At 60.5% G+C, this 113,003-nt stretch carries 114 protein-coding genes, 6 tRNA genes and 4 pseudogenes (1 of these 124 running past the window's edge); 43 read left to right on the plus strand and 81 right to left on the minus strand.

Annotation, left to right across the window (positions count from 1 at the left end; translation table 11 throughout):
- From PH551_RS14385 to PH551_RS14425, 10 genes and pseudogenes are all read right to left on the minus strand, one after another.
- A partial coding sequence (locus PH551_RS14385) for a dihydrolipoyl dehydrogenase (protein WP_285193496.1) occupies nt 1–967 on the minus strand: 967 nt, incomplete at its 3' end.
- Nucleotides 968–983: 16 nt separating this feature from the next.
- Nucleotides 984–1,231: pseudogene (locus PH551_RS32915) on the minus strand (GNAT family N-acetyltransferase); the annotation flags it as partial.
- A 2-nt stretch (nt 1,232–1,233) separates the two neighbouring features.
- Nucleotides 1,234–1,875: an SGNH/GDSL hydrolase family protein gene (locus tag PH551_RS14390; RefSeq protein ID WP_285193497.1), complete on the minus strand. Its 642-nt coding sequence runs from the start codon at nt 1,873–1,875 to the stop codon at nt 1,234–1,236.
- Between the two features lie 19 nt (nt 1,876–1,894).
- Nucleotides 1,895–3,250 (minus strand): pyruvate dehydrogenase complex dihydrolipoamide acetyltransferase, encoded by a 1,356-nt coding sequence (locus PH551_RS14395; protein ID WP_285193498.1) that lies wholly within the window; start codon nt 3,248–3,250, stop codon nt 1,895–1,897.
- Between the two features lie 15 nt (nt 3,251–3,265).
- The gene (locus tag PH551_RS14400; protein WP_285193499.1) at nt 3,266–4,645 is read right to left on the minus strand and encodes a pyruvate dehydrogenase complex E1 component subunit beta; all 1,380 of its coding nucleotides are present in this window, start codon (nt 4,643–4,645) and stop codon (nt 3,266–3,268) included.
- A 15-nt stretch (nt 4,646–4,660) separates the two neighbouring features.
- Nucleotides 4,661–5,707, minus strand: a complete 1,047-nt coding sequence (pdhA, locus tag PH551_RS14405; protein WP_285193500.1) for a pyruvate dehydrogenase (acetyl-transferring) E1 component subunit alpha — start codon at nt 5,705–5,707, stop codon at nt 4,661–4,663.
- Between the two features lie 145 nt (nt 5,708–5,852).
- Nucleotides 5,853–6,173 carry an FtsB family cell division protein gene (locus PH551_RS14410; RefSeq protein WP_085778060.1) on the minus strand — a complete coding sequence of 107 codons (321 nt, stop codon included), beginning with the start codon at nt 6,171–6,173 and terminating at the stop codon, nt 5,853–5,855.
- A gap of 135 nt (nt 6,174–6,308) precedes the next feature.
- On the minus strand, nt 6,309–7,583 hold the full coding sequence (eno, locus tag PH551_RS14415; RefSeq protein WP_097598589.1) for a phosphopyruvate hydratase: 1,275 nt from the start codon (nt 7,581–7,583) through the stop codon (nt 6,309–6,311).
- Nucleotides 7,584–7,724: 141 nt separating this feature from the next.
- Complete coding sequence (gene kdsA / locus PH551_RS14420; protein ID WP_285193501.1) at nt 7,725–8,570, minus strand: 3-deoxy-8-phosphooctulonate synthase; 846 nt, start codon at nt 8,568–8,570, stop codon at nt 7,725–7,727.
- Nucleotides 8,567–9,463 carry a VOC family protein gene (locus PH551_RS14425; RefSeq protein WP_285193502.1) on the minus strand — a complete coding sequence of 299 codons (897 nt, stop codon included), beginning with the start codon at nt 9,461–9,463 and terminating at the stop codon, nt 8,567–8,569. The genes kdsA and PH551_RS14425 overlap by 4 nt, the downstream gene beginning before the upstream one ends.
- A gap of 198 nt (nt 9,464–9,661) precedes the next feature.
- On the opposite strand from PH551_RS14425, the gene lexA reads away from it, so the two are divergent.
- Nucleotides 9,662–10,378 carry a transcriptional repressor LexA gene (lexA, locus tag PH551_RS14430; RefSeq protein WP_285193503.1) on the plus strand — a complete coding sequence of 239 codons (717 nt, stop codon included), beginning with the start codon at nt 9,662–9,664 and terminating at the stop codon, nt 10,376–10,378.
- Here lexA and PH551_RS14435 read toward each other — a convergent pair.
- Nucleotides 10,359–12,622: pseudogene (locus PH551_RS14435) on the minus strand (ComEC/Rec2 family competence protein). The gene lexA and the pseudogene PH551_RS14435 sit on opposite strands and share 20 nt — an antisense overlap.
- On the opposite strand from PH551_RS14435, the gene PH551_RS14440 reads away from it, so the two are divergent.
- Both PH551_RS14440 and gltA read left to right on the plus strand, forming a co-directional pair.
- Complete coding sequence (locus PH551_RS14440; protein WP_285193504.1) at nt 12,599–12,889, plus strand: hypothetical protein; 291 nt, start codon at nt 12,599–12,601, stop codon at nt 12,887–12,889. The pseudogene PH551_RS14435 and the gene PH551_RS14440 sit on opposite strands and share 24 nt — an antisense overlap.
- 195 nt (nt 12,890–13,084) lie before the next feature.
- Nucleotides 13,085–14,374: a citrate synthase gene (gene gltA, locus PH551_RS14445; protein WP_004678636.1), complete on the plus strand. Its 1,290-nt coding sequence runs from the start codon at nt 13,085–13,087 to the stop codon at nt 14,372–14,374.
- A 28-nt stretch (nt 14,375–14,402) separates the two neighbouring features.
- Here gltA and lpxB read toward each other — a convergent pair whose 3' ends face one another.
- The 15 genes from lpxB to PH551_RS14520 form a co-directional block, all read right to left on the minus strand.
- A complete protein-coding gene (gene lpxB, locus PH551_RS14450) occupies nt 14,403–15,572 on the minus strand; it encodes a lipid-A-disaccharide synthase (protein ID WP_285193505.1) in 1,170 nt (389 codons plus the stop codon).
- Entirely contained in the window at nt 15,569–16,450 is an 882-nt protein-coding gene (locus tag PH551_RS14455; protein ID WP_285193506.1) for an LpxI family protein, read from the minus strand. Before PH551_RS14455 ends, lpxB begins: the two co-directional genes overlap by 4 nt.
- A gap of 3 nt (nt 16,451–16,453) precedes the next feature.
- Complete coding sequence (gene lpxA / locus PH551_RS14460) at nt 16,454–17,272, minus strand: acyl-ACP--UDP-N-acetylglucosamine O-acyltransferase (protein ID WP_285193508.1); 819 nt, start codon at nt 17,270–17,272, stop codon at nt 16,454–16,456.
- The gene (gene fabZ / locus PH551_RS14465) at nt 17,269–17,736 is read right to left on the minus strand and encodes a 3-hydroxyacyl-ACP dehydratase FabZ (RefSeq protein WP_011425200.1); all 468 of its coding nucleotides are present in this window, start codon (nt 17,734–17,736) and stop codon (nt 17,269–17,271) included. The genes lpxA and fabZ overlap by 4 nt, the downstream gene beginning before the upstream one ends.
- On the minus strand, nt 17,729–18,793 hold the full coding sequence (gene lpxD, locus PH551_RS14470) for a UDP-3-O-(3-hydroxymyristoyl)glucosamine N-acyltransferase (protein ID WP_285193509.1): 1,065 nt from the start codon (nt 18,791–18,793) through the stop codon (nt 17,729–17,731). The genes fabZ and lpxD overlap by 8 nt, the downstream gene beginning before the upstream one ends.
- Before the next feature lie 50 nt (nt 18,794–18,843).
- Complete coding sequence (bamA, locus tag PH551_RS14475; RefSeq protein ID WP_085778051.1) at nt 18,844–21,183, minus strand: outer membrane protein assembly factor BamA; 2,340 nt, start codon at nt 21,181–21,183, stop codon at nt 18,844–18,846.
- A 202-nt stretch (nt 21,184–21,385) separates the two neighbouring features.
- Nucleotides 21,386–22,513 (minus strand): RIP metalloprotease RseP, encoded by a 1,128-nt coding sequence (gene rseP / locus PH551_RS14480; RefSeq protein ID WP_285193510.1) that lies wholly within the window; start codon nt 22,511–22,513, stop codon nt 21,386–21,388.
- A gap of 27 nt (nt 22,514–22,540) precedes the next feature.
- Nucleotides 22,541–23,371, minus strand: coding sequence for a phosphatidate cytidylyltransferase (locus PH551_RS14485; RefSeq protein ID WP_285193511.1), 831 nt, complete (start codon nt 23,369–23,371; stop codon nt 22,541–22,543).
- Entirely contained in the window at nt 23,371–24,114 is a 744-nt protein-coding gene (locus PH551_RS14490) for an isoprenyl transferase (protein ID WP_097598597.1), read from the minus strand. Before PH551_RS14490 ends, PH551_RS14485 begins: the two co-directional genes overlap by 1 nt.
- 37 nt (nt 24,115–24,151) lie before the next feature.
- A complete protein-coding gene (gene frr / locus PH551_RS14495) occupies nt 24,152–24,712 on the minus strand; it encodes a ribosome recycling factor (RefSeq protein ID WP_285193512.1) in 561 nt (186 codons plus the stop codon).
- A gap of 162 nt (nt 24,713–24,874) precedes the next feature.
- On the minus strand, nt 24,875–25,597 hold the full coding sequence (gene pyrH / locus PH551_RS14500; RefSeq protein ID WP_011425194.1) for a UMP kinase: 723 nt from the start codon (nt 25,595–25,597) through the stop codon (nt 24,875–24,877).
- A 95-nt stretch (nt 25,598–25,692) separates the two neighbouring features.
- Complete coding sequence (tsf, locus tag PH551_RS14505; RefSeq protein WP_085778047.1) at nt 25,693–26,619, minus strand: translation elongation factor Ts; 927 nt, start codon at nt 26,617–26,619, stop codon at nt 25,693–25,695.
- Between the two features lie 237 nt (nt 26,620–26,856).
- On the minus strand, nt 26,857–27,624 hold the full coding sequence (rpsB, locus tag PH551_RS14510; RefSeq protein WP_003573382.1) for a 30S ribosomal protein S2: 768 nt from the start codon (nt 27,622–27,624) through the stop codon (nt 26,857–26,859).
- Between the two features lie 233 nt (nt 27,625–27,857).
- The gene (locus tag PH551_RS14515) at nt 27,858–28,046 is read right to left on the minus strand and encodes a hypothetical protein (protein WP_285193668.1); all 189 of its coding nucleotides are present in this window, start codon (nt 28,044–28,046) and stop codon (nt 27,858–27,860) included.
- Nucleotides 28,047–28,215: 169 nt separating this feature from the next.
- The gene (locus PH551_RS14520) at nt 28,216–29,052 is read right to left on the minus strand and encodes a cell envelope integrity EipB family protein (RefSeq protein ID WP_285193514.1); all 837 of its coding nucleotides are present in this window, start codon (nt 29,050–29,052) and stop codon (nt 28,216–28,218) included.
- A gap of 136 nt (nt 29,053–29,188) precedes the next feature.
- On the opposite strand from PH551_RS14520, the gene PH551_RS14525 reads away from it, so the two are divergent.
- The 4 genes from PH551_RS14525 to PH551_RS14540 all read left to right on the plus strand — a co-directional run bounded on the left by PH551_RS14525 (nt 29,189) and on the right by PH551_RS14540 (nt 32,121).
- On the plus strand, nt 29,189–29,659 hold the full coding sequence (locus tag PH551_RS14525; protein WP_285193515.1) for a RidA family protein: 471 nt from the start codon (nt 29,189–29,191) through the stop codon (nt 29,657–29,659).
- Nucleotides 29,656–30,372, plus strand: a complete 717-nt coding sequence (locus PH551_RS14530) for a glycerophosphodiester phosphodiesterase (protein WP_285193516.1) — start codon at nt 29,656–29,658, stop codon at nt 30,370–30,372. The genes PH551_RS14525 and PH551_RS14530 overlap by 4 nt, the downstream gene beginning before the upstream one ends.
- A 78-nt stretch (nt 30,373–30,450) precedes the next feature.
- Nucleotides 30,451–31,641, plus strand: a complete 1,191-nt coding sequence (locus tag PH551_RS14535) for a GNAT family N-acetyltransferase (protein WP_285193517.1) — start codon at nt 30,451–30,453, stop codon at nt 31,639–31,641.
- A 54-nt stretch (nt 31,642–31,695) separates the two neighbouring features.
- Nucleotides 31,696–32,121: an HIT family protein gene (locus tag PH551_RS14540; RefSeq protein ID WP_085778041.1), complete on the plus strand. Its 426-nt coding sequence runs from the start codon at nt 31,696–31,698 to the stop codon at nt 32,119–32,121.
- Nucleotides 32,122–32,196: 75 nt separating this feature from the next.
- On the opposite strand, the gene clpA is transcribed toward PH551_RS14540, so the two are convergent.
- The 6 genes from clpA to PH551_RS14570 form a co-directional block, all read right to left on the minus strand.
- Complete coding sequence (clpA, locus tag PH551_RS14545) at nt 32,197–34,686, minus strand: ATP-dependent Clp protease ATP-binding subunit ClpA (RefSeq protein WP_085778040.1); 2,490 nt, start codon at nt 34,684–34,686, stop codon at nt 32,197–32,199.
- A 10-nt stretch (nt 34,687–34,696) separates the two neighbouring features.
- Nucleotides 34,697–35,050 carry an ATP-dependent Clp protease adapter ClpS gene (gene clpS / locus PH551_RS14550; protein WP_008526939.1) on the minus strand — a complete coding sequence of 118 codons (354 nt, stop codon included), beginning with the start codon at nt 35,048–35,050 and terminating at the stop codon, nt 34,697–34,699.
- 270 nt (nt 35,051–35,320) lie between these two features.
- The gene (locus PH551_RS14555; protein ID WP_085778039.1) at nt 35,321–35,701 is read right to left on the minus strand and encodes a phasin family protein; all 381 of its coding nucleotides are present in this window, start codon (nt 35,699–35,701) and stop codon (nt 35,321–35,323) included.
- Nucleotides 35,702–35,973: 272 nt separating this feature from the next.
- Nucleotides 35,974–36,177 (minus strand): DUF3126 family protein, encoded by a 204-nt coding sequence (locus tag PH551_RS14560; protein WP_008526943.1) that lies wholly within the window; start codon nt 36,175–36,177, stop codon nt 35,974–35,976.
- 137 nt (nt 36,178–36,314) lie between these two features.
- Nucleotides 36,315–37,148: a serine O-acetyltransferase gene (gene cysE / locus PH551_RS14565; protein ID WP_064709189.1), complete on the minus strand. Its 834-nt coding sequence runs from the start codon at nt 37,146–37,148 to the stop codon at nt 36,315–36,317.
- 127 nt (nt 37,149–37,275) lie between these two features.
- Nucleotides 37,276–38,061, minus strand: a complete 786-nt coding sequence (locus tag PH551_RS14570; protein WP_285193518.1) for an alpha/beta fold hydrolase — start codon at nt 38,059–38,061, stop codon at nt 37,276–37,278.
- Between the two features lie 154 nt (nt 38,062–38,215).
- Here PH551_RS14570 and PH551_RS14575 point away from each other — a divergent pair, with 154 nt between their 5' ends.
- On the plus strand, nt 38,216–38,461 hold the full coding sequence (locus PH551_RS14575) for a zinc-finger domain-containing protein (RefSeq protein WP_011425183.1): 246 nt from the start codon (nt 38,216–38,218) through the stop codon (nt 38,459–38,461).
- A 28-nt stretch (nt 38,462–38,489) separates the two neighbouring features.
- Nucleotides 38,490–39,671, plus strand: a complete 1,182-nt coding sequence (locus PH551_RS14580; protein WP_285193519.1) for an FAD-dependent monooxygenase — start codon at nt 38,490–38,492, stop codon at nt 39,669–39,671.
- Nucleotides 39,672–39,784: 113 nt separating this feature from the next.
- Here the strand turns inward: PH551_RS14580 and PH551_RS14585 are convergent, their stop codons facing one another.
- Entirely contained in the window at nt 39,785–40,975 is a 1,191-nt protein-coding gene (locus PH551_RS14585; RefSeq protein ID WP_285193520.1) for a cystathionine beta-lyase, read from the minus strand.
- A gap of 348 nt (nt 40,976–41,323) precedes the next feature.
- Between PH551_RS14585 and PH551_RS14590 the strand changes: the two genes are divergently transcribed.
- The 4 genes from PH551_RS14590 to PH551_RS14605 all read left to right on the plus strand — a co-directional run bounded on the left by PH551_RS14590 (nt 41,324) and on the right by PH551_RS14605 (nt 45,585).
- On the plus strand, nt 41,324–42,349 hold the full coding sequence (locus PH551_RS14590) for an amino acid ABC transporter substrate-binding protein (protein ID WP_221113297.1): 1,026 nt from the start codon (nt 41,324–41,326) through the stop codon (nt 42,347–42,349).
- Nucleotides 42,350–42,444: 95 nt separating this feature from the next.
- Complete coding sequence (locus PH551_RS14595; protein ID WP_285193521.1) at nt 42,445–43,647, plus strand: amino acid ABC transporter permease; 1,203 nt, start codon at nt 42,445–42,447, stop codon at nt 43,645–43,647.
- A gap of 1 nt (nt 43,648) precedes the next feature.
- Nucleotides 43,649–44,794, plus strand: a complete 1,146-nt coding sequence (locus PH551_RS14600; RefSeq protein ID WP_285193522.1) for an amino acid ABC transporter permease — start codon at nt 43,649–43,651, stop codon at nt 44,792–44,794.
- A gap of 17 nt (nt 44,795–44,811) precedes the next feature.
- A complete protein-coding gene (locus tag PH551_RS14605; RefSeq protein WP_038688615.1) occupies nt 44,812–45,585 on the plus strand; it encodes an amino acid ABC transporter ATP-binding protein in 774 nt (257 codons plus the stop codon).
- Between the two features lie 63 nt (nt 45,586–45,648).
- Here the strand turns inward: PH551_RS14605 and PH551_RS14610 are convergent, their stop codons facing one another.
- Nucleotides 45,649–46,194 (minus strand): hypothetical protein, encoded by a 546-nt coding sequence (locus tag PH551_RS14610; RefSeq protein WP_350223854.1) that lies wholly within the window; start codon nt 46,192–46,194, stop codon nt 45,649–45,651.
- A gap of 579 nt (nt 46,195–46,773) precedes the next feature.
- Here PH551_RS14610 and PH551_RS14615 point away from each other — a divergent pair.
- Both PH551_RS14615 and PH551_RS14620 read left to right on the plus strand, forming a co-directional pair.
- A complete protein-coding gene (locus tag PH551_RS14615; RefSeq protein WP_285193525.1) occupies nt 46,774–47,214 on the plus strand; it encodes a DUF3597 domain-containing protein in 441 nt (146 codons plus the stop codon).
- 140 nt (nt 47,215–47,354) lie between these two features.
- Nucleotides 47,355–47,666: a hypothetical protein gene (locus tag PH551_RS14620; protein ID WP_285193526.1), complete on the plus strand. Its 312-nt coding sequence runs from the start codon at nt 47,355–47,357 to the stop codon at nt 47,664–47,666.
- A gap of 244 nt (nt 47,667–47,910) precedes the next feature.
- Here PH551_RS14620 and PH551_RS14625 read toward each other — a convergent pair whose 3' ends face one another.
- Together PH551_RS14625 and PH551_RS14630 are read right to left on the minus strand one after the other, a co-directional pair.
- Nucleotides 47,911–48,417, minus strand: a complete 507-nt coding sequence (locus PH551_RS14625; protein ID WP_285193527.1) for a hypothetical protein — start codon at nt 48,415–48,417, stop codon at nt 47,911–47,913.
- A gap of 612 nt (nt 48,418–49,029) precedes the next feature.
- Nucleotides 49,030–49,218 carry a hypothetical protein gene (locus tag PH551_RS14630; protein WP_285193528.1) on the minus strand — a complete coding sequence of 63 codons (189 nt, stop codon included), beginning with the start codon at nt 49,216–49,218 and terminating at the stop codon, nt 49,030–49,032.
- 269 nt (nt 49,219–49,487) lie between these two features.
- Here PH551_RS14630 and PH551_RS14635 point away from each other — a divergent pair, with 269 nt between their 5' ends.
- On the plus strand, nt 49,488–51,545 hold the full coding sequence (locus tag PH551_RS14635) for a choice-of-anchor Q domain-containing protein (RefSeq protein WP_285193529.1): 2,058 nt from the start codon (nt 49,488–49,490) through the stop codon (nt 51,543–51,545).
- Nucleotides 51,546–52,184: 639 nt separating this feature from the next.
- Here PH551_RS14635 and PH551_RS14640 read toward each other — a convergent pair.
- Together PH551_RS14640 and PH551_RS14645 are read right to left on the minus strand one after the other, a co-directional pair.
- Nucleotides 52,185–52,261: transfer RNA gene (locus PH551_RS14640), tRNA-Arg, on the minus strand.
- A 57-nt stretch (nt 52,262–52,318) separates the two neighbouring features.
- A complete protein-coding gene (locus PH551_RS14645) occupies nt 52,319–52,624 on the minus strand; it encodes an ETC complex I subunit (RefSeq protein ID WP_285193530.1) in 306 nt (101 codons plus the stop codon).
- 670 nt (nt 52,625–53,294) lie between these two features.
- On the opposite strand from PH551_RS14645, the gene PH551_RS14650 reads away from it, so the two are divergent.
- A tRNA-Pro gene (locus PH551_RS14650) sits at nt 53,295–53,371 on the plus strand.
- 63 nt (nt 53,372–53,434) lie between these two features.
- Here PH551_RS14650 and PH551_RS14655 read toward each other — a convergent pair.
- Nucleotides 53,435–53,920: a DUF192 domain-containing protein gene (locus PH551_RS14655; RefSeq protein WP_285193531.1), complete on the minus strand. Its 486-nt coding sequence runs from the start codon at nt 53,918–53,920 to the stop codon at nt 53,435–53,437.
- Nucleotide 53,921: 1 nt separating this feature from the next.
- Entirely contained in the window at nt 53,922–54,500 is a 579-nt protein-coding gene (locus tag PH551_RS14660; protein WP_064802232.1) for a cold-shock protein, read from the minus strand.
- Between the two features lie 194 nt (nt 54,501–54,694).
- On the opposite strand from PH551_RS14660, the gene gloA reads away from it, so the two are divergent.
- The 5 genes from gloA to PH551_RS14685 all read left to right on the plus strand — a co-directional run bounded on the left by gloA (nt 54,695) and on the right by PH551_RS14685 (nt 57,039).
- Complete coding sequence (gloA, locus tag PH551_RS14665; protein ID WP_285193532.1) at nt 54,695–55,135, plus strand: lactoylglutathione lyase; 441 nt, start codon at nt 54,695–54,697, stop codon at nt 55,133–55,135.
- A 165-nt stretch (nt 55,136–55,300) separates the two neighbouring features.
- A complete protein-coding gene (locus PH551_RS14670; protein ID WP_285193533.1) occupies nt 55,301–56,368 on the plus strand; it encodes a YcbK family protein in 1,068 nt (355 codons plus the stop codon).
- 198 nt (nt 56,369–56,566) lie between these two features.
- Nucleotides 56,567–56,641, plus strand: a tRNA-Glu gene (locus PH551_RS14675).
- 75 nt (nt 56,642–56,716) lie between these two features.
- Nucleotides 56,717–56,791, plus strand: a tRNA-Glu gene (locus tag PH551_RS14680).
- A 173-nt stretch (nt 56,792–56,964) separates the two neighbouring features.
- A tRNA-Glu gene (locus tag PH551_RS14685) sits at nt 56,965–57,039 on the plus strand.
- Nucleotides 57,040–57,085: 46 nt separating this feature from the next.
- On the opposite strand, the gene recJ is transcribed toward PH551_RS14685, so the two are convergent.
- From recJ to PH551_RS14710, 5 genes are all read right to left on the minus strand, one after another.
- A complete protein-coding gene (recJ, locus tag PH551_RS14690; RefSeq protein ID WP_285193534.1) occupies nt 57,086–58,888 on the minus strand; it encodes a single-stranded-DNA-specific exonuclease RecJ in 1,803 nt (600 codons plus the stop codon).
- Nucleotides 58,889–58,968: 80 nt separating this feature from the next.
- Nucleotides 58,969–59,214 carry a hypothetical protein gene (locus PH551_RS14695; RefSeq protein WP_097598613.1) on the minus strand — a complete coding sequence of 82 codons (246 nt, stop codon included), beginning with the start codon at nt 59,212–59,214 and terminating at the stop codon, nt 58,969–58,971.
- A 215-nt stretch (nt 59,215–59,429) separates the two neighbouring features.
- On the minus strand, nt 59,430–60,755 hold the full coding sequence (locus tag PH551_RS14700) for a homoserine dehydrogenase (RefSeq protein ID WP_097598614.1): 1,326 nt from the start codon (nt 60,753–60,755) through the stop codon (nt 59,430–59,432).
- 62 nt (nt 60,756–60,817) lie between these two features.
- Nucleotides 60,818–62,035 (minus strand): LL-diaminopimelate aminotransferase, encoded by a 1,218-nt coding sequence (locus PH551_RS14705; RefSeq protein WP_097598741.1) that lies wholly within the window; start codon nt 62,033–62,035, stop codon nt 60,818–60,820.
- Between the two features lie 222 nt (nt 62,036–62,257).
- Nucleotides 62,258–62,671, minus strand: a complete 414-nt coding sequence (locus PH551_RS14710) for a hypothetical protein (protein ID WP_285193535.1) — start codon at nt 62,669–62,671, stop codon at nt 62,258–62,260.
- Between the two features lie 146 nt (nt 62,672–62,817).
- On the opposite strand from PH551_RS14710, the gene PH551_RS14715 reads away from it, so the two are divergent.
- Together PH551_RS14715 and PH551_RS14720 are read left to right on the plus strand one after the other, a co-directional pair.
- On the plus strand, nt 62,818–64,686 hold the full coding sequence (locus tag PH551_RS14715) for a PHA/PHB synthase family protein (RefSeq protein WP_285193664.1): 1,869 nt from the start codon (nt 62,818–62,820) through the stop codon (nt 64,684–64,686).
- A 208-nt stretch (nt 64,687–64,894) separates the two neighbouring features.
- The gene (locus PH551_RS14720; protein ID WP_285193536.1) at nt 64,895–66,229 is read left to right on the plus strand and encodes a DUF2778 domain-containing protein; all 1,335 of its coding nucleotides are present in this window, start codon (nt 64,895–64,897) and stop codon (nt 66,227–66,229) included.
- A gap of 41 nt (nt 66,230–66,270) precedes the next feature.
- On the opposite strand, the gene PH551_RS14725 is transcribed toward PH551_RS14720, so the two are convergent.
- Nucleotides 66,271–67,428, minus strand: coding sequence for a pyridoxal phosphate-dependent aminotransferase (locus PH551_RS14725; protein WP_285193537.1), 1,158 nt, complete (start codon nt 67,426–67,428; stop codon nt 66,271–66,273).
- Between the two features lie 203 nt (nt 67,429–67,631).
- On the opposite strand from PH551_RS14725, the gene PH551_RS14730 reads away from it, so the two are divergent.
- From PH551_RS14730 to aat, 5 genes are all read left to right on the plus strand, one after another.
- Nucleotides 67,632–68,390, plus strand: coding sequence for a DsbA family protein (locus tag PH551_RS14730; RefSeq protein WP_285193538.1), 759 nt, complete (start codon nt 67,632–67,634; stop codon nt 68,388–68,390).
- A 160-nt stretch (nt 68,391–68,550) separates the two neighbouring features.
- Nucleotides 68,551–68,988 carry a type II 3-dehydroquinate dehydratase gene (gene aroQ, locus PH551_RS14735; RefSeq protein ID WP_285193539.1) on the plus strand — a complete coding sequence of 146 codons (438 nt, stop codon included), beginning with the start codon at nt 68,551–68,553 and terminating at the stop codon, nt 68,986–68,988.
- A 20-nt stretch (nt 68,989–69,008) separates the two neighbouring features.
- Complete coding sequence (accB, locus tag PH551_RS14740) at nt 69,009–69,488, plus strand: acetyl-CoA carboxylase biotin carboxyl carrier protein (RefSeq protein ID WP_085778016.1); 480 nt, start codon at nt 69,009–69,011, stop codon at nt 69,486–69,488.
- A 10-nt stretch (nt 69,489–69,498) separates the two neighbouring features.
- The gene (gene accC / locus PH551_RS14745) at nt 69,499–70,848 is read left to right on the plus strand and encodes an acetyl-CoA carboxylase biotin carboxylase subunit (RefSeq protein ID WP_085778015.1); all 1,350 of its coding nucleotides are present in this window, start codon (nt 69,499–69,501) and stop codon (nt 70,846–70,848) included.
- 7 nt (nt 70,849–70,855) lie between these two features.
- On the plus strand, nt 70,856–71,470 hold the full coding sequence (gene aat, locus PH551_RS14750) for a leucyl/phenylalanyl-tRNA--protein transferase (protein WP_085778014.1): 615 nt from the start codon (nt 70,856–70,858) through the stop codon (nt 71,468–71,470).
- A 95-nt stretch (nt 71,471–71,565) separates the two neighbouring features.
- Here the strand turns inward: aat and PH551_RS14755 are convergent, their stop codons facing one another.
- The 5 genes and pseudogenes from PH551_RS14755 to gatB all read right to left on the minus strand — a co-directional run bounded on the left by PH551_RS14755 (nt 71,566) and on the right by gatB (nt 75,109).
- Entirely contained in the window at nt 71,566–72,006 is a 441-nt protein-coding gene (locus PH551_RS14755) for a DUF2155 domain-containing protein (RefSeq protein WP_097598622.1), read from the minus strand.
- Between the two features lie 114 nt (nt 72,007–72,120).
- Nucleotides 72,121–72,519, minus strand: a complete 399-nt coding sequence (locus tag PH551_RS14760) for an NADH:ubiquinone oxidoreductase subunit NDUFA12 (RefSeq protein ID WP_285193540.1) — start codon at nt 72,517–72,519, stop codon at nt 72,121–72,123.
- Between the two features lie 102 nt (nt 72,520–72,621).
- Nucleotides 72,622–73,095, minus strand: a pseudogene (locus PH551_RS14765) (GNAT family N-acetyltransferase).
- A 4-nt stretch (nt 73,096–73,099) separates the two neighbouring features.
- A complete protein-coding gene (locus tag PH551_RS14770) occupies nt 73,100–73,603 on the minus strand; it encodes a GNAT family N-acetyltransferase (RefSeq protein ID WP_285193541.1) in 504 nt (167 codons plus the stop codon).
- Between the two features lie 3 nt (nt 73,604–73,606).
- Entirely contained in the window at nt 73,607–75,109 is a 1,503-nt protein-coding gene (gene gatB, locus PH551_RS14775) for an Asp-tRNA(Asn)/Glu-tRNA(Gln) amidotransferase subunit GatB (RefSeq protein ID WP_285193542.1), read from the minus strand.
- Nucleotides 75,110–75,249: 140 nt separating this feature from the next.
- Between gatB and PH551_RS14780 the strand changes: the two genes are divergently transcribed.
- Entirely contained in the window at nt 75,250–75,534 is a 285-nt protein-coding gene (locus PH551_RS14780; RefSeq protein ID WP_285193543.1) for a DUF1294 domain-containing protein, read from the plus strand.
- Between the two features lie 29 nt (nt 75,535–75,563).
- Here PH551_RS14780 and PH551_RS14785 read toward each other — a convergent pair whose 3' ends face one another.
- Nucleotides 75,564–76,073: a GNAT family N-acetyltransferase gene (locus PH551_RS14785; protein ID WP_285193544.1), complete on the minus strand. Its 510-nt coding sequence runs from the start codon at nt 76,071–76,073 to the stop codon at nt 75,564–75,566.
- A gap of 299 nt (nt 76,074–76,372) precedes the next feature.
- On the opposite strand from PH551_RS14785, the gene PH551_RS14790 reads away from it, so the two are divergent.
- Nucleotides 76,373–76,630 carry a YjhX family toxin gene (locus tag PH551_RS14790; RefSeq protein ID WP_210631555.1) on the plus strand — a complete coding sequence of 86 codons (258 nt, stop codon included), beginning with the start codon at nt 76,373–76,375 and terminating at the stop codon, nt 76,628–76,630.
- 56 nt (nt 76,631–76,686) lie between these two features.
- Here PH551_RS14790 and PH551_RS14795 read toward each other — a convergent pair whose 3' ends face one another.
- From PH551_RS14795 to PH551_RS14815, 5 genes are all read right to left on the minus strand, one after another.
- A complete protein-coding gene (locus PH551_RS14795; protein ID WP_285193546.1) occupies nt 76,687–76,962 on the minus strand; it encodes a hypothetical protein in 276 nt (91 codons plus the stop codon).
- A 26-nt stretch (nt 76,963–76,988) separates the two neighbouring features.
- Complete coding sequence (locus PH551_RS14800; RefSeq protein ID WP_285193547.1) at nt 76,989–77,483, minus strand: GNAT family N-acetyltransferase; 495 nt, start codon at nt 77,481–77,483, stop codon at nt 76,989–76,991.
- Nucleotides 77,474–78,955, minus strand: coding sequence for an Asp-tRNA(Asn)/Glu-tRNA(Gln) amidotransferase subunit GatA (gene gatA / locus PH551_RS14805; protein ID WP_285193548.1), 1,482 nt, complete (start codon nt 78,953–78,955; stop codon nt 77,474–77,476). Before gatA ends, PH551_RS14800 begins: the two co-directional genes overlap by 10 nt.
- Before the next feature lie 59 nt (nt 78,956–79,014).
- The gene (gatC, locus tag PH551_RS14810) at nt 79,015–79,302 is read right to left on the minus strand and encodes an Asp-tRNA(Asn)/Glu-tRNA(Gln) amidotransferase subunit GatC (RefSeq protein ID WP_011425142.1); all 288 of its coding nucleotides are present in this window, start codon (nt 79,300–79,302) and stop codon (nt 79,015–79,017) included.
- A gap of 69 nt (nt 79,303–79,371) precedes the next feature.
- Nucleotides 79,372–80,076, minus strand: a complete 705-nt coding sequence (locus PH551_RS14815) for a metal-dependent hydrolase (protein ID WP_285193549.1) — start codon at nt 80,074–80,076, stop codon at nt 79,372–79,374.
- 113 nt (nt 80,077–80,189) lie between these two features.
- On the opposite strand from PH551_RS14815, the gene ruvX reads away from it, so the two are divergent.
- A complete protein-coding gene (ruvX, locus tag PH551_RS14820) occupies nt 80,190–80,684 on the plus strand; it encodes a Holliday junction resolvase RuvX (RefSeq protein ID WP_285193550.1) in 495 nt (164 codons plus the stop codon).
- Here ruvX and PH551_RS14825 read toward each other — a convergent pair.
- From PH551_RS14825 to PH551_RS14835, 3 genes are all read right to left on the minus strand, one after another.
- Nucleotides 80,621–80,953 carry a DUF6105 family protein gene (locus tag PH551_RS14825; protein WP_285193551.1) on the minus strand — a complete coding sequence of 111 codons (333 nt, stop codon included), beginning with the start codon at nt 80,951–80,953 and terminating at the stop codon, nt 80,621–80,623. The genes ruvX and PH551_RS14825 overlap by 64 nt on opposite strands.
- Nucleotides 80,950–81,123, minus strand: coding sequence for a hypothetical protein (locus PH551_RS14830; RefSeq protein ID WP_176536264.1), 174 nt, complete (start codon nt 81,121–81,123; stop codon nt 80,950–80,952). The genes PH551_RS14825 and PH551_RS14830 overlap by 4 nt, the downstream gene beginning before the upstream one ends.
- Before the next feature lie 131 nt (nt 81,124–81,254).
- Nucleotides 81,255–81,914 (minus strand): TetR/AcrR family transcriptional regulator, encoded by a 660-nt coding sequence (locus tag PH551_RS14835; RefSeq protein WP_285193552.1) that lies wholly within the window; start codon nt 81,912–81,914, stop codon nt 81,255–81,257.
- Between the two features lie 237 nt (nt 81,915–82,151).
- On the opposite strand from PH551_RS14835, the gene map reads away from it, so the two are divergent.
- The 7 genes and pseudogenes from map to PH551_RS14870 all read left to right on the plus strand — a co-directional run bounded on the left by map (nt 82,152) and on the right by PH551_RS14870 (nt 89,761).
- Entirely contained in the window at nt 82,152–82,988 is an 837-nt protein-coding gene (gene map, locus PH551_RS14840; RefSeq protein WP_085777995.1) for a type I methionyl aminopeptidase, read from the plus strand.
- A 7-nt stretch (nt 82,989–82,995) separates the two neighbouring features.
- Entirely contained in the window at nt 82,996–83,820 is an 825-nt protein-coding gene (radC, locus tag PH551_RS14845) for a RadC family protein (protein WP_285193553.1), read from the plus strand.
- Nucleotides 83,821–84,122: 302 nt separating this feature from the next.
- Nucleotides 84,123–85,310 carry an alpha-hydroxy acid oxidase gene (locus tag PH551_RS14850; protein ID WP_285193554.1) on the plus strand — a complete coding sequence of 396 codons (1,188 nt, stop codon included), beginning with the start codon at nt 84,123–84,125 and terminating at the stop codon, nt 85,308–85,310.
- Nucleotides 85,300–85,446 (plus strand): annotated as a pseudogene (locus PH551_RS14855) (JAB domain-containing protein); the annotation flags it as partial. The gene PH551_RS14850 and the pseudogene PH551_RS14855, both read left to right, overlap by 11 nt.
- A 118-nt stretch (nt 85,447–85,564) precedes the next feature.
- Nucleotides 85,565–86,971, plus strand: a complete 1,407-nt coding sequence (sthA, locus tag PH551_RS14860; RefSeq protein ID WP_285193555.1) for a Si-specific NAD(P)(+) transhydrogenase — start codon at nt 85,565–85,567, stop codon at nt 86,969–86,971.
- 55 nt (nt 86,972–87,026) lie between these two features.
- Entirely contained in the window at nt 87,027–87,830 is an 804-nt protein-coding gene (locus tag PH551_RS14865; RefSeq protein WP_285193556.1) for an endonuclease/exonuclease/phosphatase family protein, read from the plus strand.
- A gap of 161 nt (nt 87,831–87,991) precedes the next feature.
- The gene (locus PH551_RS14870; RefSeq protein ID WP_285193557.1) at nt 87,992–89,761 is read left to right on the plus strand and encodes a B12-binding domain-containing radical SAM protein; all 1,770 of its coding nucleotides are present in this window, start codon (nt 87,992–87,994) and stop codon (nt 89,759–89,761) included.
- Nucleotides 89,762–89,878: 117 nt separating this feature from the next.
- On the opposite strand, the gene PH551_RS14875 is transcribed toward PH551_RS14870, so the two are convergent.
- From PH551_RS14875 to PH551_RS14895, 5 genes are all read right to left on the minus strand, one after another.
- The gene (locus tag PH551_RS14875; protein WP_285193665.1) at nt 89,879–90,301 is read right to left on the minus strand and encodes a nuclear transport factor 2 family protein; all 423 of its coding nucleotides are present in this window, start codon (nt 90,299–90,301) and stop codon (nt 89,879–89,881) included.
- A gap of 225 nt (nt 90,302–90,526) precedes the next feature.
- Complete coding sequence (gene tig / locus PH551_RS14880; RefSeq protein WP_285193558.1) at nt 90,527–92,011, minus strand: trigger factor; 1,485 nt, start codon at nt 92,009–92,011, stop codon at nt 90,527–90,529.
- Nucleotides 92,012–92,192: 181 nt separating this feature from the next.
- Nucleotides 92,193–92,277: transfer RNA gene (locus tag PH551_RS14885), tRNA-Leu, on the minus strand.
- Between the two features lie 153 nt (nt 92,278–92,430).
- Nucleotides 92,431–93,021, minus strand: a complete 591-nt coding sequence (locus PH551_RS14890) for a GDYXXLXY domain-containing protein (protein ID WP_285193560.1) — start codon at nt 93,019–93,021, stop codon at nt 92,431–92,433.
- Nucleotides 93,018–94,112 (minus strand): DUF2157 domain-containing protein, encoded by a 1,095-nt coding sequence (locus PH551_RS14895; RefSeq protein WP_285193562.1) that lies wholly within the window; start codon nt 94,110–94,112, stop codon nt 93,018–93,020. The genes PH551_RS14890 and PH551_RS14895 overlap by 4 nt, the downstream gene beginning before the upstream one ends.
- An 887-nt stretch (nt 94,113–94,999) precedes the next feature.
- Here PH551_RS14895 and PH551_RS14900 point away from each other — a divergent pair.
- The 3 genes from PH551_RS14900 to trmFO all read left to right on the plus strand — a co-directional run bounded on the left by PH551_RS14900 (nt 95,000) and on the right by trmFO (nt 97,127).
- Nucleotides 95,000–95,146, plus strand: coding sequence for a DUF1127 domain-containing protein (locus tag PH551_RS14900; protein ID WP_004678838.1), 147 nt, complete (start codon nt 95,000–95,002; stop codon nt 95,144–95,146).
- Nucleotides 95,147–95,444: 298 nt separating this feature from the next.
- Nucleotides 95,445–95,588, plus strand: coding sequence for a DUF1127 domain-containing protein (locus PH551_RS14905; protein ID WP_085777942.1), 144 nt, complete (start codon nt 95,445–95,447; stop codon nt 95,586–95,588).
- A 105-nt stretch (nt 95,589–95,693) separates the two neighbouring features.
- Nucleotides 95,694–97,127 carry a methylenetetrahydrofolate--tRNA-(uracil(54)-C(5))-methyltransferase (FADH(2)-oxidizing) TrmFO gene (trmFO, locus tag PH551_RS14910; RefSeq protein ID WP_285193565.1) on the plus strand — a complete coding sequence of 478 codons (1,434 nt, stop codon included), beginning with the start codon at nt 95,694–95,696 and terminating at the stop codon, nt 97,125–97,127.
- A gap of 9 nt (nt 97,128–97,136) precedes the next feature.
- Here the strand turns inward: trmFO and PH551_RS14915 are convergent, their stop codons facing one another.
- The 5 genes from PH551_RS14915 to yajC form a co-directional block, all read right to left on the minus strand.
- Nucleotides 97,137–97,604 carry a hypothetical protein gene (locus tag PH551_RS14915; RefSeq protein WP_285193566.1) on the minus strand — a complete coding sequence of 156 codons (468 nt, stop codon included), beginning with the start codon at nt 97,602–97,604 and terminating at the stop codon, nt 97,137–97,139.
- A 71-nt stretch (nt 97,605–97,675) separates the two neighbouring features.
- Entirely contained in the window at nt 97,676–98,533 is an 858-nt protein-coding gene (locus PH551_RS14920) for a phytoene/squalene synthase family protein (RefSeq protein ID WP_285193567.1), read from the minus strand.
- 2 nt (nt 98,534–98,535) lie between these two features.
- Nucleotides 98,536–98,922 (minus strand): Mth938-like domain-containing protein, encoded by a 387-nt coding sequence (locus PH551_RS14925; RefSeq protein WP_285193568.1) that lies wholly within the window; start codon nt 98,920–98,922, stop codon nt 98,536–98,538.
- Nucleotides 98,923–98,926: 4 nt separating this feature from the next.
- Nucleotides 98,927–101,467, minus strand: coding sequence for a protein translocase subunit SecDF (secDF, locus tag PH551_RS14930; RefSeq protein WP_285193569.1), 2,541 nt, complete (start codon nt 101,465–101,467; stop codon nt 98,927–98,929).
- A 45-nt stretch (nt 101,468–101,512) separates the two neighbouring features.
- A complete protein-coding gene (gene yajC, locus PH551_RS14935) occupies nt 101,513–101,860 on the minus strand; it encodes a preprotein translocase subunit YajC (protein ID WP_064696006.1) in 348 nt (115 codons plus the stop codon).
- A 205-nt stretch (nt 101,861–102,065) separates the two neighbouring features.
- On the opposite strand from yajC, the gene PH551_RS14940 reads away from it, so the two are divergent.
- Complete coding sequence (locus PH551_RS14940; protein WP_085780052.1) at nt 102,066–102,938, plus strand: ATP-binding protein; 873 nt, start codon at nt 102,066–102,068, stop codon at nt 102,936–102,938.
- An 89-nt stretch (nt 102,939–103,027) separates the two neighbouring features.
- Here PH551_RS14940 and PH551_RS14945 read toward each other — a convergent pair whose 3' ends face one another.
- The 11 genes from PH551_RS14945 to PH551_RS14995 all read right to left on the minus strand — a co-directional run.
- Nucleotides 103,028–104,617, minus strand: coding sequence for a peptidoglycan DD-metalloendopeptidase family protein (locus PH551_RS14945; RefSeq protein WP_085777936.1), 1,590 nt, complete (start codon nt 104,615–104,617; stop codon nt 103,028–103,030).
- 184 nt (nt 104,618–104,801) lie between these two features.
- The gene (locus PH551_RS14950) at nt 104,802–105,455 is read right to left on the minus strand and encodes a protein-L-isoaspartate(D-aspartate) O-methyltransferase (RefSeq protein ID WP_085777935.1); all 654 of its coding nucleotides are present in this window, start codon (nt 105,453–105,455) and stop codon (nt 104,802–104,804) included.
- Entirely contained in the window at nt 105,452–106,225 is a 774-nt protein-coding gene (gene surE / locus PH551_RS14955) for a 5'/3'-nucleotidase SurE (RefSeq protein WP_085777934.1), read from the minus strand. Before surE ends, PH551_RS14950 begins: the two co-directional genes overlap by 4 nt.
- Before the next feature lie 4 nt (nt 106,226–106,229).
- The gene (serS, locus tag PH551_RS14960; RefSeq protein ID WP_085777933.1) at nt 106,230–107,513 is read right to left on the minus strand and encodes a serine--tRNA ligase; all 1,284 of its coding nucleotides are present in this window, start codon (nt 107,511–107,513) and stop codon (nt 106,230–106,232) included.
- A gap of 90 nt (nt 107,514–107,603) precedes the next feature.
- Nucleotides 107,604–108,431: a twin-arginine translocase subunit TatC gene (gene tatC, locus PH551_RS14965; protein ID WP_085777932.1), complete on the minus strand. Its 828-nt coding sequence runs from the start codon at nt 108,429–108,431 to the stop codon at nt 107,604–107,606.
- Nucleotides 108,428–109,042, minus strand: a complete 615-nt coding sequence (gene tatB, locus PH551_RS14970; protein ID WP_085777931.1) for a Sec-independent protein translocase protein TatB — start codon at nt 109,040–109,042, stop codon at nt 108,428–108,430. The genes tatC and tatB overlap by 4 nt, the downstream gene beginning before the upstream one ends.
- Nucleotides 109,043–109,093: 51 nt before the next feature.
- Entirely contained in the window at nt 109,094–109,285 is a 192-nt protein-coding gene (locus tag PH551_RS14975; protein WP_085777930.1) for a twin-arginine translocase TatA/TatE family subunit, read from the minus strand.
- A gap of 182 nt (nt 109,286–109,467) precedes the next feature.
- Complete coding sequence (scpB, locus tag PH551_RS14980) at nt 109,468–110,172, minus strand: SMC-Scp complex subunit ScpB (RefSeq protein ID WP_285193572.1); 705 nt, start codon at nt 110,170–110,172, stop codon at nt 109,468–109,470.
- A complete protein-coding gene (locus PH551_RS14985) occupies nt 110,169–111,026 on the minus strand; it encodes a segregation and condensation protein A (protein ID WP_285193573.1) in 858 nt (285 codons plus the stop codon). Before PH551_RS14985 ends, scpB begins: the two co-directional genes overlap by 4 nt.
- Nucleotides 111,027–111,044: 18 nt before the next feature.
- On the minus strand, nt 111,045–112,058 hold the full coding sequence (gene nagZ / locus PH551_RS14990; RefSeq protein ID WP_085780050.1) for a beta-N-acetylhexosaminidase: 1,014 nt from the start codon (nt 112,056–112,058) through the stop codon (nt 111,045–111,047).
- A gap of 112 nt (nt 112,059–112,170) precedes the next feature.
- Nucleotides 112,171–113,003 carry the 3' end of an SPOR domain-containing protein gene (locus tag PH551_RS14995; RefSeq protein ID WP_285193574.1) on the minus strand. Its footprint extends 2,353 nt past the window's final position, so 833 of the gene's 3,186 nt are visible here — the last part of the coding sequence; its start codon lies off the right edge, out of view; its stop codon occupies nt 112,171–112,173.

Here is a 113,003-nt window from a genome sequence, read left to right on the forward strand (position 1 = left end):
CATAGATGCCCGCGACATTGGTCTTGCCGTAACCGTCGGCGACGACGCAGCCGCGGTCGGTCTTGATGCCGAGCGCCTCCAGGCCGAGGTTTTCGATATTGCCCTGAACGCCGACAGCCGAAATCATCCGGTCGGCGGTGATCTGCTGGACCTTGCCGTCTGCAGTCTCGACATGGGCGGTGATGCTGTTTGCCGCCTTCTCGACCTTGGTCACCTTGGCGCTGGTGAAGATCTTGAGGCCGCGCTTTTCCAGCTGCTTGCGGGCGATGGCGGTGATTTCGGCATCCTCGACCGGCATGATGGTCGGCATCACTTCCACCACCGTGACGTCGACGCCCATCGAGCGATAGAAGCTTGCGAATTCGATGCCAATCGCACCCGAGCCCATGACGATCAGCGACTTCGGCAGCGCATCCGGCTTCAGCGCCTCGAAATAGGTCCAGACCAGCTTGCCGTCGGGCTCGATGCCGGGCAGCGCGCGCGGACGGGCGCCGGTCGCGATGATGATGTGCTTGGCGGTATAGGTGCCTTCGCCCTTGACGTTTTTCGGCAGCGGGTGCTGCGGCTCAACCACCGGTTTCGACGACTTGCCGACGACGATCTCGCCGGGCTTTGTCAGCTTGCCTTCGCCCCAGATGATGTCGATCTTGTTCTTCTTCATCAGGAAACCGACGCCGGCGTTGAGACGGGCGGAAACAGCGCGCGAGCGGCCGACGACGGCCTTGGCATCCGGCTTCACCGTGCCTTCAAGAACGAGGCCGAAATCCTTGAAGTGATTGGCATGATCGAGCACCTCGGCCGAACGCAACAGCGCCTTCGTCGGTATGCAGCCCCAGTTCAGGCAGATGCCGCCCATATGTTCGCGCTCGACGATCGCCGTCTTAAGCCCGAGCTGGGCCGCGCGAATGGCGGCGACATAGCCGCCGGGACCGGAGCCGATGATGATGACGTCGTAGGATTCAGCCATGTGTTTCCTGCCTTTGCTATGCTGCGCTGCGGGTCATGAGCACCCACGCGTGCCTATTGCTGTTTCCGAAGAGCGGCACGGCATCAGCGCGGGCAGCCCTCCGAGAATCCGTTTCTTACTTAAGCGACAAAGCCGCCTCATTATCGCTTGCTGCGACCAGCCTGACTGGCGGCGACCAGCCCTTTCGGATGTCCGGCAGCCTGCGTCCGAGGCCGATGCCGCGCATATGGCGGTAAACGCGCCGAGACTGCCGGTGAACCAGTTTTTCAGATCCCCAGCATCATCCGCACGATCGATTCCAGCCCGCGCCCGAGCGCCCGCGTGTTTTCCGCATCGAGGTGAATGCCGTCGATCGGCGTGGTCTTGGCGACAGAATTGCCATCGAAAAAGCCACAACCAAGCTCGTCGGCAAGGTCGCGATAGAGCGTTGCGAGCTTCGCCGATTCCTCGATGCCGCCGGGAAAGGATGCGGCGAAGGGCACATTGCCGGTCGCGCAGATCGCCGGCGGCGCTACGATCAAGATCTCCGGCCCGTCGAATTCAAAGGGCCAGGCGTGATTGCGGATCAGTCGCACAAGCCGGCTGATGCCCTGGCAGGCGGCAAAGGCGGAGCCAGCCACAACAGGCTTCATGTCGTTGGTGCCGAGCAGCAGGATGACGAGGTCGAGCGGCGCATGCGTCTGCAGGATCGTCGGCAGGACGCGCGCACCATTGCGATCGCAATCGGCAAGATGGTCGTCGAAAGCGGTCGTGCGACCGTTCAGGCCCTCAGCAATGACGCGCGCCTCGCTGCCGAGCGCTGCCTGAAGCACGCTCGGCCAACGGTTCTTGTACTCATGACGGCCGATACTCTCAGGGTCATGACCCCAGGTCAGCGAGTCACCATAGCAAAGAACGGTCTTGGTCATTTCCGCCTCCGGTTCGCTATCAGACAAGCAAGCCCATTGGGTTTTCGATATAGCCCTTGAAGGCCTGGAGCAGCTCGGCGCCGAGCGCGCCGTCGACGCAGCGATGGTCGGTCGACAGCGTCACCGACATCACGGTGGCGATCGCCATTTCGCCGTTCTTGACGATCACCCGCTGCTCGCCGGCGCCGACCGCGAGGATCGTCGCATGCGGCGGGTTGACGACGGCGGCGAAGTTCTTCACGCCCATCATGCCCATGTTCGACACCGAACTGGTGCCGCCCTGATATTCCTCGGGCTTCAGCTTGCGGTCCTTGGCCCGCTTGCCGAGATCGCGCATCTCGTTGGAGATGACAGACAGTGTCTTCTGCTCGGCCTTGCGAATGATCGGCGTGATCAGGCCGCCCGGGATCGACACGGCGACGCCGACGTCGGCGTGCTTGTGCTTGATCATGTTATTGTCGGTCCACGACACATTGGCGTCCGGAACGTCGCGCAGCGCCAGCGCCATGGCCTTGATGACCATGTCGTTGACCGAGAGCTTGTAGGCCGGAGCGTTGTCCTTGCGCGGCGCCGCATCATTCAGCTGGGCGCGCAGCGCCATCAGGGCGTCGAGCTCGCAATCGACGCTGACGTAGAAATGCGGGATCGTCTGCTTGGATTCGACCAGCCGCCGGGCGATCGTCTTGCGCATGCCGTCATGCGGCACGAGCTCGTAGGAGCCCGGCTCGAAGAGCTTGAGCACGGCTTCCTCGGAGGCACCCTTCGGCGCGGCGGCCGGAGCCGGCGCGGCTGCAGCCTGAGGAGCAGCAGCGGCGGGAGCGGCAGCAGCCTTGGCGCCACCACCGGCAACGGCAGCTTCGATATCGCTCTTGATCACGCGGCCATGCGGACCGGAACCGGCGACGGCCGACAAGTCGATACCAGCTTCCTTGGCCAGCCGGCGGGCGAGCGGCGAAGAGAAGGTGCGGTTGCCACCTGATGAAACGGCTGCGGGTGCAGCGGCAGGCGCCGGTGCCGTGGCCGGAGCTGCCTCAGCCTTCGCCGGCGCAGCGTCGGCCTTCGGCGCAGGTGCGGCGTCAGCCTTGGCCGGGGCGGCGGAACCTGCACCACTTGCGGCAGCGGCAACATCTTCGCCATCGGCGGCGAGAACGGCGATCAGCGCATTGACCTTGACGCCTTCGGTGCCGGCCGGGACGACCAGCTTGGCAACCGTGCCTTCATCCACGGCTTCGACTTCCATCGTCGCCTTGTCAGTCTCGATCTCGGCGATCACATCGCCAGACTTGACCGTGTCGCCTTCCTTGACCAGCCACTTGGAAAGATTGCCTTCTTCCATGGTCGGAGAGAGGGCGGGCATCGTGATATTGATCGGCATCGAAATACCCTCCCCTTATTTGTAGCAAACAGCCTTCACCGCATCGACCACTTCGCCGACGTTCGGAAGCGCCAGCTTTTCGAGATTGGCGGCGTAAGGCATCGGAACGTCCTTGCCTGCGATCGTCAGGATCGGCGCATCGAGATAGTCGAAGGCCTGCTGCATGACGCGGGTGGCGATTTCGGTGCCGACGGAGGATTGCGGATAACCTTCCTCGACGGTGACGAGGCGGCCGGTTTTCTTCACAGATTCGATAACCGTCGGCAGATCCATCGGGCGGATGGTGCGAAGGTCGATCAGCTCAACGTCGATGCCGAGCTGTTCGAGTTCGGCGGCCGCCTTCGTCGCATAGGTCATACCGATGCCGAAGGAGACGACGGTGACGTCCTTGCCCTGGCGATGGATCCGCGCCTTGCCGATCGGCAGGACGAAATTATCGAGCTTCGGCACTTCGAAGTGCTGGCCGTAGAGAATTTCGTTTTCGAGGAAGATGATCGGGTTCGGATCGCGAATCGCCGCCTTCAGCAGACCCTTGGCGTCGGATGCCGTGTAAGGCATGATCACCTTGAGGCCGGGGATGGCGCTGTACCAGGCGGCATAGTCCTGGCTGTGCTGGGCGCCGACGCGGGCGGCGGCACCGTTCGGGCCGCGGAAGACGATCGGAGCGCCCATCTGGCCGCCGGACATATACAGCGTCTTAGCGGCCGAGTTGATGATATGGTCGATCGCCTGCATGGCGAAATTGAAGGTCATGAATTCAACGATGGGGCGGAGACCGGCCATGGCGGCACCGACGCCGACGCCGGCAAAGCCGTGCTCGGTGATCGGCGTATCGATGACGCGGCGGGGGCCGAATTCCTGCAGCAGGCCCTGCGTGACCTTGTAGGCGCCCTGATATTCGGCGACTTCCTCACCCATGACGAAGACGTCGTCGCTGGCGCGCATTTCTTCGGCCATGGCGTCGCGCAGTGCTTCGCGCACGGTCATCGAAACCATTTCGGTGCCGGCCGGGATTTCGGGGTCGTTCGGAACGACGGCCTTCGGCTCGGCCGGAAGCGGCGCGGAAGCAGAACCGGTGTTGGTCGGCTTCTCTTCCTGAGCCACCTGCGGAGCGGCGGCCGGCTTGGCGGCTGAAATGTCCGAAGCGGATTCGCCATCTTGCAGCAGCACGGCGATCTTGGTGTTGACCTTGACGCCTTCGGTGCCGGCGTCGACCAGCAGCTTGCCGATGACGCCTTCGTCGACCGCTTCGACTTCCATCGTCGCCTTGTCGGTTTCGATTTCGGCGATGACGTCGCCAGAAGTGACCTTGTCACCTTCCTGCTTCAGCCATTTGGACAGCGTGCCTTCTTCCATCGTCGGAGAGAGGGCGGGCATGAGGATATCGATAGGCATGGGTTCCCTCCCCGATTAGAGCAGAATGTCGGTGTAGAGCTCGGATGCATCCGGCTCCGGATCGGCCTGTGCGAAGTCGGCGCTGTCGGCGACGATGTCGCGAACATCCTTGTCGACCGCCTTCAGGTCGTCTTCGGAAGCCCAGCCCTTTTCGATGAGGCGTGCCTTTACCTGCTCGATCGGATCCTGTTCGGAGCGCATCTTCTGCACTTCTTCCTTTGTGCGATATTTCGCCGGATCGGACATGGAGTGGCCGCGATAACGATAGGTCAGCATTTCGAGAATGATCGGGCCCTTGCCGGAGCGGCAATGTTCGAGCGCCTCGTCGGCCGCCGCCTTGACGGCGCGAACGTCCATGCCGTCGACCTGAATGCCGGGAATGCCGAAGCCGGAGCCGCGTAGCGAGTAATTCGACTGAGCGGTGGCACGGGCGGTCGAGGTGCCCATGGCGTAGCGGTTATTTTCGACGATATAGACGATCGGCAGCTTCCAGAGAGCCGCCATGTTGAAGCTCTCGTAGACCTGGCCCTGGTTGGCAGCGCCGTCGCCGAAATAGGCGATGGCGACATTGCCGTTGCCGCGGTAGTGGTTTGCAAAGGCAAGGCCGGTTCCGAGCGAAACCTGGGCGCCGACGATGCCGTGACCGCCGTAGAAATGCTTCTCTTTCGAGAACATGTGCATCGAGCCGCCCTTCCCGTGGGAATAGCCGCTACGGCGCCCGGTCAGTTCCGCCATGACCCCGCGCGCCTCCATGCCGGTTGCCAGCATGTGGCCGTGGTCGCGATAGGCGGTGATGACCTGATCGCCTTCCTTCTGCGCCATCTGCATGCCGACGACGACAGCTTCCTGACCGATATAGAGATGGCAAAAGCCGCCGATGAAGCCCATGCCGTAAAGCTGACCGGCCTTCTCCTCGAAGCGGCGGATCAGTAGCATCTCGCGATAGGCCTTGAGTTCCTCATCCCGATCGAAGTCGGCCACCGGGCCTCCATTCGATGCTTTGGCTGCTGGTTTTGCTGCAGTTTTGCGGCTGGAAACGGTCGCGGTCTTTCGCGGCGCCATTCAACCCTCCCTATGGGTTTGTCGTTTCTCGGTGGCGCGTACCATAGGGAAGAAATATGACCACAGCAATGCCATAATTGCATGGCTCGTATTCGACGCTAAGTTATTGGAAATAAATCAGAAATTCCAATTAACCTGATTTCGGTTAATTGGAATAATGTTTGAATATGACGATCTCGTCCGCACGCGACATATTCAGCTGATATCGCGCCTTTTCGTCCAACATGTCCTTGTCGAGCGAGCCGTCACTCAGCAGCGCCACCTGGCTTTCCAGATGTTCGCGCTTCGCCTTCAGGACGGCAAGCTCTCTTTCGCGCGCGACGCGCTGACGCTCGAACGTCTCCGTCGCCCGCAGGCCATAATCGCCATGGATGCAATGATAACCGAAATAGGAAAGGAAGGCGACCGTCATAGCCGGGATGACGAAGCGGCCGAGCTTTCTCTTCTTATGATGCTTTGTCCACATACACGCATGCTCTTGAACGCATTACCAATTCGTTCAGCATAACGCGCAGAGATTAACCGTTCATTGACCGTAACCGCCGGCAAGAAAAAACCCGCGCCGGTGAGGCGCGGGTCGAGCATTGCAAATCAGATCGGATCAGCCTTTGATGATCGAGCGGCCGGCATATTGGGCCTGGGGGCCCAGGCCCTCCTCGATGCGGATCAGCTGATTGTACTTGGCGAGACGGTCAGAACGCGACAGTGAGCCGGTCTTGATCTGGCCGCAGTTGGTGGCGACGGCGAGATCGGCAATGGTCGAATCTTCCGTTTCTCCGGAGCGGTGCGACATGACGGCTGTATAGGCTGCCTTATGCGCCGTGTTAACGGCATCAAGCGTTTCCGTCAGCGAGCCGATCTGGTTGACCTTGACGAGGATCGAGTTGGCGACGCCCATGCGGATGCCGTCGCGAAGGCGGGCCGAGTTGGTGACGAAGAGATCGTCGCCGACGAGCTGAGTCTTCTTGCCGATCAGATCGGTCAGCGCCTTCCAGCCCTCCCAGTCGTCTTCGGCCATGCCGTCTTCGATCGAGATGATCGGGTATTTGCCGGCGAGCTCGGCCAGATATTCGGCCATGGCGCCCGACTCGAGCGTGCGGCCTTCGCCCTCCAGAACATACTTGCCGTCCTTGAAGAATTCCGTCGAGGCGCAGTCGAGGCCGAGGCACATGTCGTCGCCCGGCTTGTAGCCTGCTTTCTCGATCGACTTCATGATGAAGTCGAGGGCTTCGGGCGCACTCTTCAGGCCGGGAGCGAAGCCGCCTTCGTCACCGACATTGGTGTTGTGGCCCTGCGCGGCAAGCTCCTTGCGGAGCGTATGGAAGACTTCCGAACCCATGCGCACGGCGTCGGCGATCGAATCGGCGCCGACCGGCAGGATCATGAATTCCTGGAAGTCGATCGGGTTGTCGGCATGAGCGCCGCCGTTGATGATGTTCATCATCGGCACCGGCAGGAGGCTGGCGGAAGCGCCGCCGACGTAACGGTAAAGCGGCAGGCCGGATGCCTGGGCCGCAGCTTTGGCGACGGCGAGCGAGACGCCAAGGATGGCGTTGGCGCCGAGGCGCGACTTGTTCGGCGTGCCATCGAGCTCGATCATGATGTTGTCGATCTGGATCTGATTTTCGGCGTCGATGCCGCCGATCGCGTCGAAGATCTCGGTGTTGGCGGCCTCGACCGCCTTTTCGACGCCCTTGCCGAGATAGCGCTTGCCGCCGTCGCGCAGCTCGACCGCCTCATGTGCGCCCGTCGAGGCGCCCGAGGGAACGGCCGCGCGGCCCATGCTGCCGTCTTCGAGATAGACGTCGACTTCGACGGTGGGGTTGCCACGGCTATCGAGGATCTCGCGGGCGATGATATCGGTGATTGCAGTCATGGGTTCTTCCTGCTCGGTGGGTGATAAGTCGTTCGAAGCCTGTCATAATCGAAGGCGTGCAAATTACAATGGCGCAATTTCCCGCCTTCGAAGGTGTATGGCATCGTGGCCTAGACCACGATCATGTCAGCCTGTTGAACGTTAGGCCTTGGCGATCGCATCGAAGGCAAGCAACTTCTCGAGCAGTCGCGGCATGTCCTTGAGATAGACCATGTTCGGCCCGTCGGACGGTGCATTGTCGGGATCCTGATGGGTTTCGACGAAGACGCCGGCAATTCCCGTCGCCACTGCCGCGCGCGCCAGCGTTTCCACGAACTCGCGCTGGCCGCCGGAGGAATCGCCCTGCCCGCCCGGCTGCGCCACGGAATGGGTGGCGTCAAAAATGACGGGAGCCCCCATCGCCGCCATGATCGGCAGCGAACGCATGTCGGAAACCAGCGTATTGTAACCGAAGGAGGCACCGCGCTCGCACAAGAGCACATTCGGATTGCCGCTGGCGTTGAGCTTCTTCAGAACGTTCTTCATATCCCAAGGGGCGAGGAACTGGCCCTTCTTGACATTGACGGCGCGGCCGGTCCTAGCGGCGGCGATCAGAAGGTCGGTCTGACGGCAGAGGAAGGCCGGGATCTGCAGGACATCAACCACCTTGGCCACCTCGGCGCATTGCTCGGCCGTATGGACGTCGGTTATGACGGGAACGCCGAATTCCTTCTTGAGGTCGGCAAAGACCTCCATGCCCTTTTCCAGGCCGATGCCGCGTTCAGCCGAGAGCGAGGTACGGTTCGCCTTGTCGAAGGAGCTCTTGTAGACGAGGCCAATGCCGAGCTTGCCGCAAAGCTCCTTCAGCGTGCCGGCGACCATGAAGGCGTGATCCCGGCTCTCCATCTGGCATGGACCGGCGATCAGCGACAAGCGGCCAGTATTGGAAAAAGCGACCTGGCCTTCGCCTTCGCCGATCCTGACTTCGGAATTCGTGTCGGTGCTCATCGTGTTTCCTCGAAGGCGAAGAGCGCACCCTGCCCGGGCGTGGGCTTCACCAGAATGCGATTGTTCTTGCGTGTGAATGTGATCCCGTTAGCACCCAAATGCGCTTCTGTCACGGCAAGATCGATGACGTTGAAGAGGATTGCCCGCCCCCGCAGGCCGCGATCGGCTGATGAGACAGCGGTCTCGAAATAGGCCTCCAGCCCTTCCGGCGTCATCAAGCTGATCTTTGCATTCGATGCCGCGATATTCATGCCGAAACCGGTTTTCTCCACCGCCGCCTGCCCAATCGCGAGCCCGACGAAGGCGGCGAATGCCGCCGGGTCCGGTGCACAAAGTGCGATCTCGGCAATGCCGATCACGCCATTGGCGTGCGTCTCCAGCGCGGCGCGATCTGTAGGGAACGAAGTGATGCGCTGGCAAGTAAAGAGAAAGAAATCGGGGGCGCGCAAATCAGCTGCAAAGGCCAGCTTAAAGCTGCCGACGCTCTCCGAACCGTCCCGCATCCGCATCGGCCGGCTGAACTGCAACATCTCACCGGCGCTCGCGCCGTTGCTGACGAAGCGCTTATGATCGAGGTCGGCATCCTCGCTGAGGAAGGCCAGCGCAGAAAGTCCCTCCTCGCCGCAGCGGAAACGGAAGGCGCGATTGCGGGCGATGAAGACGTTGCCCTGGCGGGCCGCTGCTTCGCTCTCGTCGACACTCGCCACGCCAAGCGGCTCCAGATAGGTCTTGTCGGCGAAAAAGACGCAGGCATTCTCCGTTCCGAAGGGATGGCGCGCATCGGCGGCGACGGTGAAACCGAGCTTGCCGAGCCTCTCACGCGCCAGATCGATATTGACCACGGGCAGCACGACATGATCCAGCGGGTGCGACCTGGCGGAATGCGCGTTCATGAATATCCCTCCTGAAACCGGCAAGAGATGTGCGACAGCACCTCCCTCAATGCAAGACATGTGCGCCAATCCAGCAAATGAAAATAAAAATCTCCGCGAGTTGACGTGAACTTTTACGGAAATTTAGCTACTTGCGGAACACATATGGAACATATAGTGTCCGTTCTGGATTTGTTTCAATCACGGGGTCTGACGTCGATGCTCACGCGCAAACAACAGGAGCTTCTCCTTTTCATTCATGAGCGCATGAAGGAATCCGGCGTTCCTCCCTCTTTCGACGAAATGAAGGATGCCCTGGATCTCGCCTCGAAATCCGGCATTCACCGCCTGATCACGGCGCTTGAGGAACGCGGCTTCATTCGCCGCCTACCGAACCGCGCCCGGGCGATCGAGGTGATCAAGCTTCCGGAGGCCTATAACCCCAGTCTTCAGCGTCGCGGCTTTTCGCCGAGCGTCATCGAGGGCAGCCTCGGCAAGCCCCAGCCGGTCGCCGCCCCCGCTGCGCCAAAGCCGGTCGCCGACAATGGCAACTCCGTCTCCGTGCCGGTCATGGGACGTATCGCCGCCGGCGTTCCGATCTCGGCGATCCAGAACAACACCCACGATATCGTCGTTCCTGCAGATATGCTCGGCTCCGGTGAGCACTATGCGCTGGAGGTCAAAGGCGATTCGATGATCGACGCCGGCATCTTCGACGGCGACACCGTGATCATTCGCAACGGCAGTACCGCCAGTCCCGGCGATATCGTCGTTGCCCTCGTCGATGACGAGGAAGCAACGCTGAAGCGTTTTCGCCGCAAGGGCGCCTCGATCGCGCTCGAGGCCGCCAACCCGGCTTATGAGACCCGCATCTTCGGGCCCGACCGCGTCAAGGTGCAGGGCAAGCTCGTCGGCCTCATCCGTCGCTATCACTGACGCCGGATGGGCTGGAATCGGTAAAACGATCATTGCGCCAATCATAGGCGCGATGGCGCATCCATGGTCGCGACAAAGCATCGAAGGCGGTGGTGACCTCCAGGCCGGCATCGGCGAAGCGCAATTCGAGCGAACCGGTCCTGCGCAGCGTCTCGCCGGTGAAAAGCGTGCCGCCTGAACGGCAGCTGTTGAAACGCAGACGGACCGAGGTCACGACGATATCGGCCGTATCGCAGGCCGGGCCGAGATAGGCGGCATTGTCGATGACGGTGACGGTGACGATATTGCCATTGCCAAGTCTTGATGTGCACCAAGCCTTCTTGACGCAGGAAAAACGGTTTGCTTCACCGCCTGCGGCGGCTGCCCGCATCGCTGCACTCGCTTCGTTCTGCTGATCGCGGGAAAGCCTGACACGGCGGTCTTCTCCTTCCGGCGGAATGGCCGGACCATCCAGCATCTTCGGCGGATCATGTGTCGGCAGCACCAGCGCTCTCTGCCACTGGTCGAATATGAAATCCGGCGGGTTTTCACGGTTGGAAGCTATTGCCTCAGCCGCGACGACCGCAACCAGACTGCCATCCTCCGAAATCACCAGATCCGGCGGCCGGGGAACCGGCAGAAGCAGCACGATGAGCGTCGAGATGGCGATGATCGATGTGCCGACGTGGCGCAGCCGAGTGCGCAGCAGCGTCAGCAGCAGAAAGCCTGCCACCGCCACTGCGAAATACCAGCCGGGCAAGCGGCCGATGCCGATATCACCGCCCCAGCCGGACACCGTCTTGGCAACCGCAATCACCAGATCGAGGCCGAATCCGACGACCTTCCAGAGCGGAGCGTCCAAACCGAAAGGCATGAGCAACATCGCCAACAATCCGGCCGGCATGACGATGAAGGAGATAATCGGCATCGTCGCAAGGTTTGCCGGCAGGCCGTAAGCCTTCAGGCGATGAAAATGCTCAATCGAAAACAATGCGGTGGAAAAGCCGCCGATCAGCGAGGTCAGGAAGACGCCGCCGAAGAAACCGGCGACGGCAACCACCGGCCTGATGATCGGCAGTTTCAGAAAAGCGTTTTCGCGGACACGCCTGTCCTTCCACAACTGATAGCCCGATACCAAGGCCAATGTGGCGGCAAAGGACATTTGAAAGCTCGGTCCCAATACTTCCGAAGGTGAAATGGCGATGATGATGAGCGCGGAGAGAACGACATTGCGCAGGCTGATCGACGGCCGGTCGAAGAAGACGGCAATCAGCATGATGGCCATCATGATAAAGGCGCGCTCGGCCGAAACCCCGAAACCGGAGATCAGGTAATAGGCGGTGACGGCGATGAGCGCGCCGGCAGCGGCGATCTTCTTTGTCGGATAGGCTTGGGCGACGCCGGGAAAGAGGCTGAGCAGCATCCGAAAGCCGACGAAGAAGATGCCAGCCGACAGCGCCATGTTGAGGCCAGAGATCGCGACGATATGGGCAAGGCCGGACTGGCGCAGCGCCTCCGTCGTCGCGTGCGATATGGCGCGCCGTTCATCCGTCACCAGGGCAGCGGCAAAGGCGCCGGTATCACCGGGCAGGATCGATCTTATGCGGTCGCCGATGCTGCTGCGCAGTTGGTAGAGCCATTCGAGCAGGGCGTCCGCCGTCGACCTGACCGCCTGCGGGCCTGCCTCCAAGTCGAGTTTCTCCGGCGCACCATAGAAGAAACCGTTGGCGCCGATGCCGTCGAATAGGCACCGAAGGAGAAGTCGTTGAGCGCGGGAAGTGCGGGGCCCGCCGGCGGCGTCAGACGTGCCTTGCCGGTAATGATGTCGCCGATCTCGGAAGGCGCATCGGCGCCCCGGACGATCGCGGTGATGCGTCTCGGCGGCCGTTTCAGCTCCGGCGCCTCGGTGCCGGCGACGGCAAGAATGTAGCGCCAGCGCCCGCGCCCGTCGCCTTCCCGCCGTTCGACGCGGCCAGTCACCGTCGTCGTCACGGATGAATCGAGGATCACCGTCGAAGCCCGCCAGCTCTCGAACTGAGCTGAGAGCATGCCGCCGGCGAAAAGTGCCAGCGCCATGAAACTTGCGCGCAAGGCCGGTCGGCTGGGATCGGTGAGGAAAACCGCGGCCGCCGACACCAGCAGGCAGAGCAGCGATGCAACGAGGGGAACATCCGATGCCGCAAGAAACCAGAATGCCGAGCCGGCTCCGAGGAAGACCGGCGAGAACAGCAGCAGGCGGCCATGATCGGCCTCTTCGCCCAGCATGCGGGCCCCGGCACGCAGCGATTGCCCGGCGGTGGCGAGCAGCCGACGATGCAATGGGGTCTGCGACTGTGTCCTTACCGATTGAGTCACCACCGCAGGCGCAGGAAAATCTGGCGGATCGGCAAGGCCGACGCCCGCTTGCGGCCGCAATTCGGCTGTGGTCGTTTCCTGCATGCCCCGCCCAAGATCACCCGCCAGGCGCTAACAATGCAACCTTCAAGCAAATCCGGCAAGGATAATCGATTGAAATACGAGGGAAAATCGTAAGCGGCAAAAGGCCAGTCGAATCATCGGCTTCCGCTATGCGTGCGGCTCATCGCTGCGGTGCCTAAAAGGTGATGCCGCAATGCACAAAATGCCGTCACGGTAACTTGGCATTAGCGTCACGATCATATAGCTATCGGAAAGGACGCTTAACCCCTATGGCGCTTTTGTGGCGCCACCGACATTTCGGAGGACAGCATGACGGATCAAAGCGCTACAATAAAAATCGGTGACAAATCGGTTGACCTCGCCGTTAAAAGCGGCACGATCGGCCCGAGCGTCATCGACATCGGTGCCCTCTACAAGAACACCGCTTCCTTCACTTACGATCCGGGCTTCACCTCGACCGCATCCTGTGAATCGAAAATCACCTATATCGACGGTGACGAAGGTGTGCTGCTGCACCGCGGCTATCCGATCGAGCAGCTGGCCGAGCACGGCGACTTCCTCGAGGTCTGCTACCTCCTGCTCTACGGCGAACTGCCGACGGCCGCGCAGAAGAAGGACTTCGACTATCGCGTCACGCACCACACGATGGTGCATGAGCAGATGAGCCGCTTCTTCACCGGCTTCCGCCGCGATGCACATCCGATGGCCGTCATGTGCGGCTGCGTCGGCGCACTGTCGGCCTTCTATCACGACTCCACAGACATCACCGATCCGCACCAGCGCATGGTCGCCAGCCTGCGCATGATCGCCAAGATGCCAACGCTTGCCGCCATGGCATATAAATACCATATCGGTCAGCCCTTCGTTTACCCGAAGAACGACCTCGACTATGCGTCGAACTTCCTGCGCATGTGCTTTGCCGTCCCCTGCGAGGAATATGTGGTCAATCCGGTGCTTGCCCGCGCGATGGACCGCATCTTCATCCTGCATGCCGATCACGAACAGAACGCCTCGACCTCGACCGTCCGTCTCGCCGGTTCATCGGGCGCCAACCCGTTCGCCTGCATCGCCGCCGGCATCGCCTGCCTATGGGGCCCCGCGCACGGCGGCGCCAACGAAGCAGCGCTCAACATGCTGACGGAAATCGGCACGGTCGACCACATTCCGGAATATATCGCCCGCGCCAAGGACAAAAACGATCCGTTCCGCCTGATGGGCTTCGGTCACCGCGTCTACAAGAACTACGATCCGCGTGCCAAGATCATGCAGAAGACGACGCATGAAGTGCTCGGCGAACTCGGTATCAAGGACGATCCGTTGCTGGAAGTGGCGATGGAGCTGGAGCGCATCGCGCTCACCGACGAATATTTCATCGAGAAGAAGCTCTATCCAAACATCGACTTCTACTCCGGCATCACGCTGAAGGCGCTGGGCTTCCCCACCACCATGTTCACAGTGCTCTTCGCCCTTGCCCGCACCGTCGGTTGGATCGCGCAGTGGAACGAGATGATCGAGGATCCAGAACAGCGCATCGGCCGTCCGCGCCAGCTCTATGTCGGCGAACCCAAGCGCGACTACATCCCGGTTTCGAAGCGCTGATCGCTTCAGAGCTCAAAAAGAAACCCGGTCAGGAATGGCCGGGTTTTTTCTTTTCCAAAACGTCGAGAAGGATTTCGGCGGCCTGTTCACCTGGCGGCTTTTCCGTCTGCATGCGCTGCCAGATGAGCTCGTAGCCTTCCTTCATGGCCTTCAGCTGATAGGTATCGGCCGACAGCCTTTCCATCCAGCGTGCAAGGCTTGCGCCGCGGACGACATCGTTCAGATATTCCGGCACGACCGGGTAATCGGCGATCAGATTCGGCAGCGCGCCGGTCCAGGTCTTGATGCCCGATGTCAGCATGCGCATGATCCAGTCGACCTTATAGGCGGAGACGACGGGAACGTCGGCAAGTGCGAGTTCGAGTATGACGGTTCCAGACGCCGCCATGGCTGCATCGGCCTCGGCAAAGGCTTTCCATTTTGCTTGCGCGCCGACGACGATCTCCGGCTTTACCGCCCATCCCGCCGTCATTTCGCGGACGAGCGCTTGCCTGTGCATTACGGTCGGCAGAATGAAGCGTGTCTGCCCATTACGGGCGACGATTTCATTCGTGGCGACCTCGAAATAAGGCAGAAGCTTCTGGATCTCGGAGGAGCGCGAGCCGGGAAGAAGCAGGATCGGGCCCTTGCCTGGCTTCCTTCCCACGCGCAGGCGACGTGTCTCCAGCAGCGCTGGGTCGGCGACCAGACGATGCCCGACATATGTCGTCGCCGGCCCATTGAGGCGCTGCATGGCTGCCGGTTCAAAGGGCAGGACGGCAAGCACGTGATCGACATAGCCGAGCATGCGCGTGGCGCGATATTCCTTCCAGGCCCAGACGCTCGGACAGACATAATTGACAACAGGCAGATCGGGCAACGCGGTGCGCACGCGCTTGGCGACGCGATGGGTGAAATCGGGACTGTCGATAATGACAAGGATATCCGGCTTTGCAGCGACGATCTCAGCCGTGGTGCGACGGATCAGGGCAAACAGCCTTGGCAGCCGGCTCAGCACCTGGGTGATGCCCATGATCGACAGCTCGGAAAAATCGAACAGGGATTTCAAACCTTCCGCCTGCAGCCCCTCGCCGCCAACGCCGACAAGCTCCACCGGTCCGCTGTAAATCCGCTTGAGCCCCGCTATGAGATCGGCCCCGAGCAGATCGCCCGACACTTCTCCGGCAATGACCGCGATCTTCAGCGGCGTCCCGTTCATTCGACCCCCCATGCCGGCAGACCGCGATCGATGCCGCAGACGAACAATCGAGCCTCGTCGGCGGCGCTGATGACCGCGGCCCGATCAAGCACCAGTGAGCGACCGGCTTCGATTGCGATGCCGGCAAGGCCGGCTTTCGCAGCGTTCAGGATCGTCGCAACGCCGATCGCCGGCAGGTCGGCGCGAATATCCTGTTGCGGCTTGCAGAGCTTGACGAGCACGCCGCGGCGGCGCGGCGAGATCCGTCCGGCGGCCCTGAGGCCGGCGACACGGTCCAGCATCTCATCTGTGCCCTCAAGTCCTTCCAGCGCGACGACGCGCCCGCCGATGCTGACTGCACCCTGCCCGACATCCAGCCGGCCTAGCGTCTCGGCGGCATCGGCGGCCTGGCTGATATCGTGCCGATCTTCCTTGCCGGGCGCGGCGGCGCCAAGAGGGCCAACGGAGACGAGCAGGTCGGGGGCGATCTCGTGGGCGCCGACGACGCGCCGGCCGTTCCCCTCGATCAGCCGGATCACCATCTGCAGAACCGTGTCGTCGCCGCCGGAGAGCAGTGTGCGAATGGCGGCCGGGACCTTCATCAGAATGCGCAGCGTCGGACGGACCTCGCGCCATTCCGGCCGGCGGCGCACGCTCCCCGACATCACAACACGTCCGATGCCATAGCGGATGAAGAGACCCTCAAGGGCGGCGAAATCGCCGATGCCGACAACGGCGTGATCATAGCCTTCCCAGCGTGGCTCGCTCTCGTCCTTCAGCGCGATGATTACAGGATCTTCGCCTGCCGCGCGCGCGGCTTCGGCGACATAGGAAGGCAGAAGGCCACCGCCGGCAATGATCGCCAGCCGGCCCGCAGCGGTGTCGCCTGTTAAAGCCACGGACTAGCCCTTCTGCCCCCGCGTCGGGGAGGACAGGGCGCGGTCGCTCTCGGCTGCAATGAAGTCGAGGATCTGCACAACCTGCTCGCAATCGGCATATTCCTCGCGGATCGCGGCGGCGTTTTCGCGCACGGAGCCCGTTCCTTCGAAAATCGCCTTGTAGGCCCGGCGCACCCGGTGGATGACGGCGCGGTCGATGCCCGCCCGCGTCATGCCGACGACGTTGAGGCCGCCCAGCAGACCGGGATTACCGTTCAGCATGCCATAGGGAATGACATCGTAACTCACCGCCGACAGGCCGCCGACGAAGGCGTGGCGGCCGACGCGGGTGAACTGGTGAACCGCCGAGCCGCCGCCCAGGATAACGCGATCCTCGATAACGACATGGCCGGCGAGCATGACGTTGTTCGACATGATCACATGGTTGCCGACCCGGCAGTCATGCGCGACGTGGGAGTTGGCAAGGAAAAGGTTGTTGTCACCAACGATCGTCTCACCGCCGAAATCGGCCGTGCCGGTGTTCATCGTGACACCTTCGCGGATTGTGCAATTTGCACCGACCGTCAGCGTCGTTTCCTCGCCGCCGTGGTGCACGCTCTGCGGATCACCGCCGACGACGGCCATTGGGAAGATGCGTGTGCCCTTGCCGATAACGGTGCGGCCGGTGACGATCGCATGCGCCAAGAGCTCGACATTCGCACGCAGGACGACATGCGGCCCGACATGGCAGAAAGGACCGATTTTGACGCCCTCACCGATCGTAGCCCCGTCTTCGACGACAGCCATCGGATGAATACGGGCGCTTTCGGCGATATTGCTCATGCCTGATCCTTACGAACGATCATCGCGCCGATGTCAGCTTCGGCGACAAGTGCGCCGTCAACCTTGGCGTCGCAATGGAATTTCCAGATATTGCCGCGTTGCTTGTTCTTCTTGACATGGAATTCGACGCGGTCGCCGGGCACGACCGGCTTGCGGAAGCGCGCATTCTCGATGGTCATGAAGTAGACGAGGTTCCCGGTCTGACCTTCTTTCTTGGCGCAGATGGCACCCGCCGTCTGCGCCATGCCCTCGATCAGCAAAACCCCGGGCATAATCGGCGCTTCCGGAAAATGGCCGGTGAAATGTGGTTCGTTCACAGTGACGTTCTTAATGCCGATCGCCGTGTTGTCGCCGTCGATCTCGATGATCTTGTCGACCATCAGAAACGGATAGCGATGCGGCAGCAGCTTCATGATCTCGGTAATATCAGCCGAAGAAAGCGTCGTCGTGGCTTCCTCAGTCATTTTGCTTGCCTCCAGGGTTCCTCCCGCGCAACTTGGATTTCGATACCTGTTGCGCTGCCTCTCTCAGATAGTCCTTTAGCGGACGTGCAGGTACACCGCCATATTGTCCGCCCGCGGCAAGGTCGGTCATGATACCGCTTTTGGCAGCGATCTGCACGCCATCGCCGATCGTCACATGCCCTTTGATTCCCGCTTGGCCGCCGATCTGCACGCCATTGCCGATTTTCGTGCTGCCGGCGATGCCGACCTGCGAAACGATAGCGCAATGGCGGCCGATCTGGACGTTGTGGCCGATCTGGACCTGATTGTCGATCTTGGTTCCCTCGCCGATCACCGTGTCGTCCATGGCACCGCGGTCGATGGTCGTGTTGGCGCCGATCTCGACATTGTCCTGGATGATCACCCGGCCGATCTGAACGATCTTGATCATGCCGCGCGGACCCGGTGCATAACCAAAACCGTCCTGGCCGATCCGAACGCCGTTGTGGATGATGACGCCATTGCCGATCAGCGCACAGAGAATGCTCGCTCCAGCCGCAATCGAACAATCCCGCCCGATCTTGACATTCGGACCGATGACGCTGTTCGCGCCGATGCGCGTTCCCTCCCCGATCTCGGCATGCGGGCCGATAACGGCCAGCGGTTCGACGATCACGCCCTTTTCAAGTTTGGCGCTCGGATCAATCACCGCGCTCGGCGCAATCTCGCTTTCACCCGAAAGAGCGACAGGACGCAATGCTGCGGGATAGAACAAGCCACCCGCCATTGCGAAGGCAGCATGCGGATTGGACGAGAAGATAACCGGGAGATGCGGAGGAACGAGATCGGCAAGCGCCTTGTCGCAGATTACCGCCGAGGCCTCGCATGTCGCAAATTCCTCGCGGTTGCGGCGCGACAGGATATAGCAGACATCGCCCGCCCGCGCCCGGCTGATGGGGGCGACGGACTTGACGATGACATTGGCATGATCGGAATTGGCAAGTTCCGCCCCAAGATACTCTGCCAGCTCAGCGAGCCTCAGACCTTCATGGGGCAGAAAAAAAACGTTTTGCTCCATCGGCAATGCTCCAGAACGGAATTGAGTGTTACAGTTCCGGACTGCCGATATCAGAATTGGTTGTTAATGCCAAACTTGAAGTTTTGCGTCTTGTCGAAGTCTTCCTTGAGGACCGGGATTGCGTAATCCAGACGCAATGCACCGAAAGGAGACTGCCAAACGACACCGACACCGACGGAAGCGCGCAGCGAGGCATCTTCGCCCTCAATGCCGTCGCCCCTCAGGTCGACGTCGTTGCCAAACAAGGTTCCGGCGTCGGCGAAGACCGCGCCGCGCAGGTTGAAGTCGCGCGGGAAGCCCGGCATCGGGAAAGTCGCTTCAGCCGATGCGGTGAAGTATGTTGTACCGCCCAGCGGATCGTCGTTGTTGCCGGCAACGCGGGGGCCGATACCCTTGTTCTCGAAACCGCGAATGTCGCCATTTGTCAGCGTGAACTGGTCGAAGACGTTCAGGTGCTCACCGAAGCCGACGACATAACCCGCCGAAGCCGAAACCGAACCGATGATATCGGCATCGTCGGCGAGCAGGTGGTAGTAACGGGCCTTTCCGTAGATCTTGTAGAACTGCGAGTCGCCCCCGAGGCCGGCAATTTCCTGCGTCGCCGTAGCGTAGATGCCTTCGCGCGGCAGAACCGTGTCATCGAGCGTGTTGTAGGTCAGCGTCTGCGAGACGGAAGAACGTGTCCATGGGCTGTCCTCAACCAGGTGCTGATACGGAGCGGACAGATCGGAAAGATCGCTGTTGTCAGCGTCGTACTTCATCTGCTTGTAGTTATAGCGGAAGGTCGTCGCCAGATCCTCGGTGATCGGCGCCGTGACGCGCAGAACGACGCTGGTTTCCTCGTAGTCGTAATTGTCGTTGCTCGACGTTTCGCTGTGGTTGACGTCGAAGCCCGCCGCCAGGCGGTAGCCGAGGAAATAGGGTTCGGTGAAGCTGACGCCGTAGGCGCGCGAGCCTTCCTGACCACCGCCGGCCGAGATGCGGATGTACTGACCGCGGCCAAGGAAGTTCTTTTCTTCGATCGATGCTTCGAGCAGCAGACCGTCACCGCCGGCGGCATAACCCGCGCCGACACCGAACGAACCGGTCGACTGATCCTGCACGTCGACCACCACCACGACACGGTCCGGGGAGCTGCCCGGCTGCGTGGAGATATTGACGGAAGAGAAGTAACCGAGCGCCTCCAGACGACGCTTGGCCTTGGTGATCATCTGCTGATTGAAGGCGTCGCCTTCGCTCATGTCGAATTCGCGGCGGATGACATAGTCGCGCGTACGGCTGTTGCCGCGGATCTCGATGCGCTCGACATAGGCGCGCTCGCCCTGGTCGACGAGATACTCGACGCCGATCGTGTTGTTGTTGAGGTCGCGGTTACCGCGCGGCGTGACGCGCGCAAAGGGGTAACCGGCGGAGGCCACCTGATCGGAAATCGCTTCGATCGACTTCTGAACTTCCTTGGCGCTGTAGAGGTGGCCTTCTTTCGTGCGCACCAACGGCAGCAGCTGATCCGAGCCGACGCCTTCGACGGTCGACTGCACGGTCACCGGTCCGAAATTGTAGCGCTGGCCTTCCTCGATGTTGAAGGTGAGCGTGTATTTGTTGGTTGCCTCGTCAAAGCTGGCATCGGAAGAGACGATGCGCATGTCGGCATAGCCGCGATTGTAATAGAACTGGCGCAGCGCTTCTTCGTCGGCGTGGAGCTTGTCTTCGTTGTAGACGTCCTTGCGGGTCAGGAACGAAAGGAAGTTCGAACGCTTGGTCTGGATGACGGCAGCAAGGCGGCCGGCGCTATAGGCGTTGTTGCCGACGAAATTGATCGCATCGATCTTGGTGCGGTCACCTTCGTTGATGACGAAAGCAAGGTTGACGCGGCCTTCGCCCAGCGGCACCACCTGTGTCGTCACCTCGACTTCGCTGCGGCCGGTGGCGGCATAGGCATCCTTGATCGCCTGGATGTCGGACTGAATCTGCGTGTCGCTGTAAGGACCGGCAGCATGCGTCTGGACGATCGTCGCGAGCTTGTCGTCCTTGATCTTGCGGTTGCCGTTGAAGACGACCTGATTGACGAGCTGAGCTTCCTGGACGTTGACGACGAGCGTGCTGCCGGAAACCGAAATCTTCACATCGGAGAAGTAGCCCGTGCCGTAAAGCTGTTTGACTGAGTTATCGATATCAGTGTTCGAGAAACTCTTGCCGGGCGTGATGGTGAGGTTCGACCGGACGGCTTCCGCGCCGACGCGGCTTGCGCCACGCACATCGATGCGCTGGATGACCGCGGCCTCGGCGGCCGTAGCGGAAACGAACGTCAAAGCACCTGCGCCCGAAGCAACAACACTAGCAGACAGCGCAACCGCCGATACTGCGTTCAAAAACTTTGAACCAGCCTTCATTTCACCTATTACCTTTTTTCCCTCGTCCCCGTCCCCGGGAGAACCCGATTCCGGTCACGTGTGTCGTTTTACCCGCTTTTGACATACAAGCAAGGGAGGGCGTTAATTTCTGTTTACTTCATTTCCAAGCGTGACCCATTCGCCACTACAGCCTTGAAACATCGTAAATAAATAGTAATTCCCTTGCCTTACGCGTTTACCCTCAGCTCAGGGTGATGTCGTTCCAGGTCGTGAAAACCATCAATGTCAATATCATTGCCAGGCCTATACGAAATGCAATTTCCTGGGCCTTGGCACCCAGCGGTTTTCCTCTGACCGCCTCCACCGCATAGAACATCAGGTGGCCCCCATCAAGTACCGGAACCGGCATCAGGTTAAGCAATCCTATCGAAACCGACAGCACCGCAGCAAGCTGCAACACTGCCCCTACGCCAAGCTTCGCCATCTGGCCGGTAGCCTGCGCCACACGGATCGGCCCGCCCAGCTGATCGGCCCGCATCGATCCGCTGAAGATGTTGCCGATATATTTGAAGGTGTCCGTGACAATTTGCCCGCTGGCGATCACGCCCTCACGCAGCGCCTGGAGCGGCGTGTAGGTCTGCAGCCGGAAATTGCCGGAGTTCTTGTCGGTGGCGATGCCGATCTGACCGACTTCCATCTTGTTGCCGAACTGATCGGTCTGGTCGACGCGCTGCGGCACCATCGGCACATCGAGCTTCTGGCCGCCGCGCTCGACTGTGACGACAATCCTTTGGCCGGGGCGCATGCCGACATAGCGGCGCACATCTTCAAACGTCTCGACCTTGCCGCCATCGATGGCAACCAGGAGGTCGCCGGGAAGGATACCGGCGGCGGCCGCCGAGCTCTCCGGCTTGACCTCGGCAACGACCGGGTCGGCGATCATGCGGCCATAGACGGTGAAGAGAACAGCAAAGATGGCGATCGCCAGCAGAAAATTGGCGATCGGACCGGCTGCGACGGTCGCGGCACGTTTCCACAGCTTGGCTCCGGCGAAGGAGCGCGCCCTCTCCGCTTCGGACATGGCGGCAAGCTTGTCGCTGTCCGGTTTGCTCGACGCATCCTCGTCGCCGAAGAAGCGGACGTAACCACCAAGCGGGATTACGGAGATCTTCCAGCGGGTTCCATGGCGGTCGGTGAAGCCGAATAGTTCGGGACCAAAGCCGACCGAAAAGGCAAGAATACGAATGCCGCTCCAGCGCCCGACAAGGTAATGGCCCATCTCATGCACGAAGACGAGCAGCGAGAGCACCAGGATGAAGGTGACGATGTTCCCCATCACAAATGCGTATATGCCGGTCATCACGTCCATGGTTCCTTCCGTCGGGCTGCCGCGTCATCAGAGGCCGAACAATGCCGCTCCGAGCGACGTCATGCCAGCTCCCTTTATCTGTGAAAATGATACAGCAAGCAAGAACGCCGCAAAACAGGCGAAAATCAGTCCGTCGACGCGGTCCATGACGCCGCCATGGCCCGGGATGAGACGGCTCGAATCCTTGACGCCGAATTTGCGCTTAATGAAGGATTCGAAAAGATCGCCCGACTGGCTGCAGATCGACAGGACGAGCGCCACGCCGGCGGCGGCGACTTCGGCGCCCGGAACGAGGAAATGGGAGAGAAGAACGCCGGCTGCGACCGCAGAAACGGCGCCGCCGATTGCACCAGACCATGTCTTTCCCGGCGAGATCGACGGGGCAAGCTTCGGTCCGCGGAGCGCCCTGCCGACGAAATAGGCGAGGATATCGGTCGCCCAGACGACGGCAAAGACGAAAAGCATGGCGTAAAGACCGGGCTGGTCGTTGCTTCTGATTGCGGCGAGCGCCAGGCCGGTGGCGCCGGCATAGAAGAGGCCGACCGGGAGCCACCGGCTCGTGCCGTGCAGGATGATCAGGGCGATGCCGACGGCCGTGACGCCGGCCAGCATGCCGGCGGCGAATTCGAAATTTCCGACAAGCACGAGGAAGGCGACCGCCGCTTCGCCGATCCAGCCGACCACATTGGCGACCCAATCACGCGCAATGCCGGTTATCTTAGACCATTCATAGTAGATCAGCAGGCCGATCACCACAGCCAGGGTGCGAAAGGCAGCGCCGCCATACCAGGTGGCGACAAGAACGCTGACCGCGAGAATCAATCCTGAAACGATGCGGAGCTTCAATTCCCTCTGCATCAGGTGCCGACCGCGGCTGCCTGCGATGACAGGCCGCCGAAGCGCCGGTCACGGGAGGCGAATTTTTCCAGCGCCGAGCGGAAAATCTCCGGGCTGAAATCGGGCCAATATTCCGGGACGAAGATGAATTCGGAATAGGCGGCCTGCCAAAGCAGAAAGTTGGAAAGCCGTTCCTCGCCGCTGGTGCGGATGATGAGATCCGGATCCGGGATGCCGGCCGTGTCGAGGCGTCCGTTGATCAGTGCGGGAGTGATGTCCTGTGCCCGCAGGTGGCCGGACTCGACGTCCCTCGCCAGACTCACGACGGCGCGAGAAATTTCATCGCGCGAGCCGTAATTGAAGGCGATGACCAGCGTCAGCGCCGTGTTGTCCCTGGTGGTCTCCTCCGCCTCAAGCAGCAGGCTGAGAATGTCGCTGCGCAGGCTGTGGCGGTCGCCGATAACCTTGATGCGCACATTCTGGCGATGAAGCTCGGCCAGGTCGCGACGAATGAAAGCCTTGAGCAGACCGAGCAGATCGGAAACCTCGGCTTCGGGCCGGCGCCAGTTCTCCGAGGAGAAGGCGAAGAGGGTGAGATATTTTATGCCGGCCGCGCCGGCGGCGCGGACTGTCTCGCGTACCGCCTCTACGCCCTTGCGATGGCCCATCGTGCGCGGCAAGCCGCGCTGCTTGGCCCAACGGCCATTGCCGTCCATGATGATGGCAACATGCTCTGGCACAGTCACAAATACAGATTCCGACATTTCCCGTCCGGTCTTTCCAGGCAAAGGCACAGGTCCACTAGACCTGCATGATTTCCTTTTCCTTCTCGCCAAGCAAGCGGTCGATTTCGGAAATCGTCTCATCCGTCATCTTCTGTACCCGTTCGGATTGCGCACGGCTCTCGTCCTGGCCGATTACACCGTCCTTTTCGGCTTTCTTGAGGCCGTCCATGCCGTCACGGCGGACATGGCGAATCGCGACCTTGCTCTTTTCGGCATAGTCGTGCGCCACCTTGACGAGCGACTTGCGGCGCTCCTCGTTCAATTCCGGCAGCGGAATACGCAGGCTCTGACCGTCGACGATCGGGTTAAGGCCGAGATTGGATTCGCGGATGCCGCGTTCGACGGCACTGACCATCGACTTGTCCCAGACGGAAACCGTCAGCATGCGCGGCTCGGGCACGGTGATGTTGGCCACCTGGTTCAAGGGCACGCGCGAACCATAGGCCTCGATCGTTACCGGATCGAGGATGTTGGCCGAAGCACGGCCGGTGCGCAGCGATGCAATGTCGCTCTTGAATGCAGAGACCGCGCCGTCCATCCGGCGCTTCAGTTCCTTGATATCGATACCTTCAGTCATGTCGATGCTCCCGTTTAGAGCGATGCCGAAAAGTCAGCGGCTTTCGGACATCTGATGCTCTAATTCTTTAATGTAGAACATGTTTCAGATTTCAGGCCAACCGGACCTAAAGCTCGATCATGTTCTAGCGAGGGCTGCGCCGAAATCGCGGCGCGGCTTGGATCAGTTGTCGGAGACGATGGTCTTGAGGCCACCGCCCGTCAAGATTTCAGCAAAACCACCCTTCTCGTGGATCGAGAAGACGATGATCGGAATGGAATTTTCCCTGGCGAGCGCCACCGCAGCAACGTCCATCACCGCAAGCCCCCTGTCCAGCACTTCCTGGTGCGTCAGGCGGTCGAAGCGGGTCGCATCGGGGTATTTTTTTGGGTCGGCGGTGTAGATGCCGTCCACCTGCGTGCCCTTGAAGATCGCTTGGGCGCCCATTTCGGCTGCACGCAATGCGGCGGCGGAATCGGTGGTGAAGAAGGGATTGCCGGTGCCGCCAGCAAAGATCACCACGCGTCCCATCGACAGATGATAAAGGGTCGCTCGCTGCGAGAAGCTCTCGCAGATTTCCGGCATGGAGATGGCCGAAAGCACCACCGTATCGATGTTCAGCTTGCGCAGCGAGGTTGCCAGCGCCAGCGCGTTGATGATGGTGCCGAGCATGCCCATATGGTCGCCGGTCACCCGGTCGCCGCCCTTGGATGCGACTGCGACACCGCGGAAGATATTGCCGCCACCGACGACGACGCCGACTTCCACGCCCATGTGCCTTGCCTCGGCAATATCGGATGCAATGCGGTCCGCCACCGTGACATCGATCCCGAAACCCTGGGCACCCATGAGCGCTTCGCCGGAAGCCTTGAGTAGAACGCGTTTATAGACAGGCTCTAAAGACATCTTGGCTCCTCGTAAATTGCCGTGAATGCCCGATACACGAAGGGCACCGCGTTGTCACGCGATGCCCTGGCGTTTTCCCAATTATGGCTGAAAGATCAACCCTTGACGGCAGCCGCAACTTCGGCTGCGAAATCGGTCTCTTCCTTCTCGACGCCTTCGCCGAGCAGAAGACGGGCCATGCCGGCAACTTCGATCGGCGCGCCGACGGCCTTTTCAGCTTCCTTGATGGCGGCTGCGACGGTGAGATCCGGATTGATGACGAAAGACTGCGAGAGAAGAGCGACTTCTTCGAAGAACTTGCGCATGCGGCCTTCGACCATCTTTTCGATGATGTTGTCGGGCTTGCCCGACGCGCGCGACTGCTCGATGAAAACGTTGCGCTCGCGCTCGGCGACGGCGGCATCGACTTCTTCCGGGCGGATCGCCAGCGGCGCGGTCGCGGCAATGTGCATGGCGACCTGACGGCCGATTGCGTTCAGGGCTTCCTTGTCACCGGTCGACTTCAGCGCGACGAGAACGCCGAGCTTGCCGAGGCCGTCGGAAACCGCGTTGTGAATATAGGTGGCGACGATGCCGTCCTCGACGGACAGAGCGATCGAACGCCGCAGGTTCATGTTCTCGCCGATCGTTGCGATCGCATCCTTGATCGTGTCGGAAACGGACTTGCCGGATGCCGGATAGGTTGCGGCAGCCACCGCGTCGACAGTGCCATCCGTCGAAACGGCGACCTTGGCGATGCCGCGGACGAGATCCTGGAAGGCATCGTTACGGGCGACGAAGTCGGTTTCGGAGTTGACTTCGACGACGACGGCCTTCGTGCCTTGGCTCGAAACGCCGACGAGGCCTTCGGCGGCGGTGCGGCCGGACTTTTTGTCGGCCTTTGCGATGCCCTTGGCGCGCAGCCAGTCGATCGCCGCTTCCATGTCGCCATTGGTTTCTGCAAGAGCCTTCTTGCAATCCATCATGCCTGCGCCGGTCTTTTCGCGCAGTTCCTTCACCATTGCAGCCGTAATCTCGCTCATTATCTTCCTCTTGTCGGTTCAAAGGGTGGACCGCAAAGCGGCGCGGCACCGGATTGAGGCACGAAATGTACCTGTATGTATGACAGCGTGATGAAGACGCGCCATAACGAAACTGTATTGGCGGAACGCCTGACGCCTCCGCCTTGAAACAGGTAAGGCCGCCGAACTTCGATGAGTCGCGAGCGGCCTTCCCAGTCTATGCAAGCTTCGACGGAGTTTTGTCTCCGCCCGCCTTCATCAGCCTTCGGCTGCTTCCTCGAGAGCCGGCTCGACCGGAACTTCGGAGGATGCGCCGAGATCACGGCCGGAAGAGCTCTGCTGGCGCGCAATGCCGTCGATGGCAGCGCGAGAGATCAGCTCGCAGTACAGAGCGATGGCGCGCGATGCGTCGTCATTGCCCGGGATCGGATAGTCGATCAGGTCCGGATCGCAGTTCGAATCGATGATGGCAACGACCGGGATGCCAAGGCGCTTGGCTTCGTCGATCGCGATCTTTTCCTTGTTGGTGTCGATGATGAACATCAGGTCGGGCGTGCCGCCCATATCGCGGATACCGCCGAGAGCCTTGTCGAGCTTTTCGCGTTCGCGCTCGAGGTTCAGGCGTTCCTTCTTGGTGAAGCCCTGGGCTTCGCCGTTGAGGATCTCGTCGAGCTTGCGCAGGCGCTGGATCGAGTTGGAGATCGTCTTCCAGTTCGTCATCATGCCGCCGAGCCAGCGCGAATTGACGTAGTACTGGGCTGAGCGCTTGGCGCTGTCGGCGATGATTTCGGAAGCCTGGCGCTTGGTGCCGACGAAGAGAACGCGGCCGCCACGGGCAACTGTGTCGCTGACGACCTGAAGGGCGCGCGACAGCATCGGAACGGTCTGGGCGAGATCGATGATGTGAATGTTGTTGCGATCGCCGAAGATATACGGCTTCATCTTCGGGTTCCACCGATGGGTCTGGTGGCCGAAGTGGACGCCTGCTTCAAGAAGCTGACGCATAGAAAAATCAGGCAATGCCATGCCTTGTTACTCCTTTTCCGGTTGAACCTCCGCAAGACGAACAGCACCCTCGTCGAGGATGCCACCGGCGGAACAGCCCGGATTTCTCCCGGACGATCCCATGCCTTACGTGTGGAATGCCGGTGCCCATACATTCCGTCGGGCATAAAAGCAAGGGAAACATTCCATTCGGCATAAAAACAAGGATTATGCCGGATTTCCGGCCGACTGCCCTTCCCTGGAAATGCCGCCGCTCAGCTTGCGAGTGTCGGCAGCAGCGCCAGCACGACGCCGGCATCGGGCATCGGCAGGACGGCGTCGATCTCCGCGGGCAGCAGGCTGGTGATCGCGCTGTCGGCGTTTCCGGTCGCCGTCCCCAGCGGACCGCGGACGCCGTGCCGCGTCCAGGCGAGCTCCTGAGGCTTCCCAGGCTTGCGGCGCATAATGGTCTGGTGGCCTATTGCGCAACTGCAGGCCCCGTCGCAATGGACTGGCCGCTGGAATCGCTCCGATCACAAGAGCAGGACGACAGAACGCGACTCAATCATCGCTGGTCGCCGACACAATAATGAACTTTGTGATACGGTTTTATGACAGTGGAGAAACCGCGGCCTACTTGCAGACCTCAGCCTTGTGATCGAGCAGCTCGAGCTTGGCTAGCTTCCCCGTCAGAACGAAATCGCCATAATCCATCGTCAGGTCCCGGGTGATGCCGTTCTCGTAGAGCTTGAACGACATGCGATAGACCGGCAGCGAATCCGATTTTGCATTCTCGTTGAAATAGGCGATGGTCACCGGCCAGAAGGCAGTCTTCGAGAAGGCACCGGCATTGCCGGCATCGGCCTCCTCGGCAGCAGGCGTTTCCTGCTTGCCGACGATCGTTGTCGTCACCAGCGACTTGTCGCCGTCATCGGAACCATCGAAAACGCGGGCTTCGAAGAAGCGTTTTCCCTCTTTGGCGTTCTGGATCACATCGAGCATGTGTTCTGTCGGAAAGCGGCTTTCGCCAAGCTGCAGCTCGCGGCTCGCCGGCTGCTTGAGATCGACTTTGACGCCATTGGCCTGATTCTCGGCCGCGCCGTTAACCTCCTTGTCGAGCTGGTCGTCGGTGAAGGATTTGGTGTCAAAGGTAAACTTGCGGTCCTTCAGGTTCTCGAAGGTCTTTGTCTGCTGATCGCTGACGCGTACGCTGTCGCCAGTGTCGATCTGCGTCACAAAGCGGAAATTTGTGGTGAAGCCCTGGCAATAGTTGCCGTCGAATTCATAGACCATGCGCCCGTACATGGAGGCGATGCCGGAGCGGTCCGACGCATCCTTCAATTCCAAATCGTAGACCGCGCGATGGGCGACGAGGCCGGTCGCGATCGCAGCACTTGCCGCAGGCGCAGCCGCCCATGTTTGGGCGGAAAGGCCGGCGAGAAGCAGAGCGGCTAGACTCGATCGGAACATTCATTCACTCCTATTGGACTCGGCCGCGATGTTATATGAACTCTTTCGGCCAAATCGAGGCTCGAAGCTGTCATAATAAAGATTCTAGTCTTGATGCATAATTTTGGAAACATTGACAACAAAAGCGGAGACGAAAATGTCCAATGAAATTGCTGCACGCTTGAGCGAGATGGGGATAACCCTGCCCGAAGCCGCAGCACCCGCCGCAAATTACGTTCCCTATGTCATCAGCGGCAATCTTCTCTACATCTCCGGCCAGCTGCCGCTCGAGGGCGGCAAAGTCGCCGTATCGGGCCATCTCGGCAAGACCATCGACGTTGCGAGCGGCCAGCGCGCCGCCGAACTCTGCGCCATTAACATCCTCGCCCAGGCCAAAGCTGCGCTGGGCGGCGACCTCGGCCGCATCCGGCGCGTCATCAAGCTGAACGGTTTCGTCGCCTCGGCGCCCGATTTCATCGAGCAGCATCTCGTCATCAACGGCGCTTCGAACCTGATCGCCGGTGTGCTTGGCGAGGCCGGAAAACATGCGCGCGCCGCCGTCGGCATGGCCGCTCTGCCGCTTAACGCCGCCGTCGAGATCGACGCTATCATGGAAATCGCAGAATGACCAAAGCGGACTGGATCAAGGACGTGCCGGTCGCCCATCGCGGTTATCACGACCTGAATAAGCTTGTCTGGGAAAATACGCTCTCGGCCTTCTCGCGCGCTGTCGAAGCCGGCTTCGCGATCGAATGCGACCTGCATTACGCCTCCGACGGCGTACCGATCATCTTTCATGACGAGGATCTTCAGCGTCTGTGCAATCTGAACGGCGACGTCCGCGAGCGCACCTCCAGGGAACTCGGGCTGATTGCCGTCGGCGGCACGGGAGACAAGGTGCCGACGCTCAGCCAACTCCTCGATCTCGTCCAGGGCAAGGTGCCCCTGGTGCTGGAGCTGAAGGGCCGTGAGGCCGACGACGAAGGCTTTGCTGAATCCGTGCTCGAAGTGCTTGAGGGCTATGAGGGCAAGGTCGCGCTGATGAGCTTCGACCATTGGCTGCTGCGCGATCTAAAGGCGCTTGGCTCGCCCTACCCGCTCGGGCTGACCGCCAACGGCAACACGCCGGAGGAGTTTGAGACCCATGCCAAGGCGATGGAGATCGGTCTCGATTTCATCTCCTATTATTATGACGACCTGCCGAATGCCTTCATCACGGGCGAACGCGAAAAGGGCATTCCGGTGATTACCTGGACGGTGCGAGACGAAGAGGCGCGCCGGCGCACTTTCGCCAATGCAGACCAGATGACCTTCGAAGGTTTCGACCCGCGTGCGGTTTGACGCTCGCTTTTTGGCCAAGATCATGCGCAGACTGAAACAGAGCCGAAACCCTCCTCCCACAGGCTTCGCATCCGCCGCATGACCGATGAACTGTCCATTCGCGTAGAACGCTCCTTCACCGCGATTTCCCCGGAGAGCTGGTCCAGGCTTTCCGGGGCGTCGAAGGGTGGCAACACGCTTACCTACAATCCTTTCGTTTCGCACGCCTTTTTGTCGTCGCTGGAAGAGTCCGGCTCGGCCACAGCCGAAACCGGTTGGCTCGGCCACCACCTGTTACTCGAAACCGATCGCGGCGAGTTGATCGGCGCCCTGCCCGGCTACCTCAAAAACCACAGCCAGGGCGAATATGTGTTCGACCACGGCTGGGCCGACGCCTTTGAGCGGGCCGGCGGGCGTTATTATCCCAAGCTGCAGTGCTCGATTCCGTTTACACCCGCGACCGGGCCGCGTCTTCTCGTCGCCGAAGGGTTGCAGCGGCTGCCGATCCAGAGCGCGATCGCCGAAAGCCTGAAGGAGGTCGTGCGCCGGCTCGACATCTCGTCGGCGCATATTACCTTCGTGCCGGACGAGGAGATCGGCGTCTTCGAGATGGACGGCTATCTGCACCGCACCGACCAGCAGTTTCATTTCATCAATGACGGCTATGCCAATCACGACGACTTCCTCGAAACGCTCGCTTCGCGCAAACGCAAGGCATTGCGCAAGGAGCGCCGCGCCGCGCTCGAAACCGGCATCAGCATCGACTGGCTGACCGGCCGCGATCTGACGGAGCGGATCTGGGACCAGTTCTTCAAATTTTACATGGATACCGGCGGCCGCAAATGGGGCCGGCCCTATCTCACCCGCAAATTCTACTCGCTGATCGGCGAGCGCATGGCCGACGATATCCTGCTCGTCATGGCCAAGCGCGACGAACGCTATATTGCCGGCGCAATCAATTTCATCGGCGGCGATACGCTCTACGGCCGTCACTGGGGCTGCATCGAGGACCACCCCTTCCTGCATTTCGAGGTCTGCTATCACCAGGCGATCGACTTCGCCTTGGCGAAGGGGTTGAAACGGGTCGAGGCCGGAGCGCAGGGCGAACATAAGCTCGCTCGCGGCTACCTGCCGGTGACGACGCACTCCGCTCATTATGTCGCCCATCCCGCACTGCGCCGCGCGATCGGTGATTATCTCGCGCGTGAGCGCGCCGATGTCGAGCAGATGAGTGAGCTGCTGAGCGAGCACAGCCCCTTCCGCAAGGGTGAGCGTCGGCAGGAGGATTGACGCCGCCCCGGCGAGCGCGCTACCCGATCAAATGGAACGTGAGGAGATTTCGCGATGACCAGCGCCTATGACGACAACAATATTTTCGCCAAGATCCTGCGCGGCGAAATTCCCTCGCACCGAATCTACGAGGACCAGCATACGGTCGCCTTCATGGATGTGATGCCGCAGGCGCCGGGCCACGTGCTCGTCGTTCCGAAGGCGCCTTCGCGCAATATCCTCGATGCCGATCCCGCCACCCTCGTCCATGCCATTACCGTCGTTCAAAAGGTCGCCCAGGCGGTCCAGCAAGTTTTCGACGCCGATGGCGTGTTCATCGCCCAGTTCAACGAACCGGCGGCCGGACAAACGGTGTTCCATCTGCATTTCCACATCATCCCCCGCCATGAGGGTGTGGCGCTCAAGCCGCATTCGGGCAAGATGGAAGATGGCGCCGTGCTTGCCGCCCATGCCGAAAAGATCCGGGCGGCCCTGGCATAACGCGAATTCCTGGCAACGACGGAAACAGAAAAAGGCCGCGGATACCGCGGCCTTTTCCGATTCGGTGACGAACTCTCACTTCTTGCGCGGAACCTTGGGAACCGTGCTTCCCTTCTTGGGGGCGTCGCGGACCTCAGGCTCGGCCTGCGGGACCGTCTTGGCGCGGGTCTTGCGGGCCGTCTTCGTCTTCAGCTCGCCATCATCCTCGTCGTCGGTTTCGGGATGGACGACCTCGGCCTCCGGCTTCGGCTTGATCGGCGCCGTATCCGGAATGGCTTCCAGCAGGATACCAGGCTTGCCGTCTTCCTTCGGGCCGACGGTGACGTTGACGACGCCGCCCTTCTTCAGCTTGCCGAAGAGGATTTCGTTGGCGAGCGGCTTCTTGATCGTGTCCTGGATTACCCGGGCCAGCGGGCGGGCGCCCATCTTCTCGTCGTAACCCTTCTCTGCAAGCCAGGCGATCGCATCCTCATGCAGGTCGAAGGTGACGTTCCTTTCAGAAAGCTGGGCCTCCAGCTGCATGATGAACTTCTGAACGACCTTGTGAATGACCGCCGTCGGCAGCGCCGCGAACGGGATGATTGCGTCGAGACGGTTGCGGAACTCCGGCGTGAAGAGACGGGTCAGCGCCTCCTCGTCCTCGCCAGTGCGCTTGGACGAGCCGAAGCCGATGGCCGCCTTGGCCATTTCGGAGGCGCCCGCATTCGTCGTCATGATCAGGATGACGTTGCGGAAGTCGATCTTCTTGCCGTTGTGGTCGGTCAGGGTGCCATGGTCCATGACCTGCAGCAGGATATTGTAGATATCCGGATGCGCCTTCTCGATTTCGTCGAGCAGGACCACGCAATGCGGATGCTGGTCGACGCCATCGGTCAAGAGGCCACCCTGGTCGAAGCCGACATAGCCGGGAGGTGCGCCGAGCAGACGCGAGACCGTATGCCGCTCCATATATTCCGACATGTCGAAGCGCAGGAGCTCGACGCCGAGCGACGCTGCCAGTTGCTTTGCCACCTCGGTCTTGCCGACGCCGGTCGGACCGGAGAAGACATAGGCGCCGATCGGCTTGTTCGGCTCGCGAAGGCCGGCACGCGCCAGCTTGATCGATGTCGAAAGCGCTTCGATCGCGATGTCCTGTCCGTAGACCACCGAACGCAGTTCCTGCTCGAGATTGGCAAGCACGGCCTCGTCGTCCTTGGAGACGGTCTTCGGCGGAATGCGGGCCATCGTGGCGATCGTCGCCTCGATCTCCTTCTCGGTGATCAGCTTGCGGCGCTTCGACGGCGGCAGCAGCATCTGGGCCGCACCCGTTTCGTCGATCACATCGATCGCCTTGTCCGGCAGCTTGCGGTCGGAGATGTAGCGGGCCGACAGCTCGACGGCCGACTTGATGGCGTCGTTGGAATAACGCAGATGATGATATTCTTCGAAATAGGGCTTCAGCCCCTTCATGATCTCGATCGCATCATTGATCGACGGTTCGCTGACGTCGATCTTCTGGAAACGACGGACCAGCGCCCGGTCCTTCTCGAAGAACTGGCGGTATTCCTTATAGGTGGTCGAACCGATGCAGCGGATCGCGCCCGATGACAGGGCCGGCTTCAGCAGGTTCGATGCATCCATCGCCCCGCCCGAGGTGGCGCCGGCACCGATCACCGTATGGATTTCATCGATGAAGAGGACGGCGCCCGGATATTCTTCCAGCTCCTTGACGACCTGCTTCAGCCGTTCCTCGAAGTCGCCGCGGTAGCGCGTGCCGGCAAGCAGCGTGCCCATGTCGAGCGAGAAGATCGTCGCATCGGCGAGCGCCTCGGGCACCTTGCCTTCGACGATGCGCTTGGCCAGCCCTTCGGCGATCGCCGTCTTGCCGACGCCGGGATCACCGACATAGAGCGGATTATTCTTCGAACGGCGGCAGAGGATCTGGATGGTGCGGCTGACCTCGGCATGACGGCCGATCAGCGGGTCGATCTTACCGCCCTTGGCCTTCTCGTTGAGATTGACACAATAGGCTTTGAGCGCATCCTGCTGCTTCTTGGGGCCGCCCTCTTCCTCGCCGCCGCGCGCCGTCGGCTTGCTCTCGGCCTCCTCTTCGGCGCCGCGCGGAGTACGGGTCTCCGACGCGCCCGGCCGCTTGCCGATACCGTGGGAGATGTAGTTGACGGCATCGTAACGGGTCATCTCCTGCTCCTGCAGGAAATAGGCGGCATGGCTTTCACGCTCGGCGAAGATCGCGACGAGCACGTTTGCGCCGGTCACTTCTTCGCGGCCGGATGACTGCACGTGGATGACGGCACGCTGGATGACGCGCTGGAAGCCGGAGGTCGGCTTGGAATCCTCGTCGTAACCGGTGATCAGATTGGAAAGTTCGTTATCGACATATTCGACGAGCGTCTTGCGCAGCGCGTCGAGATCGACATTGCAGGCGCCCATAACCGCGGCCGCATCGGCATCGTCGATCAGGGCGAGCAGCAGATGCTCGAGCGTCGCATATTCATGATGCCGCTCGTTGGCAAAGGTCAGTGCCTGATGGAGTGCCTTCTCTAAACTAGGCGAAAATGTTGGCACGTTCAGATCCTCACTTCTTTTCCATGACGCATTGCAGCGGATGCTGGTGCTGCCGGGCGAAGTCCATCACCTGGCTGACCTTCGTTTCCGCTACCTCGTATGTGAATATTCCGCACTCGCCGACGCCGTGATTGTGGACATGGAGCATGATGCGGGTGGCACTTTCACGGTCCTTCTGAAAAAAACGCTCCAGAATATGAATGACGAATTCCATGGGCGTATAATCGTCATTCAAAAGCAGCACGCGATAGAGGTTAGGCTTCTTGGTCTTCGGCTTGGTGCGCGTGATGACCGAGGTTCCGCGATTTCCGTTGTCCCCGTTCCTTTCGCTGTCGTTCTGCATCCGGATCGGCTTTGCGATCATTGTCATTCATTCCTCGATCAATCCGGCGGAGCATGGGAGGGTGCTTTTCCCGCCGAATATCTGAAACACTAACTTAGTTCATAATGGGCCGATTTTAAGCCCCCTGTCAGACACTGCAATCAAGAAATGCCGGCATGCACGGGAAAGACCCAAAATGACCCCGGACGGTCCGACGCAGCAATGAAAGTGGAAACAAAAAAGACCGGCTACAGGTGCGTAGCCAGTCTTTATCTTTCAATATGTAGCGCAGGTTGCGCTTTTGACGTTGCTTCAGGCGGCAGCGGGGGTCGCCGGCTGCGGCGATTTCGGCGACTTGACTACGCCAGCGGCAGCAGCAGCGATCGGCGCCTCATAGGGCTTGTAGGCGGATTTGGCGAGATCGGCATACATTTCGCCGAGCTTGGTCGTTTCGGAGACGAAGCTCTCATAGGCCGATTTGACGTAGCCGGTCTGCAGTTCGAAAGCGGCCTCGAAGCTCCTGACGCCTGCCAAGGTTTCAAAATGCGTTACGGCATCCTGAAAGGACTTTTTCGAATATTCAGCGGCTTCCGCGGCGATTGCCTGAAAGCCCCTGGTCGTCTCGGAATAGGTTCTCAGCGCCGTGTCGACGGCTTCCTTGCTCTTTTTGTTGGCTTCGTCAAAGTTGAACATGGCCGTCCTCCGTTGGGCTGTTGGATGGCGGCAGGGTAGCCGCAACGCACAAATAGTCAAGTAGTCTTGTGCGACGCAAAACATCTCAAGGTTGCGTTACAGCAGTAAGACAAAGCGAGCGCGCCGGTGAACGTACCTCTTTAACGGTTTTTGCTAATATATGTCATATTGTCACAACCAGGCGTTTTAAAAAAAATTTGATTCGGCAGCAAAAAAACAAAAAAAACCGGGCGGATGTTGCCGCCCGGTCCACTTCAAGCTCTCATGCGCGATCAAAGATCGACGTCGAGGATCGCCATCGAAAAGTTGTAGGAGCGGTCGCCGTCCTCGTCATCGACATAGACGACGCCCAGAAATTCTTCGCCGAGATAGACTTCCGCAGAATCATTCTTGCGCGGACGCGCCTTGACGACGATCTGCGGGTTGAGCGTACGTTTGAAGTAGGCGTCGAGCTTCTTGATTTCTTCTGGCTTCACTCTGTCATCTCCGTAAGCGGCCTTGATTGGCCGCTTCTTGCACAGGAAAAGCAGCGGTGTAAAGGCGGTGTCGCCGCTTGGCGATGACTGTCCCCGCTCAGGTTCCGTCGCTTATTCTGTCTTTCCAGCGCCGACACTCAGATATCGGCGCCGATTACCTGATCCATATTGCGCGACGGCTCGGAACAACCGGCCTCGCCCACAACCTTGGCCGGCACGCCTGCGACCGTCTTCTTGGGGGGCACCGCCTTCAGCACCACAGAGCCGGCGGCGACGCGCGAGCAATAGCCGATCTCGATATTGCCGAGGATCTTCGCACCGGCGCCGATCATGACGCCGCTGCCAATCTTCGGGTGGCGATCAGCGCCCTCCTTGCCGGTGCCGCCGAGCGTCACGCCGTGCAGGATCGAGACATTGTCGCCGATGACGGCCGTCTCGCCGACGACGAGGCCGGTGGCGTGATCGAGGAAGATGCCCTTGCCAATACGCGCAGCCGGATTGATGTCGGTCTGGAAGACGCTGGACGATCGGCTCTGCAGATAGAGCGCGAAATCACGCCGGCCACGATTCAGCAGCCAATGGGCGAGACGATGCGTCTGCAGCGCATGGAAACCTTTGAAATAAAGCACCGCTTCCATGAAGCGCAGGCAGGCGGGATCGCGGTCGTAGATGGCCTGGATGTCGACGCGAAGAATGGAGCTCCACTCCGGCCAGTCGAGCAGCATTTCCTCGAAGGTCTGACGCAGCAGGTTCGCCTGCATATCCGGATGGTCGAGACGTTCGCAGATGCGGTGGATGACGCATTCCTCAAGCGAATGATAATTGATCACCGTCGAATAGAGGAAGGCCGCGAGAACCGGATCCTTTTCGGCCGCGATCCGTGCTTCCTCGCGCAGGCTGTCCCAGATCGGATCCATCACCTTCAGCGGATGGCCAGTCTCAAAAGCACGGATATCTGTCTTGGCGACCATCGCCGCTCTCCTCGTTGCCAGCCGGAATGCCGTTTCGGAATGCCCATATATAGTGGAAAACGCCAATAACATAAATGGGTGCCGTCACCATGGTTTTTTAGCATGGTTTTTCGGCATCACGATGATGTCACCCCTCGGCAACCCTTGCGTAGAAGGCCAGCACCGCCTGCTTGAAAACCTTATCGCCGACGGCGAGCATGTGATCGCGGCCGGGAATATCGAGCGCTTCGGCCTCGGGCATCAGGGCAGCCAACTCCTGCGGCGAGCCGGCGATATCGTCCTTGGTGCCGACACCGATCAGGGTCGGCATGTAGAGCTTGCCCATATCGGAGCGAGCGACAAGGTCGCGCGAGCCGCGGATGCAGGCGGCTAGCGCAGTGCGGTCGCTTTTCGTCTGTTCGGCGAAGGCGCGGAACATGCGGCCGCGGTCATGCGTCACGACCTCCAGCGACGGAGCCAGCAGCGCATCGGCGATCGGATCCCAGTCGCCGACCCCATCGGTCATGCCGATGCCGAGGCCGCCGAGCACCAGCGAGCGGACGCGATGCGGATTGGCAAGTGCTGCAAATACAGAAATGCGCGCCCCCATCGAATAGCCCATGAGATTCGCCTCAGGGATGCCGAGATGATCGAGCAAGGCGATCGCATCGCCGGCCATGACCCAGGGGCGATAGGCTTCGGCATCGTGCGGCTTGTCGCTTGCGCCATGGCCGCGATTGTCGATGGCGATCACCCGGTAGCCCGCATCGCCCAGCGTCTTCAGCCAGCCCGGATGCACCCAGTTGACGCTTGCCGTCGAAGCAAAGCCATGGATCAACAGGACAGGCACGCCGGAGGGGTCGCCCTCGTCGAAAAAGGCGATCTTCAATCCATCATGAGTGAAGCTTGAAAATGCGGGTGTATTCAGGTTCATCGGGCCTTCCTTTTGGCGCGACCATAGTCGAGCCGCCTCTCGGCGGGAAGCCAAATTGTGGGTAAAAACTGTGCCCGGCACGGCGCTTTGGCTCTACACATTTGAGACGAAGGCTTATAAGGTTCGCGCACTTTCAAAGCATTCGGAGAGCGACATGGCCGGCCACAACATTCCCCACTTCCAGAACGACGGCGGTCATCGCGTCATCGAAGTCGGCGTCAAGGAATTCATGTGCACCGGCGCTTCGGTTCCTTTCGACCACCCGCATATCTTCATCGACATGGGCGACGACAACGAGAAGGTCTGCTCCTATTGCTCGACGCTTTACCGTTATAATGCATCTCTCAAGCCGAGCCAGACCAATCCGGCCGGCTGCGTTTTCCACGTGAAGGCGGCGTAAACCGTCCAGAATCCGGATCGGACTGACAATGCCGGTCGAACATGCCGCCATCATCGGCGCCGGCATTGCCGGGCTGACAGCTGCGCTTGCGCTTTCGCGTTGGGGCATCAGCTCGGAGATTTTCGAGCAGGCGGATGAACTCGTCGCAGTTGGCGCCGGCTTGCAGGTTTCGCCGAACGCCTCCCGCATCCTGGCAGAACTCGGCGTCGTCGAGGGACTTTCAAAAGTCTGGCTCGAACCGGAAGCGATCCGGCTGATGTCAGGCGGTTCGCTGCGCCAGCTCGCGGCCGTGCCGGCCGGCAAATTCGCGCGACAGCGCTGGGGTGCACCCTATGGCGTGCTGCACCGCGCCACATTGCAGAATGCGCTTCTCACGGCGATCGAAGCCGATCCGCTCTGCCGGCTTCATCTTGGTGTGCGAGTGGAATCGAATTCGCCGCCTGTCGAGCGCGCTGCCGATGTCATCATCGGCGCGGACGGCGTCTGGTCGAAGCTCCGGCAATCCGTGCCCGGCAGCCCCTCACCGCGCTTTTCCGGCAATATCGCCTACCGCTTCACCATTCCCGAAGACCAGGCGCCAGGTTTTCTCGACCGGACAAGCGTTTCGGCTTTCCTCGGCGGATCGGCCCATCTTGTCTGCTATCCGCTGAAAGAGATCGGCAGCATCAACATGGTGGCGATCACCGCCGGCAATGTCTCGCCGCAGGCTTGGCGCAGCGAGCCGACCGCAGAGCAGCGCGCGCGGCTCAAGGCGCAGCTTTCCGGCTGGAACAGCGCGATCGTCTCGCTGCTCGAAGAACAGCAGAAGCTGACTTTCTGGCCGCTCTTCGAAACCACGCCGGGCGGGTGGCAGGACGGCCACAGGACGGTTCTGATCGGCGACGCCGCGCATGCGATGATGCCCTTTGCCGCCCAGGGAGCGGCCATGGCGGTCGAAGACGCCTACGAACTTGCCGCGTTTCTCGCCAATCGTCCCGTGGCGGAAGCGCTGACGCTCTTTGAAAGGCATCGCGCGCCGCGCATTGCAAAGCTTCGCCAGCGCGGCGCCTTCAACAAATTTGCCTATCATGCGAAGGGGCCGATCCGGATCGGCCGCGATCTGGTGCTCGGCCTGAAGCCGCCGCAAAGCCTGGCGGCCGATCTCGACTGGATCTACGGCTACCGGGCTGAGGGCACGCTGTTAGGCTCGGCAAGCGGCTGCATCACCTAAAGCGCGTCACGATCTTTCAGATTTGCTCCTTGCGCTTTAGGTGTTTGTTTTACGCATGTCGTTGCCACAAAACCGCTGCATCCTTTTGCGCGACATGTGTTAGCCGCAACGGCTCAGACTGCACTTGCCGCCGCAAAACCCCGTTCAATATCGGCCTTGAGGTCGGCCACGTCTTCAAGGCCGATCTGCAGGCGGATGACAGGACCCTCCTTCGGCGCCTTGGCGATCTTGCGGTCGTTGAGATAGGCGTGCAGCGCGAGGCTTTCAAAGCCGCCCCAGGAATATCCGAGACCGAAAATCCTCAGCGCATCGAGGAAGGCATGCGCCTTCGGTTTGAATTTCTCGGGGCTCTCAGCGGCAAGCACAAAGGAAAAGATGCCGCTGGCGCCCTTAAAATCGCGCTTCCAGATATTGTGGGAGGGGAAACTCGGCAGCGCCGGATGCAGCACGCGGGCGACATCCTCCCTCCCCTCCAGCCATTCCGCGATATCGAGTGCGCTTTCATAATGCCGCTCGAGGCGCACGCCCATGCTGCGCAATCCGCGCAGGATCTGATAGGCATCGTCGGGTGCGCCACAGATGCCAAGGGCACCGTTCGCCTCCTTCAGCCGCTCCCAGTGCTCCGCATTGGCCGATACCGTTCCGAGCAGGATATCGGAATGGCCGGACGGATATTTCGTCGCCGCATGGATGGAGATATCGACGCCGTGATCGAGCGGCCGGAAATAAAGCGGCGTCGCCCAGGTGTTGTCCATCATGACGACGGCGCCTCGGCGATGGGCGACCGCCGCGATCGCCGGAATGTCTTGCATTTCGAAGGTATTGGAACCGGGAGCCTCGGTATGGACGAGTCTGGTGTTCGGCCGGAACAGCGTCTCGATGCCGGCGCCGATCGCCGGATCGTAATATTCCACCTCGACACCGAGGCGCTTCAGCATCGTATCGCAGAAATGGCGCGTCGGGCCATAAACCGAGTCGACGACAAGTGCGTGATCGCCGGCGGCGACAAACCCGAGGAACGGAATGGTGACGGCTGCCAGCCCCGAGGGGACGAGGATCGTGCCGGCCGAACCTTCGAGCGCATCGATCGCCTCGCAAAGCGCATCCGTCGTCGGTGTGCCGCGCGTACCATAGGTATATTTCTGCGAGCGCGTTTCCATCGTCGCCGCGTTCGGAAACAGGACCGTCGAGGCATGCACGACCGGCGGATTGACGAAGCCGTGATAATCGAAGGGGTCGTTGCCGATATGGGTCAGGCGGGTATTGATGCCGGCGGTCTGCAGCAAGCTGTCTTTGTCTTTCATGTCGGAAATAGCCTTTGGCGAGGGGCGCAAAGCCAGACTTTTGGACGCCTCGCCCGATCCGGTCAACCCCTTGACCAGGGGGACAACTGTCGCCTCGGTTTTTCAAATTAGCGTTATTTTTCCGCAAGCGGGCGCTCATTTCCTAGCCAACCGCCTTCGAATGCGGCGCAATGGGGCAAAATTCTGAATTTTGCCGCAATTATGCATGGCGACACTTGACCATAGTGACATTTGCGACTGTGATAGGGTACTCGCGCCGGGAGGGTGTCGAGACGATGGGGGTGGCAGAGTTTTCCGCCGAAACGCCCCACAAGAAAAGATAATACAACGGAAAAGGTTGGGAAAAAAATGAAGAACAAGCTTCTGTCCGCCGCGATTGGCGCAGCAGTTTTCGCTCTTGGCGCCTCGGCTGCTTCGGCCACGACTCTCGGTGATGTAAAGGCAAAGGGTTTCATTCAGTGCGGCGTCAACACCGGGCTCGCTGGCTTTGCCGCGCCTGACGCTTCCGGCAATTGGGCAGGCTTCGACGTCGACTTCTGCAAGGCCGTCGCGTCGGCCGTCTTCGGCGATCCGACGAAGGTGAAATTCACCCCCCTCAGTGCCGCCAACCGCTTCCCGGCGCTTCAGTCCGGCGAAATCGACGTCCTCGCCCGCAATACGACCTGGTCGATCAACCGCGATACGGCGCTTGGCCTGAACTTCCGTTTCGTCAACTATTATGATGGCCAGGGCTTCATGGTCCGCAAGAGCCTCAACGTGAAGTCGGCGCTGGAACTTTCCGGCGCGTCTGTCTGCGTCCAGTCGGGCACGACCACCGAGCTCAACCTCGCCGATTATTTCAAGGCCAACAATCTGCAGTACAATCCGGTGGTCTTTGAAAAGCTGGACGAGGTCAATGCGGCCTATGATGCCGGCCGTTGCGACGTCTACACCACCGACCAGTCCGGCCTCTATTCGCTGCGCCTGACGCTGAAGAATCCGGACGAACATACGATTCTGCCGGAAATCATCTCCAAGGAACCGCTCGCCCCAGCCGTACGTCAGGGTGACGACCAGTGGTTCGATATCGTCAGCTGGGTCGGCTATGCGATGATCAATGCCGAAGAATTCGGCATCACTCAGGCCAATGTCGACGAGATGAAGAACTCGCCGAATCCCGATATCAAGCGCTTCCTCGGCGTCGAGGCGGATACCAAGATCGGCACCGATCTCGGCCTGACCAACGACTGGGCTTACAACATCGTCAAGAACGTCGGCAATTACGGCGAAGTCTTCGAGCGCAACATCGGCCAGGGCAGCCCGCTCAAGATCGCGCGCGGCCTCAACGCCTTGTGGAACAAGGGCGGCATTCAGTACGCTCCGCCGGTTCGCTGAGCGGCATCACGCATGAAGACGGAAAGGCGGGCGACCGCCTTTCCTCCTCCAATAAAAAAGCTCCGAAAAGGAGCGTAATGGGGAATTGGCCAAGCATGACGCACCAGGCTTTGGAGTCAACACGTCTATCCAGAAGCGGCTGGAGTTTTCAGTCCGTCCTCTACGACCCGACAGTTCGGGGTATCTTCTTCCAGGTTCTCACCATCGTCCTGCTGGTCGTCTTCGTCTGGTGGGTTGCGCACAACACCGCCGTCAATCTGGCGCGCGCCAACATCGCGTCCGGCTTCGGCTTTCTGAACGGCCGCGCCGGCTTCGAGGTCGGTCAGTCGCTGATCGCCTATTCAAGCGATTCGACCTATGGCCGCGCGCTGGTCGTCGGCCTTCTGAATACGATCCTGATCGCCGTTACGGGCATCATCACCGCCACGATCATCGGCTTCATCATCGGCATCGGCCGCCTGTCGCGGAACTGGCTGATAGCCAAGCTGTGCACGGTTTACGTCGAGGTCTTCCGCAACATCCCGCCGCTGCTTGTCATCTTCTTCTGGTATTCGGGCGTTCTGGCAGTTCTGCCGAATGCGCGCGAGTCACTGCATCTGCCGCTCGGCGCCTATCTGAACAACCGTGGCCTTTCCTTTCCCAAGCCGATTTTCGGCGAGACTTTCTGGCTCGTCGGCGTCGCCTTCGTCGTCGCGATCATCGCCGTCATCGCCACGGCCCGATGGGCGCATCGCCGGCAGGCCGCGACGGGTCAGCAGTTCCATACGATTTGGGCTTCGATCGGCCTGCTGATCGGCCTGCCGCTTATCGCCTTCCTAGTCGCCGGCGCGCCACTTTCCTTCGATTATCCGATCGCAGGCAAATTCAACCTCACCGGCGGTTCCGTTGTTGGGCCGGAGTTCATGTCGCTCTTCCTGGCACTTTCCTTCTACACCGCTGCCTTCATAGCCGAGATCGTGCGCGCAGGCATTCGCGGCGTGCCGAAGGGACAGACGGAAGCTGCAGGCGCACTCGGGCTTCACCCCTCGTCGATCACCCGGCTAGTCGTCATTCCGCAGGCCTTCCGCATCATCATTCCGCCGCTGAGCAGTCAGTACCTCAATCTCACCAAGAACTCATCGCTGGCGATCGCAATCGGTTTTGCCGATCTCGTCGCCGTCGGCAGCACAACACTGAACCAGACCGGTCAGGCTGTCGAGGTGATCCTCATCTGGATGGTCGTCTATCTCAGCCTCAGTGTCGTGACCTCGCTGTTCATGAACTGGTTCAATGCCAAGATGGCGCTGGTGGAGAGATAAGATGAGCAACGCTTTCGTCCGAACCGCCATACTGGCGCCGGAGCCGCCTCCCTCAGGAGAAAGGGGCGCGGTCGCTTGGCTTCGCCGTAACCTGCTGGCGACGCCGAAGGATATAATTCTCACCGCCCTGGCACTTGTCTTTCTCGCCTGGGCCCTTGTCCACGCGATCGACTGGCTCTTCGTGCAGGCGGTCTGGAGTGGTCCGGACCGCACCTTCTGCGCCACTGCCGTGCAGGGCGGCATCCAGCCAGACGGCTGGAACGGTGCATGCTGGGCATTTATCAACGCCAAGTTCGACCAGATCATCTATGGCGGGTATCCGCTCGACGAGCGCTGGCGGCCGACTCTGGTCGGGATTCTCTTCATACTCCTACTCGTACCGATGCTCATTCCGTCGGCACCGCGCAAGGGGCTGAATGCAATCCTGCTTTTCATCGCGCTTCCGATCATTTCCATCATTCTGCTCTACGGCGGATTTGGCCTAGAAATCGTAGAGACCCCCCGCTGGGGCGGGCTGATGGTAACGCTGGTGCTGTCCTTCGTCGGCATCGCCGTCTCCTTCCCGCTCGGCATTGTCCTGGCACTTGGCAGACGCTCACACATGCCTGTTATCCGCACCGTCTGCGTCATTTTCATCGAAGTCGTACGCGGTGTACCGTTGATCACGGTGCTGTTCATGGCGAGTGTCATGCTGCCGCTGTTCCTTCCGGCGGGCTGGACGGTGGACAAACTGCTGCGGGCGATTGTCGGAGTATCGATCTTCGCCTCCGCCTACATGGCCGAGGTCATTCGCGGGGGGCTGCAGGCGATCCCGAAGGGTCAATTCGAGGGAGCCGATTCACTCGGCCTCGGCTACTGGCAGAAGATGCGGCTGATCATCCTGCCACAGGCGATCAAACTGGTGATACCTGGTATCGTCAACACGTGCATCGGCATGTTCAAGGATACCTCCCTGGTGTCGATCATTAGCATGTACGACCTGCTCGGCATCGTTCGATTCTTCTTCACCGATCCAAACTGGGCAACCGCAGTCACGCCGCTTACCGGGCTGATCTTTGCCGGCTTCGCCTTTTGGATTTTCTGCTTCGGCATGTCGCGCTATTCAGCATTCATCGAACGTCACCTCGACACCGGCCACAAACGATAAGAATGAGGGAAAACAATATGGCTGAAGCTCCAGCTAAAAAGCTCACCGTTTCCGCAACGGAAGTGGCGATCGAAATCATCAACATGAACAAGTGGTACGGCGATTTCCACGTGCTGCGCGACATCAACCTGAAGGTCATGCGCGGCGAACGCATCGTCATCGCCGGCCCGTCCGGTTCGGGAAAATCGACGATGATCCGCTGCATCAACCGTCTCGAAGAGCACCAGAAGGGCCAGATCATCGTCGACGGCACCGAGCTCACCAACGATCTGAAGAAGATCGACGAGGTGCGCCGCGAGGTCGGCATGGTATTCCAGCACTTCAACCTCTTCCCGCACCTGACGATCCTCGAAAATTGCACGCTGGCGCCGATCTGGGTGCGCAAGATGCCGAAGAAGCAGGCGGAAGAAATCGCCATGCACTTCCTGAAGCGGGTCAAGATCCCCGAACAGGCCAATAAATATCCGGGACAGCTTTCCGGCGGTCAGCAGCAGCGCGTGGCGATCGCCCGGTCGCTCTGCATGAACCCGAAGATCATGCTGTTCGATGAGCCGACTTCGGCGCTCGATCCTGAAATGATCAAGGAAGTGCTGGACACGATGGTCGGTCTCGCGGAGGAAGGCATGACCATGCTCTGCGTCACCCACGAAATGGGTTTTGCCCGCCAGGTCGCCAACCGCGTCATCTTCATGGATCAGGGCCAGATCGTCGAGCAGAACTCACCGGCCGAGTTCTTCGACAACCCGCAACATGAGCGCACCAAACTGTTCCTCAGCCAGATCCTGCACTAAGTCCGAGAAGCTTAGTTCGCGAAAAGACCCGTCGTGCCTTCCGCACCGGCGGGTCTTTCACGTTCAGTGGGAGACCGACGCCTGCAACAGACTGCAGAGACCGGAAAGCCCGGCATCGCCGCTGCCGGCGGCGGAGATATCGGCGCAACGGACAAGCATCTTGCGTTGCTCGTCGACGGGTCTCTCTCGAAACGCCGCAATCGTGCGAGCCTGCGATGCGCTGAGGGTGCCGTTACGAGCAGCTGTCATCCCGCCCCTGTCGTTCGCGTCGCCAATGGCAAGCTTGGTGCCTGCTCCGCTACTACCGCCAATGGAAGCCGTGGCCTTGTCATCGACCTCCCGGGAGCCGGCAGTCCGGGCGTTGATATCGGCATTGACGCCGCCATCGCCGCCGAGCCTGGCATTAGCGCCAGTCGCGAGATCACTGCCCCCGACAATGCCATTGACATTGGCATCGATACCGCCGCCGCCGCGAGCACTGGCGGACGCATTTGCGTCAACGCCGCTCGAGCCGCCTATGGCTGCGTCGGCCGTCGCATCAACCCCGTTTCCGCGGCCAGGCGAAGCTTCGACGTCGGCGCTGGTGGCATTGCCTGCATTTACCGACACGCCAATGTCAGTCGCGTGTGCATGGTCTGCCGGCATGGCAAGAACGGCGCAGGCGCATGCGAACAGAGCAATTGGCAATCTACTGTGCATTTGAGTCATCATCTTCCTCCGTTTTCATATGCCGGACGGTTCGTCCGACCTGCGAAAATCGAGGAACGCGCGTGCCTTCGATCGATTGGACGCCGAGTACCCCCGACATCCATGCCAGCCAACGAGAAGGACTTGCTAAGGTTTCATTCCAGCCCGTCATGAACCTGCGCGGCGGCCGAGAATGACGGCGCGTAGTTATTACTGAGTAAGCGTTACGAAAGCTACTGTGCCAAAAATAGGCATGAGCGAGAATTTCCCCCCAATTTAGCCGCTGTATCTAAATTCCGAAGGAGTACGCAGTAATCATAAGCGGCTGCTTAGTTGCGGCTGTCGACACGGCGGCCGGCCAACTCGATCACCCTCGCAGCGCCTGCTCCGGTTTCTCGCTGCTCTAGTGCAGGAGCAAAGAAGATCTTCGTTCGTCTGGATATGCCCGGCCCGGCCTCCATGTTCAGCATGTTCCTATTTTACGAAGCCGGAGGTTCAAGAATGGGCATTTTCGACAAGATCAAACATGCAATCTTTGGAGAAGCAAAAGCAGGCGAACCTGTCGCCAGCGGCGCAGCAAAGACAGCGCCAGCCCAGGCTCCCGTCTCACCCCCGTCAGCCCCCAGTCCGACGCCTGCGTCCTCTCCTGCGCAAACTAAGCCGGCCTCGGCCCCGGCGACAGCGACAGTCGATATTGTTCCAATCCTCGACGCGGCTGTGAAGAAGAGCGGCCAGAAACTCGATTGGCGCCATTCGATCGTCGACCTGATGAAGGCAGTCGGGATGGATGCCAGTTTGACTGAGCGCAAGGAACTCGCCGCCGAACTCGGTTATACCGGCGATACCGACGATTCCGCGAAAATGAACATGTGGCTGCACAAGGCGCTGATGAAGCGGCTTTCAGAAAATGGCGGCAAGGTGCCGGCCGATCTCCTCGATTGATCTCGGTTGCTGACAAAAGCTGCCGCCATTCTGCGGCGGCAGCCATCCCGGCACCTTCCAACCCCCTTGCCCACAGGCGCTGGAATCAATAACGTTCCGGCAGATGACTTCGAAAATCGATCTGGGGAGCGCTTAATCCAATGCGATTGATGGCAGTTGTTGGTCTTGTGCTTAGCTTCGGCTGTATATCAGCCGCAGAATCTCCTTCTAACTATCAATCCTACAGCGGCATTCGAGTCGATACCGACCCGGTCCTCCTCGCCCGGTATGACAAGGCGCTCCAGCGGTGCGTGCCGGAAGCAAGTTCGTGGCGACGCGGCTCGCCGGACCAGAGAAGCCTCGATTATAACGCGGCGCTCAGAAATTGCCTTTATCGACGCGGCTTCGTCGACCGAGGCGTCTACGCCTACCCCATTCCAGAAGTTTACTTCGAGCATTTCCTGGACCGCTGAGAAGAACCGAACGGTTCTAGTCTCCCATAGGACTTCAAAAGTCAGGAACACAGGCCCGGCTGCATCGGCGTAGCTTGTCGACGGCGACCGCATATCAGCTTTGGCCGCTGTCGGATGGCCGGCCCTTGCCGTCCGGCAATTACCACAGGAATGATGGAAGCTGCAGCGTCAGGGCAACGGGAGTAGCGGGATCGATCGAGCTCCATAAGTGCGGAGGTCGGGAGCTGCGGGATGACTGCGAACCTCAATCGACCGTCGAAACTGCGTGCACCTTCATGTCATCTCGAACTTCGTAGAATTTGTCGCCGTCGATATAGATAACGTGGCAGCTTGGCTTTTCGCCTTTGCCGGCAGAACAGGCCTTATCGCCCTTGAAAGTGAGTTTCGTTTTCACGTCGATCGTTTTGCCGCCGACATCGGCTTTACCGGTAATGGTGCCCTTCTTCCAACTCCAAACGAGTTCGGCGGACACAGGCTTTTCCAGATCGAGAATTTCTACTTTCACAGGCTTGCCGTCTGCAAAAGCTTTGAACTCGTCCATTGTAGCCTTTTTGGCCCCCGCAGGAAGATCAACGGCGTAGGCATTCATTGCATATAGAAATGCAGCGGCGCCGATCCTCAAACAAATCGTTCCCATACTCGCCCCCGAGAATTGACAGGAAGGGTACACGCCGTTTTCGGCGGCAGCATCCCACCTATTGTGGCTAGGAAGAGTTTGGCGCAGGTTGAAACATATATAATTCTGCGACATTTCAACTTTTCGGCGACATCCGCAGAATTTCTGTCTTTGTCTTGGCTGCGTCACACTACACGAAATAGACCTGTTGCGACGATTACTGGACAGTCTTGGATAAAATTATTCGCGTCCGCGATGTATCAAAGATGATCTCCATAGAACTGCTTGCCGCCTGCGTGACGACATGTCAGCCAACCGAAATCGTCATGGCTCCGGCATCGGAATGACCAGCCACGAAGAAGAGCAATATTTCTCTCCCTATAGAACAACTGCGAGGCCGAGAGCGTCTGAACATTCGCCATGGCGCTCGATGTGCCGCCGAAGGACCCGCGCCCAAATGGGACCAGCCGCCTCCAAGCCAAATGAGGGGTCCGAACAAATTTCCCTTTTAATCTGGCGATTGGCCCCCGAACTATGGATGAATCGTCCTGCCCACGCTCTCTAAATCGGCGGGGTTCGAGTTCAGGATTATTCAGGATATGCCACCAGCTGAGGAGTGTCTTTCGGCGCGATCACACGCATTCGATGGCGTGGCGCTGAGTATAGGCTTCCGCGAGAGCCTGCGCTTTGAAGCGAATTTCACCGGCCAGCATGTGTCGGCGGAGGAGCGGTGTGCCCATTATCTAATCAGTCTTGAAGGCGACTCATGATCGAATCGAGCACCCCCGAGAGGGTGTTGGCCTTGCCACGGCCATCTAAATTAGCCCCAATCGTGAAGGCGAAGCTGCCAAAAATTGAAAAATTCACAAAAAATGTTGATTCCGCCTTGGCGGCAGGATTCCAGTCACGTCCATCAGGTTTTCCTAATCTTTTCAATGGGTGGGTGTCGCCATGGTTGCAGAAAGAATAATTCGCGGCGTGCGAGATATATAGTTTGTCCCAATTTGGGCGAATCGGATTTCCGCAAATATTTCAAAATGTAACTTGGGGGTGATCTGGATATTGTGGCAGCAATATGGCTATGTTTCTCAAGTACTTACTGTTTCTAAGCTGTTGCGCCCTTCAAAACGTCGTCCTATAACCCCCGCCGCAACGGATGATTAACCACAAAATATTAGACAACGCTGAAGTTGAGGAACGAAACCATGACAACATACTACGTAGCTTCGAGCAGCAGCGGCGGTAACGGCAGTGCCACCTCCCCTTTTCGCACGATCAGCGAGGCGATGGCTTCGGACCTTAAGCCTGGCGACGAGGTCGTGGTGAAACCGGGGACATACAACGAGAGCATCAACATCGACAAGGACGGCTCGGCGGCAGGCGACATCACGCTCCGCTCGGAAGTGCCCGGCGGGGCGCTGATCCGGCCGCCCGCGGGCTCGTGGAACGCGATCAGTGTCAACGCCAACCACGTGGTAATCGACGGCTTTGACATCGGCGGCGCCAAAGGCGACGGCATCGAAGCGAACAACGTCCACCACGTCCAGATCCTCAACAACAAGGTCCACGGCAGCGGGGAGTCGGGCATCCAGTTCAACCAGTCGGACTTCGTCCACATCGAAGGCAACGAGACTTACAATAACGCTTCGACAGGCTGGTTCTCGGGCATCTCCATCTACCAGAACCGGAACATCACCGGTGATACCTCGACGGACGGATACCGGAACATCGTGCGCAACAACATTTCGCACGACAACGTCACAAAGTCTGGTGAGCACACCGACGGCAACGGCATCATCATCGACGATTTCCAGAGCACCCAGGCGAGCGGTAACCCGAACTACACTTTCAAGACCCTGGTCGACAACAACCTCGTCTACGGGAACGGCGGCAAAGGCATTCAGGTTACCTGGAGCGACTCCGTCACTGTGTCGAACAACACCGCATACCACAACAATCAGGACCCGCTGAACTCCGGCACTTGGCGGGGCGAGCTCAGCAACTCGGCATCGAGCAACAACACCTGGGTCAATAACATTGGCGTAGCCGACCCGTCGGTGAACCAGAACAACACTGCGATCGATAACACGTCAAGCGGCGGCACCAACAACAATGTCGTCTGGGCCAACAACATCACCTACAACGGCACGGCCGGCCAGGCCTCGGTCAAGACGGACGGCGGCAACGCGATGCCGAGCACGGCGAACGGCAACCAGCTCGGCGTTGACCCTAAATTCTTAGGGGCATCGAGCGACAACTTCCACCTCAGCTCCAGCTCGACGGCGATCGACCACGGGACCAGCAAGTACGGCGTCAGCTCCGTCGATCTGGACGGCGACCATCGCGTCGTTGGAACTGTCGACATGGGTGCCTATGAATCCGGCTCCAGCCCGACATCTGGAACGCCAACCACACCGACTTCGCCAACAGCGCCGACTTCGCCAACAGCGCCGACTTCGCCGACAGCGCCGACTTCGCCGACAGCGCCGACAGCGCCGACTGCGCCAACCTCACCGACTTCGCCGACCACCACGAAGGAATATACCGGCACCAATGGCAACGACATCATGCCACACACCGGTCAGTCCAACGGCGGCAACGAAACCTTCAAGGGTCTCGCCGGCAATGACGTGTTGAAGGGCGGCGCCGGCGCGGACGTGCTCGATGGCGGTAATGGCAACGACACGGCCAGCTATGCGGGTTCCGACGCGGGGGTCCACGTCAGCTTGGCGACTTGGACCGCATCGGGCGGGCACGCCACCGGTGACAAGCTCGTCAGCATCGAAAACGTGACCGGCTCCAGCTACGACGACGTGCTGACCGGCGGCAATAACGGCGGCAACGTTCTCAATGGCGGGGCCGGCGCGGACAAGCTTGACGGCGGCGCCGGCGCGGACGTCATCATTGGCGGTGCCGGAAAGGACATCATGACCGGTGGCACCAGCTCGGATACATTTGTCTTCAAAACTGCGACAGAAACTGGGTCCGGCTCGAACCGCGACGTCATCAGCGACTTCCAGCACGGCGTGGATAAGATCGACCTCTCGGCGATAGATGCGAATGGCTCTGCGCAGGGCGATGCAGCCTTCCATTTCCAGGCGCAGGAGAATGCTTTGTTCGACAAGAAGGCTGGCGCGCTCGCGTGGCACTACGAGGACGACCATACCGTTATCCAGGCCGATTTGAACGGCGACGGTGTTCATGACTTCGAGATTCAGCTGCAGGGCCACGTCCAGCTGGGTGCAGGCGATTTTCTCCTGTAACAACACCCGTTGCGGCGGTCGTCCGATCGCCGCAGCAATCGTGCCAACGGCGGAGCAAAACCCGCCACGCGGCGCGCAAAAGTCAGGCTACTTCGGCGCGTGGATGGGGCCCATCCGCGCGCTGCGATTTTTCGACAGCGTCAGCCGGCCTTTCGGGCGCGGCTTTGCGCGAGCTGTTGCCATTCGTCTCTACGATGTTGATGTGGTGGGTTATGCGGTCGGGCGCTCGGATCCAAGATCTCCGTACATTCGTCGAACGAAAGATTGCTGTTGCTCAAAGTAGCACCTCGTGGTGTTGCGAGATGAGTTCGAACAATAATTCCGATCCAGCCGCGTATCCTCCGCTTCCAGAAGCAGTTGGCGGTGTGCAAGCTGCTGATCTTCCGATGAACTTGAGAGCGGTACGAAGCCCACTGGTCAGCGAGATGATGGAGACCCGTGACCGGTCGGTTGGCTTTGCGGCTCCGCCAGATCGCTTTTCCGCTGGTCCGCAAGCGGCAATGCCGCCCCTGTGCGATCCGTTGTCACGACTTGCCCCGCTTCGGCGGGGTTTTTTTGACCGAATACCGCCCCTAAACCATTCCCCAATGAGGGGTGAGCGTCCAGAAAAACAACAAAAACAAACACTTGAAAAGCAGGTGGCGACCCCTGCAGGAATCGAACCTGCGACAACCTGCTTAGAAGGCAGGTGCTCTATCCAGCTGAGCTAAGGGGCCGTCCGGCGGTCACGTTTAAAGAGCGCGACCGAACGCGCCATATGTGGACGAGAAATCTCAATGCGTCCAGGGCTGCGTGCGGGTATAGCGGAAATTATCCGGATAGGCCACAACCTGGCGGACCGGATCCTTCGGCGCGATGACGCGGTATTCGATGCCGTTGCGCTGGGCGTAGGATTCGGCAAGCGCCTGCGTTTCGAAAGTGAGTTTTACCTGCTGGCGCATGTCGCCCGAGGAGGTGTAGCCCATGATCGGATCGATCTTGCGCGGCGACTCCTGATCGAATTCAAGCACCCAGAGATGGGTCTTGGCCTTGCCTGACTGCATGGCGGTCTTAGCAGGACGATAGATCTTGGCAGACATGACTGCGGCATCTCCGAATATGCAGGGACAGAGCGCCCCGCCTTTCATGGTCTCAATCCCGTTGCCGGGTCCTTGCTTCGTCGTTTGCGATAACGCGAAGAGTTGAATTTTGCTTATCCGCGAATCCCCGTTTTTTCAAGAAAAAAGCGGATCGCGACGCCGCTGCCACAGCCACAGCGACGATGCGCCAATGTGTTGGGAAGCAAGGCTTATCGTTAACTCGGGCGGCTCAGCACATTCATCGCTCGTGTCGATTGCCATTCCACCTAAATCCGCAGGCATTGCAGGCGATTGCGCAATATTACCAATTGTCTCATGTTGTGATCACAAGCAGATTGCCGCAGCCGGCCGCGGGCACTAGTTTGCGGCTCAATCGGCTTCAGTGGATGCACGCATGATGAGACGTTCGACAGAGTTCAATGCCATTATGATAGGAGCTGGCATCACCGCTTTCTTCTATGTCGCTATCAGCTATGCCCAATATATCGGCCTCATCGCCCGCGGCTAGGGCTGATCGCCCTGACGTCCAATTGCGCCTCACAGGTAAATTGAAGGCCGACCGGGATTTTCCCCTTGCATCCACAGGCCTGGTGAGAAATCTCCGGCCACAGCTGGATTTATGGGTTGCGACGACGAAGTGAACCGTGTATTCCCGCTGCCAATCACGGCACGGAGTGTAGCGCAGTCTGGTAGCGCATCTGGTTTGGGACCAGAGGGTCGGGAGTTCGAATCTCTCCACTCCGACCATTCAATATCCTGATTTCTTGGATTTCTTGCTGGCCACATCGCACCTCGCGAGCTGGTGCGCCGTCACTTCGCCTTCGTCGTCGTGGCGCTCACGATTCTGTCGCCCGGCTTGATTCCGAATTTGCCGACGATGCCGGCATTGAGTTCGACGACGTATTTCACCGGGCTCATCGAATCGATGATCTCGCGTGAATAGGGTTTTGCGTTTTCCTTGACGTGGCGGATCGTGCCGGTGTCGTCGGCAAAGAGCATGTCGAGCGGCAGGATGGTGTTCTCCATCCACATGGCAACGCGCCGTGTTTGCCCGAAATCGAAAATCATGCCGGCGTCATCAGCCATCGACTTGCGAAACATCAGCCCGCGGGCGCGCTGATCACCGGTGGCGGCGACCTCGACGGTAAAATGCAGCATCTTGCCGGCGGCTGTCTGGATGAGCAGCGGCTCCTTGTCGAACCGCATCTCCTCCTCAGCCAAAGCCGGCAGGGCGACCAAGAAAAAAAGCGCCATGACGGCGCTTCTGATCGCATGAAACAGGCCGATGCCGCGCATGTCAGTGCGACCGGCTTGCCGGGCTCGGAACGTCGGGATGGATCTCTGCTGCCATCAGGCCCTTTTCGCCATCGCCGAAGCGGACGAGGACCACCTGGCCGGGGCGCAGCTCCGTCAGCCCGAAGCGGCGCAGCGTCTCCATGTGCACAAAAATGTCTTCGGTGCCCTCACCGCGCGTCAGGAAGCCGAAGCCCTTGGTACGGTTGAACCACTTGACAAGCGCCCGCTCGAGCCCGCTCGTGGCGGTAACCTGCACGTGGGTGCGCACCGGCGGCAGCTGCGAAGGATGAATGGCGGTCGACTGATCCATCGAGAGGATCTTGAAAGCCTGGTAGCCGCGCTCGCGGCGCTGGACGAGAGCGACGATGCGCGTCCCCTCGAGGATCGTCTGATAGCCGTCGCGACGCAGGCAAGTCACGTGCAGGAGAACATCCTGCATGCCGTTATCAGGCACGATGAAGCCGAAGCCCTTGGCGACGTCGAACCACTTGACGACACCGGTGATTTCAACAAGATCGACCGCTTCCGACGACAGCTCGTCGACATCGGTGTATGCGTTCGATGAAATCCTATCAGCCATTATCGCCAGCCCCTCGAATACGCGTCACACTGTTACGGTTAACTGATTCTTGAAATCAAGATTAACATCTTGGTAACGGATAAGCGCAAGTCCTAGTTTTCGGTTATTCCCAGCTGCACATTTTATAAAGATGACTTGCCCGAAGCTGACCTCGGCTCGCCAAAAAGGCCAGCCCCTATAAAGGAGTAGATAGAATGCGTTATCTTCATACGATGGTTCGCGTCAAAGATCTGGACGCTTCGCTTGCCTTCTATACCACGCTGTTCGGACTGGAGGAGATTCGCCGCCACGAAAACGAGAGGGGCCGCTTTACCCTGGTTTTCCTGGCCGCTCGCGACGATCTCGACCGTGCGCGCAGCGAAAAGGCCCCCTGCCTCGAGCTCACTTACAACTGGGATACGGAGGATTATAGCGGAGGACGCAATTTCGGCCACCTCGCCTATGAGGTGGATGATATTTACGCGATCTGCCAAAAGCTGATGGATAACGGCATTACCATCAACCGGCCGCCGCGCGACGGCAACATGGCCTTCGTGCGCTCGCCCGACGGCATTTCGATCGAAATCCTGCAGAAGGGAAGCCCGCTTCCGGCCGCCGAACCCTGGGCTTCCATGGGCAATACCGGCGCCTGGTAATGGTTTTGGCCGCAAGGCTTTTGCGAAGCTTGCGGCTTTTGCGATTTCGGGTCCGGCCGGCGCCTTGACGCTTGCCGCGATCCGGCCCCGCAGGCAATCTCCCCGTGACTCGAAGCGGAAGATGGCGATATCTCGCCGTTTTCGCATCAACCGGAGACCGATTGCTTGCGTGACCTTGAGATGCGGATGCCCATTACGGGCGCATTGCTGATCGCCACCTCAATGCTGGCGCTTTCCGGCTGCGTATCGAACAAGAAGACGCTCGATTCGGCCGCAGCTGTTCCGGCGACGGCGGCCGCAGCGCCACAGCTTGGCGCAACGGCGCCCGTGAAATCTGCCCCGCGCTCAGTCTATACCGACCCCCGCCTCGTCAATGTCTCCGGCGCCGAGGCCACGCCACAGGTCGTGGCAGGCGATGCGAATGCCGCCGTCCCGCCGGCCGATCCGGCAATGGTGGCGCCTGCCAATATAGGCGGGCTCGTCATGCAGTCGACACGGATCAATGCGCAGGCGATGAGCATCTTTTCGGATCACCAGCCGCCGCCACAGAACAACAGCACGTCCACCGTCATTCAGCCGCAGGCCTATGCGCCCACGGAAGGAGTGGCCCCTACAAAAAGCAGCGTCTACAGCCAGCCGATCATGCCCTCACAACCGGCCGCCCCGGTGCTGCCGCAGCAATCGTCCGAAAATTCCGGCACGCAGCCTGCGCCCCTACAAACAGCCTCGCTGGCGATGGGCGGTATGCCCGCCTCGACGACAAACGCGCTTTACAGCGCACCGAAGCAGAACCTGCTCGGCAGTCTTTCCGGCCTTCTGCACAAAGCCGCCCTACCCGGCATGACACGTGTTGCGCCGAACGGGCTGCACGTCCAGAACGACAATGTCGAGGTCGGCTGCTTCAAACCGGACCTGCTGAAAGTGATCAAGACGGTCGAAAACCATTTCGGCCGGCCTGTCATCGTCACGTCAGGCTATCGCGACGAAGAACATAACCGCCTGGTCGGTGGGGCTGACGAATCGATGCACAAGAGCTGTGAGGCCGCGGACATTCAGATCGACGGCGTCTCCAAGTGGGATATCGCCGCGTATATAAGATCCTTGCCGGATCGCGGCGGGGTCGGCACCTATTGCCACACCGACTCGGTCCACCTCGACACCGGCAAGACCCGGGACTGGAACTGGGGCTGCGGCGGCAAACGGGCGCCCTTAACCACCGCAAGAGCGATCTGACATCGTCGACGCGAAGTTCCCTCACCCGACGTCAGCTGAATTTCACCTGCTTCTGGAAGGCTGTACAAGCCTTTGATTCGCCAGTGCTAATTCTAAATAGTACTGCCACTGGAATATCTGTCATTTTTTTGAAAAAAATCGAATTTGCCGCTTGCGGCTTTCGAATGTGCTGACTATAAGGGCGCCACCACGAAGGAAGCGCCCTTCGTCTATCGGTTAGGACACCAGATTTTCATTCTGGGAAGAGGGGTTCGACTCCCCTAGGGCGTGCCACTTTCTCTCCATACAGAAGCCATCGCATCCGCTTGCAGAAGCTCGCGCGCACGCCTATTTTATCGAGGCTGGCCTGCGCCCTTCGTCTATCGGTTAGGACGACAGATTCTCATTCTGTAAAGAGGGGTTCGACTCCCCTAGGGCGTACCATCGAAATTATGATTGCCGCCAACCACCGATCGGTCTGATATTCCAGCCATCCACCGCCCGTAGCGCCGTGGTTTTCCACAGCTCAAAAAAATCGGCGAAAACTGTGATTTTTTCGCGCCTTGGCGCTTGCGGCTTTCGAAGGTGCTGACTATAAGGGCGCCACCACGAAGGAAGCGCCCTTCGTCTATCGGTTAGGACACCAGATTTTCATTCTGGGAAGAGGGGTTCGACTCCCCTAGGGCGTGCCACTTTCTTCCTTTAATTTTCTCATCCGAGACTCTTTTTCGTGACGTTCTATTTCGCTGGCGCTGCGTCGCAGACGCGCAGCTGGACGCGGCGTGCGCCTTGATAATGTTCGGCGCCGAGCGAGCCTGCGACATGGAGGCTCGCGCCGCGTGAATTGATGAGAAGATTGCCGAGGCCGGTATCGGCGGCGCGAAAGGCGATTCCATCGAGCCGCGACCCGTCCATCGCCTCCAGCGTCACCTTCACATGTTTCTCGCCGACGAGGCGCGCGTCTCGCACCCGATGCGCCGGTACGGCAAAGAGCGGCTGAGCGTGGCCGGAGCCATAGGGACCGGCGGCTTCCAGGCGGTCAATGAGTTCAAGCGTGGCGCCGCTTGCGCCGATTGCGCCATCGATCTTCAATGTCTCGTTGGCGACGAGGCTCGCCACCGTCCTTGCGGCCTTCTCGGTAAAGAAGGTCCTCAACCTGCCGAGATCGGCGCGCTCGACCGTCAGCCCCGCCGCCATGGCATGGCCGCCACCCTTGATGAGGATGCCCTCCTCGACCGCAGCCCGCACCATCCTGCCCATGTCGAAACCATTGATGGAGCGGCCTGAGCCGGTGCCGCGGCCGGAGGGATCGAAAGCGATCGCGAACGCGGGCCGCTTGAATTTCTCCTTCAGCCGCGCGGCGATCAACCCAACGATGCCCGGATGCCACTTCTCATGGGCGGTGACGATGACGGAGGCGCCCTCGCCGTCGCCATATTCGGCCAGCGCCTCCGCTTCCGCCTCCTGCAGCATGATCGCCTCCATCGCCTGACGTTCACGGTTGAGCTCGTCGAGGCGCTGTGCGATCATTTCCGCCTCACCGGCATCATCGAGCGTCAGCAGGCGGCTTCCGAGCGCGGCATCGCCGATCCGTCCACCGGCATTGATGCGCGGGCCGATCAGAAAGCCGAGATGATAGGGGGTCACGGGGCCCGCGAGCCCCGCCTTGCGGAAGAGCGCGGCAAGCCCGGCATTGCTCTGGTGCCGGGCAGCAACCAGCCCCTTCACCACATAGGCGCGGTTGAGCCCCTTCAGCGGCACGACATCGCAGACCGTCGCAAGCGCCACGATGTCAAGCCATTGCAGCAGGTCGAGCGCCAGGATGCGTTTGTTGCCGGCCGCGCGCAACAGCCGCAATGTCGCGACCAGCACCATGAAGACGACGCCGGCTGCGCAAAGATGCCCCTGCCCCGACAGATCGTCTTCACGGTTCGGATTGACGAGCGCATGGCAGGGCGGCAGCTCATGTGTCACCTGGTGGTGATCGATGACGACGACATCGATGTTGCGCGCGGCAGCGGCCGCAAGCGCGTCGTGACTGGTGGAGCCGCAATCGACGGTGACGATCAGCCTGGTGCCATTGTCGATCAGCTGGTTGATCGCCGCTGGATTGGGGCCATAACCTTCAAAGATGCGGTCGGGAATGTAGATGTTCGCCTTGACGCCGAAATGGCTTAGAAAGCGGAACATCAGCGCCGAGGAAGCCGCGCCGTCGACGTCGTAGTCGCCGAAAATCGCCACGCTCTCGCCGCGCTCGATTGCAAGCAAGAGACGGGTTGCCGCCTTCTCGCAATCGGTCAGCGTGTGGGGATCGGGCATCAGGCTGCGGATCGTCGGGTCGAGGAATTCGACCGCTTCGTCAACGGGGACGCCGCGTCCTGCGAGAACGCGGGCGATCAGATCCGGCAGCCCGTGAACCTGCGCCATGGCGAGCGCCCGGTTCTGGCCGGCCTGGTCGAGTCTTGCAACCCAGCGATTGTCGAGTGCGGATTTCTCCACGCCGAGAAACGCGCGCTGTACCGGATCGACGAGATCTGCCATGCCAAACTCCGCTGACTTCATCTGTTCTTTCTACAGGAGCAGCGGAGATAACATAGTGACGGATTTCCAGACACGGATTTTTACCAGAAGATCAGCCAGACGATCACGGCGATGCCGCCGATCTGCACCAACAAGACCGAAAACAGCGTCAGCAGAATGGCCCAGTTGCGGCCTTCCGTATGTTCGTCGTCAAAAGCCTCGTCATGGCTCACTTCACGAATGTCACTGTGCAGCGGCTTGAGGATGTCCGCAAACATCGCAGGGCGGGCTGGCGGCACCTTGCTCGGACTGCCATGCTCTTTTCCGGCGTGGCTGTCCTTGCTCATGAAATGCTCCACGCCGACGACTCACCATCTGTGGTTTTATTTATATCAGTATTTCGGCATTTGGTAATATAGACTTCCGCAAGGGGAGGCTGAACGATTAACAAAAAATCCGCCCTGCCAGAGACAGCGCGGTTCATGCTTCGGAAAACGCTTTAACACTCTGAAGCTGCGCATCGTGCTTTCCGAAAGTCGAATCCGATTTTCGGGCCGACGCGCTAGGCTTCTTCTTTCGGCCGTTCGATACGGATTACCTGCGGCTCGCCGAAGAGATAGCCTTCCGACTTTATCGAAGCGACCGCCCTGCGCACGGACTCCTCCATCGTCGCATGGGTGACGAGAATGATCGTCTGGTGATGCGATGGCGCCAGGTGCTGCGTGGAGCGCTGAACGATCGATTCGAGCGAGATGTGGTTTTCCGCCATGCGGGTGGCGACGCTTGCAAAGACGCCGGTGCGGTCGAGCACAGTCAGGCGGATGAAATATCCGCCCTCGTGGCTCTGCATCTGTGCCTTGCGGTAAGGCTCCAGCGCCTTTGCGGGATGACCGAGCACCGGCACGCGCTGAGCGCCCGGCTGGCTCTTGGCGATATCGGCGATATCGCCAAGCACGGACGAGGCCGTCGCGTTGCCGCCAGCGCCTGGACCGACCATCAGCAGTTCGCCGAGGACGTCGGACTCAATTGCCACCGCATTGGTAACGCCGTCGACTTGGGCGATGACGGAATCGATCGGGACCATGGTCGGGTGTACACGCTGTTCGATGCCGGTCTCGGTGCGCTGGGCAACGCCGAGCAGCTTGATGCGGTAACCGAGTTCGGCCGCGGCGTGGATGTCCTCGATCGAGATATTGGTGATGCCTTCGAGATAGATATCGTCGGCTGCGATGCGATTGCCGAAGGCAAGCGTCGTCAGGATGGCGAGCTTGTGGGCGGTATCGTTGCCCTCGATATCGAAGGCGGGATCGGCTTCAGCATAACCCAGCCGCTGCGCTTCCTTGAGGCATTCGGCGAAGGAAAGCCCCTCCTTCTCCATCTTGGTCAGGATGTAGTTGCAGGTGCCGTTCATGATGCCGTAGATGCGCGAGACGGCGTTACCCGTCAGCGATTCGCGTAGCGCCTTGATGACGGGGATGCCGCCGGCGACCGCCGCCTCGAAATTCAACAACGAGCCCTTCTCTTCCGCGATCGTCGCAAACTCGACGCCGTGATAGGCGAGCAGCGCCTTGTTGGCTGTCACCACATGGAGACCGCGCTGCAGCGCGGCGCGCACCGAGACGTTGGCAGCCCCTTCGGCACCGCCCATCAGTTCGACGAAGACGTCGATATCACCCTTTTCGGCCAGATCCTCAGGCCGATCGAACCAGGTGACGGCAGAAAGGTCGACGCCCCGGTCTCGCGTTTTGTCGCGGGCGGAAACCGCGGTGATCGTAATCGGACGTCCGCAGGTGACGGCAAGCTCGTTGCTTTTCTGCTGAATGATGCGGACAAGCGAGGCGCCAACGGTGCCTAAGCCCGCAATGCCGATTTTGAGGGCATCTGCCATGGATCGATCCTGAAATGTCTGTGTGGCGGCAGCCGCCGAATGCGGCTGCCCAAGAGTTGGAATTAACGGTGGGCGTTCAGCGAGATGACGTTATGCATCGTCTCGTCTGCCGTCGACATGAACTTTTTGATATTGCGCGCAGCCTGACGGATGCGGTGTTCATTCTCGACAAGCGCCAGACGGACATAGTCGTCGCCCATCTCGCCGAATCCGATGCCGGGAGCAACGGCGACGTCGGCCTTCTCGACCAGCAGCTTGGAAAACTCCAGCGAACCGAGATGACGGAACTTTTCCGGAATTTTCGCCCAGGCGAACATGGTGGCTGCCGGCGGCGGCACTTCAAAGCCTGCCTTGCCGAAGCTTTCGACCATGACGTCGCGGCGGCGTTTGTAGACATTGCGCACTTCGGCAATATCGGAGCCGTCGCCATTCAGCGCATGGGTCGCCGCCACCTGGATCGGCGTGAAGGCGCCGTAATCGAGGTAGGATTTGACGCGGGTGAGCGCAGCGATCAGCCGCTCATTGCCGACGGCAAAGCCCATGCGCCAGCCGGGCATGGAGAAGGTCTTCGACATCGAGGTGAACTCGACCGTCACATCCATTGCGCCCGGCACTTCGAGGACCGAAGGCGGCGGAGCGCCGTCGAAATAGATCTCCGAATAGGCAAGGTCGGAGAGCACGATGATGTCATGCTTCTTGGCGAAGGCTACGACGTCCTTGTAGAAATCGAGCGTCGCGACGAACGCCGTCGGGTTCGAGGGATAGTTGAGGATCAGCGCCAGCGGCTTCGGGATTGAGTGCCGAACCGCGCGCTCAAGCGGCGGGAAGAAGGTCTCGTCCGGCTCCACCGACATCGAGCGGATCACGCCGCCGGCCATCAGGAAGCCGAAGGCGTGGATCGGATAGGTGGGATTCGGGCAGAGGATCACGTCGCCGGGCGCGGTGATCGCCTGCGCCATATTGGCGAAGCCTTCCTTGGAGCCGAGGGTGGCGACCACCTGCGTATCCGGGTTGAGCTTGACGCCGAAGCGGCGGGCATAATAGGCGGCCTGGGCGCGGCGCAGACCGGGAATGCCCTTGGAGGAGGAATAACGGTGGGTGCGCGGATCCTGCACGACCTCGCAGAGCTTGTCGACGATCGCCTGGGGAGTGGGAAGGTCAGGGTTTCCCATGCCGAGATCGATGATATCGGCGCCGCCCGCTCGCGCGCTTGCTTTCAAACGGTTGACCTGTTCGAAAACATAAGGCGGCAAACGCCGGACTTTGTGAAACTCTTCCATTTCATTCCCCGTGGAAAGGCGGCATTTCGGGCCGCGGTCGAAGTTCGTTCCGTCTCCCGGCGGCTGCGACACGAACTTCACAATCGCAGCGCCGTATTCATCAGACCCAAGCCAAGCGGCAAATCTTTGACGGAAAGGCCGCACAACCACGCATTATCGGGAAAATCGCATCTTCCGATCCATCCGGAAGGCTTTGCGTCCAAATTGCCTGAAAGGCAAGGCTTATTTGGAAATTTCGGAGAGCGTCTGCGCACCATGTTCGGCGGCGAGGCGGCGCATTTCGGCGACCTTGGCCTGATATTCGGCTTCCGAGATCGCGCCGGCCTTACGCCGGCCGGCAAGCGCGGTCAATTGATGCTGCAGTTCGGCCGCCTGCTCATCGCTCATCTGAACGTTGGCCGCCGTCAGCGGCGCGCCGAAATTCGGATAGCCGTCCGGTGATTTCGTCAGACCGCCTTCAACCGCCTCACCCTTGGTTGCCGGCATGACGACGGCAGTCGGCGCCGCTCGCTTCGCAGCGGCGGCGGCTTTTTCCTCCGCCGTCAGATTGCATCCGGCAAGGACCATCGCCGCCGCTGCGCAGATCAGTGCGGTGCGGTTGAAGGTTGCGATGCGCCGGATGCGGTTCTCGATCATGCCTCAAAATCCAGTTCTGATTGCCTCGACTGTTAAATTTGTCGCAGCCACAAAGCAATAGCACGAGCCGATGCGGGTGGAACTTGTTTTCTCGTTCGGTCACGATGTACAACAAACGGATAAAAAGAGTGCTGCCGCCGGAGGAAATGGTGACCGACAGCAAGCAGGAGAGTGGCGGCCAGAAGAATGGCGACAAGACCGGTTTCGACGCAACCGATCTCGAACCCTATCTGCTGAAGGATCCCGAGACCATGGCGATGAATTTCGCCCGGGCGCTCGAAAATCTCGGCCAGGCCGCCTCGGCTTGGCTTGCGCCGCGCGAACGCGGCGAGATCACCGAAAGCTCCATCGATCCGATGACCGACATGGTCAAGACGCTTTCGAAGGTCAGCGAATACTGGATTTCCGATCCCCGCCGCACCTTCGAGGCGCAGACTCAGCTGATGTCCTCGTTCTTCGGCATCTGGATGCGCTCGATGCAGCGCTTGCAGGGCACGCGTGGGATGCAGGGCGAGTCCCTGCCGCCCGAGCCCGACACCCGCAAGGACAAGCGTTTTTCCGACGAGGATTGGCAGAAAAATCCGTTCTTCGATTTCCTCCGCCAGGTCTATCTCGTCACGAGCGATTGGGTGGACAAGCTGGTGTCGGAGACCGACGGCCTCGACGAACACACCAAGCACAAGGCCGAATTCTACGTGAAGCAGATCACGGCGGCACTTTCGCCGAGCAACTTCATCGCTACCAACCCGCAGCTTTACCGCGAGACCATCGCAACCAACGGCGAAAACCTGGTGCGCGGCATGAAGATGCTCGCCGAGGACATCGCTGCCGGAAACGGCGAGCTTCGCCTTCGACAGACCGACATGACGAAATTCGCTGTCGGCCGTGACATGGCGCTGACACCGGGCAAAGTCATCGCCCAGAACGATATCTGCCAGATCATCCAGTACGAAGCCTCGACCGAAACCGTGCTGAAGCGGCCACTGCTGATCTGCCCCCCCTGGATCAACAAGTTCTATATTCTGGACCTCAACCCTCAGAAATCCTTCATCAAATGGTGCGTAGACCAGGGCCAGACCGTCTTCGTCATATCCTGGGTCAACCCGGATGCGCGTCACGCCGAGAAGGACTGGGGCGCCTATGCCCGGGAAGGCATCGATTTCGCGCTCGAGACGATCGAGAAGGCGACCGGCGAGAAGGACGTCAATGCCGTCGGCTACTGCGTCGGCGGCACGCTGCTGGCCGCGACACTGGCGCTGCACGCCAAGGAGAAGAACCGGCGCATAAAGACCGCGACTCTCTTCACCACTCAGGTCGACTTCACCCATGCCGGCGACCTCAAAGTCTTCGTCGACGAGGAGCAGCTTGCCGCGCTCGAAGAGCATATGAAGGCGGCCGGCTATCTCGACGGCACGAAGATGTCGATGGCCTTCAACATGCTGCGCGCTTCCGAGCTGATCTGGCCTTATTTCGTCAACAGCTACCTCAAGGGTCAGGAGCCCCTGCCCTTCGACCTCTTGTTCTGGAACGCCGATTCGACGCGCATGGCGGCGGCAAACCACGCCTTCTACCTGCGAAACTGCTATCTCCGCAATGCGTTGACGCAGAACGAGATGATCCTCGACGGCAAGCGCGTATCGCTGAAAGATGTGAAGATCCCGATCTACAATCTCGCAACGCGCGAGGACCACATCGCGCCCGCAAAATCGGTCTTCCTCGGCAGTCAGTTCTTCGGCGGCAAGGTGGAATTCGTCGTCACCGGCTCGGGACATATCGCCGGCGTCGTCAACCCGCCCGACAAGAAGAAATACCAATTCTGGACGGGCGGCCCGGCGAAGGGCGACTATGAGACCTGGCTCGAGCGAGCCACCGAGACGCCGGGATCGTGGTGGCCGCATTGGCAGGCCTGGATTGAGACACAGGACAGTAGACGCGTTGCGGCGCGCAAACCCGGCGGCGATGCGCTGAACGCGATCGAAGAAGCACCGGGAAGTTATGTGATGGAACGCACCTGAGACGCCGGCAGGCATCTCTTTTTGAGACATCCCAAGAAACAGCGATATCGCGTAAACAAATTAGAAACCATAATTCGTCATCCTCTCAAAACAGTCGGAAGTGGCAGGCGGCCTAAATTCGGCCCCTTTGCGCCCTTACCGGCCCCGGCGAAGTTTTAGTCAGTCAGTGCCGCCGGCCTGCGTAGCGAGTTTGAAAGACGAGTGTAGTATGGCGTTTGCGGTAGGGACGTTGGATAACGTCGCCCCTCTTGGCGGATCTGCTTTGCGTTCGCACAGATCTCGCGGTTTTCTTTACGGTGTCGTCGGCGCCGGGCTTTTAACCTCAACATGGCTGATCGCGACCTTGGCAACGATGCATTCGGTCGCCGCGCCCTTCTCTCCAGCAGGTAGCCTGGCACAGATCGGCGCCACCCCGAAAGTGGCGTCGTCAACTCGCCTTGAAAGGTTGATCCATGTCGGCAAGGGTGACCGGCTGACTGCCTTCAACGCGAAGCCGAAGATGCCGCTGACGGCAAGTCTCATCCAGGCTCACGCCGAAAATACGGCCGCTGCCGCAACGGCATTGGCGGCTCTTACGAAGAACAATCGGCTCGTCACGGCTGCCGAGCAATCGGCCGTCGCTGCAATTTCCGACAGCGCCAAGTTCCGCAAGGATGATGCGATCGCGCCGCCGGTCGAACTCGCCTCGGCAGAGATTGAAGAAGACGACGGCAACCGCATCATCGTTCCGTCGAAGGAGGCCGTCGCAGCGGCCCAACTCCAGGCGATGCTCGCGCTTGCCGATGCCAACCCCCGGCGGATCGCACCCGCCCCGATCGAGCCAGTCGCCTCTCCCGTCAGGACCGCCTCGGTTCCTGCAACAGAATCCGCTCCGGTGCAGGTCGCAGCGGCAGAGGATCAACCCTTCGATCTCGTCCTGTCACCCGATACAGGTTCCGTGCCGTTACCGATGGCGCGTCCGGACGGACTCATCGGCAAACCGGCGCCGACGGCCAGGGGTGCGCAGCGTTCTGCCGGGCCTGCCCTTGCATATGCCCAGCCAAACTCGCCGATAGAGGACGATGAGGACGATGCCGTGCCGCGCTACGACAAGCCGGTCTTCTCGCCGAAACTGCGGGCAGGTGTCGCGATCTATGATATCGAAAACAGCACCGTCTACTTGCCGAATGGCGAACGGCTGGAGGCTCATTCAGGTCTCGGCAAGATGCGCGACAACCCGCGCTTCGTCGACAAGAAGATGCGCGGACCGACGCCGCCGCATACCTATGTCCTCACGATGCGCGAGGCTCTGTTTCACGGAGTCGAAGCGCTGCGCTTGACACCGGTGGAAGGCTCGGATGCCATCTATGACCGCGTCGGCCTGCTTGCCCACACCTATATGCTCGGCAAGAACGGCGATTCCAATGGCTGCGTTTCCTTCAAGGATTACAAGCGCTTCCTGGCCGCCTACAAGCGTGGCGAGATCAAGCAGCTCGTGGTGGTTCCGCGGCTGAACAACAAGCCGGCTTCGACGCTCGCTTCGCTGTTTTCGTCGCGTAGCTGATTTAGAGCAGGTGGGCAAGCAGCCGCTTGCCCCCCGCAGCCCTACTTCAGCCAGACTGCTATCCGCTCCACCGCCTCGGCGATCTCTCCTTGCGAACCCGCATAGGAGAGACGCAAGGTTCGATGTCCCTCCAGCGGATCGAAATCCAGCCCCGGCGTCGCCGCGACGTTGATTTCTGCAAGCATGCGTTTGGCAAAACCCATGCTGTCATTGGTGAAGCGCGAGACATCGATATAGGCGTAGAAGGCACCGTCCATCGGCGAAGCGGGCGCAAGGCCGATCCTGGGCAGGCGGTCGAGCAGCAGCGCTCGGTTTGCGGCATAGCTCGCCTTGACATGATCAAGCTCTTCGCTTGCGCCAAGTGCGGCCACCGCTGCGATCTGGGAGAGCTCGGGCGGCGAGATATAGAGGCTCTGCGCCACGCGCTCGATCGGCCGCACCAGGCGCTCCGGCAGCACCATCCAGCCGATTCGCCAGCCGGTCATGCAGTAATATTTGGAGAAGGAGTTGATGACGATCGCCTCGTCGGTCAGCTCGAGCGCGCTCGCCTCCTCGCCGGCGAAGGTCAGTCCGTGATAGATCTCATCGGAGATGAAGGCGATGGATTGGGCCGCGCAGTAGTCCGCAAGCGCCTTCAACCCGTTACGGCCGGTCACCGTCCCGGTCGGATTTGCGGGACTTGCAAGCAGTACGCCTTTGAGCCTGACGCCGCTTTGCTGCTGTGCCGCCTCGAGGCTCTCGGGTGTCAGGGTAAAGTGCGTCTCGGCCGTCACCGGCACTTCGAGAACCTTCAGCCCCAGCGCGCCGAGAATGTTGCGATAAGCGGGATAACCCGGTCTCGCGATCGCCACGGCATCGCCGGCATCGAAAAGCGACAGAAAGGCGAGATTGAACCCTGCCGAGGAACCTGTGGTTATGGCGATGCGCTTGGGATCGATCTCCAGGCCGTGATGGTCCCTGTAGTGCCAAGCAAGTGCGGATTTCAGCCGCGCCGTCCCCAGCGCATCCGTATAACCGATCCGGCCTTCGACGAGGGCGGCGTTTGCCGCTTCGAGGGCAGCTCGAGGCGCGGGATGCGAAGGTTGGCCGACCGCCATCGAGATGACGGGATAGCCGGCTGCCCGCCGCTTCGTCGCCTCCGCCAACACGTCCATGGCATGAAAAGGCTCGACTTCGCTGCGTTTCGATATGGAAAACAAGATCGCTTCTCGCTCGGCTTCTTGGCTGTTGGCCAGACAATTGCCGCATTAATCGGCTCATCACAATCCCGCGAGGGCGGCGCAGGGATGAAAATTCCTGTTTGAGCAGAACTCGACGCACCGTAACTTGACGCGACGCGTTCAAGTCCATAACCCGGCGACGGTTTCTCGACCAAGCCCACATCGCCGATGACGAGGATATCATGGCCTTCTTCTCAAAAAGCTTCACCGCACTGGCGCTCGCCGCATCGATCGCGCTCCCGTTTCCGGCGGCAGCGCTCGACGATCAGCAGAAGAAGGAGTTCGGCGAATTCATCAAGCAATATTTGATCGAGAACCCGGAGATCATGCTCGACGTCCAGGAGGCGCTGCAGAAGAAGCAGGAAGCCGCGCGGCTGGCGAAAGCCAATATGGCAATCGAGGAGAACACCGCGAATATCTTCAATTCGAAGGATGACGTCGCGCTCGGCAATCCCAAGGGCGACGTGACGGTCGTCGAATTCTTCGATTATAATTGCACCTACTGCCGTCACGCGCTTCCCGACATGCAGGCGATGTTGAAGAAGGACACGAACGTTCGCTTCGTGCTCAAGGAATTCCCGATCCTCGGGCCGGATTCGGTTGCCGCCCACAAAGTGGCCGACGCCTTCCGCAGGCTGGCGCCTGCGAAATATGCCGACTTTCATGTCGCCCTTCTCAGCAGCGAAGGCCGCGCCTCGGAAGACAGTGCGATCGCCGTCGCAGGCTCTCTCGGCGTCAGCGAGGACAAGATTCGCGCCGAGATGGCTAAGAGCCCGAATGACGGGATCGTTCAGGCGACCTATCAGCTTGCCTCGAGCCTCGGCATCAGCGGCACCCCCTCTTACGTAATCGGCAACGAGCTGGTCCCGGGCGCAGTCGGACTCGACGATCTCGAAGCCAAGGTCAAGAACATGCGCAGCTGCGGCAAGACCGCCTGCTGAGGAAGCGGGCAGCCGACCGGCCGCTCATCAAATCGCCAGAATCGAAGCGTTTCAGCCATGTGGACAAATGTGGCGCGATTCCTGCCGGCCAACCCGTAAGGGCTTTCATTCAGCCCTCGCGGAGTCTATAGGTTGCCGTCGTGCATTTACGGAACATTCGATGACGCAAACGATTTTTGTCCTGAACGGCCCAAACCTGAACATGCTGGGCAAACGAGAGCCCGGCATTTATGGCGGCAAGACGCTCAAGGACATCGAGGCAAACTGCAAGGCAGCCGGGCGCGAACTCGGCTTTGATATCGATTTCCGTCAGAGCAACCACGAAGGCACGCTTGTGGACTGGATCCACGAGGCCGACGAAAAGGCCGCCGGTGTCGCCATCAATGCAGGCGCCTACACGCATACGTCAGTCGCGCTGCATGACGCGATCCGCGCTATTTCGATTCCCGTCGTCGAGCTCCACATATCCAACGTCCATACGCGGGAAGAATTCCGCCACGAGTCGATGATCGCACCGGCATGCAAGGGCGTGATCTGCGGCTTCGGGCCTCATAGTTACATCCTGGCGCTGCAAGCGCTGAAGAACATCACGGCATAAGAAGAAGACAGGGCAACACCATGGCTGAAAAGAAATCGGGTATCGATCAGGCACTGATCCGCGATCTCGCCAACATCCTCAACGAGACGGATCTGACGGAGATCGAGGTCGAGCAGGACGACTTGCGCATCCGCGTTTCGCGCGGCGGCACGCCGCAATACGTCCAGGCACCGATCGCTGCACCGGCCTTTGCCGCTGCTCCGGCAGCAGCCGCCGCTCCGGCAGCCGCCGCTGCCGCGCCTGCCGCAGCCCCCGGCCGCAACCCGGCGAATGTCGTCAATGCGCCGATGGTTGGCACCGTCTATATGGCGCCGGCTCCGGGCGCACGTCCGTTCATCGAAATCGGCGCCACCGTCAAGGAAGGCCAGACGCTCATCATCATCGAAGCGATGAAGACGATGAACCAGATTCCTTCGCCGAAGTCGGGCAAGGTGACCGAGATCCTCGTCGACGACGGACATCCCGTCGAATACGGCCAAGCTCTCGTCGTCATCGAATAGGCCCAAGCCCATGATTTCGAAAATCCTTATCGCCAATCGCGGGGAAATTGCCCTTCGCGTGCTTCGGGCCTGCAAGGAGCTCGGCATTGCCTGCGTCGTGGTGCATTCCACCGCCGACGCCGATGCCATGCACGTGCGCCTTGCCGACGAAAGCGTGTGCATCGGTCCGCCCTCCTCGCGCGAGAGCTACCTCAACATCCATCAGATCGTCGCCGCCTGCGAGATCACCGGCGCCGATGCCGTGCACCCGGGTTACGGCTTTCTGTCGGAGAACGCCAAGTTTGCCGATATCCTGGAAGCGCACGGCATCACCTTCATCGGGCCGACGGCGGATCACATCCGTATCATGGGCGACAAGATCACCGCCAAGACGACGGCGCTGGAACTCGGCATTCCCGTCGTTCCCGGCTCGGACGGCGAAGTGAAGACAGAAGAGGATGCGCTGCGGACGGCCGCCGAAATCGGCTATCCCGTGCTGATCAAGGCAACGGCCGGCGGCGGCGGGCGCGGCATGAAGGTTGCCAAGAGCGAGGCCGATCTCATCGAGGCCTGGTCGACGGCGCGCACGGAGGCGGCAGCGGCCTTCGGCAACGATGCCGTTTACATGGAAAAATACCTCGGCAAGCCACGCCACATCGAAATCCAGGTCTTCGGTGACGGTGAAGGCAATGCCATTCATCTCGGCGAACGCGACTGCTCGCTGCAGCGCCGCCACCAGAAGGTCTGGGAAGAAGCGAATTCGCCTGCGCTCAATGTCGAGCAGCGCATGAAGATCGGCCAGATCTGCGCCGATGCCATGAAGAAGCTGAAATATCGCGGCGCCGGCACGATCGAATTCCTCTACGAGAACGGCGAATTCTATTTCATCGAAATGAACACCCGTTTGCAGGTGGAGCATCCGATCACGGAAGCGATCACCGGCATCGACCTGGTGCATGAGCAGATCCGCGTCGCCTCCGGCGGCGGCCTGTCTGTGACGCAGGACGAGGTGCATTTCTCCGGCCATGCCATCGAATGCCGGATCAATGCCGAGGATGCGCGCACCTTCGTGCCCTCCCCCGGCACGATCACGCATTTCCATGCGCCGGGCGGCCTTGGCGTGCGCATCGACTCCGGCGCCTACCAAGGTTACAAGATCCCGCCCTATTACGACAGCCTCATCGGCAAGCTGATCGTGCACGGCCGCACGCGCGTCGAATGCATGATGCGCCTGCGCCGCGCGCTCGACGAATTCGTCGTCGACGGCATCAAGACGACGCTGCCGTTGTTCCAGGATCTCGTCTCCAACCAGGATATCGCCAACGGCGACTACGATATCCACTGGCTGGAACATTACCTCGCCAACACGCCAGCGGCATAGGACAGGAATGGCAGGATCGCGCAGGAAGTCACCAGGCATAACCCCTGACATCCTCCTGCGCGCCTATTCCATCGGCCTCTTTCCGATGGCCGAGTCTGCCGACGACCCGGAGATCTTCTGGGTCGAACCGGAATTGCGCGGCGTTCTGCCGCTTGGTGATTTCCACATATCGAAAAGCCTCGCCAAACGTGTGCGCAGGAAACCCTTCGAAATCCGCTTCGATCACGATTTCGACCAGGTGATCGCGGCTTGCGCGGAGGAAACATCGGGACGCCCGAGCACCTGGATCAACCAGACGATCCGGTCGCTTTATTCCACGCTGTTCGAAATTGGTCATGCCCATACCGTTGAAGCCTGGGAAGGCGATCAACTGGTCGGCGGCCTCTACGGTGTCTCGCTGGGTTCGGCCTTTTTCGGCGAAAGCATGTTTTCACGCCGGACGGACGCCTCGAAAATCTGCCTTGTACACCTGGTCGATCGGCTGAGGGAAAAGGGTTTCACGCTGCTCGACACGCAATTCACCACCGAACATCTGAAAACGTTCGGAGCGATCGACGTGCCGAAGGCCGAGTATGCCGTGCTGCTCGCCGCAGCGATGGAATCGCCACACCTTAGTTTCTAAAGTCGATCGACGTCCTCGTGCGCAGGACCATCCGGGCGGTTTTCACGTATCCTACCGCATGCCGTTCGGCCCTAGCCTTCAGATTTAACCATCGATTAGCGCGCCGGCGCCTTGGCGCTGTCAGGTGCCGGGACGTCTGAGCTTGTCTTGCAGTCCTTCAGCCAGACGTCGTAGATCGGGTGTTCAACGGCGTTGAGGCCGGGGCTGTCGGCGAACATCCAGCCGGTGAAGATGCGGCGGATCTTGCGGTCGAGGGTGATTTCGTCGACCTCGACGAAACCGTCGATCTTCTGCGCTTCCGCCTGGTCGCGGGAATAGCAGGCCTTCGGCGTCACCTGCAGGGCGCCGAACTGTACCGTCTCATTGACATAGACATCAAACGTCGTGATGCGGCCGGTGATCTTGTCGAGGCCGGAGAACACGGCAACCGGATTGTCGATGCGCGCGGCATGCGCCGCACCCGGTGGAAGCAGAGCCGAGAGCGCCAGCAGCGATCCGGCGCCACGCAGGACCATGTTCCGCGTGAAGAGCTTCATATGCACCCGTCTCCAGACATTTTCAGTTCACGGCCGCGCTCCAGCGCAGCCTACCTGCGGGTAAAGGTCAATTGTGGCCAAAAGCCGGGCTTGCGATCGCCCGGTCGAGCCGTCTCAGTTGCCGGGCGTCCAGGCGTCATAATCGCCGGTGACGCGCGGCCGCTCGCCGGGAACCGCGAGTGAGCCCGGCGGACGGTAAGCCTGCGGCGAACCGGTGAGGTTCGGACGATGCGCCTTCTGCCATTCCTTGGCGACATAGTTTTCCTGGGACGGCGGAACATCGGTGCGATGATGCATCCAACCATGCCAGCCCGGCGGAATGGCGGAGGCTTCGGCATAACCCTTGTAGATCACCCAGCGCTTCGGCAGGCCATAGGAAGACATGCCGCCTTCATAATAGACGTTGCCGAATTCATCCTCGCCGACGCGCTTGCCAAAACGCCAGGTCGCAAAACGCGTGCCTATCGTCTGACTGTTCCACCAGGTGAAGATTTGAACCAGAAGATTCCGCATGTCTTTTCCTTGTGCCCGCCAGTGCGGGCCAAACCAGAATTTAGCTCCTCGCTTATGCCGTCGCCAAGCCGAATTGTCCAGCGATTCCACGAGAGGCAGGGGTCATTTCAAGGCCATCTTGAAGCCAATATGCGAAGGCTTGAAGCCAAGCCTTTCATAGAAACGATGGGCATCCTTGCGTATGGCATTCGAGGTCAGCTGTACCAGCCGCACGCCGCGGCCTTTTGCCTCTGAGATGGCGAATTCGATCATTCCAGTACCAATCCCCTGCCCGCCCATGTCGGCCCGCGTCTACACCGCCTCGATGATCATCGTCGAAGAACCGCGGCCGGTCAGCGAGGTCGTGAGCATCGTCTGGAACGTCCCGACGACCTCGCGGCCGCGCTCTGCGACATAAAGCGTCTGGTTGAGAGAATCCTCGATGACGGCAAAGGCCTTGGCATAATCGGCAAAAGCCTCGGCATCCGTCGTATCGCCGTGACCGCCGAGAGGATCGGAGGCAAACAGCGCCACAAGCGCCGGCAGATCGTCCCTGTGCGCTTCGCGAATGAGAATATCGGACAACTCGACCGCCACGGGATCAATGCCCTTCCAGCGGTTTTTCGAAAATCAGCGAGGGAATGCCGGATTGTCCGAGCGCACTGTTCTCGTTGCGGCCGACTTCGGTGAAACCATGCGCCTTGTAGAAGGCGATCGCCGCCGCATTCTGCGGCTCGACTTCCAGACGCATGATCTCGGCATCCGGAAAGCAGGATTCGAGCTCGGCGAAGATATCGCGGCCGATGCCCTGGCGCTTCAGCGACGGGCTGACGTAGAGGAGATGCAGCATGACCGTCTTCGTCAGCGCCTGCGACATCGCTGCATAACCCACGCCGCCGATGTTGCGGCCGTTATCGGCGACGAGGAACTCGGCATCCCTGCGCACCAGCCGCGCCTTGAGCGCTGCCGGCGTAAAGAGATGGGCGATCAGATCGTCCACCTTTGTTTTGCCGTGGAGCTCGTCATAGGTGGTGTGAAAGCTCTCCACCAGAAGAGCGCGCACCTTCTCGAGGTCGCGCTCGCCGGCGGTGCGGACGAAATACACCGCCTATTCCTCGATTCCGAGCTTCGCCTTGACGAGCGCCTGGACCGCCTGCGGATTGGCCTTGCCGCCGGTCGCCTTCATCACCTGGCCGACGAACCATGCCGCCATGGTCGGCTTCGCCTTGACCTTTTCGACCTGTTCGGGATTGGCGGCGATGATCTCGTCCACGGCCTTTTCGATGGCGCCGGTATCCGTCACCTGCTTCATGCCGCGCGATTCGACGATCTCGGCGGGATCGCCGCCTTCGGTCAGCACGATCTCGAAGAGATCCTTGGCGATCTTGCCGGAGATGGTCCCAGCCTTGATGAGGTCGATGATGGCGCCGAGCTGGGCCGGCGACACCGGCGTCTGTTCGATGTCCTTGCCGGTACGGTTGAGCGCGCCGAGCAGGTCGTTGATCACCCAGTTTGCCGCCGTCTTGCCGTCGCGGCCGGCGGCCACGGCCTCGAAATAATCGGCGATCGCCTTTTCGGAAACGAGTACGGAGGCATCGTAGACCGACAGGCCGAGTTCACGCACGAAGCGCCCCTTCTTGTCGTCGGGCAGCTCCGGCAGATCGGCTTCGAGCGCCTTGATGAAGGCATCGTCGAATTCGAGCGGCAGCAGATCCGGATCGGGGAAGTAGCGATAATCATGCGCGTCTTCCTTGGAGCGCATGGAGCGCGTCTCGCCCTTGTTCGGATCAAAGAGGCGTGTCTCCTGATCGATCGTGCCACCGTCTTCCAGAATGCCGATCTGGCGGCGCGCTTCGTATTCGATCGCCTGGCCGATGAAACGGATCGAGTTGACGTTCTTGATTTCGCAGCGCGTGCCGAAAGCCTCGCCCGGACGGCGGACGGAGACGTTGACGTCGGCGCGCATCGAGCCTTCGTCCATGTTGCCGTCGCAGGTGCCGAGATAACGCACGATCGAACGCAACTTGGTCATATAGGCTTTGGCTTCGTCGGACGAGCGCATATCGGGCTTGGAGACGATCTCCATCAGCGCCACGCCGGACCGGTTCAGATCGACATAGGACATGGTCGCGTGCTGGTCGTGCATCGACTTGCCGGCATCCTGCTCCAGATGCAGGCGCTCGATGCCGATCTCGATATCCTCGAACTGGCCCTGACGATCCGGCCCGAGCGAAATGACGATCTTGCCCTCGCCGACGATCGGATCCTTGTACTGCGAGATCTGATAGCCCTGCGGCAGGTCAGGGTAGAAGTAGTTCTTGCGGTCGAAGACCGAACGCTTGTTGATCTCCGCTTTGAGGCCGAGACCGGTGCGCACGGCCTGCTTGACGCATTCCTCGTTGATGACGGGCAGCATGCCGGGCATCGCGGCATCGACCAGCGAAACGTTCGAATTCTGCGGCTTGCCGAATTCCGTCGAAGCGCCGGAGAAGAGCTTCGAATTGGACAGCACCTGGGCATGGACTTCCATGCCGACGATGACTTCCCAGTCGCCGGTGGCGCCGGGAATGAAGCGTTTCGGATCGGGCGTGCGGACGTCGACAATGGTCATCTGAGGCTCTTTGCAGGCTGTTCTTTTCCACTGGTGAGGTAAAGGAAATGGCATTCCGGTGCAAGGCTTTCCCCATCGCGGACCGCGCTTTGAGGGGCGACATTTGCCGCGAGTTAACCGAGGCATGGCAGTGTAGCCGCATGACGATGCCCGACATCACAAAAATGGCCGCACTGTTTCTGGCGCTGAACCTCATCGTCTTTTCGATCTATTTCCTCGACAAGCAGGCGGCGCGCAATGGCGGGTGGCGCATCAGCGAGCGCACGCTTCTGACTCTTGCGCTGATCGGCGGCAGCCTCGGTGCGGTGGCGGCACAGCAGATCCTGCGCCACAAGACGAGAAAGGAGCCGTTCCGGTCGATCCTGGCGGCGATCCTGATCCTTCACGGCGCCTTGGTCATGATGCTGGCCTTCGCGCCGTTATAGGCCCCTCACCTTCATCTGGATTTTAAACGTCAGAATTCCTGCCCATAGCCGCCTTGGCTGTCCGAAACCAGCGGCTTCGTCAGCCCGACAGAGGGCACGTCGCGGTCAAGCTTCGGATTATAGGCGACCGACAGCCAGTGGACGCCATAACCATGCTTCCGAAAAAAGCCGATTGCCTCGCTATTGCCGGAATGGGTCTGCACCGCCGCCGTCTCGAAGCCTTGGCCGGCGATATCCTTCTCGATGCGTTCGAGAAGGGCTGAGCCGAGTCCCTGCCGGGTGAAGATGGGATCGATCCAGAAATCCGAGATGGTTTCGTCCAATCCCTCGCGTGCAGCCCAGCCTGCGACCTGGCCGTTCTGCTCGATGACGGTGATTGTCAGCCAGTCGTTCTCCACGAAGTTGCGAAAGGCGTTGCGCGCCGCGTCGACCATCGCATCCGATTCGCCAATCGACGCCATCGCCTTTTGCCAGGCCCTGAGCCCGATCTCGCTCAACAGTTCCGCTTCCCCGTCGCGGGCATTGCGAATGTGGATCAACGACACCTCCGCGTTACCCCTCCAACTAGAGCACTGAGTCGCGGAATTTACCAGTAGCTGCAAAGGGAGGATCAACCGAAACCAAGGTTTTTGACCGGATTTCACCGACAGGGATGCTCTTGACCGCTTTTTCGGGGCTGAATAATAGATATTTTATGTTGAGCCAGTCTGAGACCCGGTAAAGGCCCTGCCCGCAAGTTTTCTTGCGCGCATGGGCCCGAAAAAACGAAGCCCTGACGCTCGAATGAGCGCCAGATCGTTTTTGTGCGCCCCTACGGCGCGACACCGGATCTCACAACATGGACATTTCCCGCACGGAGCAGCGCATTCTGCATCTCATGGCCCAAGGCGGCCGCATCGAAATTACCCGCGACGACTACAGAAAGATCGAAAACGTCAGTTGCTTCACCCGCGACGGCTGGCTCTATCCCGGCGTCGACCTCGACCTTTTCCGCAGGCTGAAGCGGCTGAAGGCGATCAAGTCTTCAGGCGGGCAGCCTTACCGGATTACTGAACGAGGGTTGAGGCTGGTGAGGTCGCAGCTGGACAATAGATAGGTCAGTCGAAGCAACCAACCCTGATCGCGCCTTAAACCGGCACGGTCAGGGCAAAGTCAAGCCTTTGCAGACAATTCCGCCCGCATCGCCGCCCACTCGTCGGCGATCGTGCCCGTGCCGCGCATCTTGCCGGCGCGGCGATACCAGTAGTCGGCATTCCAGTCGTCGCCCTCGATGCGATGGCAGAGGGCGTGGCCCCAGTCGAACGGCTGTTCGCCTTCGTGGCGCTGACAGATATCGTGAACCGCCTGCCAATCCGCGCCCATCGCGAAGCCGCCGGCGGCAAGGCGATCGATTGCCTCGATCAGGCGCACAAGATCATTGCCTGCCATGAAGCCCTCCCGGTTTCGGCTGTTGCTCAGCCTAGCTGCTTCTCCAGGTGCACCTTTTCGAGCGGGACGCCCATGCTCCTGGAGAATTCGATACCGTGCCAGATGATGTTGAAACCGCAGCGTTTGTAAAGCCGGATCGCGCCTATGTTCCTGGCATGGGTGTCGATCCGGGCGGTCGTCAGTCCTTCAGCCGTCATCAACTCGCACAGATACGACAGCAGAGCCTCGCCCACCCCCTTGCGCTGATGATCGGGATTCACCCAGAGATCGGACACATAGTTGGGTTCGCCTTCACGTGCGCCCCACCCGACGATCTCACCACCTATTTCAGCAACGAAGATCTCGCCTTTCGTGTCTTTGGGAAAGACGGCGAACTCATGCTGCACTTTGGCAATCACATCAGGGTCGCGATAATTCTCGTCGAAGGCGTCGGCTGCGGCCCATGCGGCGAATCCGACGGCGCCGACCGTTTCTCGGTCGGCGGAGGTCATCTTTCGGATCGTGAGACCCGTTACCACCACTTGGCCGGCGTAAATTTGCCGGCGGCCTGTTCGATGACGTAGGCGGTCTTGAAGAGGGTCTCCTCGTCGAAGGCCTTGCCGATGAGCTGCAGGCCGAGCGGCAGGCCCTTATGGTCGAGGCCGGCAGGCACGGCGATGCCGGGCAGGCCCGCCATGTTGACCGTCACCGTGAAGATGTCGTTCAGGTACATCTTCACCGGATCGGCCGCGAGGTTTTCGTCAGCAACGCCGAAGGCGGAGGACGGCGTTGCCGGGGTGAGGATGGCGTCGACGCCGGCATCGAAGGCCAGTTCGAAATCGCGCTTGATCAGCGTGCGGACCTTCTGAGCGCGGATGTAATAGGCGTCGTAGTAGCCGGCCGACAGCACATAGGTGCCGATCATGATGCGGCGCTTGACTTCCTGGCCGAAACCGGCGGCGCGCGTCTTTTCGTACATGTCGACGATATCCTTGCCGTCGACCCGCAGGCCGTAGCGTACGCCGTCGTAGCGCGCGAGGTTCGAGGATGCCTCGGCCGGGGCAACGATGTAATAGGCCGGCAGCGCGTATTTGGTGTGCGGCAGGGAGATATCGACGATCTCGGCGCCGGCATCCTTCAGCCAGGCGATGCCCTGGCGCCAGAGGGTCTCAATCTCCTCAGGCATGCCGTCGACGCGGTATTCATTCGGAATGCCGATCTTCATGCCCTTCAGCGACTGGCCGAGGACGGCCTCATAATCGGGCACCGGCAGATCAACAGACGTGGTGTCCTTGGCGTCGACGCTTGCCATCGACTTCAGCAGGATAGCGGCATCGCGCACATCACGGGCAATCGGGCCTGCCTGGTCGAGCGAGGAGGCAAAGGCGACGGTGCCCCAGCGCGAGCAGCGGCCATAGGTCGGCTTGATGCCGACGGTGCCGGTGAAGGCGGCCGGCTGGCGGATTGAGCCGCCGGTATCGGTCGCGGTGGCGCCGGCGCAAAGATGGGCGGCAACCGCAGCGGCCGAGCCGCCGGAGGAGCCGCCGGGAACGAGTTGCTGGTTGGAGCCCGACGCACGCCAGGGATTGATCACCGGACCGTAATAGGACGTCTCGTTGGACGAGCCCATGGCGAACTCGTCCATGTTCAGCTTGCCGAGCATGACGGCGCCATCGTCCCAGAGGTTCTGCGTGACGGTCGATTCATAACGCGGCTCGAAACGATCGAGGATATGGCTGCAGGTCTGGGTGTGGACGCCAACGGTTGCGAAGAGATCCTTGATGCCGAGCGGAATGCCTTCGAGCTCGCCCGCCGTGCCGGCCGCAATCCGCTCGTCAGACTTCCTGGCCATGAGGCGGGCGAGATCCGGCGTCACCTTGACATAGGCGTTCAGCCGGTCGTTGGCCGCGTCAATTGCCGCGATATAGGCTTCGGTCAGTTCGAGCGCGGTGATTTCCTTGGCGCGCAGCTTCTCGCGGGCTTCGGCAATGGTCAGGCTGGTGAGTTCGCTCATCGTGTTTTCGCTTCAGGTCTTGAAAATGGCAACAGGGTCGGAAAGAGGCTTTCGACGCCTTATTCGACGACTTTCGGCACCAGGAAAAAATTATGGTCGGTGACCGGCGCATTGGCGACGATATCGGCGGCCTTGTTGCCGTCGGTCACCTCGTCGGCCCGCTTTTTCATCGCCATCGGGGTCACCGACGTCATCGCCTCGACGCCATCGACATTGACTTCGGAGAGCTGCTCGACGAAGCCGAGGATGCCGTTCAACTCGCCGACCATGCGATTTGCCTCATCTTCGGAGACGGCAATACGGGCAAGTTTGGCGACGCGCTTCACGGTGGCAAGATCGACGGACATGGCATTCTCCGGATAGGATTTTTCCCACCCGCTATAAAGGCCATGTCCGCCCGGTGCAACGGGGTTTCGTCAGATCGACAGGCTCTCGGCAGGCTTCAGCGCCCTCGCCTCAGTCTTCGATCCCTCCATGCCGGCAACGAATTTATCGGCCGTCTGGTCGATGATCGGGAAGGTGCCGTAATGGCAGGGGATCGCGGTCTTGAAGCTGAAATAGCGCTGGCAGGCGAGTGCCGCCACCGCGCCGCCCATGGTGAAGCGGTCGCCGATCGGCACGAAGCCGATATCGGGCTGGTGCAGTTCGTTGATCAGCGCCATGTCGGAGAAGATGTCGGTGTCGCCCATGGCGAGGATCGAGGCTTCGTCGTCGAAGTGCAGCATCAGACCATTGGCGTTGCCGAGCGCATGCGAGACGCCGTCCTCGGTGATCTGGGCCGAGGAATGCAGCGCATTGGTGAAGGTCGCGGAGAAGCCGCCGAATGTGACCGTGCCGCCGGTATTGCCCATCTCGATCCTGTCGACGCCCTTGGAGCCGAGCCAGGCGGCAAGATCGGCATTGGCGAGCACGACGGCGCCCGTTTCCCTGGCAAGCGCCACGGTGTCGCCGACATGGTCGCCATGGCCATGGGTCAGCAGGATATGGGTGATGCCTGCGGACACTTCCTTGATGTCCTGGCCGGAAAAGGAGGCGTTGTGGCTGAGGAAGGGATCGAGCAGGATCTTCGCCTTTGAGGTCTCGATGCGGAAGGCGGAATGACCGAGCCAGGTGATCTTCATGAAATCTCTCCTTACGTGATGCAAAATCTGATTTCGATGGTAAGGACATATCTCATGCCCCGGCAAAGGAAAGCGGCGGCGGCTTCAATTTCTTTTGACGGGATGAAACGGCAATGACGGTGCTGACGATCGAGGAAATGGCTGAAATCCTTGCTCCCGGGCAGGCGATCGCCGGTCTCGACCTCGGCACCAAAACGATCGGCCTTTCGATGTCTGATCTCGGCCGGCGTTTCGCCACGCCACGTCCGGTGATCCGCCGCGTCAAGTTCACCGTCGATGCGCAGGCGCTGCTGGACTTCGCGGCGGTGGAAAAGGTTGCCGGTTTTATCATCGGCCTGCCGATGAATATGGACGGATCGGCGGGGCCGCGCGTGCAGGCGACGCGGGCCTTCGTGCGCAACATGGAGCAGAAAACGGTGCTGCCCTTCGTCTATTGGGACGAACGGCTTTCGACGGTCGCGGCCGAACGGACGCTCATCGAAATGGACGTCTCACGCGCCAAGCGGGCCGAACGGATCGATTCGGCCGCGGCAAGCTTCATCCTTCAGGGGGCCCTCGACAGGCTGTCCTCGCTCGCAAGGTCTGCGGGAGACGAATCCAGCGCCTGACGCGCCTTCCACCAGGCGGCGATCAACTTCCGCTTTCTGAAGCCGAGGATGGCGAAGACGACGAGACTGTCCACCGCAATGGCGCGAGCAACGAGCGGCGGAATGGTTTCCGGCGGAATGCCGAGGGCTTCGCCATAAATCGCGAAAGTCAGGTCATGGACCTGCCGTGTCAGCATGAAGATGCCGAAATTCATGTCGTAATAGGAGAGCCAGTACCATGCGCCCAGAAAGACGATAGGACCGGCCCAGAAGACTAGAAACCACTTCATGCGGCTTCTCCTCCCTGCTTGCGGGCGATGGGCAGATCAAGGGAAACCAACCAGGTCGACAACGCCATGATGCAAAGCACCAGCGTGGGAATTGCGATATCGAGCGCCAGGATTGCGAAGAACATCATTGCCGTCACCAGAATTGCGGCTTTGGCGATCTTGCTTCCCATGGGCGTCAACTCGCAGGTTCTCACTCGTATCATCTCTGCTCCCCGCCACACTGTCCGGTTAACCAGCCCCACGCAACGTAAACCATTCGTTAAGGTTAACGCCGCGCCGCCTCCCTGTGGATGAATGGGTGTCAACCGTAGACGCCGCGCACGAGACGCTTCAGTGCCGTCGCGGCCTTCTCCCAGTCCTTCGACGTCTTCAGCGACAGGCCTGCACACTGGCCGCCGGCTGCGCCGGAAAGCACGAGGTACTGAATCGCCGCGATCACGACGGCATTGACGGCTGCCGCATCCACGCCCTTCGGCGGCGCCAGTGAACCGCGCATGCGATCCAGCCAAAGGGCGAGAGCCTTCGAACGGGCCTCGGATAGCCGCCTCACCTGCTCGGTATTTTCCGATACTTCCCATGCAAGGATGCGGCGCATCAGCGGATCATCTCTCAAGGCGTCGAGCAGGAGAAGCGCCAGCCGCTCCATCAGATCGCCATAGGTGAGCATGAACATGCCGCCGGCATCTTCCGGAATGCGATCCTTCACCCATGTGCCGAGATCCGCGCCGATCGCCTCGACCAGGCCGTCAAGTCCGCCATAGTAGCGGTAGATCAGCTGCTTGTCGCAGCCGGCGCGGCGGGCGACCGCATTGATGCCGAAATTCTGGAAGCCCTCCTCCGCCAGCAGGCCCTTGGCGGCGGCAAGGATGGCGCGCTCGGTGGCGCCGCGATCGCGCACGCGCCGTTCCGGCTCCGCGCCGACCCCGGGCGAATTAGTAAGATTTTCAGCTTCATTCAGCACGACCGACCCTTCCCCACTGTCACCAATCGGTGAGTAGCGGGGAGACCCTATTCGATCAATCCTATCCCCTTGGGAAGATTGTGGATATTTCCTGCGGCACTCAGAATTCGGCGCCGAATGGCTGCTGAAGGCGGATCGAAACCTTCCAGAAATCTCGTCCCGACGGTTGATCGCGATGGACGAACCCGGCATAGCTGCATTATGAACAAATCTAACAATCTCCGCTAAGGCCCTGCAATGGTGAATTATATCGAAGCCTCCTCCGCGCCGCCGAAGAATACGGGCGCCATCCGGCTTTACGATGCGCAGGCATTCGAAGGCATGCGCAGGGCGTGCCAGCTGACCGCGCGCTGCCTCGATGCACTCGCCGATATCGTCAGGCCCGGCCTGCTTACCGACGAGATCGACCGATTCGTATTCGATTTCGGCATGGATCACGGCGCCTTTCCTGCGACGCTGAATTATCGCGGCTACACCAAATCCACCTGCACCTCGATCAACCACGTCGTCTGCCACGGCATTCCTAACGACAAGCCGCTGCGCGAAGGCGATATCGTCAATATCGACGTTACCTTCGTGCTCGACGGCTGGCATGGCGATTCGAGCCGCATGTATCCGGTCGGCACGATCAAGCGGGCAGCCGAGCGGCTGCTCGAGGTCACCTATGAATCCCTGATGCGCGGCATATCGGCCGTCAGGCCCGGCGCCCGCACCGGCGCGATCGGCGAGGCGATCCAGACCTATGCGGAGGCCGAGCGCTGTTCGGTGGTGCGTGATTTCTGCGGACACGGCGTCGGCCGGCTGTTCCACGATTCGCCGAATATCTTGCATTATGGCCGCGCCAATGAAGGACCGGAGCTGCGCGAAGGCATGATCTTCACCATCGAGCCGATGATCAATCTCGGCCGGCCGCATGTGAAGGTGCTTGCCGACGGCTGGACGGCCGTGACCCGCGACCGCTCGCTTTCGGCGCAGTATGAACACACGGTCGGCGTCACCGCCGAGGGCTGCGAAATCTTTACGTTGTCACCGGGTGGCCTCGACCGGCCCGGACTGCCGCCGCTTGCCAGGTAAAGATCTGATGGCGAAGCGGCCTGTTGCGACATCTTCCGACGACAAGCTGCCTTTCGAGACTGAAGAGCCTGTTGTCGACGAACGCTCGTTCTTCGGCGGCCGGCCGCGAAAACCAGCCGCGCCGAACGCCCGGACTGCCCTACCCGCCTCGCTTTCCGGGCCGGAACATTATCATGGTCATCGCGAGCGGCTGCGTGACCGCTTCCGCGAACTGGGCGATACGGCGCTTGCCGATTACGAAATCCTTGAACTCCTGCTTTTCCGGCTGATCCCGCGACGCGACACCAAGCCGGTCGCCAAGGCGCTCATCGAACGATTCGGCTCTCTCGCCGGCGTCTTTGGCGCGCCGGCGGCGCTACTGACGGAGGTGAAGGGCGTCGGCGAGAATGTCGCCCTCGACCTGAAACTGATCGCCACCGTCGCTCACCGGACCCTGAAGAGCGAGATCAGAAGCAAGCAGGTTCTCTCCTCCTGGTCCTCGGTCATTCAGTACTGCCATGCCGCCATGGCGCATGAAACACGAGAACAATTCCGCATTCTCTTCCTCGACAAGCGCAACGTGCTGATCGCTGATGAGGTGCAGGGCCGCGGTACGGTCGACCATACGCCGGTCTATCCGCGCGAGGTGGTCAAACGCGCGCTTGAGCTTTCGGCGACGGCGATCATCCTCGTGCACAACCACCCCTCCGGCGATCCGACGCCCTCGCGCGCCGATATCGACATGACGAAGGTGATCGTCGAGGCAGCCAAAGCGCTCGACATCACCGTCCACGACCACATCATCATCGGCAAGGACGGCCATGTCAGCCTGAAGGGGCTGAAGTTGATGTGATCCCGCCGCCTTGAGACGTGACTACATAACCGCCGCCCGAGCTTGCCACCCCGGGCCCGCGCGAATGCCCTCACCGTCATGGCGAGACCTGTCATGATTCCACCGGTGGTCCAATCAGCGCTCTGCTGCTGACGCCGATGCTCGTTCTGCCGTCGATCCGGAGAGGTCGCAGGCAAGCATCTGAGGCAAGCGAAGACTGCGGAAAGCTTCAGTTGACAGCGGTCGCCGGCGCGGATTCTATGCAATCCTGCGCCGCCACTCTGAATAATACCCGCCCGCAAATGCCGAGAAGATAAAGCTTCATGACGATCTCCAGCGGTAACACTGATCGATCGACCCGGCTCTGCCGCGATGCGCTCTGCCTCGATGACTTTGAAATGAGGGCACGGCGGCATCTGCCGAAGCCTCTGTTCGGTTATATCGCCGGCGCGACCGAGACCAATGCGTCGCTGCGGCATAACGCAGAGGCCTTCAAGGCCTATGCCTTTCGGCCTCGTGTACTTCGGGACGTCTCGGGGCGCGGCACTGAGACGAGCCTCTTCGGCAAAACCTATGCCGCACCGTTCGGCATTGCGCCGATGGGGATCAGCGCGCTGATGGCCTACCGGGGGGACATTGTGCTCGCGCAAGGAGCGGACCAATCGGGAATCCCGATGATTATAAGCGGTTCGTCACTCATCCCCCTGGAAGAGATCGCGGCGGTTTCGCCACAAGCATGGTTTCAGGCCTATCTCCCCGGCGAACCCGACCGTATCGACGCTCTCATCGATCGGGTCGCTGCGGCCGGCATCGCTACACTGCTGCTGACCGTGGATACGGCCACGCTGCCCAATCGGGAAAATAATGTAAGGGCGGGGTTTTCGACGCCTTTGCGTCCCGGACTCCGCTTGGCATGGCAGGGCATCTCGCATCCCCGCTGGACAACCGGCACATTCATGCGCACGATCGTTCGGCACGGCATTCCGCATTTTGAGAATTCCTATGCCACAAGAGGCGCGCCGATCATCTCTTCGAACGTCACGCGCGATTTCGGCAAGCGTGACCATCTCAATTGGAGCCACTTGGAGCGGATACGCAAGCGGTGGTCCGGCAAGCTCGTGGTCAAGGGGATCATGCATCCTGAAGACGCGGCACGGGCTGCAGATACCGGGGCGGATGGGGTGATCGTCTCCAATCATGGCGGCCGTCAGCTCGACGGCACCGCGTCTCCCCTTCAGGTCCTGCCGGAGATTGCTGCACGTGTTGGAGACAGTATTGCCGTCATGATCGACGGCGGCATCAGGCGTGGAACGGATATCATGAAGGCCCTTGCGCTTGGGGCCTGTTTCGTGTTCGTGGGCAGGCCGTTCCTTTATGCTGCAGCCGTCGCGGGCCTACCGGGTGTGCTCAGAGCGGCGGATATCCTGAAGACGGAACTGCATAGCAATATGGCGTTACTCGGGGTCACTGGGGTGAGCGATATTTCCACGGATTACATCATCCGGGCATGAACAACCGTCGCGCGCTGACCTCGATATGGCGGAGGGGATCATCGACGCGGCGAAGCCACTTGATATCACTGTCCACGGCCACATCATCATCCGCAAGGACGGCCATGCAAGCCTGAAAGGGCTGAAGCTGATCTGAAAAGCACAGGTCCGGCTGAATCGGCAGCCGTAAAACAATCTGTAACATTGACCGGCTACCGATAGAGGAGCGACATTTTTGTCGCAAATGATTCCATTTTCCAATCCGAGGCTAGAGGATGTTTCAGTACGATCTCGTTGTGGTGGGTAGCGGTCCCGCAGGGCGCCGCGGCGCGATCCAGGCTGCGAAACTCGGTAAGAAAGTGCTTGTCATCGAACAGGGCAAGCGCGTCGGCGGCGTGTCCGTCCATACCGGCACCATTCCTTCGAAGACGCTGCGCGAGACCGCGCTCAATCTCTCCGGCTGGCGCGAGCGCGGCTTCTACGGGCGATCCTACCGCGTCAAGCAGGAGATCAGTGCGGAAGATCTGCGTCGCCGCCTGCTGATTACCCTCAACCATGAAGTGGAAGTGCTCGAGCATCAGTTCGCCCGCAACCGTGTCCACCACATGCGCGGCAAGGCGAGTTTCATCGATTCCACCACCTTGCAAGTCATCAAGGACGATGGCGAAGCCCTGACGGTCAGCGGCGCCAGTATTCTGCTTGCCGTGGGCACGAAGCCTTTCCGGCCGGACTATATGCCGTTCGATGGCAAGACCGTGCTCGACAGCGACGAGTTGCTTGATATCGAAGAACTGCCGCGCACCATGGTCGTCATCGGCGCCGGCGTTATCGGCATCGAATATGCGACGATCTTCTCGGCGCTTGATACTGCCGTGACCGTGATCGATCCGAAGTCGACCATGCTCGACTTCATCGACAAGGAAATCGTCGAGGATTTCACCTATCAGCTGCGTGACCGCAATATGAAGCTGCTGCTCGGCACGAAGGCCGAGAAGGTCGAGCGGCTAGATAGCGGCAAGGTCCAGCTGACACTCGACAACGGCCGTCATCTCGTGACCGACATGGTGCTCTTCGCCGCCGGACGCATGGGAGCGACCGACGCGCTGAACCTTCCCGCCATTGGACTGGAGGCCGACAGCCGTGGCCGTCTCAAGGTCAATCCGGAGACCTTCCAGACATCGGTTGCCAACGTCTACGCCGCCGGCGACGTGGTCGGCTTTCCAAGCCTTGCCTCGACCTCGATGGAACAAGGCCGCATCGCCGCGCGCGTGGCGATCGGCGCGGTCGCCAAGGAGCCGCAGAAATACTTCCCCTACGGCATCTATGCGGTGCCGGAGATCTCGACCTGCGGCCTGACCGAAGAGGAAATGAAGGAGCGCGGCATCGCCTATGAATGCGGCATTGCCCGCTTCCGCGAAACCTCGCGCGGCCATATCATGGGCCTCGATACCGGGCTTCTGAAGCTGATCTTCTCGCTGAAGACCCGCCGACTGCTCGGCGTGCATATCGTCGGCGAAGGCGCCACCGAGCTGGTGCACATCGGTCAGGCGGTGCTCAATCTGAAAGGCACGGTCGAATATTTTGTCGAAAACACCTTCAACTATCCGACGCTCGCCGAAGCCTACAAGATCGCCGGCCTCGACGCCTGGAACAGGATGGGCGACATCAAATCGGAACTCTGAAAGCCCGACGGCGGCGCCACCATCTGATTCCGCCAACTAAGATGGAGCCGAGAGCTTGCGCATCATTTCGCTGAATGCATGGGGCGGCCGACTGCACGAGGCCCTGATCGCCTATGTCAAGCAGGTCGATCCTGATGTGCTGTGCCTGCAGGAAGTGCTGCGGGCGCCGAATGCGGATAGCGGATGGTCGATATACCGAGATGCGGGGCTGGAACTGCCGCAGCGTGCCAATCTATTTTACGAGATCAGCGCCGCCCTGCCCGGCCACGACGCCTTCTTCTGCCCGACATCGCGAGGTGAGCTTTTCGATGACGACGCCGCCATTGTCGCGGAATTCGGGTTGGCGACCTTCGTCCGCAAATCGCATTCTATTATCGCCGAGGGGCTGGACTTCGTGCATGGCAGTTTTTCCGCCGATGGCTGGGGTCAACATCCAAGACCACGAAACGCCCATTGCGTCCGCCTCTTCAGCCATGAGCAGAGCCGCAGCGTGACGATCGCCCATATGCATGGCCTGCGCGATCCCGCCGGCAAAGGCGATACGGCAGCGCGCCAGGAGCAGGCTGCAGCGCTGGTCAGGCTCATCGAGCGAGTCTGGCCCGGCGACGAAGGGCTCGTGGTCTGCGGCGACTTCAACGTTTTGCCTGAGAGCGCAACCTTTGCGATTCTCGCTGGACTCGGGCTTTCCGACCTCGTCACTGGAAACGGCCTTGTCGACACACGAACCTCCTACTATCTGAAGCAGGGCCGCTTTGCCGACTACATGCTGGTGACACCGGGGGTGAACATTGCCAAATTCGAAGTGGTCGAAGCGCCCGAGGTCTCCGACCACCGCGCATTGCTGCTCGATATGGGGTAGTATATTGAAGATTGATACGCTGCGCGGAGCGTTTCGCGCGCAGCGCCGTTTTTTAGGTCTTGGTTCGAACCCTCATAAGTCGCATTGATAGGCCATGCATGATATGTGTCTTCAACTCCATTTTGCCTCCGGCAAAAGCTTCTGAAGAAAGATAGATACTCTTGTCCCATGTCGTGGAAGCTGCGCGCCGACGTTTTCAGCTGGTCCTGATCAAGCCGTCGCATTATGACGACGACGGCTACGTCATCCGCTGGTGGCGGGCGATGATCCCATCCAATTCGCTCGCGGCTCTCTACGGCATCGCCGCCGAATGCGCCGAGCGCAAGGTGCTCGGGCCTGATACCGCGATCGACATTACCGTCATCGACGAGACCAATACACGGATCGGTGTCGCCGGGCTGCTCGCCCAGTTCAAGCGCCATGACAATTTCGGCATGATCGCGCTTGTCGGCGTCCAAACCAACCAGTATCCGCGTGCCCTCGATATCGCCCGGCCGTTCCGCGCTGCCGGCCTGCCGGTCTCAATGGGCGGGTTCCATGTTTCCGGCTGCCTGTCGATGCTCGACGGCAAAGCGGTCGGGCTCGATGCCTGCCGCGAGATGGGCATCTCGATGTTTGCCGGCGAAGCAGAGGGGCGGCTCGACATGGTGCTGCGCGATGCCGCCGCCGGCGAGCTGAAGCCGCTTTATAATTTCATGAACGACCTTCCCGGCATCGGCGGCACGCCGGTTCCTTTCTTGCCGAAGGACAATATCCAGCGCACGCTCGGCCTCAGCACCAGCTTCGACGCCGGACGCGGCTGTCCCTACCAGTGCTCGTTCTGCACCATCATCAACGTGCAGGGTCGAAAATCGCGTTTCCGCTCGGCCGACGACGTCGAAAAGCTCGTGCGGATGAACTGGGCGCAGGGCATCCACAAGTTCTTCATCACCGACGACAATTTCGCCCGAAACAAGGATTGGGAAGCGATCTTCGACCGGCTGATCGAGCTCAAGGAGCGGGATGGCATTCCGCTCGGCCTGATGATCCAGGTCGATACGCTCTGCCACAAGATCCCCAATTTCATTGAAAAATCCAAGCGCGCCGGCGTCACCCGTGTCTTCATCGGCCTCGAAAACGTCAATCCGGATAATCTGACGGCCGCCAAGAAGAACCAGAACAAGATCACCGAGTACCGCAAGATGCTGCTCGCCTGGAAAGCACAGGGCATCATGACGCTTGCCGGCTATATCCTGGGCTTCCCCGCCGACACGCCGGAATCGATCCGCCGTGACATCGCCATCATCCAGGAAGAGCTGCCGCTCGACGTCATCGAATTCTTCATCCTGACGCCGCTGCCCGGCTCCGAGGACCATCAGGTGCTGTGGAAGAAGGGCGTGGAAATGAATGGCGACCTCAATATCTACGATGTCGAGCATGTCTGCACCGCCCATCCCAAGATGAGCAAGCAGGAATGGGAAGACATCTACCATGAGGCCTGGTCGCTCTATTATTCGCCTGCTCATATGAAGACGCTGCTGCGCCGCGCCGTGGCCACCGGGGTGCCGCTGGCAAGGCTCGTCAAGGTTCTCGTCTCCTTCGCAACCACGGTGCCGCTGGAAAACGTGCATCCGTTGCAGAGCGGCCTCTTGCGCCTGAAGACGCCGTCGGAGCGGCGTCCTGAACTCCCGCGCGAACATCCGCTCGTCTTTTGGCCGCGCTTTGCGTGGGAAACCCTCCGCAAACATGCTTCGCTCGCCGGCACGATCATTGGCCTGACGATCTCGGCGTTCCTGATTTCGAGGGACGCGAAATCGAAGAGCTATATGGATCAGGCGCTGACGCCGGTCGCCGATGACGAAGAAGAAACGCTCCACCTCTTCACCCAGACATCAGGCGGCGCCGCAGCCGTCAGCCATGTCAGGAAAGTCGCGCAACTGACGGGGCATTGAGCGGAAGTTCTTGCAATAGCGGCCGACTCCCCGCCGGCCGACATCAAGGCGAAGCTTGGAGGCTGCGACTTTGATTCGGCTGAAGCGCGTCGCGACCTCCCAGAGACGCGCCACGCTCTATGCAATTTGGATCATCCGGCTCGTCTCGGCCACTTGTAGCGTGTCGACGAATTCGACGATCTTGACCGGTTTGCCATCCTGGAAATGGATCTTGTCGACGAATTCCGTAGAGAAGGTTGCCCCCGACGGGATGTGTCTGACCTCGCCTTCACGATGGGCAAAGACCATCTGCTCGTCCTCATCCACATAGATGCCGGTCGTCCTGACCTTGGATAGATCCCATGCCGTGATAAGCTGCGTTATCGTTTGGCGAAAGTTGTGCCCGCTCGATTCGATCGTCAAAGGCGCCAGCCGTGCATTGCCGACCATGCGAAAGGTACAACCCTCGCCGAGCAGCGCAAGCGTACCCTCGATGTCGCCACGACCACGCACAGAATAGATTTCCTCTACCAGCGTCTTCATGTCATTCTTTGCGGTCATTTTCAGGTCCTCCATTACCCAACGCTCTTGGTTTTTATGCATGTTGATCCCGGGCAACATGCGCCAGTAAAATCTGCGCCGGCTTGCAGCTTGCTCAACTATTTGTTGTGCCAGCAAAGATAACACCATGCCGGAGAGGGCGTCGAGTACCCCGTCCGGATGACCCGAAAAGAAAAAGCCCCGCACGATGGCGGGGCCTTTCCAAGTTTCAGAACTGAAAGGCGATTATTCGGCGCTTTCGTCAGCCGCCTTCTTCTTCGGTGCAGCCTTCTTCTTCGGCGCGGCTTCTTCGCCTTCACCGGCGTCGGCAGCTTCGGCCTTGGCGGCAGCCTTCTTCTTCGGCGCGGCCTTCTTGGTCTCGGCCTTCGTCTCGCCTTCTTCCTCGGCGAGCAGTTCTTCCTTCGTCACCTTCTTGTCGGTGACGTCGATTTCGGTCAGCAGGTGATCGATGACCTTCTCTTCGAAGATCGGGGCGCGGATCGAAGCGGCGGCGCCCGGCTGGCTGCGGAAGAATTCGAGGATCTGCTTTTCCTGACCGGGATATTGGCGCAGCTGATCGTAGATCGCGCGCTGCATCTCGTCTTCGGTGACTTCGACGCCGGCCTTTTCGCCGATTTCGGAAAGAACGAGACCGAGGCGAACGCGACGCTCGGCGAGCGTCTTGTATTCCTCACGCGCCTTCTCTTCGGTCGTGTCTTCGTCCTCGAAGGTCTTGCCCGATTGAGCAAGATCGTTGTTCACCTGGCTCCAGATGCCGTTGTACTCGGCATCGACGAGCGAAGCCGGGGTCTCGAACTTGTACATCTCGTCGAGCTGATCGAGGATCTGGCGCTTCAGCTTCTGGCGGGTCAGCGAGCCGTACTGCGATTCGATCTGGCCACGGACGATCTCCTTCAGGCGATCGGCAGATTCGATGCCGAGCTTGGAAGCGAGTTCGTCGTTGATTTCGACAGCGCCGGGGGCTGCGACGTCCTTGACCGTGATGTCGAAAGTCGCTTCCTTGCCGGCAAGGTTCTTGGCCGGATAGTCGGCCGGGAAGGTGACGGTGATGGTCTTCTCTTCACCGGCCTTGACGCCGACGAGCTGGTCTTCGAAGCCCGGGATGAAGCGGCCGGAGCCGATCACCAGTTCGGCGCCCTGGTCAGTGCCGCCCTCGAAGGCTTCGCCGTCGACCTTGCCGACATAATCCATGGTGACGCGGTCGCCGTTTGCGGCCTTGCCGGTCTTGCTCTCGTAGGAGCGGGCGCTTTCGGCGACCTTCAGGACCTGCTCGTTGACTTCCTCATCCGAGATATCGATGACTTCGCGCGTAACCTTGATGCCCCTGACGGACTTAAGCTCAATCGGCGGCAGCACTTCGTAGGACAGCGTGAATTCGAAATCCTGCTGGGCGGTGAGAATCTTGTCGGCCTCGTCCTTGTCCTCAGTCATGGCGATTTCCGGCTGCGTGGCCGACTTCTCGCCGCGGCTGGACAGGATAGCGGCGGGCTGCTCGCGGACGATCTCGTTGACGAGATCGGCCATGATCGACTTGCCGTAAACCTTCTTCAGGTGAGCAGCGGGGACCTTGCCCGGACGGAAGCCGTTGATGCGGACCTTGTCCTTCACATCGGCAAGACGCTCATTCATCTTGTCTTCCATGTCCTTGGCCGGGATAACGACCTTGATTTCGCGCTTCAGCCCTTCAGCGAGCGTTTCGATAACCTGCATGTCTTCCTACCTTCATGTCGTGGCGGCCGTGCCCAGACGCCGTTCGTTTCGATGAGCACGACGCCGGCAGCGTGCCGCGCGTGGCTTTTCCCAATTCCTGCATCATTCCACCCAAGGGGGAACGGCACTCGCTTCCGGGTATCGGGGATAACTAACTTCTTAGTCGCCCCTGCAAACAGCCTGGTGCGGGTAGAGAGACTTGAACTCCCACGCCTTGCGGCACCAGAACCTAAATCTGGCGTGTCTACCAATTTCACCATACCCGCGTTCACAGAACCGCATGCCTATGCCTGCGCATGAGGCCTTCCGGAGCGCGGCGTCTCTATATCACCCGATTTGGTCGAGGCAAAGGAAAAATGAACGTCCAATGACAGGCTATTCAGGGCCTAAAAGCCGCCCTGTCCCGAAGGCTCCGGAGATCAGTAAAGCGGTTCGTCGTAAACCGCCTTGCCGTCGACGAGCAGGCTGCGAATCTGCGCGCTTCCATCCGGCGAGACCCGCACCGCTATGGCGACGTTGCCATCGTTGCGGGCCTCCTCGATCGGTTTGCCCTGACCTTCCGGAACATAATAGCGCTCGATGCCGTATTCGACCCGGATGCTGTCGCCCGCGGCCATCCCGCCGCTATAGAAAGGCTTGCTGCGCAGGATCACCGTCTCCGGCTGCGGCGGCAGCGCCTGGAAAGACGATTCGCTCACCGTCCAGAAACCGTCCGCCTGCTTCTTCAACCGGACCCACAGCATGCGTTCGCCGGGTTCGGCGGGAATACCGCCGGAGACCGTCTGCACTGGCACGCTGGATATGTCGTAATTCAACACGACATAATCGCCGCGCAGGAAATCCCGTGGGTCGACCGGGGCGGTTTTCAGCAGGACCTCAGCGCCGCTGCTGAGGATCGATGCACGGCTCTGGATGATCGTGCCGAGGATCACGGTCTGCAAGCCGGCGACGATGATCGCCGAAACGAGATATCCCTTGCCGGACTGCAGCCTAGCCATCAACGAGCTCATGCGCGCGCCTCCCGTGAAAAGCGGCGTTCGAGACGGATGACAATCCAGGCGACAAGCGCCACCACGAGACCGGAGAACAGGAAGAGGCTCGACGTGCCGAGGATCGAGCCGACGGTGACGGAGGCGAGATAGAGCATCTCCGCGGCAAAGGTCGTATAGGCGAGATAACGCACCGCGCCGTTATCCCTGCCCTGCAGAGCGATCGCCAGCACGGCAGCGGCGAGCGTCGCCACCCCGAGCACCACCAGCCGCCAGCCTTGCTCGATCTCGATATGCAGCAGCAGCAAGCCAATGACGGCGATGAGGAAGCTGTATAAAGCCGGCGCTGCGCCGGCACTCCTGACGAGGGAAGCGATACGGGGGTGCGGCAAGGCTGTCAGCGCGAACACCGCCATGCCGCCGATCGCGAAGGCCAGCGCCACCGCGATCTCCTCATAAAGAGTATAGAGCCAGGCGAGCCAGCCGATCAACAGCAGATAGGCGAGATGACGGGCGCGCTCGGCACCGGTGTAACGCACTAGCGCGACTGTGATCACCGCCATGACCGGCGCCATCCAGGGATCAAATCCGATCCAATGCGTGTCGTTGTTCTCAAGATAGACGGCGAAGGACGCCCACGAGAGAAAGCCCGCGACGACGACGACCGCGCCCGAGCGGAACAGGATCGCCGAGATCGTCGCAATCGCGAACCAGAGATACATCACGGTTTGCTCGTCGCCGGAGAGATGATACATCTGCCCGACCAGCGAAATCGCGCCACCGAAGCTCACCGCGCCGATGACCAGCAGCCCGCTTGCTGCCGCTGTCGCACCTCGGGCAAACATGGAGGCGGCGGCAATGTGCACAGCCCAGATCAGCGCGAGAATTGCGCCGACCCGGACGAGCCGCGGAATGGCCTCCCAGTTGGACGCGACGACCAGCAGGACGGCAGCAGCAAGCAGCACCGCCGCCAGCGCCATCAGCACTCGACCCAGGCTGAAACTTGCCGGACGGTTGTCATATTCGGTGAGAAGCTTGGCCGCCGTTTCCTGTCCAATCAGGCCCTTGCCCACCCAGAGCGAGAGATCCCGCTCCAATCTGCCGCGATACATACCTCCACCCCTCATTTCCGTGTCGCTCGCTCCGGCGCTACGGCTTCCATCGTTATAGCCGCAGCAAGCGGCTTCGCAAACGCCCGTCGCGGCGACAAATATGCAAATTCCTCAGTGGTCTAATTTGGGTCAGATGTTAACCGGGCGCTAACGTCGCAACTGCTAATATGAACATATGAAAGACAGACATGCGGTTTACGCATACCCCTTATGTATTTATTGCACTGCAAAATATCAATTAGTCATACTATTTACCGCTCTATCGAAGCACGGGGATGGCGCCCCGGCCCGGTCTTCCGGATGCCCACGGACGCTTTGTTCGTGATGAGATTCGCAGCCGCGCACTCCTCCTCCCAAGCGCGCTGTGATAGACTGGCAACACTCCTCCTCCCAGTTGCCAGTCAATATAATGCGCCCGCCGGATCCTCCCCCGGCGGGCGTCCTCTTTGTACGATCGCATTGATATAATTCAAGAACTTAACGGCATCCGAGCTGCGGCGCTGCCACCAAAGCGAGATACTCGAAGTCCCCGTTGCGTGAAGCTGCGGGACCCCATCGCGATCCATCGCTTTGCCATTGGCATTGAGACGAATGAACAGCCGGTCGATTCAGCGCGAAACGCCAACGGACTGATCGTCAGCGGGGCGGCTTTGTTTCATCGAAACGCGAGTGAGCGGGAGAAAAGGCGGAATTCTCCAGCAATTATTTTGCCTATTCGTTGACCAGAATGCGGTAAGATTATGTAAAGCATTGCACAGCTCGCATGGGTGACTTGAAAACTTGGCTGTTTTCGTTCTTCGCGACGCAACATATATTCCGGCCATCAAATAGAGGTCAGCGCCGGTCGGTGGCCGCTGGCAGATCAAACCCTAGGAAAGGGGCTTAACATGAACATCACTCGCTCTTTCAACAACTGGCGCAAGTATCGTCAGACCGTCACGGAACTCGGTCGCATGACCAACCGCGAATTGCATGACCTCGGCATTGACCGTTCGGACATCCATCGCGTCGCTCGCGAAGCTTCTTCTCGCTAATTCAAGGCGATCGCTACTTCCTCCAAGCAGATCGCAAATGATTGAAACGCCCGCTGCACCGCAGCGGGCGTTTTCTTTTGCAAACAATGCACTTCCGCTCCGGTTGCGACCTTCCCCGTTCTTTCGTCCGCTTAAAAAATATTCACCGCTCAAATTGCGAGCATCATCGTGCACAATTGCATGGCAGACGCCTCTTATTTGCACTGCACAATGCGACCGATATCGCCTATATAAACATCAACCGCAGAGAGACAGGCGATCCCGCCGTCCCGCGGATATTTGTTCGAGGAAGAAGACAATGAACCCGATCCGTATTGCAAAAAGCTGGCTCAGCTATCGTCGTACAATCAACGAACTCGGCAGCCTGTCGAACCAGACCCTGTCTGATATCGGTGTCAGCCGCTACGACATCCGCAACATCGCATCCCGCTCTTTCCGTTAATCGCGGGTCTCGCAACGGGCACGATGTTTCAAGACGGCGCCATTATGGGCGCCGTTTTTGATTCCGGGTGTTGGATCGCACCTGCCGACATGATATCAGCCCGGAATGAACACGATCTCCTCCTACTCCCCTATCCACGTCGTCGGCGGCGGGCTTGCCGGTTCGGAAGCCGCGTGGCAGATCGCCAGTGTGGGCGTACCCGTCATTCTGCATGAGATGCGCGGCGTGCGCGGCACGGATGCGCACAAGACCGACGGTCTTGCCGAACTCGTCTGCTCCAATTCCTTCCGTTCCGACGATGCGACCAGCAATGCCGTCGGCGTCATCCATGCGGAAATGCGCATGGCGGGGTCGCTGATCATGGCCGCGGCCGACCGCCACCAGGTACCGGCCGGCGGCGCGCTCGCCGTCGATCGCGACGGCTTCTCCGAGGCAGTCACCAAGGCAATCCACGACCATCCGCTCATCACCGTCGTGCGCGAAGAGATCACCGGCCTGCCGCCGCGTGAGTGGGATCTAGCCATCGTCGCCACCGGACCGCTGACGGCGCCGTCGCTCGCAGCCGCGATACAGGCGGAGACCGGTGAGGATTCGCTTGCTTTCTTCGACGCCATTGCGCCGATCGTCTACCGCGACAGCATCGACATGGATATCTGCTGGTATCAGTCGCGCTACGACAAGATCGGCCCCGGCGGCACCGGCAAGGACTACATCAACTGCCCGATGGACGAAGCGCAATACAATGCCTTCGTCGACGCGTTGATCGCAGGCGACACGGTCGGTTTCAAGGAATGGGAAGGCACCCCCTATTTCGACGGCTGCCTGCCGATCGAGGTCATGGCCGAACGCGGCCGCGAGACACTGCGCCACGGGCCGATGAAGCCGATGGGTTTGACGAACGCGCATAACCCGACCGTCAAGGCCTATGCCGTCGTGCAGCTGCGGCAGGACAATGCGCTCGGCACCCTCTACAACATGGTCGGCTTTCAGACGAAGCTGAAATACGGCGCACAGGCGGAAATCTTCCGGATGATTCCGGGTCTTCAAAATGCGGAATTTGCCCGGCTCGGCGGCCTGCACCGCAATACCTACATCAATTCCCCCACCCTGCTCGATCCGTCGCTGACGCTGAAATCACGGCCGGGCCTGCGTTTTGCCGGCCAGATCACCGGCTGCGAGGGGTATGTAGAAAGCGCCAGCGTCGGGCTGATGGCCGGGCGTTTCGCCGCCGCCGAACGCAAGGGTGAGGCAATCTCGCTGCCGCCGGCGACGACGGCACTTGGTTCGCTGCTCGGTCATATCACCGGCGGGCATATCGTCACCGACGAGGAGCCGGGCAAGCGATCGTTCCAGCCGATGAATATCAATTTCGGGCTGTTTCCCGAACTCGAGCCGGGCTCGATCGTCAAGCCCGAGGGCTTCAAGCGCTTTCGCGGCAAGGACAAAACGATCATGAAACGGCAGTTGATCGCACGTCGCGCGCTTGCCGACTGCGCTGCCTGGCTCGGCCAGACGCCGACCTTTGCCGAAAGTGCCTAAGCAGCTGTTCTACTGCTTGTTGGCCGCGGAAATACTGTCGGATGGCAGATCCTTATCCGGCTCGGCGATGTAATTGCCGAGCAGCCAGAGCGCCACTTCGGAAGCCTCCTTCGGCGAGGCAAACTCGAATTTGCCGTTGTGGCTGGGGGCATCGAAAAATTCGATCGCCAACCCCCTGCCCGTCTCCGTGCTCACGGCACGCACACGGCCGGGCTCGATCAGATGGCAGGAGAAATGGCGTGCCATGTTGCGCATGAGGCCGGCCTTGTTGTCGTGCAGGCGCACGAAGATCGCCTGCCCGTTTTCCGTCGCCTGCAGCTGGCGGATCGCCTCGTTGGGAAAGGCGCGGCCGAACTCGATGATGGCCAGACCCGTGTCGTGCAAACTGTCTTCCTTGTTTTGCGCGGCCATGCGTGTGGCTGCAAAAGCAAAGAAGATGACGATGGCGAAAAGGACGCACCAGACGATAATGCCCACGCCGAGTCTCCGTTCAAAGCATAGTGGTGAAGGCGTTATAGCGCGCGAGACTTGCGCGAATTTGAACGATATCAGATTTTCCGACGACCCGCTGACAGCGCCATTCTGAGCTGGCGGCGCCATTGCGGCGGCTGCAGCGGCCGGTCGAACAGGAGAGAACCCTGCCTCTGCGCCTTGAGGAGCACCGGTTCGGCCAAAGTCGCGGGAAGGAAAGCAGGGAAGACGGCTGACGCAATCGATCCTGCCCCTCTCGCCTTTGCCAGATGCTCAAGGCCCAGCCTGGCGAAGGCCTCGATGGCAGCGGAGATGCGCGATCGGTCTTCGCCGGCGAGGAAGGCGTCGCGGTCGAGCCCGGTGGCGGAAAGGATCTGCAGGGGAATATAGAGCTGGCCGCGGCGGCGATGCAGCGGCATCAGCAGCAACAGCCCGGCAATCGCCTGTGCGACGCCGGCATGGCCGGCGGCATCCGCCGATCGCGGTGCCTCCTCCGGCGAAAGCACGAGGCTTGCGAGCTGGATCAGCGCGGAGGCCGTTTCGCCGGCATAACCTTCGAGCGAGACCCGCGTCTCCATCGGATCGTCATAAAGGTCGAAAGTGCGGGCGTCGATCATGTCGACCAGCGTCTTGCGCGGCAGGCGATGGGTTTCGATCGCCGTCAGAAGTGCCGCGGCGACGGGATTGGCTGCCGTCGAGCCATGCGCGCTGCCTTCCAGCAGGTCGCGCCAATATTGCATGCGCACTTCGCCAGGCAGCGGCTCGTGCACCAGATCGCGGATGCGGGCAAGCTCCGCATTGAACGCGTAAAGGGCCGCCAGCGCGCCGCGCTTCTCCTGCGGCGACAGGAGACAGGCGAGATAACGGTCGCGATCGTTGTCGCGCAGCATCGCCAGGCAGATGTCCTGGTTCGTCGCTAGTTTCGCATCAGCCATCGTCAGACCGCAATCAATGCCGCTGCGACGGCGCGCTGCTCCGACAGCATGATGTTGAAGGTACGTACCGCGGCACCCGTGCTCATCGGATCGGAAGAAATGCCGCGCGCCTTCAGCACTTGTTTCAATTCATCGGGCAGACGGCGAAGCTCGGTTCCGGTGCCGACGAGCAGAACCTCGATATCGGCGGCCTCATCAAGCACACGGCGGAAGTTTTCAGGCGTCAGCGGCTTCGATACGTCCATGTCCCAGCCGTAAATACCGGAGGGCAGGCAAAGGATCGAGCCGCGATGCGACATGTCGGCAAAACGGAAACCGCCATTGCCGTAGGTGTCGATCGGAGCCCGGCCAGGAAAATGCGCCGCGCGGATTTCTATGCCTTTTGCCATGTTTTCACACCACCGTGCCGGATTTTACACCAGCATCCGTCTTGTTGCTCTCTTCGCCGTCGGGAACCTCCGGCCGCAGCCGGAAGACGATCAACACGGGAGCCGCGATATAGATCGAAGAGAAAGTGCCGAGCGCGACTCCGAAGAGCATCGCAAAGGAAAAGGAGCGAATGACGTCGCCGCCGAACAGATAGAGCGCGAGCAGCGCAAGCAGTGTCGTCGCCGCCGTCAGGACAGTGCGCGACAATGTCTGGTTGATCGAGGCATCGATCAGGATCGGCAGCGGCATCTTCCTGTATCGTACGAGATTCTCGCGCATCCGGTCATAGACGACGACCGTGTCGTTCAAGGAGTAGCCGACGATGGTCAGTACGGCGGCAATGCTCGTCAAGTTGAACTCGATGCCGGTCAGCACGAAAAGCCCGAGCATGATGATGACATCGTGCAGCGTGGCAATAATGGCGCCAATGGCGAACTGCCATTCAAAACGGATCCATATGTAGATCAGGATCGCCGCGAGTGCGGCTGCGACACCAAGCGTCGCCATCGTCGTCAATTCGCCCGAAATGGCGGGGCCGACGACCTCGACGCGGCGGAAATCATAGTCTGCCTCGAGTTCGCCGCGCACCAGCGTCGCCGCTGATTGCTCGGCGTTCTCGCCGCCCCCTTGGGAGGCGATGCGGATGCGCGCGTTCGACGGCCCGCCCGTACGCTCGACGCTGACCTCGCCAATATTGAGATCGTCAAGGCGTGATTTAAGATCAGCGATGTCGGCATTGCCCTGTTTGGCCGTCACCTCGATGAGAGAGCCGCCCGTGAAATCGATGCCGAGCTGCAGGCCAACGGTGGCAAAGGCCGCCATGGCGATCAGCGAGATCACTGCCGAGGCCGTGAAGACGTAACGGCGGATCCCCATGAAACGCACATTGGCGTGCTCGAAAAGCTGCGCGAGAACGCTCTTCGGCAGATGCCTGGGATGGCGCGCTTTCAGCCAGGCGGCAACGATCGAGCGTGTCACCGTAAAAGCCATGATGACTGTCGTCAGAATGCCGACCGCGAGCGTCACCGCGAAACCGCGAATGGACTCGCTGCCGAGAAACAGAAGGATGATTGCGGCGATAAAGATCGTGACATTCGCGTCGACGATCGTTGCGAAGGCGCGCGAGAAGCCGCGGCCGACGGCCTGTGCAAAGGAGGAGCTGGTTCTTTCCTCTTCGCGGATGCGCTCATAGATCAGCACGTTGGAATCGACCGCCATGCCGACGATAAGCACGATGCCGGCAATACCAGGCAAAGTCAGCGTGGCGCCGGCAAGGCTGAGTGCAGCGACGATGAAGATCAGATTGAAGAAGAGCGAGACGACGGCGATGGCGCCGAGAATACGGTAGAGTGCGATCATCAGCGCTGCGACCAGTACGACGGCGACGAGACCGGCAACCAGGCCGGAGAATATGGAATCGGCGCCGAAGCTTGGGCTGACGCTGCGCTCCTCGACGCTGGTCAACGTCGCCGGCATGGCCCCGGCGCGCAGCATTACCGCAAGGTCGCGAACGCCATCCTCGGAGAAATTCGCCGAAATCCGGCCCTCGCCGCCAGTGATCGCCGCATCGATGACCGGCGCAGCCATCACCTGATCGTCAAAGACGATGGCAAGGTGCTTGCCGATATTTTGCGCTGTCGCCTGCGCCAGCCGCTGCGTGCCCTCCGCATCGAGGCGATAGTCAATCAAGGTATCCTGCGTCTGCGGATCGACGACAGGCTCGATATCGACCATGTTGCTGCCGGTGACGAATGCCGTGCGGTCGACGAGATAGGGAACAGGTGGATCGTCGATCGAATAGAGCACCTGCGAGCTGGCCGGCCAGCGGCCGTTCAGCGCCTCCTGTCCCGACATGCTTTCGTCGAGCAGATGAAAGGAAAGCTTTGCCGGCTGGTTCAGAATATTCTTCAGCCGCTCCGCATCGACGAATCCCAGCACCTGCACGACGATCCGGTCGTCGCCATCGGGGCGAACCTGAAAGTCTTTATAGCCGAAGCCAGCGATGCGGCGGCCGACGATATCGAGCGACCGGCTGCGGGCCGAGGCAATGTCGGCGGTGATGCCGGCATCGGATATCTGCAGTGAGAGCTGCCCTTCCTCGCCCTGCCGCAGCGCAAGGCCGGTGCCTGAATGTTCGTCACCTGATGTCAGAGGCTTCAGAAGATCGACCGCCTTTTTCGTCTCTGCCGGATCGGTAATCCGGACAGTGACAGTCTGGCCGTTGCCGGTCAGCCCGGTATAGCGGATGCCGGCAACTCTCAGCGCCTTGCGCACATTCGCGACCGTCTCTTCCAACCGATCTTTGACAATATCGGAACGCTCGACCTTCAGAACGATGTGCGAACCGCCCTGCAGGTCAAGACCGAGTGTCACGTGGTCCCTTTGCCACCATCCCGGCAGAGAAGAGCGCTGCGCCTCGCTCAGGAGATTGGGCGCAGCAACGACGACGGCCGCAAATGCAACCAGCCAAATCAGAAGTGTTTTCAAGCGGGAAAAATGCAACATTCTCTCGACGATCTTCCGATCCGGCGGTTCCGCCGTTATCGCTTGTTACGCCGCGTCGGCCTTGACAGGCTCACCCTTGACGCGAACGTCAGAAATGCCGCTGCGGACGATGCGCACGCGAACACCTTCGGCAATCTCGACCTCGACTTCCTTATCGTCGACGACCTTCGTCACCTTGCCGACGAGACCACCGCCGGTCACGATCTGGTCGCCACGGCGGATCGCCTTCAGAGTTTCCTCACGCTTCTTGGCCTGCGCGCGCTGCGGCCGGATCAGCAGAAAATACCAGACGACCATCAGCGGCACGAACAGGATGATCATTTCGAAACCGGAACCGCCGAATCCTGTTGCGGTATCGGTCGCAGTCTGGGCGAATGCCGGGGTGATGAACATGCTAAACTCCTCAGGCTTCTATGGCGGAACTCCGCCTGCTTTTCAGGTTGCCGGACTATAGTTGCAGCTTGGATGAATGCAACAGAAACAGCCGGGAACAGTACCGATTCCGCTGCCTCATAACCTTTCCGCTGGCAAAACGCCATGGTAGGCGGCATCGAAAGATCAAAGCGGCTTGCCGCAGCGAGAAATCAGGAGGCCCATGATGACCGAGGAAATCAACACCGCCCTGCTTGCCGAACTGAAAAGGCTCGCTGACGCCGTGCAGCGGCTGGCCGGACCAGCACCTGCCGTCAACGATTGGAATGCGGCCGACTGTTTCGTCTGGGCACCGTCGCGTCAGTATCTGCAGCCGGTGAAGAAGCCGAACCGGGTGGCGCTGAAACTCATCCGCGGTGTCGACCACGTGCGCGACATCCTGCATGAGAATACGGTGCGGTTCGCCGAGGGTTATGCGGCCAACAACGTGCTTCTCTGGGGCGCGCGCGGCATGGGCAAATCCTCGCTTGTCAAGGCCGTGCATGAGGATGTCAGGCGCGAGAGCGGCGTGCCGCTGAAGCTGGTCGAGGTTCATCGCGAGGATATTGCGAGCCTGCCCAACCTGCTCGACCTGCTGAAGGACACGCCGTACCGTGTGATCGTCTTCTGCGATGACCTCTCCTTCGATCACGACGACACCGCCTACAAGTCACTGAAGGCGGCACTCGATGGCGGGGTCGAAGGGCGGCCCGACAATGTGCTCTTTTATGCAACGTCAAATCGGCGCCATCTTCTGCCGCGTCACATGATGGAAAACGAACAGTCGACGGCGATCAATCCATCGGAGGCCGTCGAGGAAAAGGTTTCGCTGTCCGACCGCTTCGGTCTTTGGCTCGGCTTTCACAAATGCAGCCAGGAAGACTATCTCGGCATGATTGACGGCTATGCCGATCACTTCAAGCTCGGTCTCGACCGTGACAAGATGCATGCCGAGGCGCTGGAATGGGCAACGACACGCGGTGCGCGCTCCGGCCGCGTGGCCTGGCAATATATCCAGGATCTGGCCGGACGTATGCGCGTTCATATCGGCCGGGCGTAGGCGCCTCTCCCGAAACGGAATTGACGAGATCTAAAAATGACAAAAGCCCGGCTGGCGGCCGGGCTTTTGTGCTCCCTGGTACGCTATACCTATTCCAGGAAAGTCATCGGATTGACCGGCGAGGCGTCCTTGCGGACCTCGAAATGGACCTGCGGCTGCTTGACATCGCCGCTCATGCCGGAGACGGCGACGGTCTGCCCGCGTTGAATCTTCTGACCACGGGTGACGCTCAGCGTGTCGGCGTTGCCGTAGACGGTGACGGTGCCGTCGTCATGACGGACGAGTACTGTATTGCCGAGCTCTTTCAGGCCGTTACCGGCATAAATAACGACGCCGTTTTCCGCGGCTTTGATCGGCGTGCCCTGCGGTACCGAGATATCGATGCCGTCATTGCGGTTGCCGTTGACGTTGGCGCCGTAGGCGGCAATCACCTGACCGCGGACCGGCCAGCGATATTTGCCGATGCCGGTCGATTCCGGTGCGTCGGAGCTAACGTCGGACTTCTTCTCGACATCGTCAACGGACTGGGTGGCGACCGGCGCCTTGTAAGGCGCGGGCTGAACGGAGGCGGTTTGTTGGGCGGGCGCCGGATCAGCCGGCTTCGACTCGACCTTCTCAGCCGGGATCGATGCGGTCTTGACAGTATCTGCACTGCCATTCGGAAGCTTCAGGGCCTGTCCGACACGCAGCGAATTCGCCGAAAGATTGTTGGCGGCCTTGAGATCGTCGATGTTGGTGCCTGTCGCCTTTGCGATCTTCGCCAGCGAATCGCCCTGCTTGACGACATAGCTGCCGCCCGGTGTCTTCGGGTCCTTGCCGGCGCCAACCGGAACCTTGCCGGTGGGATCGGCGCTCGCCATGGTCTTGTCCCGGGCGGAATTGGCGCCGGGGACAACAGCGACCTTCTGTTCCGGTGCCTTGGCCGGGTCCGGCATATTGCCGGGCTTGGAAAGATCGGCCGCCTGCGAAGCCGCCTTGACGGCATTGCCGCCATTCAAAGTCGGGATCAGGATTGCCTGGCCAGGCTTAGCGGCAGAAGCCATCTTCAGATTATTGACGCGCAGGATTTCCTTTTCCGGAACGCCAAAGCGCCGCGACAACGTCGCAATGCTCTCACCCGGGCGCAGCGTGACGGAAGGCGCGTTGGTCGCGGACCAGCCGGAAACCTTCGGCGTCGTGCCCGTCGTCAAAGAATCGGGCGTCGGCTTCGGGGCAGCGGGCGCTACGAGCCGCTGCTTATCAAGCTGCGCCGAAGCGGGGAACGGCTGGGCAAGCGCGACTTCCTTTTCCCGCTGGCGGGACGGCGCCGCGGCCGTCGGAGCGGCGAGATCGGAACGCTGTATCGAGACCGGCGAGGAAGCCATGCGCGCGCTCGACGTGCGCACCGGCTCGTAACTCTGACGCGCTGGATAGGGCTGATTCAGCGTATTATTGCCGCCGCCGTAACCGGACTGACTGGCAACGGCGGAACCGCCGAGATCGGCGCGCGGCACCGGATCGCCTTGCTGACCGCTGGGCGGAATGGAACTGGTGGTAATCTGATCCCGCCCCGAGGAGGAAAACAAGCCGCCGAACCGTGTCACATCGGAACTGCAGCCTGTTGCGGTACTCGCCAGCAGGCCAACAATCAGGAGATTACCGGCCGACTTACTGAACTTCGGCGAAAGACTGAAACGCATTGACTCGACCCACTGAGAACGCAACCATTTGTGAGTCTATTAAAACGCGTTAGTGTTACCACGCGGTTAAGAGGCTGGAATCAGTGCGATATTTTTGAGAAGTTGATAACCATAGCTTACGGGTGAAAAATCGCAGTGCCTGGAAGGTGATCCCGAAAAGTGCGCGGGACTTCGGACGCTGCCTCTACAGCAGCGATGCAAGACGCGGAACAATCGGCAGATAAGGGGCTTCGAACAGTTCCTCGCGTTCGAAACGGCTGCCGGTTTTCGTCAGCCGCACCATGCGACACTCATTCTCGGAAATCATCAGCGGCGCAATCATCGAACCACCGGAAACGAGTTGGTCGGTATAAAAGCGCGGCATGGCATTGAATGCGGCGGTAACCAGAATGCGGTCGAAAGTGCCCTCTCCCTGCATGCCGGCGCTGCCGTCGGCGTGGCGGATGACAACATTGCGCAGACCGAGCGATTCCATGCGCCGCTGTGCAGCCGTCGTCAGCGTCTTATAGCGGTCGATCGACAGAACACGCTCGGCCAGACGGCCCATGACAGCGGCGGTGAAGCCGCTGCCGGTGCCGACTTCCAGGACGCGCTGCCCCGGTTTGAGCTTCAGGTGATGCAGGATGCGGACGACAAAATCGACGCCTTCAAGGAAAGAGCCGCATTCGATCGGTATCGTCCGGCTCGAATAGGCGTCGTCTGAAAATTGCGGCGGCACGAACAGCGTGCGCTGCGTCTGCTCGACCGCCGTCAGCAGATCGAGATCAGAGATGCCTTCGGCACGCAGTCTGAGGACGAGCGCCGCAAAGCCCTCCTTCTCCGCCAGTCTTGCCGTCAAACTTGTGCTCCGTATCCCAAGGCCCGCGCCACGCGGTCCGTCACGGAATAATCGGTCAGATCCAGTTTCAAAGGCGTTACCGAAATCTTGTTATGCTTCAGGGCGTGAATATCGGTGCCTTCGATGAAGGCGCCGGCGCGTTCGCCGAACTTCAGCCAGTAATAGGGGAAGCCCCGGCCGTCGGAGCGGGCGTCGACCTGCAGGTTGAAGGCGAGCTTGCCCTGCATGGTGACCTCGGCGCCGTCGACCTCGTCGGGGCGGCAGTTTGGGAAGTTGAGATTGAGGAACGTACCGTCCGGCAGGTCCAGCACCATCAGTTTTTCCAGAAGAGCCGGTGCATGTGCTTCGCAGACCTCCCAGGGCACGATGCGCGCGCCGTCCTCGTAAAGATAAGCTTGGCTCAGCGCAAAGGAGCGCACGCCCTGCATCGTGCCTTCGATGGCGCCGGCGATCGTGCCGGAATAGGTCACGTCGTCTGCGACGTTCGAACCCGAATTGACGCCGGAGAGGACAAGATCAGGTTTGATGTCCATTACCTGGCGGATGCCCATGATGACGCAATCCGTCGGCGTGCCGCGCAAGGCGAAATGCTTGTCGGAAATCTTGCGCAGCCGCAAAGGCTCAGACAGGCTCAGCGAATGGGCCAGGCCGCTCTGGTCGGTCTCGGGCGCCACGATCCAGACGTCGTCGGACAAAGTGCGGGCGATCCGCTCCAGCGCGGCAAGGCCTTCGGCATGGATGCCATCGTCATTCGTGAGCAGGATGCGCATCGCCTCAGGCCGCCCGTTCGATCTTCGTCATTCCGCCCATATAGGGCAGCAAAACGTCCGGAATCGTGACGGAACCATCTTCGTTCAGATAATTTTCGAGGATGGCGATGAGGCAGCGGCCGACAGCGGTGCCGGAACCGTTCAGTGTGTGCACGAACTTGTTGCTCTTATCGTCCTTGCCGCGGTAGCGCGCATTCATGCGCCGGGCCTGGAAATCGCCGCAGACCGAGCAGGAGGAAATTTCGCGGAAAGTGTTCTGCCCCGGCAGCCAGACTTCGAGATCGTAGGTCTTGCGCGAGCCGAAGCCCATGTCGCCGGTGCACAACGTCATCGTGCGGAAATGCAGGCCAAGACGCTTCAGCACTTCCTCGGCGCAGGCGGTCATCCGCTCGTGCTCGGCGATCGAACTTTCGGCGTCGGTGATCGAGACGAGCTCGCACTTCCAGAACTGGTGCTGGCGCAGCATGCCGCGGGTGTCGCGGCCGGCCGAGCCCGCCTCGGAACGGAAAGACGGCGTCAAGGCGGTGAAGCGGAGCGGCAGCTTCTCCTGGTCGAGGATTTCCTCGCGCACCAGGTTGGTCAGGGTCACCTCGGCCGTCGGAATGAGATAACGGCTGTCGGTCGTCTTGAAGAGATCCTCTTCGAACTTCGGCAGGTTGCCGGTGCCGAACAGCGCTTCAGCGCGCACCATCAGCGGCGAACTGACCTCGGTGTAGCCGTGCTCGCTGGTGTGGAGGTCGATCATGAACTGTCCGAGCGCCCGCTCGAGCCTGGCGAGCGGCCCGGTCAGGACCGTGAAGCGCGAACCGGAGAGCTTGGCGGCGCGCTCGAAATCCATATAGCCGAGCGCCTCGCCGATTTCGAAATGCTCCTTCGGCGTGTGGTTCCAACGCGGCTTTTCGCCGACGATGCGGCTGACGGCATTGTCGTGCTCGTCCTTGCCGACAGGAACGTCGTCCAAGGGCACGTTCGGAATGCGCGAGAGAGCGTCGTTGAGCTCGGCGGAAAGCAGACGCTCCTCCTCCTCGGCTGCTGGCAGCGTCACCTTGATTTCTGCAACCTCGGCCTTCAGCTTCTCGGCAAGCTCGGTATTCTTCTGCGCCATGGCTGCGCCGATCTCCTTCGAGGCGGCGTTGCGGCGGGACAGCAAATCCTGCGCCTTCTGCACGGCGGAGCGGCGCTTTTCATCGAGGGCGACCAGAGTTTGGGCCAGAGGCTCCGCGCCGCGCTTGGCAAGGGCGGCATCGAGCGCTTCGGGATTCTCACGGATCCATTTGATATCGAGCATCGTCGTTCCAACTCGTTGCAACAGAAGTGACCGGTCGGAGAAACCGACCGGACAGGAAACGGCAGACCTCGGGAAAATGTCGGAAACCGGTCAGACGTTGTCCGTCTTGGCGACGTCGGAGGAACCAGAAGCCTCTTCAAGTGCCTGTCGGGAACGCTGACGCTCCACGAGTCGTGCCGCGTAGATGGAAATCTCGTAGAGAAGGATCGTCGGCAGCGCAAGGCCGATCTGGGACATCGGATCCGGCGGCGTCAGCACGGCGGCGACCACGAAGGCGAGAACGATGGCAAACTTACGCTTTTCGGCGAGCCATTGCGACGTCAGCAGACCGACGCGGGCAAGCAGCGTCGTGATGACAGGCAGCTGAAAGACAAGGCCGAAGGAGAAGACCAGCGTCATGATAAGGCTCAGATATTCCGAGACCTTCGGCATCAGCGAGATCGCCACCTCGTCATGACCCGGCGCCTGCTGCATCGACAGGAAGAACCACATGACCATCGGCGTGAAGAAGAAATAGACGAGCGCGGCACCCATCAGGAACAGGACCGGCGACGCGATCAGGAACGGCAGGAAGGCCTGGCGCTCGTTCTTGTAGAGGCCGGGGGCTACGAACTTATAGACCTGGGCGGCAATGATGGGGAAAGCGACCACCAGGCCTCCGAACATCGCCACCTTGACCTGGGTAAAGAAGAACTCCTGGGGCGCGGTATAAATCAGCTGGGCCTTCTCGACGTCGAGATGCGCCCATTCCACGGCCGTCTTGTAGGGGATGACCAGATAGTTGAAGAGATGCTTGGCAAAAAAGAAGCATACAATGAAGGCGATGAAGAACGCCCCGATCGACCAGATCAGCCGCGTGCGCAGCTCCATCAGGTGCTCGATCAGCGGCTGCGGCTTGTCTTCGATATCACCGCTCATGCCTCGTCCTTCTTCTTCGTATGGGTCGGCTTCTTCGGTGTTGCAGGCTTCCTGACTGCCGCGGCGCGCTTCGGCTTTTCCACGGGCACGGCAACGGCTGCGGCGGCATCGACCTTGTCGGCAGCCTTGACGCGTGGCCTGCGCACGGCCTTCGGCTTCTCGGCGACCGTATCGGCCTGGGCAATCGCTACTGCGACCGGCTCAGGCTGCGCAGGCGCCGGCACCAGAGGCGGCGTTTCCGGCAGGCTCATGGACGGCGTCGGGGCCGAGACGGCAGCCGGCGGCACTTCGGTCTTGTTTTCGGCAGTAGCGGTCGCCTTCTGCAAGTCGGCCTTGATCTCGTTGCCCATCTGGCGAAGCGGGTTCATCGCCTCGCGCAGGCTATTGACCGGGTTGAGCTTATGGGCGTCGCTGATCGTCTGGCGGACATCGTCAAGCTCGGCTTCGCGCAACGCTTCGTCGAACTGCGCCCGAAATTCACCCGCAACCTTGCGGGCGCGCTGCGTCATCTTGCCGAAAGCGCGCAGCATCGGCGGCAAATCCTTGGGACCGACAACGACGATCAGCACGACCGCGATGACCAAAAGCTCGGTCCAGCCAATATCGAACATGCAAGGCTCCTGGACGGGAAGCGCGGGGGCTGCGCTTTTTCCCGGACTTGTTTACTTCGTTTCGTCGGCCTTGTGATCGACGGTCTTCGCCGTTTCCGGCGCGTCTTCGTCCGTCATGCCCTTCTTGAAGCTTTTGATGCCCTTGGCGACATCGCCCATCAGTTCCGGAATCTTGCCGCGACCGAACAACAACAGCACCACGACCAGAACGATCAGCCAGTGGTAGATGCCAAAAGAACCCATTTACGCTTACTCCCTTTTGTGATGTTCCCTGATGTAAGAATTTCCCACACCGTTTCCAACATCAAGCCCTTTGAACTGCGCTTAATGTCACGGTATCGCCCTTTGTGACAAGCCACAGACCCGCCGAAAAATGGTGGGCACTATTGTTTTCATCATGCGTGGCAAAAGCAAGAGGAAGTCCTTCAATCTTCGGAGGTAGAACGTGGAGCGAGCAACCCAAGTTCTTCGAGATCCATCTGCGTGATCGGATCTTCGTCCTCGGTCAATTCGTCGTTCATCGATGGCGAGGGAATATTGAAATTCGCCGGGATACGGCCCGATAGCAGACCCGCTCCCTTCAACTCTTCGAGACCCGGCAGATCGCGCAATTCCTCGAGGCCAAAATGGTCGAGAAAATCGCGGGTCGTGCCCAATGTCACCGGCCGGCCAGGTGTGCGCCGGCGGCCGCGAAACCGCACCCAACCGGCTTCCATCAGCACGTCGAGCGTGCCGCGCGAGGTCTGAACGCCACGAATATCCTCGATCTCGGCGCGCGTCACCGGCTGGTGATAGGCGATGATCGCCAGCACTTCCAAGGCGGCGCGCGAAAGCTTTTTCACTTCATTGTCGTCGCGGCGGATGACGAAGGACAGATCGGCGGCAGTGCGGAAGGCCCAGGCACCTTCGACCTGCACGAGATTGACCCCGCGCGGCGCATATTGCTCCTTCAGGCGCAGCATGATCGCATGCACATTAGCGTTTCTGGGAAGCCGCTCGGCGATAAAACCTTCGGAAACGGGCTGTGAGGACGCGAAGACCAGCGCCTCGGCGATGCGGTCGGCCTCGATCTCGGCCTGCAGGTCGCGGCCCTCCTCCCCAAAATCCTCGTCGTCCGTCAGATCGATCAAACCGGCCGCTCCTGTTCCACCACCTGCAGCGTCGCATGTTTCGGACCGCGGCGCATGTAGATCGGCTGAAAGGCGCCGTCCTGACGGATTTCGAGCTTGCCCTCGCGCACCAGTTCCAGCGAAGCGGCGAAGGCGCTGGCGATCGCCGTCACGCGTTCCTCGGGCGCTGCGAGATATCGCAGCAGATAATGCTCCATCGCCGTCCAGTCGCCGACCTCGCCGATCATCTGGGTCAGCAGTTCGCGGGCATCGGTCAGCGACCAGACATTACGCCTCTCGATCGTCACCTGGGTGACGGCATGGCGCTGGCGCAGCGCCGCATAGGCGGTCAGGAGATCGTAGAGGCTTGCCGCATAAGCAGATTGCTGCCGGTCGGGAATATGCTCGGGCGCACCGCGAGCGAAGATGTCGCGGCCGAGGCGGTTGCGGTTGACGAGGCCCTCCGCCGCTTGCCGCATGGCCTCGAGGCGCTTTAGGCGGAAGGCGAGCGTTGCCGCCATTTCCTCGCCCGAAGGGCCGTCATCCTTGACTTGCTGGGGTATGAGCAGCCGCGACTTGAGATAGGCAAGCCAGGCCGCCATGACGAGATAATCGGCGGCAAGCTCGATGCGGATGCGCCGGGCGCTTTCGACGAACTGCAAATATTGTTCGGCGAGCGCCAAGACCGATATGCGCGACAGGTCGACCTTCTGGTTGCGGGCGAGATAGAGCAGCAGGTCGAGCGGGCCTTCGAAGCCGGCGACATCGATCACCAGCGCCGGTTCGTGGCTGGCGCGCTCAGCGCCGTTCTCCTGCCACAGCTTGTCCATCGGCGTTGCCGCCTGCGGACGTTCCGCGCCCTTGACCGTGCTCACCACCCTGCTCTCCTACGATCACACCGACACAAACATTGCCTCGAATTCCGCCCTCAATTCCGCCTCATCGGCAATATCCGGAGCGGCAAAGCCTGCTTCTACCGCTTTTGCTCGGGCAAGCGAAAGACCAGCGAGCGGCGGAACATTTGCCACGACATCGACCATCTCATCCATATGGCCGTTGCAATGCAGCACGATATCGCATCCCCCTGCAATGATATTCGCCGCCCGTTCACCGATCGTGCCGGAAAGCGCGTTCATCGAACTGTCGTCGGAAAGCAGCAGACCGCCAAAACCGATGTGCTCGCGGATAATGCCGTCGATTACCTTGCGCGAGGTCGTCGCCGGATTGTCAGGGTCGATCGATGTGAAGACGAGATGGCAGGTCATCGCCATCAGTTCGTCCTTCATCGAAACGAAGGGTGGGAAATCATGGGCCTCCAACTCCTCGCGCGAGACGGTGACGACAGGCAACTCCAGATGTGAATCGGCAAAGCCGCGACCGTGGCCGGGCATATGCTTCATCACGGGCAGCAGACCGCCGGCCTTCAGCCCCTCGCCAGCCGCCCGTCCCATTGCGATAACCGTCTGTGGATCGCCGCCATAGGCGCGGTCGCCGATGACGTTGCTGCTGCCTTCGACCGGCACGTCGAGAACCGGCAGGCAATCGACATTGATGCCAAGGTTCGACAAGTCGAAGGCATGCAGGCGCGACATCACCCAAGCGGCGCGCAGCCCGAGCTCCGGGTCGCGGCGATAGAGATCGCCCAGCGCCTGGCCTGAGGGATAACGCGGCAAAACCGGCGGACGGATACGCTGAACGCGACCACCCTCCTGGTCGATCAGAACCGGTGCGTGCCAGCCGACGCTGTCGCGCAGCTCGGCAACGAGATCAGTGATCTGCGCTGCTTCGGAGATATTGCGCCCGAAGAGAATGAAGCCCCAGGGCCGTTCGTCCCGGTAAAAGGCCTTTTCTTCGGATGTGAGGGCAAGGCCGCTGCAGCCAAGGATCATCGCTTTTGATTCGGTCATGGAGGAATCATAGACGGCGGCGGGCCAAATGCGAGCAAACGCGGGCGCGATGCACAAAAAAGAGCGGCGGGCCGATCCGGCTCGCCGCTCTCATAATTCAAATGGCTCAATGTTACTTGGAAATCAGGCAGCTTCCCCCGGCGGCGCGATACTTTTCGCAAAGCGCTGCGGCTTCATCTTTGGAGCCGACCGGGATGCGGACACGGTAGAAAGTGCCCTTACCGGCGATATCTGCCCTGCGGATTTCATGGGCGCGGCCACCAAGCACGCCGGCGAATTTCTTCGACAGGTTTGCATAAGATTTATTGGCCTCATCCTCCGACGGCAGCGAAGCTATCTGGAGGCCGTAGCCGCCTGCAGATGCGGCTTGCTGCGGCTGGGCGGCGGCCGGCGTTGCGGCGGCGACCTGCGTCGGCTTCGGCTGCTGCGCGGGCGTGCGGACGTTACCTTTATCGGTAACCGTGCCGACGACGTTGACGGGCTGCTCGGCCGGGCGGGCGATCGGAACCGGGGCCGTATCGGCGATCGTTGCCGTCTTGACCGGCCGTACCGGCGCATCGACCGGTGCGGGATTTGCCGCCTGCTCATCGGCACTTGCGGCAGGCGACGGCTGCGCCGGCACAGCTTGAACTGGTGCTGCAGAACGCGCATCGGCGGAAGCAATCTCGGCGCTTGCCGGGAAGCTTGCAGCCGTTCCGGCGACCGGCGGCGCGATCGGGGCCGACGGCGCAGACGGGGCGGACTGCGCCGTCACTGGCGTCTGGGCAGACGGCATCGGCTGAGCAGGCGGCGTCGGCTGGTCGACCGGCGCGGACTCCTCACGGGCGACCAGGGTGCCGTCAGGCTTGACGATCATCGTGCGGACCTTGCGCGGCGAAACAGATGGCGCCTTGTCAGCGTCGCTTGCGGAATTGTCGTCCGCGTTGGCGTGGTTCGGCAGCAGAC

Source organism: Rhizobium atlanticum (genome assembly GCF_030182485.1).
Classification (GTDB): Bacteria; Pseudomonadota; Alphaproteobacteria; order Rhizobiales; family Rhizobiaceae; genus Rhizobium.

Coding starts and splice junctions, on each gene's coding strand:
- PH551_RS14945 (WP_085777936.1), bottom strand. CDS start 104,617: ATGCGTTTCAGTCTTTCGCCGAAGTTCAGTAAGTCGGCCGGTAATCTC.
- tig (WP_285193558.1), bottom strand. CDS start 92,011: ATGCAGGTTATCGAAACGCTCGCTGAAGGGCTGAAGCGCGAAATCAAG.
- PH551_RS14535 (WP_285193517.1), top strand. CDS start 30,451: ATGACCGATGAACTGTCCATTCGCGTAGAACGCTCCTTCACCGCGATT.
- PH551_RS14515 (WP_285193668.1), bottom strand. CDS start 28,046: ATGCGCCGCAAGCCTGGGAAGCCTCAGGAGCTCGCCTGGACGCGGCAC.
- sthA (WP_285193555.1), top strand. CDS start 85,565: ATGTTTCAGTACGATCTCGTTGTGGTGGGTAGCGGTCCCGCAGGGCGC.
- PH551_RS14575 (WP_011425183.1), top strand. CDS start 38,216: ATGGCCGGCCACAACATTCCCCACTTCCAGAACGACGGCGGTCATCGC.
- PH551_RS14795 (WP_285193546.1), bottom strand. CDS start 76,962: ATGGCAGGCAATGATCTTGTGCGCCTGATCGAGGCAATCGATCGCCTT.
- PH551_RS14905 (WP_085777942.1), top strand. CDS start 95,445: ATGAACCCGATCCGTATTGCAAAAAGCTGGCTCAGCTATCGTCGTACA.
- rseP (WP_285193510.1), bottom strand. CDS start 22,513: ATGGACGTGATGACCGGCATATACGCATTTGTGATGGGGAACATCGTC.
- PH551_RS14530 (WP_285193516.1), top strand. CDS start 29,656: ATGACCAAAGCGGACTGGATCAAGGACGTGCCGGTCGCCCATCGCGGT.
- PH551_RS14710 (WP_285193535.1), bottom strand. CDS start 62,671: ATGATCGAGAACCGCATCCGGCGCATCGCAACCTTCAACCGCACCGCA.
- radC (WP_285193553.1), top strand. CDS start 82,996: ATGGCGAAGCGGCCTGTTGCGACATCTTCCGACGACAAGCTGCCTTTC.
- PH551_RS14760 (WP_285193540.1), bottom strand. CDS start 72,519: ATGCGGAATCTTCTGGTTCAAATCTTCACCTGGTGGAACAGTCAGACG.
- eno (WP_097598589.1), bottom strand. CDS start 7,583: ATGACTGCAATCACCGATATCATCGCCCGCGAGATCCTCGATAGCCGT.
- PH551_RS14625 (WP_285193527.1), bottom strand. CDS start 48,417: ATGTCGCAGAATTATATATGTTTCAACCTGCGCCAAACTCTTCCTAGC.
- PH551_RS14425 (WP_285193502.1), bottom strand. CDS start 9,463: ATGAACGCGCATTCCGCCAGGTCGCACCCGCTGGATCATGTCGTGCTG.
- gatA (WP_285193548.1), bottom strand. CDS start 78,955: ATGAGCGAACTCACCAGCCTGACCATTGCCGAAGCCCGCGAGAAGCTG.
- PH551_RS14585 (WP_285193520.1), bottom strand. CDS start 40,975: ATGAAAGACAAAGACAGCTTGCTGCAGACCGCCGGCATCAATACCCGC.
- accC (WP_085778015.1), top strand. CDS start 69,499: ATGATTTCGAAAATCCTTATCGCCAATCGCGGGGAAATTGCCCTTCGC.
- bamA (WP_085778051.1), bottom strand. CDS start 21,183: ATGAAGGCTGGTTCAAAGTTTTTGAACGCAGTATCGGCGGTTGCGCTG.
- PH551_RS14755 (WP_097598622.1), bottom strand. CDS start 72,006: ATGAAGCTCTTCACGCGGAACATGGTCCTGCGTGGCGCCGGATCGCTG.
- trmFO (WP_285193565.1), top strand. CDS start 95,694: ATGAACACGATCTCCTCCTACTCCCCTATCCACGTCGTCGGCGGCGGG.
- PH551_RS14815 (WP_285193549.1), bottom strand. CDS start 80,076: ATGAAGATCACCTGGCTCGGTCATTCCGCCTTCCGCATCGAGACCTCA.
- PH551_RS14400 (WP_285193499.1), bottom strand. CDS start 4,645: ATGCCTATCGATATCCTCATGCCCGCCCTCTCTCCGACGATGGAAGAA.
- PH551_RS14600 (WP_285193522.1), top strand. CDS start 43,649: ATGAGCAACGCTTTCGTCCGAACCGCCATACTGGCGCCGGAGCCGCCT.
- tatC (WP_085777932.1), bottom strand. CDS start 108,431: ATGAGCGGTGATATCGAAGACAAGCCGCAGCCGCTGATCGAGCACCTG.
- gatC (WP_011425142.1), bottom strand. CDS start 79,302: ATGTCCGTCGATCTTGCCACCGTGAAGCGCGTCGCCAAACTTGCCCGT.
- gltA (WP_004678636.1), top strand. CDS start 13,085: ATGACGGATCAAAGCGCTACAATAAAAATCGGTGACAAATCGGTTGAC.
- PH551_RS14525 (WP_285193515.1), top strand. CDS start 29,189: ATGTCCAATGAAATTGCTGCACGCTTGAGCGAGATGGGGATAACCCTG.
- PH551_RS14715 (WP_285193664.1), top strand. CDS start 62,818: ATGGTGACCGACAGCAAGCAGGAGAGTGGCGGCCAGAAGAATGGCGAC.
- PH551_RS14780 (WP_285193543.1), top strand. CDS start 75,250: ATGACGATGCCCGACATCACAAAAATGGCCGCACTGTTTCTGGCGCTG.
- tsf (WP_085778047.1), bottom strand. CDS start 26,619: ATGAGCGAGATTACGGCTGCAATGGTGAAGGAACTGCGCGAAAAGACC.
- pdhA (WP_285193500.1), bottom strand. CDS start 5,707: ATGGCGCCGCGAAAGACCGCGACCGTTTCCAGCCGCAAAACTGCAGCA.
- accB (WP_085778016.1), top strand. CDS start 69,009: ATGGCTGAAAAGAAATCGGGTATCGATCAGGCACTGATCCGCGATCTC.
- PH551_RS14790 (WP_210631555.1), top strand. CDS start 76,373: ATGGACATTTCCCGCACGGAGCAGCGCATTCTGCATCTCATGGCCCAA.
- PH551_RS14590 (WP_221113297.1), top strand. CDS start 41,324: ATGAAGAACAAGCTTCTGTCCGCCGCGATTGGCGCAGCAGTTTTCGCT.
- serS (WP_085777933.1), bottom strand. CDS start 107,513: ATGCTCGATATCAAATGGATCCGTGAGAATCCCGAAGCGCTCGATGCC.
- recJ (WP_285193534.1), bottom strand. CDS start 58,888: ATGGCAGATCTCGTCGATCCGGTACAGCGCGCGTTTCTCGGCGTGGAG.
- PH551_RS14655 (WP_285193531.1), bottom strand. CDS start 53,920: ATGCGCGGCATCGGCCTGTTTCATGCGATCAGAAGCGCCGTCATGGCG.
- PH551_RS14825 (WP_285193551.1), bottom strand. CDS start 80,953: ATGAAGTGGTTTCTAGTCTTCTGGGCCGGTCCTATCGTCTTTCTGGGC.
- secDF (WP_285193569.1), bottom strand. CDS start 101,467: ATGTTGCATTTTTCCCGCTTGAAAACACTTCTGATTTGGCTGGTTGCA.
- PH551_RS14900 (WP_004678838.1), top strand. CDS start 95,000: ATGAACATCACTCGCTCTTTCAACAACTGGCGCAAGTATCGTCAGACC.
- PH551_RS14620 (WP_285193526.1), top strand. CDS start 47,355: ATGCGATTGATGGCAGTTGTTGGTCTTGTGCTTAGCTTCGGCTGTATA.
- gloA (WP_285193532.1), top strand. CDS start 54,695: ATGCGTTATCTTCATACGATGGTTCGCGTCAAAGATCTGGACGCTTCG.
- frr (WP_285193512.1), bottom strand. CDS start 24,712: ATGACTGAAGGTATCGATATCAAGGAACTGAAGCGCCGGATGGACGGC.
- PH551_RS14730 (WP_285193538.1), top strand. CDS start 67,632: ATGGCCTTCTTCTCAAAAAGCTTCACCGCACTGGCGCTCGCCGCATCG.
- rpsB (WP_003573382.1), bottom strand. CDS start 27,624: ATGGCATTGCCTGATTTTTCTATGCGTCAGCTTCTTGAAGCAGGCGTC.
- yajC (WP_064696006.1), bottom strand. CDS start 101,860: ATGTTCATCACCCCGGCATTCGCCCAGACTGCGACCGATACCGCAACA.
- PH551_RS14595 (WP_285193521.1), top strand. CDS start 42,445: ATGACGCACCAGGCTTTGGAGTCAACACGTCTATCCAGAAGCGGCTGG.
- PH551_RS14660 (WP_064802232.1), bottom strand. CDS start 54,500: ATGGCTGATAGGATTTCATCGAACGCATACACCGATGTCGACGAGCTG.
- PH551_RS14700 (WP_097598614.1), bottom strand. CDS start 60,755: ATGGCAGATGCCCTCAAAATCGGCATTGCGGGCTTAGGCACCGTTGGC.
- PH551_RS14395 (WP_285193498.1), bottom strand. CDS start 3,250: ATGCCGATCAATATCACGATGCCCGCCCTCTCTCCGACCATGGAAGAA.
- lpxA (WP_285193508.1), bottom strand. CDS start 17,272: ATGAGCAATATCGCCGAAAGCGCCCGTATTCATCCGATGGCTGTCGTC.
- PH551_RS14485 (WP_285193511.1), bottom strand. CDS start 23,371: ATGCAGAGGGAATTGAAGCTCCGCATCGTTTCAGGATTGATTCTCGCG.
- PH551_RS14605 (WP_038688615.1), top strand. CDS start 44,812: ATGGCTGAAGCTCCAGCTAAAAAGCTCACCGTTTCCGCAACGGAAGTG.
- lexA (WP_285193503.1), top strand. CDS start 9,662: ATGCTCACGCGCAAACAACAGGAGCTTCTCCTTTTCATTCATGAGCGC.
- PH551_RS14975 (WP_085777930.1), bottom strand. CDS start 109,285: ATGGGTTCTTTTGGCATCTACCACTGGCTGATCGTTCTGGTCGTGGTG.
- tatB (WP_085777931.1), bottom strand. CDS start 109,042: ATGTTCGATATTGGCTGGACCGAGCTTTTGGTCATCGCGGTCGTGCTG.
- PH551_RS14390 (WP_285193497.1), bottom strand. CDS start 1,875: ATGACCAAGACCGTTCTTTGCTATGGTGACTCGCTGACCTGGGGTCAT.
- PH551_RS14410 (WP_085778060.1), bottom strand. CDS start 6,173: ATGTGGACAAAGCATCATAAGAAGAGAAAGCTCGGCCGCTTCGTCATC.
- PH551_RS14635 (WP_285193529.1), top strand. CDS start 49,488: ATGACAACATACTACGTAGCTTCGAGCAGCAGCGGCGGTAACGGCAGT.
- PH551_RS14890 (WP_285193560.1), bottom strand. CDS start 93,021: ATGAGCTCGTTGATGGCTAGGCTGCAGTCCGGCAAGGGATATCTCGTT.
- PH551_RS14570 (WP_285193518.1), bottom strand. CDS start 38,061: ATGAACCTGAATACACCCGCATTTTCAAGCTTCACTCATGATGGATTG.
- nagZ (WP_085780050.1), bottom strand. CDS start 112,058: ATGACCGAATCAAAAGCGATGATCCTTGGCTGCAGCGGCCTTGCCCTC.
- PH551_RS14925 (WP_285193568.1), bottom strand. CDS start 98,922: ATGGCAAAAGGCATAGAAATCCGCGCGGCGCATTTTCCTGGCCGGGCT.
- PH551_RS14645 (WP_285193530.1), bottom strand. CDS start 52,624: ATGTCTGCCAAGATCTATCGTCCTGCTAAGACCGCCATGCAGTCAGGC.
- map (WP_085777995.1), top strand. CDS start 82,152: ATGGTGAATTATATCGAAGCCTCCTCCGCGCCGCCGAAGAATACGGGC.
- PH551_RS14875 (WP_285193665.1), bottom strand. CDS start 90,301: ATGACCGCAAAGAATGACATGAAGACGCTGGTAGAGGAAATCTATTCT.
- lpxD (WP_285193509.1), bottom strand. CDS start 18,793: ATGGAGCAAAACGTTTTTTTTCTGCCCCATGAAGGTCTGAGGCTCGCT.
- PH551_RS14555 (WP_085778039.1), bottom strand. CDS start 35,701: ATGTTCAACTTTGACGAAGCCAACAAAAAGAGCAAGGAAGCCGTCGAC.
- PH551_RS14705 (WP_097598741.1), bottom strand. CDS start 62,035: ATGGAAGAGTTTCACAAAGTCCGGCGTTTGCCGCCTTATGTTTTCGAA.
- PH551_RS14440 (WP_285193504.1), top strand. CDS start 12,599: ATGATCGGCCTCTTCGCCCAGCATGCGGGCCCCGGCACGCAGCGATTG.
- lpxB (WP_285193505.1), bottom strand. CDS start 15,572: ATGAACGGGACGCCGCTGAAGATCGCGGTCATTGCCGGAGAAGTGTCG.
- PH551_RS14490 (WP_097598597.1), bottom strand. CDS start 24,114: ATGTCGGAATCTGTATTTGTGACTGTGCCAGAGCATGTTGCCATCATC.
- PH551_RS14920 (WP_285193567.1), bottom strand. CDS start 98,533: ATGGCTGATGCGAAACTAGCGACGAACCAGGACATCTGCCTGGCGATG.
- PH551_RS14695 (WP_097598613.1), bottom strand. CDS start 59,214: ATGAGCAAGGACAGCCACGCCGGAAAAGAGCATGGCAGTCCGAGCAAG.
- aroQ (WP_285193539.1), top strand. CDS start 68,551: ATGACGCAAACGATTTTTGTCCTGAACGGCCCAAACCTGAACATGCTG.
- PH551_RS14720 (WP_285193536.1), top strand. CDS start 64,895: ATGGCGTTTGCGGTAGGGACGTTGGATAACGTCGCCCCTCTTGGCGGA.
- aat (WP_085778014.1), top strand. CDS start 70,856: ATGGCAGGATCGCGCAGGAAGTCACCAGGCATAACCCCTGACATCCTC.
- clpS (WP_008526939.1), bottom strand. CDS start 35,050: ATGATCGCAAAGCCGATCCGGATGCAGAACGACAGCGAAAGGAACGGG.
- kdsA (WP_285193501.1), bottom strand. CDS start 8,570: ATGAGCACCGACACGAATTCCGAAGTCAGGATCGGCGAAGGCGAAGGC.
- PH551_RS14850 (WP_285193554.1), top strand. CDS start 84,123: ATGACGATCTCCAGCGGTAACACTGATCGATCGACCCGGCTCTGCCGC.
- pyrH (WP_011425194.1), bottom strand. CDS start 25,597: ATGTCTTTAGAGCCTGTCTATAAACGCGTTCTACTCAAGGCTTCCGGC.
- surE (WP_085777934.1), bottom strand. CDS start 106,225: ATGCGCATCCTGCTCACGAATGACGATGGCATCCATGCCGAAGGCCTT.
- cysE (WP_064709189.1), bottom strand. CDS start 37,148: ATGGTCGCCAAGACAGATATCCGTGCTTTTGAGACTGGCCATCCGCTG.
- ruvX (WP_285193550.1), top strand. CDS start 80,190: ATGACGGTGCTGACGATCGAGGAAATGGCTGAAATCCTTGCTCCCGGG.
- PH551_RS14580 (WP_285193519.1), top strand. CDS start 38,490: ATGCCGGTCGAACATGCCGCCATCATCGGCGCCGGCATTGCCGGGCTG.
- PH551_RS14830 (WP_176536264.1), bottom strand. CDS start 81,123: ATGGGAAGCAAGATCGCCAAAGCCGCAATTCTGGTGACGGCAATGATG.
- PH551_RS14540 (WP_085778041.1), top strand. CDS start 31,696: ATGACCAGCGCCTATGACGACAACAATATTTTCGCCAAGATCCTGCGC.
- PH551_RS14615 (WP_285193525.1), top strand. CDS start 46,774: ATGGGCATTTTCGACAAGATCAAACATGCAATCTTTGGAGAAGCAAAA.
- gatB (WP_285193542.1), bottom strand. CDS start 75,109: ATGACCATTGTCGACGTCCGCACGCCCGATCCGAAACGCTTCATTCCC.
- PH551_RS14940 (WP_085780052.1), top strand. CDS start 102,066: ATGACCGAGGAAATCAACACCGCCCTGCTTGCCGAACTGAAAAGGCTC.
- PH551_RS14895 (WP_285193562.1), bottom strand. CDS start 94,112: ATGTATCGCGGCAGATTGGAGCGGGATCTCTCGCTCTGGGTGGGCAAG.
- fabZ (WP_011425200.1), bottom strand. CDS start 17,736: ATGACTGAGGAAGCCACGACGACGCTTTCTTCGGCTGATATTACCGAG.
- PH551_RS14520 (WP_285193514.1), bottom strand. CDS start 29,052: ATGTTCCGATCGAGTCTAGCCGCTCTGCTTCTCGCCGGCCTTTCCGCC.